Raw genomic sequence first — 108,562 nt, 5'->3', positions numbered from 1 at the left:
GACGATTTTAATAAAGTATGGCAATATTGTGTCTTAAACATAGTGGATCTCTTATTTGTTTTTTGGCGAAAATAATAAGATCACAATCCACTATGTTTTTCAAATTTTTGGGGAGCCCTCAGTGCCTTCGCAGGAATGACGTGTAGGCGCGCAGGAATGACGGGTTGGATGTATCAGATACTGTCTGATTTAGGCTTTAAGGACACCACCGCCTTCGCAGTGGTGGGATGTATCAGATACTGCCTGATTTAGACTCTAAGGACACCACCGCCTTCGCGGTGGTGTCACACAAAAAACTTTACTAAAGCATTAATACTGCTCAAAAAAGGACAACATTTTGGCTTCGTCCCACACTTCAATATTAAGTGATTCAGCTTTACTCAGTTTAGATCCGGCCTTTTCTCCCGCTATCAACAAGTCGGTTTTCGCTGAGACACTGCCGGATACTTTTGCGCCAAGCTCCTGTAATTTTGCCTTGGCCTCGCTGCGCCCCATTTTGGATAATGTGCCAGTTAAGACGATTGTTTTACCTGCGAAGGGTTGCAACTCTTCAGATACTTTCTCTATTGCAGGCCAATGGATACCGAGCTCAATTAAGTCTTCGATTATCGCAACATTTAATGGTTCGCGCATAAAGTGAAAAACATGCTGGGCAACAATAGCACCAACGTCTTGAACTTCAATTAAGGATTCTAGGTCTGCCTGCATGATATTTTCTAAGGTCATGTAGTGCAGTGCTAAGTTTCGTGCAGTTGATTCACCGACTTCTCTTATCCCGAGTGAGTACAGAAACTTAGCTAGTGTTGTTTCACGCGACTTTTCGAGGGCATTGAGAAGATTAACGGCGGACTTGTCCCCCATTCTCTCCAAAGAGAGTAATTTCGGCATATCCAATCGAAACAGATCCGCTGGATTCTTGATAATATTAGCCTCAACTAACTGTTCCACAATTTTGTCGCCTAGACCATCAATATCGAAAGCTTTACGTGATGCGAAGTGCTTGATAGCTTCTTTGCGCTGTGCACCACAAACTAAACCGCCAGTGCAACGAGCGACAGCTTCAGACTCAGTGCGTTCCACGTGAGAGTCACATACTGGGCAATGGCTAGGGAATATAATCTCTTTTGTTTCGTCCGTACGCTGCTCTATAACAACCGACACAATTTGAGGGATGACGTCGCCTGCGCGTCTCACAATCACTTTGTCACCGATTTGTACGCCTAAGCGTGCTATCTCATCTTGATTGTGCAAAGTTGCGTTGGAAACCGTTACGCCACCTACAAACACAGGCTCTAAGCGAGCGACAGGTGTGATTGCCCCCGTTCGACCGACCTGAAACTCTACGTCTAATAGAGTCGTTAACTCTTCTTGAGCTGGAAATTTTTGTGCAATTGCCCAACGAGGCGCTTTGGAAACAAAACCTAAACGTTGCTGTAAATTGATGTCATTGATTTTAAATACTACACCATCAATATCATAGGATAAGGCATTGCGCATCTCACCTATTTTATTGAAGTAAGCAATACATTCTTGAGCACCATTTGCAGTCGACGATTCTTTACAAAGTGGTATTCCCCACTCTCCTAATGCCTCTAAACGTTGAGTATGAAGAGGCAAGTCAGTCAAGCTATCGCCTTCTATAACTCCCATACTATACGCATAGAATAACAAGGGCCTTTTTGCTGTAATGCGAGAATCAAGCTGGCGTAAACTGCCTGCAGCGGCATTTCTTGGGTTCACAAATACTTTGTTACCTGCGTTCCTTTGCTCTTCATTGAGTTTATCGAAGCCCGCTTTTGGCATGAATACCTCACCGCGCACCTCTACTCGACTCGGGATGTTCTCACCACGCAAGCGGATAGGAACATTAGCAATGGTTTTGACATTCTGCGTAATATCTTCCCCAACTTGCCCGTCTCCTCTCGTAGCAGCTTGAGTCAGTACGCCATCTACATATAGTATCGAGGCAGCTAAACCATCGAGCTTGGGTTCACAACTAAATTGCAAATTATCAAACGATAGCAGTCTGTCTTGTAAACGCTTTTCAAATGCAGTGAGATCGGCTTCTTCAAAACCATTATCAAGGGATAGCATCGCAACTTCATGAACAACTGTATCGAATTTTGACAACGGAGTGCCACCGACTTTTTGACTGGGAGAGTCAGGGCTTTGCAATTGGGGATGTTGCTTTTCAATTGCTATCAGTTCTTTCATCAAGCGATCATACTCAGCATCAGGAATGCTGGGTGCATCCATCACGTAATACTGATAATTGTGATCTTCCAACTGTGATTTAAGCGCATCAACGCGCGCTTGTATTTGATTCATTTCAGTCATTTTGTACTATCGATTAATGCGTTTACGTTCGAAATCGCGGATGCGTTCTGAGTACTTCTGTAAGCCTTGCTTAGTTAACACACCTCGGCTTCCATCTAATATCTGACAACCAAATTCATCAGCTAGTTTGCGTGCCGCGTTATGCATCATGTTGAAAACCTGTTGAGGGTCTCCTTCAATTGGCAACATCATAAACAAAGACAAACCTCGAGTGCTAAAGGTTTCAATGTTATCAATATCAAAAACACCCGGCTTAAATAAGTTTGCTAACGAGAACAAGACTGGACCCTTCCCGTTAGTATTTACATGACGATGAAAGATATCCTGCTCACCGAATTTTAAACCAAGAGTTAGGAGCATTGGTAAAAGTGCAGCTCCAGTGATCTCTCTGTCCTCTGGCGCTCTCACGTTAAGAACTAACACATCTGTGGCTTGGTCACTGGCTTGAGCGCTGCTAGTGCCTTGAGTGCTTCCCGTAGGCTCTTGCGTGCTTGTCGGAGTGCGTCCGGCTGGCGCACTGCCTACCGAGCTTAAAGAATCTTTAGCGCTAGGCTCGTCATCAGAAAAATCGATACGCATTTGTTCTTCGTTCGCTTTATTCGACGGCTTTAACTCAGGTTCTTTTCTGATAACATCAGCAACACTCTTTTTACGTCTAGTTACTAGTTTTCTGGCCTGTGCGGCTAAACTGATTGGTTTAGCTACTTCCTCAACTGGCGCTTGTTCAGCATCTAGTTTAAATTCTGGTTCGACTCTGCCTCTAGCGTCAGCACGCTCTTCTGGCGCAACGGGACTTACTTTTGGCGGCTCAATGTCAGCTGGTTTTGCTTGCGGTTTAGCAATGTGATCTGCGTCAGGGTTAACCTCAGGATTTGCCGCGGCTGACTTAAGTAAAAACGGTGGTGGCTCAGGTATATTACTACTTTCTGTGCTTGGTGCTTGTCGATGCGCTGTTTCTGGCGTTCTTGCAGAACGCTGAAAGCCTGGTTTAGGTTGAGTTACAACACTGCCATACAGTTGAGTTTGCGGCTCTTGCTCATGTTCTTCAGCTAACTTAGCAAAATCCATTTCACTGCGCTCTAAGGATAAGTCATCATCCAATGGCAAGTCGTTTGCTTGCTCATTATCGCTTAATTCTGTGCTCTTTTGCTTTTCAGGGAAATCGTCATTTTCTTCATCTGTTGGGGAATCATCCTGTTCTGCTCGCTTATCTCTTGGTGCTGCAAGCACTTCATCATCGTCATCGAAATCAGTTTCTTCGTAGCTGTTTTGATCATCGCGATCGTCAGCTTTATAATCTTCAGCGTTGTTACCCTCAACTTCATTCATGGAAGATGCTGCAGGCGTCACGACACGCACACTGCCAATGCCATGATCATCAAATTCATCATCGCCTAGCAATGGGTCATTTTTATTCTGCCAGCCTCTGGGTTCTAATTTCTGTTTGTCATTACCTTTGGCGTTTTTCCTAATTGTCCACATGCCATGAACAAGGATGGCGACAATGGCAACAACACCAAAGACTAAAAATGTTAAGCGCAAATCTTCCATTTTAAACTACTCTACTTATTATTATTCTGCGATAGCCAAAGCTTCTTCTACATCAACTGCGACCATTCTGGATACGCCAGGCTCAGCCATGGTAACTCCGGTTAAATGACTCGCCATTTCCATCGCAACTTTATTGTGCGTGATATAGATAAATTGTACAGTTTTTGACATTTCTGAGACCAGTTTACAAAAACGTCCTACGTTTGCATCATCTAACGGCGCGTCCACTTCGTCAAGCAAACAGAATGGCGCCGGATTTAATCTAAATATAGCAAATACTAATGATAAAGCGGTTAAGGCTTTTTCTCCACCAGAAAGAAGGTGAATTGTACTATTTTTCTTACCGGGTGGTCGTGCCATTATTGTTACACCGGTATCAAGCATATCATCTTCGGTCAGCGCAAGGTGAGCGCTACCGCCGCCAAACACCTTCGGAAATAGCATTTTTAGATCATTGTTTATTTGATCAAAGGTTGCTTTGAAGCGTGTCCGAGTCTCTTTGTCGATCTTTTTAATGGCAGCTTCCAAAGTATCAAGCGCCTGAGTTAAGTCCTCATTTTGTTCGTCTAAATAGCGCTTTCTTTCGGACTGCGATTCAAATTCTTCTACTGCTGCTAAGTTTACCGCGCCTAACCTAGACAATGAAGCACTGGTTTTCTCAAGCTCTTGCTGCCATACTTTCTCATCGATATCGTCAGGCAGATTTTCGAGAATCGGTTTCAATGCCTGCTGCATTTCTTGTAATTGTTCAAGGTAAGACTGCGCTCTGACTCTGTTACCTTCTATTTGTAACTTCAAGCTATCTATTTCGGCTTGAATTCTTTGCGCCGCTTGATTTATTCCTGATTGCCCTTTTTCCGCTTCTAGTAGCTTTTCTTCGACCTCTTGTAAGCTATTCTGAATATCCTGCTGACGAGCCTGTAAATTCATTTTATTGTCAAGTAAAGCTTGTAAGCGTTCTTGTTGATCTTCAAAAGGCATCGACAACTCTTCAGCCTCTTCTTGCAACATCGCTATTTTTTCTTTGCTTTCGTTTATCTGTTCTTCACGAGTATGTTGTTTTTCTTTCAATAAGTTATATTTATTTTTCGTTTGCTGCACCTGCAGAGCAAGTTCATGAGACTGCGTTACTCGTTGTTCAACTTGTGCTCTGGCTGTTTGCACTCGCGATTGTAAAGATTCAGCATGTGCCACTTGGTCCGCCATCACATCTTCATACTCAGCTAGATTTTGGGCGTAAACTTCGACCTGCTCATTCAGGCCTTCGAGTGTCATTAGCTCTTCTTCAGCATTGAATTGATGACGCTCTAATTCTTGATGTAAACGCTCATGCCGCATTGTTTGCTGTGTTATTTGTTGCTGAAGCTGATTAAGCTGTGTTTCTAATTTAAATCGTTGTTCAGAGTAGTTTGTGGTTAACGATTTGGCGTCATCAAGCAGTGTTCTTGCTTCTTCTAATACTTTCACTTCTGAGGCTAGCGTTAACTCGGCATGATTGAGTACCTGAGCTTGAGTTTCAATTTTTTCGTCTAATTGGGCAATTTCAGCTGCCCGACTTAAACTATTATCAACGTGCTCACCTGCACCATTAATCAACAAGTCTTGAAATAACCACAAACCACATTGACTTATTACCGAGTGACCTGGCTTCAGTTCCTTCTGCATTATCTTTGCTGATTCGGGATTTTCGGCCAAATCAATCATATTTAAAAACTGTGGTACTTGAAGATTATTAACTCGCTCTGCCAAGCTGCCCGTTGTTTTTTCTCGCGTCATCATTTCTTCAAATAACAATGATTGTCCTTTCTTCACCTCAAAGAAGCTTGTATCAATCCCATCAATGTTTAAGGCTTGCACAACTTTTGGGTTTGCAATATGAGAGAAAACTATTTCGAACAAGCCCTCAAAACCCTGTTCTACTTGCAGGAAATCAGATAATGGCAGTGTTTCTAATTCAAACTCTAAGTCTTGCTCAGCCTCATTGCCATCTGCTGCTGAACTGCGATTTTGTATCTTTATTAGGGCATCTTTTTGTGCCTGCAAACTCACAACTTCTGACTTTTGTTCGTCGAGCCCTGCTTTTGCTGCTTCATGTCGAGATATTACTTTCGCATGTTGCTCTTTGCTTACGTGCAGATCTTGTTCCGCCTGCTGAAGGGCTTCATTAACTAATAGCAACTCAGTTTGAAGTTCCTCAGAGTGTTGCTTAGCGTCGTCTTGTGCCAGTTCAGCTAACTCTTGTTTGAGTTCTTTAATTCGAGACTCAGTGCGAAGCTGCATACTCATCGTGTTTTGAATTTGTCCGTGGCAGGTTTGCAACTTTTGCTTTAAAGAGTGGTATTGTATTTCCCCGTCTCGATTCTTTTCATTAAATTGCATCAGCGCATCTTCAGCTTCGTCTCGCGCTACTTGGGCATTTTCAAGCGCTTCTTCCAAAATCATTTTATTTGGCTCTAAATCAACTAATTCATCTTGAGTCACTAACAGTTCTTCAGCTGTCACTTCAAACAATTCTCGAGTTTGTTCGGTTTGCATATTGAGTTGCTGCAATTCCATTTGAATTTGTTGTTTGCGCTTTTTAGAAAATAATTGCGACTGTTCTATCTTTGTAATGTCTGTGCTTACTTTAAAGATCTCTTGCTGAATATCATTAATTTCAAGTTTGTAATTATCTTGAGCTTCACGGAATTGAATAATGCTTGTCTCGTCACCGCGCTTTCGTGAAATAACCTCTTCCAACTCTACTTCTTTAACAGCGATCGTTTTTTCAGCTTGATTGATGAGTTCATTTTGGTTCAACCAACGCACAACCGCGAGTTCTGCTTTGAGCTTGCGTTCGCTCGCTTTTAACTCTTTGTATTTGATAGCTGCAGTGGCCTGCCTTTGTAATTTGCTTAGTTGCTGACCCAACTCTCCGCGCACATCGTCTAGGCGCTCTAAATTTTCTTTTGTGTGTTTGATTCTGTTTTCAGTTTCACGACGTCGTTCTTTGTATTTCGATATGCCTGCGGCTTCTTCAATAAATACACGAAGCTCTTGAGGTCGACTCTCGATTAACTTTGAAATCATGCCTTGTTCGATAATAGCATAGCTACGTGGGCCTAAGCCTGTGCCTAGGAAGAGATCGGTAATATCGCGCTTCCGACATTTACTGCCGTTTAATAAGTAACTAGAAACAGCCTCTTTCGTCACAATGCGTTTAACTGATAACTCATTGTAATTTGCGTATTCGCCCGCTATTCGCCCAGAGGAATTATCGAACACCAATTCTACTGAGCATTGTGATACGGCTTTGCGTGCAGTCGAGCCATTAAAAATCACGTCTGTCATGGCATCGCCACGAAGGTTTTTTGCTGAACTTTCGCCCAAGACCCAACGCACCGCATCAATCACATTGGATTTTCCACAGCCGTTTGGCCCCACCACTGCAGTCATTTCACCAGGAAATGGAATAGTGGTAGGGTCTACAAAGGATTTAAAACCAGCGAGTTTTATTTTCTTTAAGCGCATGGAATACGAGTCAGTGCCCTAAGCAAAAGATTAATGCAAATGTAACAAAAGTAAAACTTGGTAACAATTGCTCATTACATCACAGTCATTAGCAAGATATACTAGTGATTGCTGATAGCAAGAATTACTGAACAAATAAAGGGAAAGCATGAGTAATAGAAGTGGCGCTAGTTATTTTTTTGAAGGGTTTTCATTGATTGGAACAAAGGGATTGAAGCGTTTTGTATTTGTCCCACTTTTTATCAATTTATTATTATTTTCAGTGGCATTTTATTTTTTGTGGCCTCAATTGGAATTGGGGATTAACTACGTACTAGATTTAATTCCTGATTGGTTAGGCTGGCTCAAAGCGATTCTCAGCTTTATTCTTTGGCCGCTTGCTGTGATAACGGTATTACTCTTATTCGCTTTGGTATTTGGTACCTTAGCTAACTGGATTGCGGCGCCATTTAATGGTCTGTTGAGCGAAAAAGTTGAGCGCCATTTGACTGGCAAAGATATGGGTAATGAAGGTTTATTTAGTGCGGTAAAAGATGTGCCTAGAACATTAGGCCGCGAACTATCCAAAGTACTTTACTTCCTGCCTCGTGCACTGCTTTTCTTAATCCTATTCTTTATGTTGCCGGTCATAGGTCAAGTTTTATGGTTTATGTTCACTGCTTGGATGATGGCGATCCAATACTGTGACTACCCTTTTGATAATCATAAGATTTCGTTTAAACAGATGCGTAACGACTTGAATCAACGTAAAGGGAAATGTTTCACCTTTGGCATAATGGTCAATATATTTTCTCTCATACCCATCATGAACTTTTTGGTGATGCCCGTTGCGATATGCGGTGCAACATCACTATGGGTTGATGAATTTATCGAGAAAAAATTATAAATCAGACCAAAAAACACCCGCTTGGTCATCTTTGTTGGTGAAGGCAGAGATGGCTAAGTTGTCATTGATCGCAGGATATTGACTGCGATTTAATAATGCCTGGCGCCACAGTGTCCGATACACCCTAGGGATATTGGGCACATCATGGTACTCCAAAAATGTCATTTGTTGTGTAGGTTTGAAAGACTCAAACTCGGTATTCTTACAAGTCCTTGAGCGCGCAATGTGATGCAACACTGGGTTATTACTTTCTAGAGTCTGCAGTTGATTATGGGCGTTTAAGGCCTTCTCCCATATAGTTGCTCTACTTGCTGGTTGATAACGGCTCTCTGTAAGCGGCGCATCTTCCTTCTCATCTCTTATCGTCTTCAGAATCAGATTGGGAGCGACATTCTTTCCACAATGATAATTTGCCAAGGCCTCCGGCAATGCATACTCATCTACAAAACCGGCGAAGTGTGCCAGTTCATGAACGAAAACAGAATAAGTGTCAGATTGGTCTAAGTACATTACGCCATTGTTTACGTTCGCTTTTCCTTGCTCCGAAAATACAATCAAATGTGTAAAACTCAGTTGTGTTTGTAATTGACTTAAAGGATAGAGATCACATCCAAGACGGCCAGTATTTTCAAAATTAGCGTCGCATTTAAAGGCATTTTTTTCCAGCCATATGGGAGGTAAAACACATAGTGGTAAGCCGGCTAGGCGTTTGTCTTTTTCAAATTGCTTATAGAAGTCTGTAGCTTGCACAAATGAAACCAATGATGTTGCAGTAAACTGAATGGTCTGCGCACAATTAGGCCCTTGTGGCGCTACATTCAAAAGTGACTCTAAGCTATCCGTTTTATTTCTCTGCAGTAGCTCAAGTGTCGTTTTTGCTGGGCCAAAATTTTGCTCTGCTGCTTTATTGAAAAAACGCATGGCGGCGTCTTTATTCTCTTGCTTCCAATGTAAGTTAGCTAATTTAAACGCACTCAAAGCGTCAAAATCTGCAGCTTTTTCTAGCCACACTTTAGCCTGAGAGATATCCGTTGATTCAAAACTGTATTTTGCCATGGATATAATCGCGGGTTTATACCCTGCCTCAGCAGACTTTTGCATCCAACGTCGTTTTTCACTTTTATCAGTTTGTAAAAGAGCGAGTTCAAACTGACTTTGTGCATGGCCCAAGTTAGCAGAAGTCTCTAGCCATGCTTTGATTTTTTCAGGGTTTTGACTGCGCATGGCTGAATAATATAAAGCGCCGCTGCTACCGTGCTTACCCGCTAGCGACAACCAGTAAGGATCATTTGTATCAATAGCTAACTTAGTTATTGCAGCCATTGCTTCGGTGTTTCCACGCTCTACTAGAGGGTAAAGCAGATAACCTGCCTGAGGATTTTGAAGACCAGAGTGTTGAGTCAATATTCTTGCAGGCGATGAGCAGTTATCAGCGTAAACAACAAAACTGAAGATAACTATAGTCACAAGCACTTTTAGATAACTTAACATCAATACCACTCGTTCTCCTTTTGATTTGTGTGTCGCGGCATCTTCGTATCGCTTGCGCTTCTACTATACTAATACGCCATGATTATTTTGCAGAGCGATGTCATTGATACATCGCTTCCATAACGCCTTTAGCTCTTATCGGCTTCTGTTCTGCTTTCTTTGCGTCTCTCACGCAAGCGCGCTAGCTCTACGCGAGAGAAGCGGTGCTCAACATATTCAAACACGTTTGTGCTCAAGGATAATTTAAAATAGTTGGATGCTTTTACTTCATTCCCTAAATCACTGTGATATTTGCCTAGATAAAAGTACGCCTCACACAAACGATCATTTAACTGTTTTTGGCTTTTCACATCGTCGACTAAGTTAGCAATCACGGCAGTTTCATTAATTTTCCCTAAGTAAAAATCAACGATACTGGTTGCCCAACTCTCATTATCTAATTCTTTTCTATAGCTCGCCAAATTCGCTAACGCTTTTTCTCGATTAAGGTATTGCTCAACAATGAAAGACCAAAGTACGCGATAAGGGTCTTTCTTGTCTTTTTCGTAAAAGCGATTCAAGTCGCTGACTGCAAGTTCAGCACGACCGCCATAATAAAGAGCTATACCTCTATTTAAGATCGCAAAATCGTAGTCAGGATTTATATCTAAAGTAGAATCGAATGATTCATAGGCTTGGATGAAGTCCATCTGTTGAATATGGTGAATGCCAATAGAATTGTGTGCTTCAGCCATATCTGGTTTCAATTGCAAGGCTTGTACAAAATCGTAGCGAGCAAGGCCTGATAAGCCAACACTGTCGTACAACATACCGCGCTGAAAAAGAAGCTCTGCACGCTCATGCTCTTTTAGAGGAGCTTGACTAAGTATATGGTTGTAGCGTGCTATCGCCATTTGAGAACGGGTATTAACCGGCTCTGGCTCTGCTAGTAATAAATTACCCATTGGGCCGTAAGCATTGTTACTTTGGCTGGTACACGCAGATAATAAAATAAGTAGGCTAACACCGACAATGGCACTCAAGCGTTTTTTAATGACGTTCACAGGTTTCCTTATTTATAAGCATGTGCTCATAATTTACAAGCGTTGGTACTTGGTAGTTTTCCAAGCATACCATGCACTTATTGTTTTTTCTTCGCAGCCGATTTGGCATTAAAAGCAGCTAACTGTTCTTCTGTTGCTGGCAATTGGTGATTTTTCTTCCACTCACTATACGGCATTTTATAAATGGCTTCACGCGCTTCCTCGTCCGTCAGTAGTATATTTCGCTCTTCTGCGGCGGCCAAATACCACTTTGATAAACAGTTTCGGCAAAAATCAGCTAACAGCATGAGTTCAATATTTTGCACTTGTTTATTGTTATCCAAATGATCAAGCAGGCGTCTAAATGCCGCAGCTTCAAGCTCTGTTTTTTGTTGTTCGTTCATAAATTAACTCCACTTTAAACTAACAAAAAAGGAGCCTAAGCTCCTTTCTATATCTTCAATATTGAATGTGGCCTAAGCCATACAACTCAACTCTGAATTATTCGCTTTCGCTCGGAGCTTCAGCAGCTGGCTTTTCTAGCAGCTCTTTAATGCTCAAACGAATACGGTTTTGACGATCAATTTCCATTACCTTAACGTCAACCATTTGGCCTTCTTCTAGGTAATCAGTCACCTTAGCTACACGATCATGAGCGATTTGACTGATGTGTACTAGGCCTTCTTTACCTGGTAACACTTCAACAAACGCACCGAAATCAACAATACGCATCACTTTACCGTTGTAGACAGTGCCTACTTCGATTTCAGCTGTTACAGCTTTAATGCGATCAATTGCAATGTCAGCTTTCGCTTTTTCAGTTGCGAAAATCTTGATTGTGCCGTCGTCTTCAATCTCGATGTTAGTATCAGAAGCTTCAGTGATCGCTCTGATCATTGCGCCGCCTTTACCAATAACGTCGCGGATTTTGTCTTGATCAACTTTCATTGTGTAAATACGTGGTGCGTATTCAGACATTTCATCACGGTGACCAGAAATTGCAGAATCCATTACTTCAAGAATATGTAAGCGAGCTTCTTTAGCTTGCTTCAATGCTAGCTTCATGATTTCTTGTGTAATACCTTCAATTTTAATGTCCATTTGAAGTGCAGTAATACCGTTTGTAGTACCTGCAACTTTAAAGTCCATGTCACCAAGGTGATCTTCGTCACCAAGAATGTCTGAAAGTACAACGAAGTTTTCGTCAGATTTCACCAAGCCCATCGCGATGCCCGCAACAGAAGCTTTAATTGGAACACCAGCGTCCATTAGTGCAAGTGAAGTACCACATACTGAAGCCATTGATGAAGAACCGTTTGATTCTGTAATTTCAGAAACAACGCGCACAACATATGGGAATTCTTCAGCAGAAGGCATTACTGCCTGCATACCACGTTTAGCAAGACGACCATGGCCGATTTCACGACGCTTAGGAGAGCCTACAAAACCAGTTTCACCTACACAGTATGGAGGGAAGTTATAATGCAACATGAAGCGGTTGTTAGTTGCGCCGCCTAGGCTATCAATCATCTGTGCATCACGTTCTGTACCTAAAGTAGCAGCAACGATTGCTTGTGTTTCACCACGAGTGAACAAAGACGAACCGTGAGTTCTTGGCAACAAACCAGTTGCAACACTTAATGCACGGATGGTGTCTGGATCACGACCGTCAATACGTTTTTCGCCTGAAAGAATGCGTGAACGTACTACGTCACTTTCCAATTCATGCAATAAATCACTCGCTTCTTTCTTGTCTTGCTCGGGATTAGCTTCAAGAATGGCTTCAAGCGCTTTCTCAGTCACAGCTGTGATAGCGTCTTTACGAACCATTTTGTCAGAAATCTGATAAGCTTCAGTCATACCAGCTTCTGCTAGTTCTTTCACTTTCGCTTTAAGATCTGTGTTTTCTGGCTCAGCTACCCAATCCCAAGACTCAGTACCAACTTCATCTGCAAATTCATTGATTGCGTTGATGACTGTCTGTGATTGCTCATGGCCGTACATTACAGCGCCAAGCATCACGTCTTCTGACAAGATATCAGCTTCTGATTCAACCATTAGTACTGCGCTTTTAGTACCAGCAACAACAAGGTCAAGTTGACTTTCTTCTTGCTCAGAAACTAGCGTATTTAAGATGTAACCACCATCTTTAAAACCAACACGTGCTGCGCCAACTGGACCGTTGAAAGGCATACCAGAGATAGCAAGCGCTGCAGAAGTACCAATTAGAGAGATGATATCAGTTGGGATTTCTGGATTTGCAGAAACAACTGTAACGATAATTTGAACTTCGTTTTTAAACCCACTTGGGAATAAAGGACGAATTGGACGGTCAATTAGTCGAGAGATTAATGTTTCGCTCTCTGCTGGACGACCTTCACGTTTGAAAAAGCCACCCGGGATTTTACCCGCTGCGTATGCTTTTTCTTGATAATTAACTGTTAATGGGAAGAAACCTTGATCTGCTTTAGCTTCTTTTCTACCAACAACTGAAACCAACACAGACGTATCGTCCATGCTTGCCATTACTGCTGCAGTTGCTTGTCTTGCGATTACACCCGTTTCTAGGGTGACAGTATGCTGACCATACTGAAATGTTTTAGTAATAGGAGTCACACTCTATCCTTTAGTTTATATGTATTTTATGCTTATTAATGCGGGGCGTAGTATAATAGTTAAACTCATTGATTGCTATCTAAAAATGATATCTCTTGCCGAATTACATACTGCGGCAACTGCTGGATGGGTGACTTTTCTCTCTGCCGATATTGCATAGAATTTCTGTTGGATGTCGCTTAGACGACCTATTATCTCAACATCGAAACTCTTACAGACTTCTTCCTCAATAATCGTTGGCATAAAAAAAACACCAAAACCAGCTTGGCCAAAGGCCTTCATTAAAGCGCTATCATCATATTGACCGTTTATTTTCGGAAAAATACTATTATCGTTAGACCATTTATCAAACAATTGTCGAATCGCATATTGTTTAGTAGGTAATAAGATCGGCGCTTGATGCAGGCACTCTGGGAATGGCCCGCTCAAACTCTGCTTGATTTTTTTTGCAGCAAAAAACGTTAAGCCAGACTTGCCTAAATAATGATTGTAGGCCCTAACACTAAAATTACTCGACAAAGGTGTGTCTGTCAGCACCATGTCCACTTCATGAATAGCAAGTTCGCCGAGGATACTCTCCACGGGTCCTTCTTTGCATACCAGACTAACTTCTTTTTCTAGTTTAAGTGCTGGCTCAATAATTTTATAAACGATTGTTTTAGGCAAAGCACTGGCGGCACTAATAATAAATTGAGAAGCACCCACTAAGGGCGCCCCTCGAAGCACGTGACTGAGTTCTTTGCCGAGTTCAAATATTTCATCGGCGTAGCGCAGTACCAAACGACCGGTGTCTGTTAATCGCAAACGCCTGCCGACTCGCTCGAACAACGCCTGCCCTACTCGTTCCTCCAACAAACTCAATTGGCCACTTATGGTTTGCGGTGTAATACAGAGTTTCTCTGCCGCTTTCGCAATACTTCCTTCACTTGCAACAACCCAAAAGTAATGAAGGTGTTTATAATTTAAATTTTCCAACATGGGTCGTTTGTTCCCTCAAAAATGATACTTTGTAACGCTATGCACTTGTCACGTCTTAAGCTATCGATACTGTAATTAAAGCAAGCTACGAATGACATATTGCAAAATACCACCATGACGGAAGTATTCAAACTCATTTGGAGTATCAATACGAATGTCAGTATTGAAATTAATCGTACTACCATCTGATTTAATTACCTGCACTTCCACTTCCTTCTGGCCAGCTTTTACCGCCTCGATTGTGAATGATTCAGTGCCGTCAAGTTCATATGTAGCAGCACTTGCACCGGATTTAAACTGTAATGGCAAGATCCCCATTCCAATCAGGTTTGAACGATGAATACGCTCGTATGTTTCAGCAATAACGGCTTTAACTCCTAACAACAATGGTCCTTTCGCCGCCCAATCTCTCGAGCTGCCTGTGCCATATTCCTTACCTGCAATGACAATTAAAGGAATGTTATCTGCTACATATTTCTGTGCTGCATCAAACACCGTAGTTTCTTCACCACTAGGCTGCATGCGAGTAAAGCCACCTTCTGTGCCCGGTGCCAGTTGGTTTTTAAGGCGAACGTTCGCAAACGTGCCACGCATCATAACTTCATGGTTTCCTCTTCGAGAACCATAGGAGTTAAAGTCTTTGGCTTCAACTTGATGTTGACGCAAATAGTCAGCTGCAGGCGTTTCCTTTCCAATTGAACCGGCTGGTGAAATATGATCTGTGGTCACACTATCAGCCAATTTCAGCAAGCAGCGTGCATTTTCAATCGGTTTAAGTTCTTCCGGTTTTGCTGGCATTCCTGCAAAAAAGCTTGGTTTCTTAACGTAGGTACTTTCTGGCCAATTATACAAACTAGCATCGATTGTCTCTAGGTTCTGCCATACGTCGCCCCCTTCATAAATGTGTCCATAGCGCTCAGTAAACATGGAGCGCTCAACAACTTTCCCAACAATTGATTGGATCTCGTCTTCACTTGGCCAAAGGTCACTCAGATAAACGGCTTTGCCTTCATTGCTTGTGCCAATTGCTTCCTTTGTTATATCGATATTCATGTTGCCCGCAAGCGCATAAGCAACGACAAGCGGAGGCGAAGCTAAATAATTTGCTTTTACTTCAGAATGAATACGACCTTCAAAGTTTCGATTCCCAGACAATACTGAAGTAACTGAAAGCTTACCGTCTCTTATGGCTTTAGAAATAGGTTCAGGTAAAGGACCCGAATTCCCGATGCAGGTAGTACAACCATAACCTACTAAGTTAAAACCTAAGTCATCTAGTTCAACAGATAGTCCCGCCTTGTTTAAGTATTCGGTAACCACTTGAGAACCCGGAGCGAAACTCGTTTTCACCCACGGCTTAACTTTTAAACCTAGCGCATTCGCTTTCTGAGCGAGCAGCGCCGCAGCCACTAAAACAGAGGGGTTTGACGTATTTGTGCAACTTGTAATAGCTGCAATAACGACAGCACCTTCATCAAGCTCGAAGTCCTCTCCGTTGTAATGACAAGCAACACTTGAACTAGTCGGTACACTTTCAGGTCCACTGACTGGTCCACCTTCATCATCCAAGCGTTCTTCTTGCACGTTGCTGGGTGTTAGAGCCAATTCGTTTTGCTCACTTACCCATTTTTTAAACGCTTTGGAGGCTTGATCAAGGTTGATTCTATCTTGAGGACGTTTAGGACCTGCAATCGCAGGCACTATGGAGTTCAAATCTAAAGTTAATTTTGCATGATATTGAGCATTTTCTTGTGCTTGACTGCCCCACATATTTTGGGCTTTTGCGTAAGCTTCTATAATTTGCATTTGCTCTTCCGTGCGACCGGTTAGTTGCAAATACTTTATCGTTTGTTCATCTATCGGAAATAAACCACAAGTCGCGCCGTATTCTGGAGACATATTTGATATAGTGGCTCTATCTGCCACTGACAGGTATTGAACGCCTTCACCAAAGAATTCAACGAACTTGCCTACAACACCAAATGCTCTCAATTGCTCCGTTACAGCTAGCACCATATCGGTTGCAGTCGCACCTGGAGGCAATTTTCCTGTTAATTCCATTCCCACAACTTCAGGGATCAACATTGTCACCGGCTGTCCAAGCATAGCAGCTTCCGCTTCAATACCACCAACACCCCAACCAAGGATCCCCAAACCATTAATCATTGTGGTGTGAGAGTCTGTTCCTACTAAGGTATCTGGATATAAGACCGGCGTTTCATTTTCGTTATCAACAAAAGTGACTCGGGCGAGATACTCTAAATTAACTTGATGCACAATACCCTTGCCTGGAGGGACGACTTTAAAGTTGTCAAAGGCACTTTGTCCCCATTTGAGGAATTGGTAGCGTTCCCTGTTGCGCTCTACTTCAATTTGCGTGTTGTTTTTAAACGAATCAGCTTTACCAAATTGATCCACCATAATGGAGTGGTCTATGACTAAATCGACTGGTTTCAGTGGGTTTATTTTATTTGGATCACCGCCTAACTCAACAACGGCATCTCGCATCGCTGCAAGGTCAACGACGGCAGGAACCCCTGTAAAGTCTTGTAAAATTACTCTGGATGGTACAAAAGCAATTTCTGTGTCCGAAGCCGATGAAGTATCCCATTTCGCGAGAGCCTGAATGTCTTCTTCCTGAACAAATTGCTCGTGAGAGTGGCGTAATAAGTTCTCTAATAATATTTTTGCTGCAAGCGGTAATTTATTAAGGTCTGCATTACTACTCGCAAGACTATAGTATTGATAATTCTTACCATTAATTACTAAGCTCGATTGATAGTTGTTTGATGCTTTCATATGTATTCCCTTCTATTCGTTTGCTGCTTAATGATTTACTGCTCGATGATTTGCTACTTAATTATTTAATGTTCAATGAATGAGGCCATAAAGCCTAACATGAATGACTTCATAAATTAATTCAAGCACTAATTATGGAATAATAAATACATCACCCTTTTACTTTGAGCTCTCATTATTAAACGTTGATACACTCTACGTTTAACTTCGCATTGCGACGGTTCTTACTAGATTTCAAAAGACAAAGTGTTGTATATTTAAACAGATAAAATAGTTAGTACACTAATTAAATGGGCCGATTTATTTGGACTTTGACAAGTTTAGTGGAAAGAAGTTTATTTTTGCGCAATGATTACAAACGAAGTAATGATTGCTGATGATTACTGAAGGAATTGCGAGTACTAACGGAATAACAATTAATGACGGAATAAATAAACTACGCAGACGCTCCTACTTTTATAATGCCTATACAGACTAAGGCGTATGGGCCTAAGAGGCTTTCAACTTATGTCAGATAGAAAGATTACAACAAAAAAGAATAAACAGGAAAATGCGCCTATTTTATATGGTGAAGAAACAAATAAAGCGCTACGAAACTTTATAATTAGTCCATACACCATGCCTAGTGCATTCTTGCGAACCCTAGCAACTTATAAAAGCGCTTGTGCACAAGCTAATCTGAACCTTGGGCTTTTGAGCAACGATAAATCAAATGCAATACAGAAAGCTTGTGCCGAAATAGAAGCAGGAAAACATGAGGAACAGTTTCCGATAGATGTGTTTCAAACTGGCTCTGGCACTAGTACCAATATGAACATGAACGAGGTGCTGGCGAATTTGGCTTATGCTAACAGTCAGGAAAAAGTGAGCGTTCATCCTAATGACGATGTGAATAAGGGGCAGAGCTCCAATGATGTTATTCCATCTTGTATCCATATCAGTGCAAGTTTAGTAGCCGGAATTGAGTTGATACCTGCAATTGATCAACTAGCAGAGTCTCTGCAGAAGCAGGCTGCAAAACACAATGAAACATTCAAAACCGCAAGAACACACTTGATGGATGCAATGCCGATGAGTTTTGCGCAAGAGCTCGGTGCTTGGCGACAGCAATTGGTTCAGGCAAAAGAAGGCCTCAGTTTCCATATGACTGCCCTATCATATCTGGCAACCGGTGGCACAGCGGTTGGTACAGGCGTTAATTGCCACCCTAAATTTGCGGAGCAAGTAAGCACCATACTAAGCCAACGAACGGGTTTCAACTTCAAACCCGCTGCTAACCATTTTAGCGCTAACAGCTCTCAAGACACCGCTGTCAATTTTAGTGGTCAACTCAAAACCTTGTCCGTTAGCCTGCATAAAATTGCTAATGATATTCGCTGGTTAAGTAGTGGGCCCTTAAATGGATTGAACGAAATTAAACTTAAAGAATTGCAAAAAGGCAGTAGTATCATGCCTGGAAAAACGAACCCAGTGATCTCCGAAGCTGTAATGATGGCTTGCGCTAGAGTGATTGGTAATGACACAACAGTCACGCTTGCGGGTCAAGGAGGCAACTTCCAACTCAATACAATGCTTCCATTGATTGCGTTCACCCTGTTAGACAGTATCGGTCTGTTAAGCAATGCTTGTAAATCACTGGCAGACAAAGTGGTTGATAGCATGGAGATAAATAGCGAGCAACTTGCCAGTAACTTAGAACGAAATCCTATTCTCGCAACGGCTTTAAACGATAGGATTGGCTATGACAAAAGTGCTGAAATCGCCAAAAAAGCGTATGCAGAAAAACGAACTGTATTAGACGTTGCAAAAGAGTTAACGGATATAAACGAATCTGAACTAAAAAACTTGCTTAACCCTGCGTTACTGACAACTAATAAAAACTAGTTACATAAGATCAAAAAGAACCGTGAAAATATATAGTTCTAAAGAGTTTGGCAAGTGACCTAAACCTTAGGTCACTTGCTTTATTTTACTATATGAAGGTGTATTACTTTTACAGCCCTTACCTTACGATATCCATCTCTTCAATTAAGTTTTCGGCACCGTCTACTTCATCCATGACCCACAGCATAAACGGGCTGCTAACATGAATAGCGCGGTTATAACTTGGATCATAATCCCAATCGCCGATAATTGACTCGTATACACCGTCAAATACTAAACCAACGAATTCGCCTTTGGCATTCAGTGTAGGAGAACCTGAATTACCACCAGTGATATCTAGGGTACTAAGATAGTTTACGTTCACCGAGTTTAGTTTTGGATCTACATAACTACCATAGCGCTTATCTTTAATCGCCTCGCGCAACTTAACAGGTAAATCAAACTCGTCATCGCCAGGAATGTATTTCGCCAGCATACCTTCTGTGGTGGTAAATGGTGTGGCAGTTAATCCATCTTGAGGACTATATGCTTTTACATTTCCATAGGTAATACGCAAAGTACTATTGGCGTCTGCATAAACGGCTTCATTACGCGACTTTTTGAAGGCAATCAATGCTTTCATATATTCAGGACGCACCTGCTGTAGCTTACCCGATAGCGCTTTAGCTTGCTTTTCTTCAGCCATATCGTATGCAAATTGACTCACTGCATATTGCACGAATGGGTCATTGCTTTCGCGCATCTCTTGCTCAGACATAAGCATCATCGCTTTACGTGTGGCTAAATCACCCAATTTGGTCTCAGCATACATCTTATCTATTTTGGCAATAGCCTTAGTTAAATCATCCCCTTCGATGTTAAAAAATGCATCAAAAGAAGCAATTCTCTGTGCTTTCGGTAAATCAATATATTTAGCTAAGAAATGCTTGAATATTGCTTTATCAATATCAGCTACAAATCGAGAGTTAATAGCGCCCATAGATTGCTCATAACGCTTCATATCTCGCTCTTGATAACCGCGCTCTCGTTCAGCGTCAGGCTTTGCTTTCTCATGCGATAAACGAAGCAGACTCTTAGCTACGGACATCATCGTCGTTCTACCCAGATAGCCCATCAACAAATCACGTTCTTTTGTCGCTTCTGATTTCTCAATGAGTTTATTCAGCGTAATCAAACTAGCACCGTATTCAGAATTCATATCAGCATCTTTAGCTAGCCAATTTGCTAAATCAGATTCTAGTTTCTGTTTACGCGCAAGCATGTCACCCTTTTTATAGCTTTCAACCATCGAACCATAATTCTTAGCGTAATTAGCTAAACCCGCTATTGTGCTCTCGTATTTAATACGTTCGTCGCTGCCAGGTGCCGAGTTAGTCTTTATTACGTTAATGTATTCTTCTCTGTAAACTTTCGCCGTTGGATAGGTCCAAGTAAACATGTTTTCTACTTCTACTGCAGTGCGATAGCGATTCGTGCTGCCCGGATAACCTAGCACCATGACATAATCACCTTCATCAACGCCTTTAGCATTCACTTTCAAGTGAGCTTTGTTGCTGTAAGGAACATTATCTTCGCTAAAGTCAGCTGGCTTACCATCTTTACCTACATAAGCTCGATAAAATGCCCAATCACCCGTGTGACGTGGCCATTGCCAGTTATCAGTATCACCACCAAACTTTCCAATGCTCGAAGGCGGCGCATAAGCAAGGCGCACATCTCTGATTGTAAGTAATTTAATTAGTACATAACTTGCTCCGCCATGAAAGCTAGAGACTGAACAACGATAATCTTCATCACTTTCACATTCTGCGACTAGAGCCTTTCTATTTTGCTCAAGGGCTTGATAATAGTCATTTCCAGTTAGCTCTGCAGAAATGGTACCTGTTACTTTGTCAGTTACGTCAGTTAATGACTCAGTTATATATACACGACTACCTGGTGATGCTGGTAATTCTTGAGATTTAGCTTTTGCTACAAAGCCATTTTTCAGAAGATTGTTATTCTCAGAACTGTTGTGTTGAATTGAGCCATATGCGCAGTGATGATTAGTGATCACTAAACCTTGGTCTGAAATGAAACTTGCTGTGCATCCACCTAAACTAATAATTGCGTTCATAGGGAATTTAGATAAATCAGACATATCATCTGGATTTAGTTTTAATCCCGCAGCCACCAATTGCGCTTTAATATCTGGTAGCTGATGCGGTTGCCACATTCCTTCGTCGGCTAAAGCTGAACCGCAGGTCAGTGCTAAAGCACCGATTATCCATTTTTTCATTGTATTTCCTTGTCGTTTTACTTTTATTGTAGTTTTAATTTAATGCTGAATGCGTTGATAATTAATCATTCCCAGAGGAAGAACAAAACCTTGCTTTCATCAATAATAACTGCTTATTTTCGTGTGCGCATACTATTAACGCTCTATTGGCCTTCTGGCAAATTATTTTTGTAACTTTTTATTCACAGCAGCTTGTATTTCATTGCACAACAATTATTATAGACGTCCAGACGTCCACAAAAAGAGTTAAGTAATAATGTGTGTTGAGCCTTATGAACATCAACTAGAAGTCCACGATCATTGCAATGCTGATTCTTATCAACAATCAGTCATCGTAAAATCTAAAAAGCATGAGGGCAATGATAGTGAGCTAATGAATTCACACGCTGTCACCCCTGCGATGCCACTAATGAAATACTGTGCATTAATAACAAATGGCAGTGAGCAACGTTGGGTAGAAAAGCTTGTGGTGGACGAGGGACAGTTTCGAGATTATTTGAATGTAGACTATCCCTTTTTTATATGCCTATTTTGTGAAGAAAACGATGAGCTTGTAATGAATGCTAAGAATAAAAAAAAGCTGTAACGCTTTCACGTTACAGCTTTTTATTTATATGGTGCGGAAAGCGGGACTTGAATCGGCACTCCACCTTCAAATACCTGCAAATACGCTACATTTATCGTTTCTCAGGGGCATTACGGGGTATATTGAGGTTCGACAGTGATCCACTGGTGATCCAAAGCCTTTGAGAATGATAGTGTATTTTGTATTTTCAGAAACATGCAAACAAGCAATTTTACATGTGTAGCATCCTGAAAATTTTTTTAGTAACTCTCTTAGCAATACCATCAAAAGTTGCCACTTCCCTCTGTGTCATTTCGTAAATGTACTGATACTTCTCGACTACCCTCATTTTATATGTTTATTTCGATACACTGTGTTTTTATTAGCAGTTAGGTCCAACATAATCTGCTTCCCATGAGATATCAGGAGATAAACTATCCAAATTCACCACCTGATTTTCTGGTGCATTGCAACCAGGTGTGGAGACCTTAAATTCAATCCTGTAAGTTCCAAACTCTAACCCCTCAACTTTTTTACCAGATTCAAACCAATCAGTTTCAATATTAAATCCTACGACTTTCCACATTGCGCCTTTATCATTAACACTTTGAGGAGAAATAGTAACAGATATAGAACCTGAGTCTGGCGTTGTAGTCGATACTCTTTCAGATAGTTCAGAAACAACACATTCATAATCGGCTGTCGACATAACTGTTTGTGATGACCTTACGAATAATTTGTAAGGCAAGATTTTTTTGCAGTCGTGGCTTGGTAAAGACTGTGAAATATCTAAGACTTCAATTATGTAAAAACTACCTCCTTGCACCGTAATAGTATCATTGGATGAATTCCATGATGTAATAAGATCTGGATTCAAAATCCCTTCTACTTCTTCCGCTAACGTATTGTTGATTCTCCATGTTGCGCCAACAATTACAGCTACTTCTGGTTCAATTTGCACTGTGATGTAGGATTCAGTGGCGAAAACATTAGAGTAAAAGAAAGCGAAAAATATAAAGACAAATGATTTTTTCATGTTTAGTTCCTCGCTAAAAAACTATCTGGAGCATCAACAGAAACATCGCATGAAGACGCATTCACTCTTGATCTAAAACCACCATCATTAGGCAATTCATTTGTCAAAATAAAAATCTCCTCGTTTGGTCCTTCATTTACTTTAATCCTTACCGAATAGTCGCAGAATAGATTTTTGTTATCACTTGGTATAGTATTTAGGTAGCTGAATTCATAAGATGATTGGACAACCGAGGTAGTAAAATTGTTCGTGGGCTTAGAGGTAGGGAAATAATCTTTATGTCTGATATCGATGTTAAAAGCTAGCCATCCCCTACCTTTGCAGTTACAGACCCCTAAAAAGCAATCCCGACCGCAGCCCCTAATTTTACCCGAGACTTTTACACCAAAAGCACCGGATGGAACCTGGCTCGTTACTCCGGAACCACAGTTTTGAGATGTAATGTTTAGTCTCCAGTCTAAAACTGTTGGTGAGGGTCCTACACTATAGGTATCTCCTACCGGATAATTGTCATTGCATTTGCTACTTCCTGTCTCACCAAACGTGAAACGACGACTGCCTATTCTTGGCTCTTCAAATTTTGGAGTTATTGATGCATGTAAAACATACTTTATTGGTGGGAGAATGGTTAATAGTAGCGTTTGCTCTGTCCATTCTCCATCTTTTTCGCAATTCTTGATAGAAGAATTAATAGCAACATTTTGGACACTATTGTTGGTGCTTGATAACTTGACAATCAATTCGTCGCTCAAGAGTATGCTGTATTGATTTGGCAATGCTCCTCCTACAACTTCAAGCTCAAAGATTGTATCTGAGCCAAGAATACTCGCACTAACTTTTGGTGTTTCTCTATTTAAGAAATTTCCTCTTAGCGTGATAATTTCGGTTTGCTTTTTATTCTTTAAAGATGTGAGTCTTGGGATGTCATCGTTCCATACTCTAAACAAAGTGTCTGTCGCATATACCAGACGAGGTGTCTTTTTGATGCAAGGTAAATTTTTTAATGAATCATATGCTAGAATATCAGCTTCGAAGAGGGTAGTAATTGCAACTTCGGCGGCACCTCTTTCAATGGCTTCTATAGATCTTTGTGTTTGCTCAACTAATGCCAATGCGTCTTCCATCGCTCTCAGTTCTTTAGCATCCAAGTCCCTTAATACGGTATCCAGTCTATCTCCAAAAGTTGCATCCAATTCCGCTATCAACTGTGATGATGACTTTTCTACTTCTCTAATAGTCTCTCTCATCTGACCTCCTACTTGGTCAATCATCGCACTCAAATCGCCTAACATAACGTTCAATTGTCCCATGACTGACGCCACGGTAAGGGATAATGGATCCACGAAGGCGTATTGAGGAGCTGACCTCAGATCAATCTGCGGGTCTGTTTCACCGGACGCAGTTGAATTCAAATAACTCGGGGAATGTGGCGTTGGAGAGCACTCGGATTCAGGACATACAGAGCTACAACTAATTAAGAAAACAAAGCTAAATAAATAAAGTAAAATATTTTTACAGCGTTTAATGTCGACTTCCATGATGAACTCTTCTGTATGTTTTTTATACAATAATAAGTTGTGTGACAACCTTGTCAAGTGTCTTTTTTTGTAAAGAAGCAAAATAGTTAGAATTCAGTGGAGAGAATTATCTTATTTCAAATTGTTCTTTCACTGCGCATGCGACCCGTTACCCTTATCAAATATTCATGATTGTTCGATTTAATGCCGATTTTACTAACTATGCATGCGAATTTCACCTTTAGCTTTTGTAAAAAAAACTTAAAAGCAACTTGAAATAGCAGTTAACAGTAGACACGAGGATTTCAGGGTAAGGTTCACCAATGTTAAAAAGTCTAAGTCCATCAGTCTGTGCGCTTCCCCAAAATTTTGCCATCCATGGCGAGGACATAATCAAATTTTGTTAGGTAGGCTTATAAACTTATACAATGCGCCATAGCGCAAAAAGCACAAAATTTTCACTAGTTTGCTCTTTGATATCTAATTTCTCGAACTTACCTATCCAAAACAACACCTTCGCTATATAAAGAAAGTTGATCACCATAAAAATCGGATGGATGGTGACGAAAAATAGGAAACAACATAGACCCGAGTACACTAACACAAAGTCTTCTACAATTTTCTCAGCACGCTCTCGCTTCACCAGTCAATACCGCAACTATCATCAAATGAAGTATCAGAAAAACTATCAAAAGATGCATCATCGCCTATAGTGGTATCAATAAAAGAGTCATTCACAGAATGACAATCAAATTCACCACTCCCCGACATAAAGTTATTGTCAAAGCTATCTATTGCTGTTTCGCTGGCACCATAAACATTTCCACCTACATCAATCATCGAATTATCAATGAGAGGTAGGCCTGTACTTGGATTTACACCTCCAGATCCAATATTACTTGGGGTTGTTTCAATAACGTTGCTTGTATCGATAGATGTGTCGCTGCTGCATGATAATTTGGGAATGCCTAGGAAACCGGCTAATGTCATTTCATGTTTCATAAATATCCTATTAAGTTATTGTTAGCACTAGATAATTTAATGAAAACGTGATAAATTTCAAATTCTTTAACTGCAAAGTCAGCAGTAAAAATTTGCACTCCCACTCAAGAAAACATACCAAAAAGTGCCGACCAAATCGAAATTTGGCAGCACTAAAACCCTTTCAAGTTTTCACTATTTAGCGCCTATCGCCGCTTCACTGCACAATCATATATGGCTTTCCTCTCAGGTGTGTTTTGTTGGTGTATACCAGCCTGTTCTCAATAATAATTAGCGGCGGTTTGGCGGCTGATTTGTACCTTCGTATGCGCAATATCCGAATTCATTTGTTTCTAGAATGAAATGAACTCTCTTATTGACCATACGATAGAGTGTGGCACAGCAACTTTTTTATATAAAAGTCAGATTATGCTGAAACATCATTTTTTTTTGTGCTGAAAGCATGATTTTCGCATTTGTGTTGAAAACACAAACTGCAATAAACGTTTGCGAAGCAAATCAGCAAAACGCGTAGCTGCTATACAATGAAATTGTATTGCGGCGCAGCTGGCTCATGTCCGAGCGCGGACTCCCCCTATTGTCGTTTTTGCTTCAGCAAAAATTTGGTTGAGCAGTGGCACACTGTCAAGCCAAACAATAGTATCGACAGATACTCCAAGCTAGTCGGCAGACTAAACGTAAATGCAAAATGCATACGTGAGCGTCGCGAGAATGGGGGGAGTACGCGGTAGCGGACATGAGCCTTATGCTTTTATATGCCATCGGGAGACTTCACGATGAGTCAGTGCGCCAACGAAGGTTGGCATAAGCACTGACGGGCATATAAAAGCATATGAGTGATAAGACAAGGTCGTTCACTCACTGCTGAAAGCAGCATTATGTGATGATTTTCATCAGCACATTCATTTCGACTGAAATGGCACAACCAATCACCATCAATATCACTATGTAAAACAACATATGCAAGTTTTGCACATATGCATTCCCTATATAGATATTCAGTCAACAAAATATAGGAACAACGAAATGACAATTGCTGAACATCAAAACGCAAGAACGCTAGATTACTTAGATATTGATATGCGCTATACCGCTGGCAGAAATAATTATGAGACGGGGAAACTTAGACGAAAATATAGCATGATGATTTGCGGACGCTTTAAATTCATCGCGCCTGTGCTAATAAAACCTGTCTACAACATAAGTCATAGGCTAGCCCTATTACATCTAAATAAGCTAGTTGAAGAGGGCTATTTAGCTGTATGTAGAGCGCCAAGTTTCATTGATGGTCGCGTTTATGTACTCACATATTTAGGCGCGAGTTATGCGAGCCAGCTTTTACAAACAACAATACAGTTTCGAAGTGAATCAAATCCGTCGCGACAGCTAAACCACTCAACGTTATATCATGACATGATGAATGCTTACGTATTGCTTCGTGGTGTTAATAACTACAATAAAGATGGAGAATACCAACCTCTTTGGGATGGCTTTGTGAATGAGCGCGAATTCTCAAGCATTTATACTTCCAATACCACTAGAACCGTAGATGGTCTCGTGCGTGAAATCAGCAAAGACCAAACTATCGTAGCATTGGAGGTAGAGGCATCGTTCAAGAAAAAAGCAGCTCGAAAAACGATACTGTTAAAATATTTAGAGGGTATGAATGCAGGCATCTATAAGAAAGTGTTTATGGTGTCCCAGCATCAAAAAATATTTCAAGATATCAAAAGATTTCACAGTCAGCTTCTAGCTGAGTTACCGCAGATTTATGATAAAAGAACAAAGCAACCAGTGTTAACTAATGCAGATGTGCTTGTTCTAAAGAAAAGTATTATCTTTAGAACTAAGTTTTGTGATGAACTTCAAAATACATTTTACCCCTAACAAAATAAAAGCGCTCAAACGAGCGCTTAACTTAGACTATTTGTGCCGCAACAACCATAGCCTTATAGAAATCGACACAACTGCCGATATAATCGCCCCTATCAACAACCCTTCCCCTTGTAATGGAAAAGACGGGTCTAGTACCACGTCAAAAAGCACACTTATTACATATATTGCCAAGAATAAGTAAGTAAATGTCTTTGTAAGATCGCATATAAAGGTAAGTATAATCTCAATTACGTTAATTTTTGTCTTCATGCATATTTCCTAGTTAGTTAATGCATAAATAAATAGGGAACGTGCAGGCGAAAAAAAGCGCTGAACATAAGTTCAACGCTTCAAGTGTCCTTAAAAGAGGATTTGCGCAGTTACCTCTTGCCTCGACGTCACTCTGTAAATAATAATTTAACTAATTACAACGCTATGGCACGCAACCTGCTGATTGCCATCTGACTAGTCGCTTCTCGATGCTAGGTATCGAATTAGGCGCTTTTTTCGTCAGTATCAAGGTTTATTGAGACTTCTAACACTGATTTTTCGGTCAGTATTAATATATAGATTCAAGATAGGGGAATTTTTTATTAAAAGTTAGCAACTTGATTTAGCTGTTTAGTTTCGGTTTACTATATACACTTTAATTGCAGTGATGAAAAAACAGTAGGTTTCACTATGCAAACAGAAAATGATGTAATCAAAGCGGTGTGTAATTATCTAGTGGCAAATAATTACTCGATAACGCAACAGCTTATGACAGTTCAAACTGGCGTCGATATCGTAGCTACATCTCAAAACGGAATAAAGTGCTTCGTCGAAGCTAAAGGTGAAACATCTTCCAAACCTAGTTCAAGTAAATATGGGAAAGAATTTGATAAGTCACAAGTTAAGACGCATGTTGGTGTTGCTTTAGTTGCTGCTTTCAAAGTTAAAAATGAGTTCCCAAGTAGTGAATCGATTATTGCATTGCCAGACAGTTTAAATCATGTTGCGCTAGTTGAGGCTATGAGAACTCCAATTATCAGTTCTGGTATTCAAGTGCTCTTTGTTTCTGATTCTGGTTCTATTAGAAAATTAGACCCAGAGCTTTAACTATTGGCCCAAATCGCATGGTAATGAGCATCACTGTGTATCTAGTGTTTGCCGAATTCTTGAGTATGTGTACTTTCAACCAGTTTTGCATTAATAAAATGATGGAACGTTTCAACAATAAGGACATGAAATGACAACTATAGTTATTATAGGAAATGGATTCGATATTTGGCACGGTTTACCCACTAGCTATCGGAATTTTTACAAGCAATATAGTGAAGCTCTGAAAGACCATACGCATTATTTTCCTGACTTCTATGATATTGATATGGAATGGGCAAACTTTGAAGAGTCATTAGGTTCTTTCGATCAAGACAGCTTTCATGAAAATGTAACATTGCAGCCTTCTTTAGAAGAACTAGGCGACGATCCTAAACTACTGTATGGGTTTGAGGATGAAATAACAATTAAGAAGGATGAGTTAGTAGAAGCTATAACGGACGCTTTTAAAGAATGGATTAGCAAGATTGATGTACAACAAGCAACAAAATTAGTCAGTTTTCCCAATACTTTTCGATTCATCAATTTTAATTATACTACTACTTTACAAGCCATATATGGAATATCTGAGGACAGCATACTGCATATACATGGCAGGGCTAATAGGGATATTATATTTGGTCATGGCCGCGTATTTGAATCTTCGTCTTCAGATGAACCCGAAGAAATAGATGAACCGTGGTTCACTGACTCCTACAACGATGTATCGTCTGTCAACAATGTATTTTATAAACCAGTAAACGACATAATAGAACGCCACAGCGGTCAATTGCTTGGTTATGAAGATGTGACAGATGTTGTAATTATAGGCCACTCTATCAACGATATTGATATTCCATACTTTAAGTCCATTCTAGCTGCATACCCCGATGCTAAATGGAAGAACTATAACTATCAAGACATTGATGAAGGTATAGATGAAGTAGCGGAGACGCATGAAAGACTGTTGAATGCAGGGGTTCCTGAAGAAAAGCTAATATCAACTTCATCAGAAGATTTAAAGAACATTTGTCAACTTCGTAGCTAGGCATCTAAAAACCTGCTAGATTTTTTGTTAGAAGAAAGCGACCATTAGTAAATAAACTATGGCTTTGAATAACTTTACTTCGAACGCCTATTTAGTCGTGGGCGCAACCGCGACGGCGGACAATTGAAGGAAGCTACCTTGCTCCTCTTGTTAGCCTTTGCTTTATCCAAATAATCAAATAAATCCAGTCCAATATTTCTATTCTTATATGCTACAAGGACGCCAACAAAAATTATGCACATAAGAAGTATCAGGTTTGTATCCACAAATATTTTCAGGGCATCTAGGTTTAGAGGCTCTGTAGGTCTTTCAAAACCACGTTTTACAATACCGGCGAGGGGAATTAGGATGACCGAAACAAAAATCGCTGCCCATAATTTATCTGAAATACCGACGAAAGAATTTGCTAGTTTCTCAATGCTTGCATCTGATCGTTTTTTGGTGAAAGGATATTTTTTGTTCAATTTGTATTTATTCATAATTGTTCCGTGTTATTAGTCTGAATAGCCGTCTATTCAAGAATTCAAATACTGCTCAGCCATACCATCCAATCGCGACTTAAGCCCTTTCCACTCGGGCATCACCTGCGTCAACAAGCGCCAGAACTTCTCACTGTGGTTGTGTTCAGCAATGTGGCAAAGCTCATGCAAAATAACGTAGTCGATGCATTCTTTGGGTGCTTTAACTAAGTGGGGGTTAAGCATAAGGTTGCCTTTGGTTGAACAACTGCCCCATTGAGTTTTCATTGTCATAACCCTAAACGAAGGAAGTCCATCTACCCAAGTGGCTTTTTGAAGCATGTAATTTAATCTTTCCCTGAAGATATATTTTGCTCGGTATATATACCACTGCTCAAGAAGGTATTTGGTGCTTGCGCCTCTATCATTGGTTGCTGTTGGTAAAGTTACAACAAACCTACCTCTTGTTAGCTTTACTTGCCCTGCTTTTCCTTGTTGTTCGTCTTGGTCGCTAAGTATCTTTAATACATATCGTTTACCCAAATAAAATTGTGTTTCACCACTAACGTAACGCTTGGGTAATACATGTTCATTTTGCGCAGCAAACTCTTGAATATTATTCCAGACCCATCGCGCTCTTTTAGTTATGGCATTATCAATAGATTCGTCAGAGGTGTGGGCTGGTGCTGTTGCCACGACTCTTTGATCAGGGTGCACCTTAATAACTACCTTATTAGATTTTGTACTGACAGTTCTTCTAATAATTTCATACGGAATATGTTTACCACCATAGAGAAGCACTCCGGTGTTGGTAGTAGGGGTTTTTATATCTGTTGCGTTGGAAATCTTACTCATTACCTAGTTGCCCCTAGATAAACCTAAACGCGTTATTTTTAGCACTTCCTCAATAAAGTGCTGCGCTTTGTCTATTCCCAAGTCACCAAACAATAATGGTAATAGCTTCATGCTGATTGAGTTTTCAATCTCTGAAGGGTTTATTGAGAACTCTGCTACAGCATTATTGACGACCTCATCTATTTGAAAGGCATACTCTATGAGCTTAGAATTGTCCAATCCCTTGTCTTGCCTAAACTCTTCTTCAAATAGATATTTGAACAACCCGAAGTACGCCTGAGCATGCTTGTTTAAATTACCCTCATCATCACAAAACTCACTTGGGGCATCGGGTACTTTTCTTTCTTTTACCTCTTGCTCAAAATCAGCAAACATGATGTATTGTTTTACTGGTGCATCAAACATTGCCTTGGCGTCTTCTATCGCTCTTTTAAGCATTTTCGAAAAGTATTCTTGTGCATAGGGGTCATCAGCTAAGTCTTGCTCAATCATCTTGGTAATACGGCCAGTGATCTTATCTGTTTGGTTTCTTGCCTCATCATCTGACATGTCATTAGGTTTTACGTTTTTACCCAGGTTTCCCACTAGGTATGCGCCTTCTGGCTCTTTAACTTCAACTCCCGCGATATGCTTATCTAATAGGCTTTTGATGTCCTCTGCATATTCGTCGTAGTTGATTGTTTCGTTTGCGTCTTCTTTTACTTGTTTACGCAAGCCTACAAACATTTTTAGGTCTTGTTTGTATTGGTTGCATTTATTGTCCAAAGACTTATCTTCAAAGTAAGTAGCTGATTGGAGTGCTACCTTCATGCAGTTAGAAAACTCCGTTAACGAAGCGTAAAAGTCTTCCCGCTTTTTCAGGTTGGTATCAACTAGTTTTCCGTCAACGTCACTGACTTTTGGTGCTAATGTTCGTCGTAGTGCCGGACCATCTTGTTTATTCTTAATATCTGCGAATATTGCCCACAAATCGGCATGCAAGCCTGGTAGTTTCTTATATTCAGTGTCCATACGGTTATAAAGACCTTTAAGGTCGTCTATGTCAAACCCGCCCTGCGTGCGCTCCGCTAAATCTTGATATTTTTCAATAGTGGTATCTAATTCTTTGAGAATACCCCTATAGTCAATCAAATAACCAAATTGTTTTTTAGTATGCAACCGGTTTACGCGAGCGATGGCTTGAATAAGGTTATGTTCTTTTAGTGGTTTATCTATGTAAAGGACTGTGTTTTTAGGTTCATCAAAGCCAGTGAGAAGCTTATCAACCACTATCATAATGTCTGGGCCATCATCTCTGCCAAAGTCTTTTATTATCGCCTTGGTGTACTTCTTCTCATCCAATTTATCGACATTCGCTTTCCACCACTTCTGCACAACATCTTTACTTTCTTGGTCGACAACCTGATGCCCTTCACGGGTGTCTGGTGAAGACATAGCCACAACCGACGTTACCTTGCCAATCTTATCTAAGGCTGTCTTATATCGAATGGCTGATGCTTTGGAGTCACAAGCCAATTGCCCTTTTAATCCCAATTGTTGAAAGTTTTGGAAGTGATCAGAAATATCGTGAGCAATGAGTTCGATGCGTCCTTCTGACTGGTAGATTTGACCTTTTTGAGCAAACTTCTTTTTAAGGTCGTTTCGTTGTTGGTCGGTTAATGCACTGGTAATGCGATCAAACCAAGCGTCAATTGCTTTATCATTAATATTTAGCTCAGGCACTCGTTCTTCATACAATAACGGCGTAACTGTTTTGTCTTCTACTGCTTGTTGCATTGTGTAGGAATGAATAATTTTACCAAACTTATTTTCAGTTTTGTCGTCTTTTAGTAATGGTGTACCAGTAAAAGCAATAAAAGAAGCCTTAGGTAACATCTGTTTCATTCTGATGTTGTTTTCGCCGTTTTGACTGCGGTGCCCTTCATCAACCAATACAATTATATTGGGACTGTCGTTGTAGCATTCCTTATATTTCATGGCTGAACCAAACTTATTGATGATCGAGAACACAACACGCTCGTTCCCTTTACCAATTTGCTCAGCCAAGCGTTTACCCGAAGTTGCCATTGAGTCTTTTTGGTCTCTGTCGGTTAACACCCCACCTGATGCAAAGGTACTACTGAGCTGATCTTCTAAATCCACACGGTCGGTTACAATAATAACGCGACAGCTTGAAAGCTCTTTTAACCAAATGAGTACCTTTGATAAAAACACCATAGTGAATGACTTACCACTACCCGTAGTGTGCCAAATAACACCACCGTCTCTGCCGCCATTGTCATTAAAGGTATTAATTCTTTCTATCAATGCTTTTATGCCAAAGACTTGTTGATACCGCGCAACTATTTTACCAATGCTTTTATCAAACAAAGTAAAAAGCCGTGTCGTCTCTAAAAGGCGGTCGGGACTTAATAGGCTGATAACTAGTTTATCTTGATCAGTAACCGTTAAATCGCCCGCTGCAATAAGCGCTAAAAACTCATTCTTTTCCTGAACAGAACGATGTGCAAACAAATTGTCTGTTTCTTTTGTTTCTAATGTTTGGTTTTTTATTCTGGTGAAATGGGCATCGCCAAACTCTTCTTCTTTCCATTTTGCCCAAAACTTCTCTGGCGTACCGCAAGTGGCATATAACCCTTCATACCCGTTAACAGACAAGATTAACTGACTGTATGCATACAAGTGTGGTATTTCTTGTAGACCTTGATTTCTTATATGTTGCGATATTGCTTCTGCGCAAGTAGATTTACCTTCATGTTTAGAATCTGGGCGTTTAGCTTCAATCACTACCAATGGTAGCCCATTCACAAAACATACTATATCGGGCCGTCTATTACCGGTTGCTTCTGTGTTCTGTACCACCATCTCTTCGGTAACATGAAAGTAGTTATTGGCTGTTTGTTGCCAGTCAATCAGTTGAATGGTCGGTGAAGCCTTTTTACCATCAACAAACTCAGTGATACTGATGCCATACAACATAGCGTTGTATAGCTTTTCATTTGCACCTTGTAAGCCCTCGTTCATAGTAGGGTTGAGTTCATGAATGATTTTATCTATTGCAGCATCTGAAAGCTTATGGTGCTTACCTGCAAAAGGAAACGATTGCTCGGCCAAGAATGCTCGCATAATCGGTATAAGCATTACCTGCGCAGTGGACTTTTTATCACCCACAAACTTATTACCACGCAGTTGTTCACATTCATTAGGAGCAATGAACTTATATCCTAATTTAATAAGCAATGATAACGCTGGGAGCTTTGAGGCAAACTCCTCTTTAAAGTTTGCAGACTTACTCATTAAGGACTACTCCGAATATAGAATGCTCTACTTTCGAGCTTGGTGTTTGATTTATAAATAAGGGGAAATTCCCAGCATCGGCTAGTATATTTAATACTTCAGCTGCTGGATGACCATATTGATTTTTTGACCCATATGAAATAGGTACTAGTAGTCGATTTTTGAAACCAGTCAATGAACTTGAAGAAAAACTATGCTTAGAACCATGATGTGGCAACTGCACGGTGCCCACATACGGTTTAAACTCATTATAAACTTCAATGAGCGATAACTTTGTTAAATCAGTATCGCCGGTGTATATGCAACCAGGCCGCTCACTTGGACAGACACCATTCTTGCATCCATAAGAACAATACACACCAAGTATACAAAGAAAAGGAACTGTTTGGCATCCGGTGCTAGGACCTGAATAAACCAACATTGAATTCTCATTTACATTCCCGTCAATTTGAGAATAAATCTGCCTTAACTGTCTCCGCTGGTTTCGCGAGGTTATTTGATTCAATGTATGACTCGGGTCATTGCGAAGTTTATCTATGTCAAAACCGGCGTTTCCAAGCTTTTGAAGCAACTGTCTTTGCCTTAATGTATGCTTAAAGTTATAAGGGACGAAGACCCAACTGTTTTGATTTCCAAAGCTTAAAGTTACCCGACTTTCTAGCTCTTCTTTTACTAGGTCTTTTGGTGAACGGTCGTTCAAATTTACAATTTGTTCAGTCTGAGCGTTGTCATCAAATACGTTACCAGGCCTTATATATATTATTCTTGTGTCGGGACCAAATAACTGCCTCGGATTATTAAGCAGGCTTAATTGCTGTAACGAAAGCAATCGATTAATGTTTACTAATAGGTTTCTTTCTTCCTCATCCAATAAAGGCAATACTACAGTTTTGATTGATTTTACTGATTTTACGAGCGTTGAAATTGCAGAAACATGATCATAATCAAAGTGTGAAATAAACAAAGCGTCTATATCATCCTCTTTAGAAAAAGCTGCTTCAACAACTGACTTTGAATAATTAGTCAATGGCATGGAACCACAATCATAAACCACATTGAAGCCTGAGTGTTTTTCTGTATAAAACGCTCCTTGTCCTATGGGGTGAAATGTTCTTAACAAACTAAAACTACTCATCATTTTGAACTAAAAATGAAACATCGCTTGGTTCTTGCGGAGATTGCGGGACAGGTGAAAATATTGCGGCAGGCGGTAAGGGTTTAAACCATTCCTCATGAACCTTACAATTTTCACTATTAGGTTCTGGTGATGCTTGTTTGATTCTAACGTGCAGCGGCATTGAGACACAGTTGCCGAATATGATTGCTTCTCCTGGAACAGATTGTTTTATCTTATTTGCAAAATCGTCAGAAAAGTAAGGTAAAATTGCGTAAACATACTTCATATCTATTTCATTCTGAATTCTATGAATGATAAAATTTGAACATTGAGATAGAACCGTTTCAGATAATTCTGAAGGCCGCTGAGAAGATACCATTAAGTAAAGGGCATATTTTCTTCCTTCCCTGGCGATTTGTTCAAAGATGTTTTCGCGTAGTAGATATTTAGAGTCTTTTTTGATGTAACGATGCGCCTCATCTAGCACTAGGTGGATTGGTTTCTCGCGCCTTGCATTGCCCCTCAGTTTCTTCCTGTAAGAGAAGTGAAGTCTAGATGTTACCGACGTGAGAGTTTCTAGGGCGTCTTTTGAGAGTTCGCTAGTATCAATAATTAGCATGTTAGTTTGTGAAGGGATGTCAGAATTAGGTTGCCAAAGCCACTCAAAATATTGGTGAGCATTCGATGTGTTAGGCGGTCCAAACTTCATAAATGAACAGTCAGGATTGTCTAGAAAGAAATCTAACCTTGTCATCATAGTTGAAGTATACTCTCTAACTCGTCTATTACCTCTGGCATCTTCTTCCAATAAAGTTAAATTTGCAGCCTGCCTCAAAAACCTGTAATCAAAATATTGTTCAGCACTTGCTCGTATGTTTACAACTTCTTGTGCTGCTTCATAGTCAATCTTATTACGAACCTGGTCAACTGCGCTTTTAAGTTGATCATTATTGTTTCCGTATGCTACGGAGCAGTTATTGTAGAGAAGCTGAAGATCGGCATACATCCCCTCAGCTTCACATGCTTCTTTAAGACCTACATCCATGTCAATCTGTTCCGAAATACCGTAAACCACGTTTTTAGCTGCTGTCACAATTGCAGTATCGGTATCTCCTTGTGCAAGAAGCATATGCACTAGGTTGCAAACCTTAAATCGTAAATAATTTACAAATTTTACACGTTCGCTTCCCTCAAGGGTCGAAATCATATAAAACTTATAACTCTCTTGGAGCACTTTATCCCAAAATGGTCGTTGCGTAGCGTCGGTTGCCATAAGAAAAGAACACCACTCATCAATATTCATAAGAAAGTGAGGCATATAGAATGGTTCAACCCCAACTTCAGGAGCTAGCATATTTGGCTTTAGAACTCTGACTTTTATATTCGAACACTTTTCGTGGTCGGTAAATGCATTTTGATATTCCCCATTCACGTCAAAAATGAGAATCCGAGAACCTATTGCTGAATTTTCTCTCTTTTTATGAATTTCTTGAATAATATGAGCAATAGTATTGGATTTTCCGCTACCCGAGTTACCAAGCACTGCCGAATGAATGTTAAAAAACGAATTGATAGATATATCAATAGGGTAATTTATTAGATTCTTACTTTCACCCAAGTTAAAACTCTGGTGTACGCTGTCGCTTAGGTCTATATCTTTATGAGTGTGTAAAATTAACTCCATATCTTCAAAGGTAACTATGCTTACCTCGCTATAAATACTAGGAAAAATACCAACGCCGAGACTAAAACCACCTTGCCGACTGATTGTACCGACTGGTTTTAAAAGCAGCTCTCGGTTACTATCAATATCGTAAGCTGCGTCATTTAGTTTAAGGTCACTGTCAAAAATAGATATCACTTCACAGATTAGTTGCTCTCCAACAGAATTAGTTGTTTTTAGATAACTACCTATGTTGCCAAAGTAATATATCACTCCAGCCTGGTTAACCGAATTCCCTCTTATTTCAGAGGATATTTTGACTTTGAATTGATTAAAGTTAACTGAGGTAATTTTTCCAATTGTCATAAGTCACCTCTAGTAGATTTAAGCGAATCGATAAACTCTTTTAGGATTTCATTGTCTTTATTCCTATCGAGATCAGGTATTAGGTTATTAACAATATAATTGAAGTAGTGAATTTTCTCAGTCTCTGGCGCAGCACCTTCATCAGATGGCAGTTCAATCTCTCCGGATATCTGATAAATACGGCGATCAGTAAGCTTGGTTAAATTTTCATCTGGGTAATTACCAAATACAATGACACTCAAACTAGAGTTTGATGCTAAAGCTGAGTAAATTGCATTATTTATATGTTCATCACTAAAACTATAACCAATAACGATTAGTACACCATGTTGAAGTAACAACTTGTTTTGGAACTCTCTGATGAGGTCCGAATATGGAGAACCTAAACTCTTGTTTTGTTTTAGAGGGGTTGGATAAATCAGTACATTCTTTCCATTCGATGGTAGATTCGGTTTTACGTCAACCTCTTTTATGTTAAAAAATGAATTGTCTTCAGATTCAATCCAGCTGATAGAACCATGAAGTTTATATAGGTAAACCATATTTTCTAGCGGTTCATATTTCTCCATCCCTGAGTCAATCTTCCTTGAAAAGGTATATGAAAACCGCGCTGGGTTAAATGTTCGAGAAAGACCACTACTAAAACCATTGTTGTAGTTAATGTTTAAGTATCCGAGGGCTGTCTCACTTAGTAGATCATTATTTGTAGTGAATACATTAACTCTCGCCAAATCCTTGTTTCTTAATGATAGTTTTTGATAAAGCTGCTTGTATAGCCCCATCGATTTTGAAGCGGCAGCAGAGGTGCAGTCGATGTTAATTGAATTGTAGATTTGCGTTTCTATTAACTCTATCAAGAAATCATTTAATTCATCTTGTTGACCAGTACCGTTCTGGAAAGCCCGTTTAGCATAAAATGTTCCTAATATATCCTCTAGATTATTTGGGGAATGATCTTTCGCTGATTGAAATAATTCTTTTAAGTCAGCATGAGTGAGACCATTGGTAGATGTGGATAAAGCAGTTGCTGTCTGTTCACTATCTACACATCCTTGCACTATATCTATCAATTGAGCCATTGCAGGTATTGAATCTGAACTGACCCCAGCTCCCATTAAGAAGTGAAGGTTCTTTATGTTACTCAGGTCAGATAGCTTAGTCTTAATCTTTTCAAGTCCCTCATCAACAGAATCTAGTTCATTGAGTAAGCTTTCTTGTCCCTGCTTAAAAACCAAATATTCACTAGCTAATTTTTTGACGTCACTCATCGTTTTAAATCCCTCTAATCTACTTTTACTCGACGTTTACCGGTTAATAACTGTTGCATTAGAGCTTTTTTCTCTTGTTTAAGATCTTTGAGTTGTTTGTTGAGTATTTTATTTTCGCTATCCAAATTATTCAAAACAGCCGCGATCTTTCTCTGCTCTTCTTTGCAAGGCATTCCTATAACTAAATTCGAAAATATCGAAATCCAATGTCGCTGGTGGCCTCCGACAGGATAATTCAGCATCTGTATGCTCTCATATACATATTTAGTCGAAATACCATCTTTCGCTACTAATATTTTCATTGCACTAGATTTAGCCTTAAAAGAAAAGTCTACAAACTTACTGGCAGTTGTGAAATCATCAAATATTATAACCGGTAACTTTTCATTAAATATTCCAAAGTCCTCATTTGAATAACCGAGAATAAATGTTTTTCCAGCAGTCAATACTGGTGTGCTGTACCCTTTTGAATATTCAGTAGACTTAACTAAATATGATGTAGGTTGTTTATAATCAAGTAACTTGCCCAACTCGACTTTTGTCCACTCGCCCTCAAACTGCTTACCTGAATCATCAAGCAAACGCTTTTTGCCTGTGAGCAGTTGTTGCATTAGGGCTTTTTTCTGTTGTTTGCTGTTTTCAATTAGGCGCTTGGTGTTGCGGATCGCCTTATCCCAAGTGGATAGGATTTCGGCTATTTTGCATTGTTCTTGATAAGGTGGTGCGGCAATAGTCAGTTTTTTGAAGTATGGCAACCCTATTGTTTTGATGGTTGAACCTACTGCTTGCCTTTCGAATTCGCGCTTATGTAACTGAAGCCAGTTATATAAATACCAACTATTCATTTTTTTAGTGTTGTCACACTTCCATGCGATAAAGTGCTGACTCACAGCCATAGGCTCCGCCATTACGCCACTTTTCCCAATACCTGCGTCTCTGGAAAGAACTACTGTTTTGGCAGGATGTATCTGTGCTGAGCTATTTTTAATTCCCAGTTCAGAAATCTCTTTATCAGTTTCATAAATATATCCATTATCTAGTCGAGACGAATCAGAAAGTGAAATCCATTTAATTCCACCATTCCAATATTCTGGATGAGATTTATTGGGCGTATGACCACTGACCCTTTCAACCATGTTGTCAAGCAAACCGTAACTCCAACCTAGTGGTATTTGCTCAGGGCTTAAACTACGAGCCATAGCCAAGCTCCTCAAGATAACGACCCATTTCAACTTCCAAAGTTTTTAGTTCGTTTTGTAAATGAATACGCTCATCTCGCACTGCAACCAAGTCAATCTCTTCCTCTTCCACAAAAGTATCAACATAACGCGGAATATTAAGGTTGAAATCATTCTCTTTGATTTCATCAAAGCTAGCTAGGTATGCATATTTCTCTTTAGTTTCCCGATGCTTGTATGCATCAAAAATATCTTTGATGTTGTTTGGTGTTAGTTGGTTTTGATTCTTACCTGACTTAAACTCGCGGCTAGCATCAATAAACATTACGTTATTGTCTGTTTTCTTTTTCTTAAAGATCAATATTGCAGCAGGAATACCAGTACCAAAAAATAGCTTCTCGGGTAAGCCTATTACAGCATCGAGTAGGTTCTCTTCAATAAGTTGCTGACGTATCTTACCTTCTGATGAAGCCCTGAATAGAACGCCGTGAGGAACAACAACACCCATTCGCCCGCCTTTCTGCGATGACGAACCTGGTTTTAAGGTTTCTATCATATGGCTGATGAATGCATAGTCGCCTTTTGTCTTGGGTGGCACACCTCTTCGAAACCGTCCGAATTCATCATTGGCTGCGCCGTCAACACCCCACTTATCCAAACTAAAAGGAGGGTTTGCAGTCACAATATCAAAATGCAGTAAGCCTTTGCCTGATTTATCGAGCAACATAGGGTGGCGTATAGTATCGCCCCACTCTATTCGGTGATTGTCTTCACCGTGCAGGAACATATTCATTTTAGCCAAGGCCCAAGTAGAGCCTATAGCTTCTTGCCCAAATAAAGCGTATTTTTTTGAGCCATTGAAGTTCTTTCTAACCATACGACCACACTTCATCAATAGCGAGCCTGAACCGCAAGCTGGATCACAAATTTGATCACCTTCTTGAGGATCGAGAATTATCGCTAGTAGGTCTGATACCTCTGGCGGGGTATAGAACTCTCCTGCCGATTTACCACTACTAGCAGCGAAGTTCTTTATGAGGAATTCATAGGCATTACCAATGATATCCAATGAACCAACTCGGCTAGGGCGTAAGTTGAGTATCTCTTTACCAAAGTCTTCTAATATGTGCCGCAGTAGATCGTTCTTTTGCTTTTCTTGACCTAGCTTGTCAGTGTTAAAGCTGATGTCTTGGAACACATTCTTAAGCTTACCGCCATTTGCTTCTTCAATAGCGTGCAAAGCTTGGTCAATTCGTTGTCCGTTTCCAGGCTCGTGACGCGCTTCATATAAATCCCAAAAACTTGAGCCTTTAGGTAATACAAAACGTTGCTTTGCCATCATTGCGTGAATTAGCTCTGGGTTATCACCATGGAGCTTTACTAAGCCCTCGTATTCATCTTGATAAACATCTGATATGTACTTTAAAAATAACATAGTCAAAATGAAGTCTTTGTAGATGGAAGGATCTACAGTTCCGCGAAACGTATCACAGGCATTCCAAACCGCTTTGTTGATTTGGTCTTGATTGACCATGTCGTTATTGTTTAGGTTGCTTTGGCTATCTTGCTTGCTCATTCTTGTGTCCTTGATGTTTTTATTATTGGAAAGTATTTTTAATTATCGTAGATACGCAGTTATGCCGAGACGCAGTTACGAGTATTCATTCATTGTTTGCTGAGTAGTTGCTTGGCAACACCTTCCATTTGTAATTCTCTATTTTTAATTAGTGTTTGTAGTATCTGTTTCTCTCTAATGCATGCATTGTAAAATGAAACTGCGGTTTGTTGTTGGTTTATATCAGGTACGCTTAGCGGTGTAGATGCCAAGAAGCCTCTTGGAATGCTCGCTACAGCACTACCTTGCGAATACTTAGCGAAGTGCTTTTGTGATGTATGTTGGTTTAGATGCCAGGCTAAGAACTCTGGTAATATCGTGTTGGTATGCAAACGAATATGAAAGAAATGCTGTGCACACACTATATTTTTGAATTCTGTATCTATATACGCTGCAACGTTGCGGAAGCCACGGGCTGCAAACAATATGTCTCCCTTTTGAAGCCAATTAGGTACTTTCCTGCCGGTTATCTCAGTTTTAACAAGACTATCCCATACAATAAGCCCGTCTTTATCGACGTCTTTTAATTGGACAGCGCGAACCGCCCCATCATTCTCAGGTTGTATTCTTCCCCGAAATGGATGCCCTGCTTTAATTTCTGCAATGTCTTTTAATAGGATTGTTTGCTTACGCATAAACTGCACCATTTAGTTGATGCAGTTACAATATAGAATGGTTAAATATTAGTCAAGCATTAAATGCATCTTTTCATTGATGCACTTATTTCAAATATTACAAAGATATTATTTTAGCCTCTCTCGTGTAGTATATAGGAAAAAGCGAACCCTAGGGTTCGCTAACAATTGCTTTCAGCTTCGGCTATTACTTGTGACCAATAATCATCCGCTGCGCTAAAATACTCCAAAGGCGGAATAAGAAACAGCTCAATAAACTGATCACGAAATACATCACAAAATTCATATATTTCAGATATATGAAGTAATAAGAATCTGTACATCATAATTCCCGTCATATACCTGTTGTCCTCAAACTCAGGGTTTTCACCTAAAATTTGCTTACTCACGCTTATACCGCATATTTCACCATTTGCACTTCGATGAAGATATATATAACGCTCATAACTCAACTGCACTTCATCGTTGTCGGTTTCTACACAGCAAGCAAGCCAAAGGATAGTTCCATGATCGTCAAACGGTGACTTACTTGCTCTTTTATAAACTTTTGTGAATAGATTTTGTTCTTTTGTTTTGTTTTCCATTTTAACCTCGATTTATGTACTCGAAGTTAAGTAGGCTAATTAGTAGCGAAAATTATCGTTCTTTAAAAGTGCTGATGCTAAATCTGTAGCAAGTTTAGCGTGTTCAGGTATCAATATGGTTTTATTGAGATGGTATATGATTTGGTCTTTACGCTCACTCGCGTTACTAAATAAACTTTCTTGATTGCCTCCGATATAACAGGGGTTTATCACAATTGATTCATACAAGCACATCACAACTTCGTCAAAGTCCGAATTTGTATTTATATTATGGTGAAAATTTTCACTCGCCATAGTTTTCCTTTTTTTAGATTTAAAAAAATACATATGAGCAATATGGGAAAACTAATGGTTTGCGGCGAAAAGCTTCGAAGTAATTATTATTCAAATTAAATTATAACAATTTCTTGACGAGGCAAATTTTTGCGCTGACATATCAGTAAAAGAATTTGAAAACTATCACAGAATCACTATTATTTCCATATATTTCATACAGTTATAATAAATAAAAATCTAATCCTTTCTTATAAATATTAGCGCGTTTTCAAAAACCCGTAAGTTTTCTTGAAATAAACGAATGTTGTTAACCTATTAACTCACCAATCGCATTTATTTTTAATAAAGAAGGTATCTATGAAGAAAAAAGTCGTTCCCTCAACCAACACTGGAATGTTTCAGCTTGGGTGGGTACACCCTCGAATTGTTGAGGCGTTTAAAGGATTAACGGCGGACCAACTAACAAGTAGACGTAAGTCAGGAAAGTTTATTGAAGGTATTCACTGGGTTAAGGACCCTGTCGGCACCATCATGTGGCATTTCGAAAATTTAGACTCTTGGGTCGAGGGGAAACAATAATAGTGGGTATTCAAACAATGGATCTTCAACAAGCAAAGCTCAAAATAAGCAAGCATAAAGGTATACAACTACACGGGAGTTCAATACGCCTGCTATTTACTTACAAAGGAGAACGTTGTGCTGAAACGCTCAAGAATGTTCCCCTGACTGAAAAAAATATTGAAATGGCAGCCAACAAGAGAACTTCAATTTGCTATCAAATTGAAGTTGGAACATTTGATTACATTGCAAATTTTCCAAATTCAAAAAAAGCGCTAAAGATGTTTAATGATGAGAACAACAAAATGTCTGTTCCATTTGACGTATTTATGAGCAAAGCGCTGAAGTTAAGTGAAAGCACAACTAGGGAGAAGTCTTTCTACAATTTTAAAAACAGAGCTGAAAACTACATCATCCCTGCTTTTCACGGTCGATGCTTGACAACAATAACAGTATCGGAGATTAAAGCTTTAATTGCTGAACAACTGGATCACTTGGCGAATAAAACTATTGGTGAAGTTCTTACCCCACTTCGAGCTACTTTTAATTTAGCTTACGAAGACGACTTATTGGAAAAAAATCCAATGAGTTATGTTACTAATCCAAAGAAAGGCAGTGTTGATAATGCAGACCCATTCACAAAGGCTGAAATCAAAAAACTTGCTAACGTAGGTATTTCAAGAGAAATAGAGCAGCTAGCAGTAATATTTGCTTGCTGGACCGGCTTAAGGCCATCCGAGTTATTAGCGCTGTCACTCAGCGATATTGACCTCTCTGCGGGAACAATTACAGTAAATAGAAGTGTGGTTAAAGGTGTTTATGCCGCTACAAAAACTGACGGTAGTTTCAGAACCGTCGAGTTACTTGATCAAGCGAAGGAAGCGTTAGAAAAGTTACTAGCATTACGCACTAACGCAACATCGCGTAAAGTTAATGTACTAGCAAGGGATAATAGAAGAGCTTTTACAGAAGAACTTCAATTTTTAGTTGTTAGTTCTGAGTCTAGTAGCCCCTGGTCTGGCAACGAGTCATTCAGCAAAATGATTATGAAGCCATTATGCAAGCAAGCCGGTGTTAGGTATAGAGCTATTGGTCAAGCTCGACATACATATGGTAGCCAGCTAATTACAGCGGGTATGCCACTCAAATGGATAGCAGTTCAAATGGGACATAAAAGCATTAAGATGCTAGAAAAACACTACGGACGTTGGATGAAATCGGAAGCACCCGATATGGCTAAACAAGCTTCAGTAAAGTTAGCATCGTGATCCAAGAGCGATCCAGTCTAAAGCAAAAAAGAGGTAAGTCATTGACTTACCTCTTTTTTAATTGGTGCGGAAAGCGGGACTTGAACCCGCACGAACATAAGTTCACCACCCCCTCAAGATGGCGTGTCTACCAATTCCACCACTTCCGCGTGTCTTTCACTTGTTCCAATTAGTTTGGAACGTCTTCTTCTTTCGTTTCTTCTTCAGTAACTGTCGGAGCTGGTACGTCCGATGCCGCTGGTAACTCAGTTGTTACGTTTGGAATTTCTGAATCCACAGGAATTTCAACCGCTGGCATTTCAAGATTATCAAACTCGTCAACTTTCTCGTTTTTGTTTGCAGCGATTGTACCTAAAAGCAAGCTAATAACAAAAAAGCAAGTGGCTAAAACTGCAGTTGTTTTAGTCATGAAATTACCCGAACCAGATGAGCCAAATACGGTATTAGAACCGCCAGCGCCAAACGAAGCACCCATGTCGGCGCCTTTACCTTGTTGGATCAAAACAAAGCCAATCAGTAATAGTGCTACAATTAAATAAACTGCAATTAGTACTTGTTCTAACATTCTTTCCTCTCTAACTTGCCGCTTGGCAAATTGTTGTAAAATCTTCTAGTTTTAAGCTGGCACCACCAATGAGGCCACCGTCTATATCCGTTTTTGCAAACAGTTCCTTTGCATTTGCAGCATTCACGCTACCGCCATACAAAAGTCTTACGCTTGCTGCTGCACTAGCATCTAATGCGGCTAACTCTTTTCGAATAAACGCATGTACTTCTTGCGCTTGTTCTGGACTGGCTGTTTTGCCCGTCCCAATTGCCCATATCGGTTCATAGGCAATTACTGAATTCTTTATATATTCTGCGCCACATTCAACTGCGACCGCATCTAACTGTGCTTTGACAAATTCAAAAACACCGCCATTTTCTCTTACCTCAAGTGGCTCACCAATACACACTATTGGTGTTAACCCTGCTGCAATGGCTGCCTTAACTTTTCTAGCGACCAATTCATTTGATTCAGCATGACCTTCTCGTCGTTCTGAGTGCCCCAGAATAACGTACTTACATCCAGCTTCAGCAATCATACTCAGTGATATTTCACCGGTATGAGCACCAGATGCAAACTCACTTACATTCTGCGCGCCTATCGCAAACTCAGCTTTACTAAATTTTGATAGATAAACCGCTGGCGGACAAATCACAATGTCGACGGCTGGGTTTGAAGCTAATTTTGTACTGAATGCGTCAACTAATTCGTTGTTGCCATTCATTTTCCAATTACCCGCTACAAAAGGTTTTCTTTGAGAGTTTGTCACGTTTTCTCCAAAGCCCACTGCGAAGCGGGCGTGATATTAACTAACCACTCGCAATTATACAAGTATCAGTGTGATAAATAGATAATAACTTTCGTGTTTATGATGATTTTTTCACCACATCCGCAATTTTCTCTGCCCAAAAGTCACTTAAGCCCTTGTCGATTGCTTCAACCATGACTCTTAATAGCGGCTCAGTTCCACTTTTACGCAGCAATACTCGACCTGCGTCACCCATTTCGTCCTCTGCTTTCTTAACAATCGCTTTGACTTCATCAGATTCAAGTGGATTTTCATTTGGGTTTGAAAATTTAACGTTAATTAGACGCTGTGGGAAACGAGTAAAGCCTGAATTAAGTGCACTTAATTTCATTTGCGCGCGCAACATTGCAGCGATAACTTGCAGGCCAGCGACGATACCGTCACCCGTAGGAGCCAAATTGAGGTTCAACACATGGCCTGAGTTTTCACCGCCTATTTTCCAACCTTTTGCCAAGAGCATTTCCATTACATATCTATCCCCAACATCTGCTCGCGCAAAAGGAATACCTAACTTTTCTAATGCGACTTCCATGCCTAAATTAGACATCTTGGTACCAACTACACCACCTTGTAACTGTCCATTTTTCATCGCCTCCCGAGCAATGATGAAGATTATTTCATCTCCATCAATCACATTGCCTTTTTCATCCACCATCATGATGCGATCGCCATCACCATCCAAGGCGAAGCCTAAATCAGCTTTATGCTCTTTTACGGCTTCAACAGTTGCACGCATCGACGTGGCGCCTACCTGATGGTTAATATTCGTGCCATTTGGAGAAGTACCTATTTCGATTACATCAGCGCCAAGTTCTGCCAATACGTCAGGGGCAATGTGGTATGTTGCACCATGAGCGCAATCAACAACGATTTTGAGCCCTTTTAATGACAAATCTGAAGGAAACGTACCCTTGCAATATTCAATGTAACGTCCAGCTGCGTCGTTGATACGAGTGGCTTTTCCTAATTTATCCGATTCCACACACACAATCGGTTTTTCAAGTTGAGCTTCTATAGCTAACTCGATATTGTCATCAAGTTTATGTCCGGTTGAGGAGAAAAATTTAATACCGTTGTCGTAATATGGGTTGTGTGACGCGCTGATGACGATACCGGCTTCTGAGCGAAATGTCTTGGTCAAATAGGCAATTGCTGGCGTTGGCATTGGGCCAAGCAAGCCTATATTGATGCCAGCTGCTGACAAGCCTGCTTCAAGCGCAGACTCAAGCATATAACCTGAAATTCGGGTATCTTTGCCGATGAGAACTTTGTTTGTACCTTGGCCCGCAAGTACTTTACCTGCCGCATAACCCAGCTTGGTTACAAACTCTGGGTTAATCGTGCTCTCGCCAACCTTCCCTCGTATTCCATCAGTTCCAAAATACTTACGTTTGGTCATACTGCTTCCTTAATAATTTATTCTACACTTTGTAATTTATTGGCAATCTTTACCGCGTCCATAGTCTCTTCAACATCATGGACTCTAATAATTGCGACTCCTGCGAGAGCTGCAATAGTAGCAGTGGCGATATTTCCTGCCAACCTTTGATTGACATCTCGATCTAATAAATTGCCAATCATTGACTTTCTAGACATACCAACAAGAATAGGTACACCAAGCTGTTCAAATGCGTGCAAGCGTTTCAAAAGTTGGTAATTGTGATCGAGCGTTTTACCAAAGCCAAAACCTGGATCGATTAGTATTTGCTCAGTACTCAAACCAGCTTGTGCACAATCAAACAATCGTTGCTTAAAAAATGCTAGAACATCTTCGACCACATTTTGATAGCTTGCTTGCTTTTGCATTGTTTTAGGCGCGCCTTGCATGTGCATTAAACAGCTAGGCACCTTAAAGTTGAGCGCTGCCTGAATTGCTGCATTTAACGCACCATCGGCTCTAAGCGCTCTCACATCATTAATAAGACCTGCACCATGCTGAACGGCTTGCGTCATAACATCAGCCTTGCTGGTATCGACCGATACGATCACATCTAGGTTCTTACTTATTTTCTCTATGATTGGGATGACACGATCAAGCTCTTCTTGCAAACTAACAGGTTCGGCTCCTGGTCGCGTTGACTCACCGCCAACATCAATAAAAGCAGCGCCAGCATTCACCATGTTTTCAGCTTGCTGAATCGCTTTGTCGAAAGCACTGAATTGACCTCCATCTGAGAATGAATCTGGCGTAACGTTGAGGATCCCCATTACTTTAGGTGTGTCAAAACACAGTTCGCGATCTCTAAATGTCATAGTGACGTTTTTATTCACAACTTGTTATCTCTCTTGAATATTTAGAACAGAAAATCTTAATTACAAACTTTTAATTTGGAAATAAAAAAAACGCCGGCGTAAACCAGCGTTTTTAATATACTAAAGCATTGAATTAGTGAGTTACATCACTCGGATCGCTGTCAGGCGTGTCCTTTGGCTCACTACCAGCATTGAGTGATGCACCACCAGATGGCTTGTTGCTATCGGCCTTATCATCGTTATCCCAATTAGCAGGAGGACGAACTTCAACGCGATTCATCAAATCATCGATTTGTTTAGCATCGATCGTTTCATATTTCATCAGCGCATCTTTCATCGCTTCAAGAATATCCATATTGTCTTTTAGGATTTTCTCAGCTAATTTATAGTTACGATCAATGATAGAGCGAATTTCAGCATCAATGTCTCGAGCTGTTTCAGCAGACATAGGGTTGCTTGAAGGCCCCATGAACATGCCGTCGTTTTCTTCTTTATAGTTGATAGGCCCCATCTTCGATGAAAGACCCCAACTAGTAACCATCTTCTTCGCGATATCAGTAGCACGTTCGATATCGTTTGACGCACCCGTTGTTACACCAGCTTCGCCAAGAGTGATTTCTTCAGCGATACGACCACCGAATAGACTGGCGATATTAGATTCTAATTCCTCTTTGGAGATACTATACTTATCCTGCTCAGGTAAATACATCGTCACACCTAGTGCTCTTCCACGAGGTATGATTGATACTTTATAAACCGGATCATGCTTAGGCACTAATCTACCAACAATAGCGTGACCAGCCTCATGATAAGCCGTGTTGGTTTTCTCTTCTTCAGACATAACCATGGTCTTGCGCTCAGAGCCCATCATTATCTTATCTTTCGCTTTATCGAACTCGTCCATACTCACGACGCGTTTGTTCGTGCGAGCAGCAAACAAAGCAGCCTCGTTCACCAAGTTAGCCAAGTCAGCACCTGAGAATCCAGGCGTACCACGAGCGATGATAGACGCTTCTACGTTGTCACCAAGAGGCACTTTACGCATGTGCACTTTCAAAATTTGTTCACGTCCACGGATGTCAGGAAGACCAACCGTTACTTGACGGTCAAAACGACCTGGACGAAGTAGAGCTGGGTCAAGTACATCAGGGCGGTTAGTCGCGGCAATCACGATAATGCCTTCATGGCCTTCAAAACCATCCATTTCGACCAACATTTGGTTCAATGTTTGTTCACGTTCATCATGACCACCACCATGGCCAGCGCCACGCTTACGGCCTACGGCATCAATCTCATCAATGAAAATAATACAAGGCGATGATTTTTTCGCTTGGTCAAACATGTCGCGCACACGAGATGCACCTACACCTACAAACATTTCAACGAAGTCGGAACCTGAAATACTGAAGAATGGTACTTTGGCTTCACCGGCAATCGCTTTTGCAAGCAATGTTTTACCAGTACCCGGAGGACCTACCATCAATACGCCTTTAGGAATTTTACCGCCAAGCTTTTGGAATTTAGTTGGGTCACGCAAGAAGTCAACAAGTTCTGTTACGTCTTCTTTAGCTTCATCACAACCCGCTACGTCTGCAAAAGTTGTTTTGATTTGGTCTTCACCGAGTAGGCGAGCCTTACTCTTACCGAAAGACATAGCGCCTTTACCGCCGCCACCTTGCATTTGGCGCATGAAGAATATCCAGACACCGATAAGTAGCAACATCGGAAACCAATTGATAAATATCGAAGCTAGCAATGACTGCTCTTCAGGCTTCTTACCTGAAACAATCACATTACCTTCGGTTAATAATTCATCCATTAACTTCATGTCTAAATAAGGAATTTGTGTCACGAATGTATCGTTGTTACGACGCAAGCCTTTAATTTCGTTTGTCGACTGGTCAATAGTGACTTCTTTGATGTCGCCACGCTTGACCTGCTCTAGAAATGTCGAGTAAGCGAGCTTATTCGTTGCACCTTCTGAACCGTTTATACCTTGGAACACCATCATTAGCACTACTGCTATGACGAGCCATAAAATGAGATTTTTTGCCATGTCGCTCAACGCTGCTTACCTCTAATAAAATAAATCTGGAATTGCCCGATACACATCTATACGCAATTTAATGAACAATAGATGACTTGAAGATTACTATAATTTAATGCCCTTCGCCACAAGATACACATATCTTATGCTAGTCCACATAGACAGTTTATTCCAGCGTGATATCCGCCTGAATTACTGTTCACATCACCCTTCTTTTTTGCCTACAATGTATAATGTGATTAGGAATGTTGTATAGATAGAGGTAGAATACATTTTTTCAAGGTGTTTAACACAAACTAATCGTTACAAAAGATAACAAATGAATTTATCAAATAAACAAAAGCAATATCTAAAAGGCCTCGCACACCCACTTAAACCAGTAGTTCAGCTAGGAAATAATGGTTTAACTGAAGGTGTTTTGGCGGAAATTGAAAATGCACTTAGTTTTCACGAATTAATCAAAGTGAAAGTACCGAGTGACGACAAAGAAGAAAAACAGCTAATAATGGATGCTATTATTGGCGAAACTAAAGCAATACAAGTTCAAGCTATTGGACATATATTGGTTATGTATCGCCAAAGTGATGAAAGAAAAATCAGTATTCCTAAGCGCTAGTTACTTCGAAAAATATCAAGTTGAAAATGTTAAAGCACTCAAGCGTAAAATCTTGAGTGCTTTAAGCTATCTAAAAATAAAAACATGAGGCATTTATGACAACAGATCACTCTAACAGTATCGCCATTGTTACTGGCGGCTGCTCCGGACTTGGCTATGCCACAGCATGTGTGCTCAGAGAAGCGGGTTACCGTCTTGCTATCTTTGATCTTAATGAAGATGCTGGTCAGCAACGAGTTGAAGAGTTCGGTGCTGAATTCTGTCAGTTTTTTAAAGTTGATGTGACTAATGATACTAGCGTTGAAAATGCGGTTGCTGAACTGGCAAAAGGTAAGCTAGATATTCGCCTATGCGTTAATTGTGCCGGTGTAGCTCCAGCTAAACGGACACTTGATCGCGAAGGTGAAGCAATGCCTTTAGCGAACTTTAAATCAGTCATTGATATTAATCTTGTTGGTACGTTTAACGTAGCTCGAGTAGCGGCAAGCGCTATGGCTAAGAATGAGCCTATTGGTGAAGCGAATGAGCGTGGCTTAATCGTTAATACAGCGTCTGTTGCGGGTTATGAAGGTCAAATAGGTCAGACAGCTTACGCAGCAAGTAAGGGTGGAATAATCGGTTTGTGTTTGCCAATGGCTAGAGACTTAGCACCTTTAAGCATTCGTGTTAACACAATTGCACCTGGTGTAATGGGTACGCCAATGTTGCTTGCAATGCCTGATAAAGTGCAGGATGCTTTGGTCCACAATGTACAATTTCCTAAACGATTGGGTTTACCCGAGGAGTTTGGAAAACTAGTATTACATATGGCAGGCAATGCTTATTTGAATGGCGAAACAGTGCGTTTGGACGGCGCATTAAGAATGCCGCCTAAATAACTTTTTGCGAACTAGGAGAGAGACTTATTCGTCCTCTCCTCCATTCACGATGTTAGCAATATTGTAGAGTCGATTTACTGCTTCATAATGTATGCTGTTTTTAGGATAGCGTCCTTTCTTATTCAACTCCCCAGCTTCTTTCTTCATTAACAGAGACAAGGTTTCATCGACAGAACTGACGGCGTATACATGAAATAGTCCTTGTTGAACGGCTTCTGTAATTTCATTATCTAACACTAAATTCAAGGCATTCGATTTGGGAATGATCACACCTTGCTTGCCGTTTAAGCCACGCTGCAAGCACAGCGAGAAATAACCCTCAATCTTCTCATTCACACCACCAACGGCTTGTACTTCACCGTATTGATTAATCGAGCCTGTTACCGCTAAACCTTGATCAACCGGCAATTCTGTTAATGCAGAAATAAGCGCAACGAGTTCTCCTAATGACGCACTATCACCATCGATATAACCATAGGATTGTTCTAGCGCGATATTTGCAGAAAGCGTGAGAGGGAAAAACTGCGCGTATTTATGCCCAAGGTAACCTGTTAACAGCATGACACCTTTGGAGTGTATTGATTGCCCGAGTTCCACTTCTCGCTCAATATCGATAACGCCATTCGAACCCGCGTATACAGTCGAAGTGATGCGAGCCGGTGTTCCGAATGCTGTATCTCCAACTTCTAGCACAGTCAGCCCATTAACTTTACCTGCTACCTCTCCGTCGGTATTAATAAGAACATGTCCTTCTTTAATGTCTTCTAATAACGATTCACTAACGCGGCCGGTTCGATTCTTTTTCGCCGCAAGCGCAGCTTCAATATGGATCGCTTGAAGTTCCGCTTGCTGTTGCTGCAAACAAAAATATTGAGCTTCATTGATTAACTCAATCACGTCTGCAAATCGTGCGCTCAGTTTTGATTGATGTTCAGCTAAGCGCAAACTGTGTTCTATTAAACGGCGAACAGCACCCGCATCGATATTGAGTAAACCGATGTGAGTGACATGGGCTTTTACACGAGTGACGAAATCATTCAGATTTTGTTGATTCAGCGGGATTTCATGATCAAAATCGACTAATACTCTGAATAGTTCTTTAAATTCATCGTCGTAGTCTTGTAGCGCATAATAAAGTTCACGCGACCCTAACAAAACAACTTTTACTTTTAGCGGTATGATTTGCGGCGTTTGTGTAATTGAATTCACCATCCCAAAATCTTGTTGTGGCAACTCCATTTTTAACTGACCGAATTTCAAAGCTAACTTTAAGGATTCCCAAACGTAGGGTTGCTCGACTAATTTATCGGCATCAAGCAGTAAGTAACCACCATTTGCTTTGTGCAAAGCACCCGGCGTAATCATTCGGTAATTGGTGTAGACACTGCCCTGCACACTTGTATATTCGATTTTACCAAAAAGATTTTGATGACTTGGATTAGATTCATAGACAATCGGCGCTCCAGCGTCAATGGTGTGTCGAACCAACACATTAGGTACGTATGTATCTACAAGAATCGCATGTGTGTCTAAATCGTCTTGTTTTTCTTCTTTTGTTTCTGGAACCAACAACTCAGTGACTGTATCGATAAGGTGGGGTTTGAGTTGCTTTAGGTGTTTCAATATTGCTATGTCGCCAGCATGTTTGTGCTCTAATTCTTTTAACAAGGGTCTGATCCCCTGCTCTGCAGTTTCTCGCTTGAGTTTTCGAAGTTGTTCTGCACTATCTCGTTGCCACAATGGCACTTCAATTAAGGCTTCACTTAGACATTCTTCTAATTCATCAATTAAGCTGTAGTAAACTTGTCTTTCTTCATCACTTCGCTGCGCAAAATCCGCATCAGTTATCGGCTTTCCATCAATAATCGGCAAAAAGCTTATGCTGCCATCTTCCTCAACTAATGAAACGCCTTTGCTTAGTGCTATTTTTTCGACCTCATCAATCGCTTTATCATAACGTTGCTCGTTTGCACGCGTGATAGCAGCCCTGCGCCTCTGATAACTTGGGTTTTCATAAACTGCTGGGAAGGTATCCATCAATTCATCGAGTAAATTTTCTATATCCTCCACAAACCCTTTACTTTGACTTGTCGGCAGTTGTAGCGCGATTGGTTGGCGCTCATCGTCAAAATTGTTCAGATAACACCAATCATTTGGCGTGGGCTCTTGATGGGCTTGTTGGTTAATGAAATTGTGAACTAAGGTATAACGGCCAGTGGCCTGTTCGCCCATGACGTATAAATTGTAGCCCTTTGAATTGACACCGAGGCCAAAACTCAAGGCTTCTTTAGCACGGTTTTGTCCAATGAGTGCTGTCTCACCAGCTTGACTTTCCATCGCTATGTTGAACATATCACCATCCACATTGGCGCTTAGATCGGCCGCTGCGATGCTCAATTTTTGAATGTTTTGTTCGACTGTTGTGAGTTTTGCAACCATAAATAGTATTTTCTTCTTTCTTTTATTTTTATATTTTCTGAGCACACGAATGCAAGATATGCTTTCTACCAATGCATGTTAATTGATGTGCTACAAGAATGCTGTAATTTTGTGTCAATTTAATTGAAAACCTTTTGTTGCGTGAGTGGATTTGTTTCAGTAGCTTTGTTTCAGTAGCTTGTTTAATCAGTTTTGTTTTAGTAGCTGTGTTTAAATTCTTGAGATTGAGTTTTGTGCTCGAATTCTTTTATTTACATTCATTCAAGTTAGTTATTTTGAGTGTGTTTTACAGTGCAATGACTTGACTTCGAATATCTTAATTCTCTTTTGAGTTTTGCCTACTTTATCACCACTGAATTCCCGATTTAGGTGCTTGTTTCTAAATAAAATATAAAAAATGTATCAACTTGGGTCGCTTTATCCATTTCGTCTATTGTCCCATGCCCCTCCGACAAGGTATTCTATAGGCAATAAAATAACAATATGCCTAGAGATTCAGAGATAAATGGCCAATTCAGACCAGAACGAAAACCAATACAACCCGAAAGCCGTGGAACAAGCAGCGCAAGCACACTGGGATAAAATCCAGATTTTTGCTGCAAAACAAGATGATACAAGAGAAAAATTCTATTGTTTATCAATGTTTCCTTACCCTAGTGGTCGCCTCCACATGGGGCATGTTCGTAACTATACAATTGGTGATGTTGTCAGTCGTTTTCATCGCATGCAAGGTAAGAACGTCTTGCAGCCGATGGGCTGGGATGCATTTGGTTTACCGGCTGAAAATGCTGCAATTAATAACAAGTCAGCACCGGCAAAATGGACTTATCAAAATATTGATTATATGAAGAATCAGTTAAACCTATTAGGTTTTGGCTATGATTGGAACCGCGAATTAGCAACCTGCAAACAAGATTATTATCGTTGGGAGCAGTGGTTTTTTACTCGCCTTTTTGATAAAGGCTTAGTTTATAAGAAAAACGCGACAGTAAACTGGGATCCAATTGATCAAACGGTATTGGCAAACGAACAGGTAATTGATGGTCGCGGCTGGCGCTCTGGTGCTCTAGTCGAACAGAAAGAAATCCCGCAATGGTTTATTAAAATTACGGATTACGCAGAGCAACTTTTATCTGATTTAGACAAACTTACAGATTGGCCACAGCAAGTTGTCACAGCGCAACGCAATTGGATTGGCCGTTCAGAAGGTGTCGATGTTACTTTCGATTTAACAGCAGAAACCGCTGGCATCAGTCAAATTGAAGTTTACACGACTCGCCCTGATACGCTTTACGGTGCATCCTATTTGGCAATTGCAGCCCAACATCCGTTGGCTCTGGAAGTAGCTCAGTCAAATCCAGAAATCACGGCGTTTATTGAAGAGTGCAAAAATACTAAGACCACTGAAGCCGATATGGCGACAATGGAAAAGAAAGGTATGGATACGGGCTTAACCGCCACTCACCCCTTAACTGGCGAAAGCATGCCTATCTGGATAGCGAACTTCGTTCTAATGGGTTACGGCTCTGGGGCAGTTATGTCTGTACCTGCTCATGATCAACGAGATTGGGAATTCGCTTCGAAATACAAGCTCCCCATTTTGCAAGTCGTCGAATTCAAAGCAGAAGATGCCGAAAATGCAGATATTTCTGTATCGGCATATACTGAAAAAAATACATTAATCAATTCAGGTGAATACAGTGGTTTGTCTTTCCAAGATGGTTTTGACGCAATCGCTGATAAACTTGCTACTTTGGGCAAAGGCAAGAAATCAATCAATTATCGACTTCGCGATTGGGGCGTTTCACGTCAACGATATTGGGGAGCACCAATTCCTGTTGTCACTAATGATGCAGGCGAATCCTTCGCAGTAAACGCAGAAGATCTGCCAGTTGTTTTGCCAGAAGATGTCGTTATGGACGGTGTTACATCCCCTATTAAAGCCGATCCAGAATGGGCGAAAGCAACACATAACGGCCAAGCGGTAACCCGCGAAACAGATACATTTGATACCTTTATGGAATCCTCTTGGTATTACGCGAGATATGCTTCAGCGCCTTCGGATGCGATGCTTGATCCTAAAGAAGCTAATTATTGGTTGCCTGTTGATCAATACATAGGTGGTATTGAACACGCTATTCTACATTTACTCTATGCACGTTTCTTCCACAAACTTTTACGTGATGAAGATTTAGTGACCAGTGATGAACCGTTTAAGAAACTACTATGTCAAGGCATGGTATTAGCCGATGCCTTCTTCACGAAAGATGAAAAAGGTAAGGAAATTTGGCACGCGCCTAGCGACGTTACCGTTGAGAAAGATGATAAAGGGCGCATTTGCAAAGCAACCCTGGCCGATGGCACCGAAGTTGAACATGCTGGCATGATTAAAATGGGCAAATCGAAGAACAACGGTATCGACCCTCAAGCAGTAATTGATGTTTACGGCGCAGATACGGTTAGATTGTTCACAATGTTTGCAGCGCCACCAGAACAAACATTGGAATGGATTGACTCAGGTGTTGAGGGTTCAAACCGTTTCTTAAGACGTTTCTGGCGTTTAGCGAATGAACACAATGAACTTTGCGAAAGTAAGGGTAAAATACCGACCTTGGATTTAGCTGCTTTCACTAAGCAACAAAAAGCCTTACGCAGAGAAATTCATCAAACTATCGAAAAAGTGACCGATGACCTAGGTCGCAGACAAACTTTCAACACTGCTGTCGCGAAGGTAATGGAGTTATTGAATAGCCTGCAAAAAGCAGAAATGAATGACGATCAAGATATTGCCCTGCAGCGTGAAGGCTTAATGGCAATGATTCAGCTCCTAAATCCAATCACACCGCATATCTGTGAAGAGCTTTGGAACTTGTTAGGCGGCGAAGGTGAACTTCAAACTTCAGCTTGGCCTCAGGTGGATAGTTCAGCATTGGTTGAAGATGAAAAACTAATTGTCGTGCAAGTCAATGGTAAAGTTCGTGCAAAAATGACGGTACCTGCTGATATTAGTAGTGAAGATGCGCAAAAAGAAGCCCTAGCCCAAGAAAATGTGCAACCATTCATCGAAGGTAAAACGCTTAGAAAAGTGATTTATATTGCCGGAAAACTTGTCAACATTGTGGCAAATTAACGGAGTAGCAAATTGATTAATAGATTAAACAGCACAAATAAGCGGCCTATGAATAGTGGCTCGTTTATTTGCATGGCACTTAGAAAGCTGAGAGTGATTTTTGTCGTCGCGGTAGTGGCTAGTCTCATGTCTAGTTGCGGCTTTAAATTAAGAGGCTCTCAGGCACTTCCTAGCTTTTTGAGTAATGTTGTTATTCTCTCTCAATTTGATTATTTACCACTATCAAGAGCGCTAGATGATCGCCTTCCAGTATATCAACTTAACAGTATTGTCGGCGAGAAAACGATTCCTGCTGGCATCGAACCAACAACTGTCGTATTGATAAAATTACAGCCAGAAGAACTTGAACGCCGATTACTATCTGTATTTTCAAGTGGACAAGTTGCTGAGTATGAGCTTGTTTATTCGGTTGATTATGAAGTTGTTTTTCCTTTTGCTGAGCCAATTAATGCTTCCATGACTGTGGCAAGAGAATATCAGGATGACCCTGACCAAGTACTTGCTAAGTCCAGAGAACTAGAACTCGTACTTGATGAGATGCGAGCGGAGTCAGCAGATCGCATCATTCGTTTACTCTCTAGCCAATATTCGCAGGCACTCGTGTCAATTGAAGAAAGAAAAGCACGAGCCGCAGCCAAATTGAAAGAGAAAAAAGGCTAATGCAGGTTTATCCGAATCGATTTGATCAACACATAAAACAACAGGGCTTAGCCCCCTTTATGTTGATCTTTGGTGATGAGCCTCAACAAAAGTTGGACATGATAGATTCGATTCGCTCCCTAGCGAAATCTCAAGGCTTCGATGAGCGCCAAACATTGGTTGCTGATAGCGACTTTTCGTGGTCTCAACTCATCGATGCAACACAATCCATGTCCCTGTTTTCAGACAAACAGTACATTGAACTGACACTTCCAACAGGCAAACCAGGCGCTGAAGGTAGCAAGGTATTGAGCGCAATTGCTGAAAACCCGTCTCCTGATACCTTAATTGTCATTCAAGGCCCCAAGATTGGGAAGGATGTTCAAAAGGCAAAATGGTTTAAAGCGCTTGATAAAGAGGGGCTATTCTCTATTTGCTACCCTCTGGAAGGCCGACCCTTAGTCCAATGGATAGAACAAAGGTGCCGTGCACTAGATGTCAATATTAACCCAGCGGGTGTAAATCTATTAGCTGATTTCAGCGAAGGCAATCTGCTTGCTGCAAAACAAGAGATCGAAAAATTAGCATTAATGTATGCTGACAATGGCCAACAAGTTGACGAAAAGACCCTCGCAGCGGGAACGGTCGATCAGTCTAGATTCACTGTATTCCAATTTGTCGACGACTTGCTAGCGGGTGATATTCAAAAAGCAATTAAAATTTTGTATCGCTTAGAAAGTGAAGGCGTTGAACCCAATATTGTGCTTTGGAATCTAATAAAAGAAGCGCAGACCTTAGCAGAGTGCCAAGCAATGCAGAGCTTAGAAGGCAATATTAACTTCAATAAATTGCGTATTTGGCAGAACAAGCAGGTTCTTTATAAAAACACATTGAGACGACTCAGTCCAAAACATGTCAACATACTCAACCAACATCTGCAACAAGCTGACTTAATTTTGAAAAGTGAGACAACTGCCCGGCCATATATATTGTTGAGTCATTTAGCTTTGTTGTTTTTGCCAGCTCCACTTGAAAACATGCCGTTAAATTAAACCATGAATTCAACACCAGCGATCACATTATTTGGTGGCACTTTTAATCCTCCTCACTGGGGCCATTTAAAGCCCTTAAAACAAGCAATGACTGCGCTCGACATTAGCAGAGTTGGCTTGATGCCGTGTCATATTCCACCCCATAAAAAGTTAATCAATGTAAGCGCTCAGCATCGTTTAGCCATGTTGGATATTCTCTGTAAATCGGAGCCGTCTTTATATATTGAAAATATTGAATTGACTTGCAATGATGTGAGCTATACCTGCAACACTTTGAAGAAACTGAAAGAAATTCACCAGTGCACTCTCAATTTTGTGATGGGAACCGACTCCTTTCAATCATTCAAAAGCTGGTATCAATGGCAAGAAATTCTGAAGCTTTGTAACATTATTGTGCTAAATAGAAACAACCGACCTTTAAATAAATTGCAAGAAGTGACGCAATATATTTCATGTGGGCCTAATGATGCTGTATCCTTAGCAGACAAAGAGGCATTATCAATAAATAACGGTATTGTGGTGTCTTGTCATTTTCCTACCGTAGCGGTTTCATCAACCTTGATTCGTGAGAAACTCGAACAAGGAGATTACCAATACTTAGAAACTGGCGAATTGTTACCCTTAGAGGTGTTGGAATATATAAAACAACACCAATTATATGAACGAATTAAACCCTAGGAATCACATTGAAGCAAAGTGAATTCATTCAATCTGTCATCGACAAACTTGAAGACATGAAAGCAAGAGACATCGTAACAATAGATGTCGATGGTAAATCTACGATAACTGATACCCTTATAGTGTGTTCAGGAAACTCAAAAAAACATGTCTCATCAATTGCTGAGAATCTTGTTGTTGAAATGAAAGCTGCCAACACGCCGCCACTAAGCGTTGAAGGTAAAGACACCGGAGAGTGGGTATTAGTCGATTTAGGTAATGTTGTTGTGCACGTAATGCAGGACGCGACACGTGACTTCTATCAACTTGAGAAGCTTTGGCAATAGCATTATAAGCTGCTAAACAAGGTCGTTATCTGCAAAATGCGCATTCAAGTTATCGCGGTAGGGAACAAAATGCCCAAATGGGTTGTCGAAGGCACACAAGAATATGTGCGCAGGTTTCCTGCCGACTGCCAATTGTACTTTACTGAAGTTGCTCCGGGTAAACGGGGTAAAAATGCTGATGTAAAACGTATTCTTTACGAAGAGGGGCAACGCTGTTTACAACAAGTCCCTAAAGGAAACAAAGTTGTGACCTTAGAAGTGCTCGGCCAAAGTTGGAGCACGCCAAAATTAGCGGAGCAATTAGAGAAGTGGAAGATGGATGGCCGTGACGTTAGCCTGCTTATCGGTGGGCCCGAGGGCTTATCGGAAGAGTGTCAAATGGCCTCTGAGCAGAAATGGTCGTTGTCCAAACTAACCTTGCCGCACCCTATGGTGAGAGTTATTGTTGCTGAAAGTATCTATCGCGCTTGGTCTGTGACACAGAATCATCCTTACCATCGAGAATAAACCAAGCTCGTAAAGCCAAGAGTAGTATATGCCACCAAAGCGTCAAACGATAAGAGATCACACAGCAGAAGCGAATCTGGTTGCCAGACGCACTGTTGTTTCTTTTATATTTGTTAGCTTTCTCATGCTCGTCATCATTGCGAACCTTTATCAATTGCAGGTACGTCAATATGAAGACTATCAAACCCGCTCAAATGGAAATCGAATTAAGGTGCTTCCAGTTGCACCGAATCGGGGCCTAATTTATGATCGCAATGGTGTCATACTAGCCGAAAACAAACCCGTATTCAGTTTAGAAATAACACCTGAAGACGTCGATGACTTGGATGCCACAATTGAACAGCTCAGCGAGTTGATGTCTTTGAGCGAAAATGAAGTTAATGAATTTAACAATAGTTTAAAACGACAGCGACGTTTTAAACCCCTTTCCATACGCGAACAATTATCCCACGACGATGTTGCTCTATTTTCAGCGCAGCAACATAAATTTCCAGGCGTCAGTATTGAGGCTAGATTATCTCGTTTCTACCCATTTAAAGATACACTCACGCATATGTTGGGATACGTAGCTAAGATTAATAAAAGAGATTTAGCAAAACTTGAAGAAAACGAACAGCTTGCAAACTATGCCGCTACACATGATATCGGTAAGCAAGGTGTTGAAAAGTTCCACGAGAGAATTTTGCATGGAGAAGTTGGTTATCAGCAAGTTGAGGTAAACAATCAAGGTCGTATTATCAGAATATTGAGCTTTGAGCCGCCAATACCGGGCAAAGATATAGTGCTTAATATTGATATTAACTTACAAAAGAAAGCTCAAGAAGTCCTAGCCGGCAGACGAGGTTCAGTCGTTGTCACAGATCCAAATGACAGTGCTATTTTAGCTTTGTATAGTGGGCCTAGTTATGACCCTAACCTGTTTGTCCATGGCATCAGCCAAACAGAGTACAACAAACTATTAGCGTCTAAGAATAGTCCCTTGTTAAATAGAGCGACTCAAGGGCGTTATCCTCCAGCCTCGACTGTAAAACCTCACCTTGCCTTGCTAGGTTTAGAGGAAGGCCTCATAGATAAAGACACTGAAATACAAGATCGTGGTACTTACCGCTTAAATAATGTTGATCATGTATGGCGTGATTGGAAAAAATACGGCCATGGCAAAGTCAATGTCACCAAATCGATTGAAGTATCCTGTGATATTTTCTTTTACGACTTAGCCTACAAACTAGGTATTGACCGCATTAGCGAATCGATGGAAAAATTTGGCTTTGGTCGCAGAACGGGGATCGACCTAGCGGAAGAGTCCAGCGCAAACATGCCGAGCCGTGGATGGAAAAGAGCGCGTTTCAATGAGCCTTGGTATATTGGCGACACCATCCCTGTTGGTATTGGCCAGAGTTACTGGAATGCCACACCTTTGCAACTCGCACAATCTTTAAACTTCCTTATCAATAAAGGTCAACGACACACTCCGCGCATAATCAAAGGATTCATGCTAGAAGGAGGAGTCGACAAGATCCCCGTGGTAGTTCAATCCCCTATTCCTATCGTTGATGAAAAGAATTGGGATATCGTACTCGATTCTTTGTATGGCACAGTTAATCGTCAACATGGAACGGCAAGAACCGCCTTTCAAAACACCGACTATGAGTCCGCTGGAAAAACGGGAACCGCTCAATTGTTCTCTGTCGCTCAAGATGCCGAGTACGAAGAGGAAAATGTTTCAGCACGTCTAAAGGACAATGCAATGTATGTTGGCTATGCACCTTATACAGCGCCAGAAATAAGCATGTCGATTGTAATAGAAAATGCGGGTGGTGGTAGCTCCAACGCTGCACCAGCGGCCAGAATTATCATGGATTATTATTTTAACGAGATAAAACCCAAAGGAATTGCTTTAGACAGCAACGTCGAATCGATACTGATTTCTGAAAAAGACCAAATTCCATCTAAAGCTGTAGCAACAATTACCACGGAGACAAATGGTGGCTGAAGCAAAATTCTCAACAGTAAAAACAACAATGTTAGAACGACTTCATATCGATGGCTTTTTGTTGTTTGCTCTTTTCTGTTTGATGGGTATTGGCCTAGTGACTATTTATAGTTCCGGTGGGCAAGATTGGGCACTCGTAAATCGACAACTGACTCGATTAGGCATTGCGCTGATTGTGATGTTCGTTTTAGCCCAAATACCGCCGATGGCATATCGTAGACTTGCCGTTTACTTTTATAGTTTTGGCTTGGTAATGCTGCTGCTTGTATTACTAATAGGTGTTGTCGGAAAAGGCGCTCAACGCTGGTTGGATCTGGGCGTGATCCGCTTCCAACCTTCCGAAGTTATGAAGCTCGCAGTGCCCTTGATGGTGGCTTGGTATATCAGTAAATTTAGCTTGCCTCCGCGCTCGCGAAATATCGCGATTGGTTTTGTTATCGCATTTATACCAACGATATTAATAGCCAAACAACCCGACCTTGGTACCAGTTTATTAGTAGCTAGCTCTGGTATTTTTGCCTTGTTTTTGTCTGGCATGACATGGCGTTTAATCATTATCGTGAGTACACTTGCTGGAGCATTTGCCCCAATCATGTGGTTCTTCTTAATGAAGGGCTATCAGAAGCAACGCGTCCTGACATTTTTGAACCCAGAAAGCGATCCCCTTGGCTCTGGATACCATATTATTCAATCAAAAATTGCGATTGGTTCAGGCGGAGTGAGTGGCAAAGGCTGGTTGCAAGGGACACAATCACAACTAGAGTTCTTGCCAGAACGACATACTGATTTTATATTCGCAGTGTTTAGCGAAGAATTTGGTCTGGTTGGCGTAATAGGACTATTATTCATATACATGTGCATTATTATTCGTGGCTTAATGATAGCGAATCATGCCCAAGATGCTTTCAGTAAGTTACTCGCGGGTAGCCTCACATTGACCTTCTTCGTTTATGTTTTTGTGAATATGGGTATGGTATCCGGATTATTACCGGTTGTTGGCGTACCTTTACCTTTGGTAAGTTACGGTGGAACATCGATGGTGACCTTGCTAGCAGGCTTTGGTATCCTAATGTCAATAAGTACGCAGCGACGTTTAATGTCTCGTTAAAAGTGCTTGGATGATTGCAAAATCACAAACAATGAAAATAAAAACAAAAGTGATAGTGGAATGAATGCGCTAAACAAATACATCATATTGAGTGTCGCTCTAGTTGGCTTAAGCGCCTGTAGCAGCAATAATAGCCGCTACTCGCAAAAACAAGACAGTGCACCTGAGTTTCATTACGGTGAACTTGATCTGGAAGATGCTACCCCAAGATTTGAGCCTTATGCTCCAGCAAATTTTCGCCCCTATACTGTATTAGGCAACTATTACACACCAATGCTTGATGCAAAGGGCTTCGAAGAATATGGTCAAGCCTCTTGGTATGGTCAAAAATTTCACGGGCATTTAACGTCAAATGGTGAAACATACGATATGTTCGCAATGACCGCAGCTCACAAAACCCTGCCGCTACCCTCTTATGTCAAAGTCACTAATTTAGATAATCAAAAAGTGACCATTGTTCGCGTGAACGATCGAGGGCCTTTCCATCCAGGACGCGTCATTGACTTATCATATGCTGCTGCAAAGAAGTTAGATGTGCTGTCCACGGGTGTTGCCAATGTGAAAGTAGAGGTAGTGCATATTGATGAGCAAGGCATAATGACGGTGGGTGCCGGTAAACCGCAGCAGCCAGACATCCCTCCTTCATTGGCTAAGCCAGAGCAAACACCTGTTATGATTGCAAAAGCTGACACGAAAACTACCTTGGAAGATCGTGTGGAACTTGAATCAGCAGCGCCACCTATTTCTGCATCCCTTGCTAGCTCAGTCGCTGCCGATAAAAAAGAAGAGCAAATTTACGTGCAAGTTGCGGCCTTTTCGAATGAAGAGGCTGTGATGGAATTATCCGAAGGATTAGCACGACTTTATCAAGTCCCAACATACGCTCCTTTCATTGATAACATCTATCGTTTGAGGCTTGGTCCATTAAAAAGTGAACAAAAAGCCGAAAAGTTAATCCAAGAACTGAAGAGTATCGGTTTCGATAGTGCTTTTCCTTTGCTGCTGCCTGCTGATTAATGGAAATTGAAAGGCTTACTGCCGTATCGATTACTTGTCAGTTTAAAAAGCAATAGTCAAAGTAGTTATAAAAAATCCGCTGAATAACTAGCAGTTAGTAGGCGGATTGATATAAAATCCCTATTTAATAAATCACGTGATTGCATGCTTAATAAGAAAGCAACTCAAGGACACCATTTTTTGGTGAAACATGCCTTGCAAGTCGATGCTCACAGTTGATCAAAACCTCAAAAAAATGGTTGAATAAATGCGCTTAAAATTAGTTTCATCGTTACTCCTTGCTGCTTCATGCTTTATCGCAAACGCAGCTGTTGTTATCCCACCACCGCCGAGTGTCGCGGCGGGCGGCTTTATGTTGGTAGACCACCATACTGGTCACATCATCGCAGAAAAAAATATTGATATGCGACTTGCTCCTGCAAGTCTGACAAAAATCATGACCATTTATGTCATTGGTAAAGAAATCAAAGCTGGGAATATTAGCTTAGACGACATGGTCACGATTTCAGAGAATGCATGGGCGAAGAACTTCCCAGATTCATCTAAAATGTTTATTGAAGTTGGAACACAAGTTTCCGTCAGTGATTTATTGAAAGGTATTGTTGTGCAGTCTGGTAACGATGCTTGTGTTGCAATGGCTGAGCACATTGCAGGTAGCGAAGAAGCATTTGCAAGTATGATGAATGCGCACGCGCAAAGCCTAGGCATGACGGCAAGTAATTTTGTTAACAGCCACGGCCTCCATGATGCTGATCACTACACTTCACCTCGTGATATGGCTACCTTATCGTCAGCCCTTATTTCAGAATTACCTGAAGCATACGCCTTATACAGTATCAAAGAATTCACCTATAACGGTATTAAGCAATTTAACCGCAATAGCCTATTATGGGACAAAAGCTTGAATGTAGATGGCATTAAAACCGGACACACCTCTGATGCAGGTTATAGCCTTATTACTTCAGCAACGCAAAGTGACATGCGCTTAGTATCAGTCGTCATGGGCACAGATAGCGAACGTTCTCGTAAAGTAGAAAATAAAAAGCTACTTCGTTACGGTTTCCGCTTCTACGAATCAGTTACACCATATCAAGCTGGTGATAGTTTTGTAGCACATCGCATTTACATGGGCGATCGCGAAACGGTCGAACTTGGCTTAGATCAATCAACTCCGATTACTATCCCACGCGGTCAAGCTAGCAAATTAAAAGCACATTATGAGTTGAGTAATAGCTTAGAAGCCCCCATTGATAAAGGGCAAGTCGTCGGTAAACTATTTTTACAAATAGAAGGCGAGAATGTTGCCACGTATCCGTTGGTAACTTTACATGAAGTGCAGGAAGGTGGCTTCTTTAATAAAGCGATGGATTGGGTTTCTTTAAAATTAGGGTTTGAAGACTAATCATGACTATGGATACAAAATTCGATGAGCTATTAGAGTTCCCATGTGTTCAGACATTCAAAGTAATGGGTGTTGCTGATCCGGAACTACCAGATCATGTTATTACTTGCCTGCAAGAGCATGCACCAGGAGATTACTCTCCTAGCATTAAGCCTAGCAGCAAAGGTAACTATCACTCACTTTCTTTAAGTGTCCGAGTGACAAGCAAAGAGCACATGGAAACTATTTACACTGAAATTTCCAGCCTTGAACTTGTTAAGGTGGTGCTTTAATTTCCATGCAATCAACCATAATACGTCAGTTGGGCGAGCAAGAATACCGCCCTATTTGGCAAAGAATGCAGGATTTCACTGACACAAGAACGGCTGACACGCCGGATGAAATTTGGTTGGTTGAACACACGCCAGTCTTTACTCAAGGACAAGCAGGAAAAGCTGAGCATATTTTAGCACCCGGCAATATACCGGTTGTGCAAGTGGATCGCGGAGGACAAGTTACCTATCACGGTCCAGGTCAGCAGATGCTATACATTCTTATTGATATTCGTCGAAATAAGCTGGGTGTTAGACACTTAGTGAATGGATTAGAGAATTGTATTGTAGATCTAATGGCTGACTATGGCGTTGAAGCTTACGCAAAAAAAGACGCTCCCGGTGTTTATGTCAATGAACAAAAACTGTGTTCAGTTGGACTGCGCATTCGCAAAGGTTGCTCCTTTCATGGCTTAGCGTTGAACGTTAATATGGATCTAACACCGTTCCGAAGTATAAATCCATGTGGCTATGCAGGCATGGAAATGGTAGATTGTGCCACATTGGGTGGCCCTGATTCCTTGGCTATCGCAGGCCCTAAAATAGTTGATCACTTTTGCTCACTTTTGGGTATTAAGCATAAAGAATATAGAGAAGGTTTTGATGAGTAATACACGTCCAGAAGCGGGTGTAAAACTTCGCGATGATGAGAAATTAAAACATATCCCGATCACGATTGTTCCAACAGAAAAGGAACAAATGTTGCGTAAGCCTTCGTGGATTAAGATTAAACTTCCTCGTACCACTGATCGTATCGACCAGATTAAAGCCACCTTGCGCAAAAATAAACTACATTCAGTTTGCGAAGAAGCTAGTTGCCCCAATTTAGCTGAATGTTTCAATAAAGGTACAGCCACCTTTATGATTTTGGGCGATATATGTACGCGTCGTTGTCCATTTTGTGACGTAGCACATGGTAAGCCGCTTCCACCAAGCGCGGAAGAGCCAATCAAATTAGCTAAAACAATCGCTGAAATGAGCTTGAGCTACGTAGTCATCACCTCTGTTGATCGCGATGATCTAAGAGACGGTGGTGCTCAACATTTTGTTGATTGTATTAATGCTATTCGCGAACATAGCCCTAAAACTAAAATTGAAGTTTTAGTGCCTGACTTCAGAGGCCGCATGGACCGTGCCTTAGAAATATTTAAAAACGGCGTTCCAGATGTGTTTAACCACAACTTGGAAACGATCCCACGTTTATACAGAGAATGTCGCCCTGGTGCTAACTACCAATGGTCGCTAGATCTCTTACGCAAATTTAAAGAACAGCATCCTAGCATTCCAACCAAATCTGGTTTGATGATGGGTATGGGCGAAGAATCAGATGAAATGAAAGTCGTTTTAGATGACCTTAGAGCTCACAACGTTGATATGTTAACACTTGGGCAATACTTACAGCCGAGTAAACATCACTTCCCTGTTAAACGCTATGTGCCGCCAGCAGAATTTGATGCTTTAGGTGAATACGCTGAATCTATTGGTTTCTCTCATGCCGCTTGCGGGCCAATGGTGCGTTCAAGCTATCACGCGGATCAACAAGCTGAAGGCGTTGAAGCCAAGTAAACTGAAGGTATTGAAGCCAAGTAAATTGAAGGCAAATACCCAGAACAGTAACTGAGAAAATAAATGACTCGCAAACCATCTTTGTCATCATTAAGCATTAATGCAGGGGCTCCAACCCCTAAAGATGGGAGTCCTTTTCGTCACGGACCTGAGTTTGCGAGTACATTCCACTTATCCGGTGATGTCGATCCTGAAGCATATCAATATGGTCGTTTTGGCCAGCCCACATGGACAAGTCTTGAAACTGGCTTGCGCGAAATGGAAGGTGGCGACACCGTCATTTTTCCTTCTGGAATGTCAGCAGCTTCCGCTATTCTAACGAGCCTTGTAAAACCCGGTGATACCATATTATTGCCCAATGATGGCTATGCACCAGTGCGCTATTATGCGGAGCAATACTTGGTCAAGTTTGGGGTAAAACTGAAAACAATTGCGACACAAGATATTGATGATTTTAGCTTTGAAAACATTGATATTGCGCTACTTGAAACGCCCAGCAACCCAATGCTCAATACATTTGATATCACCAAGGCTGCACAGAAACTGCATCAGCATGGTGGCTTGCTCGCCATCGACAACACCACCCTCACGTTTTTAGGTCAACAGCCACTTAGCTTAGGTGCCGATATTTCGATGAGCGCCGACACTAAAGCCGTCAATGGCCACAGTGACGTTGTGTTCGGCCATGTTTCTACAAAAGACAAAGCACTAAGTGACAAAATAAGAGAGTGGCGTAAGTATTCAGGGAATATTCCAGGACCTATGGAAACATGGTTAGTACACAGAAGCCTTGCTACTCTTGATGTAAGACTCCAACGAATGTGTGACACAGCATTATTGCTAGCACAGGAGTTAAGCCAGCATGAGAAAGTCGTTTCAGTTCGCTATCCTGGTCTCGAATCAGATCCCTCTTACTTCATTGCAAAGCAACAACAAACCCTGTTCGGTTTTATTATCAGTTTCGAATTGGCAAATAAGACAGTGGCGGATAAGTTTTTGAAAGCCTGTGAACTCGTTTACGAAGCAACGAGTTTTGGCGGCGTGCATAGTATGGCCGAACGTCGCGCTCGATGGGGAACCGATAATATTCCTGAGGGCGTAATACGCTTTAGCGTTGGTTGTGAACGTGCGGAAGACTTAATTCGAGATGTGAAAGCTGCTTTAAGTAAGCTCTAAACGCCCACTACAAGCAGAAACCTTGAAATAACACCTGTGACTAGCAAGCAATACCAAATACTCTCTGATGGCTTAACAGAGCCACTTAATCTCTATATAACACCACCTAATCTCTTTACAATAAATGAATAGTCTTTATCTAGCGAACAGTCAACTCGCCTCGCAAGTTTTGTTTCATTAGTCGCTTACGATCAACAATACTCAAGTCAGGTTTACTGAGTAGGTAATGCAACTTTGCCAATGTTGCTTCCGGTGTCATATCTCCCCCAGAAATGAGCCCTGTGTCTTGCAATAAGTGCCCATTTGCATAGCCCGACATGTTTACTGTGCCTCTAAAGCATTGAGTACAATTAACGACAATAACGCCATTCTCCTGTGCTTTAACTAACTGCGACAAAAGCTCCTTGTTTTGTGGCGCATTCCCTACTCCATAGCTCAATAAAATCAATGCATTTACGGGCTGCTGAATAATATTTTTCACCACATCGGCCGAAATGCCTGGATACAAACTAACTAAACCAATTGGCTGGGGTGTTACAGGGCTAATTCTCAAGGATTTAGCTGGTTTCTCTTCAGTCGCCTTTGCCCTTGTATTATCTATACTACATTCTTGGTTTGCAGCTTCATGTCCTACGCCTTGATGTCCCTCTTTATGCAACTCAGTATCAAATACACTCACAACATCATGGTTTACTTGAATATTGATACCTGCTTCGATTAAGGCTGGAAAGTTTGGCGAATCAAATGCATCAAAACCGTCAGCATCCACTTTCCTTGCTCTGTTACCACGAAATAGTTTGTTATTAAAAAATAAGGTAACTTCTGGTATCGGATAATTAGCAGCAATATACAAAGCATTCAACAAATTAGTCTGACCGTCGGAACGCAGTTCAGCCAAAGGAATCTGCGAGCCTGTCACAATCACAGGCTTATCGAGGTCTTCTAGCATGAACGACAATGCTGACGATGTGTAGGCCATGGTATCCGTGCCATGCAAAATGATAAAGCCATCGTATTGCGCGTAGTTATCAGCAATATCATCAGCAATCAATTGCCAATCTGATGGCGACATATCACTTGAATCTATCAAATGTTCATATTCATGGATCGTAAAGGCAGGCATTTCGCTACGGTGAAACTCAGGCATCTTAAGCAAAGTCTCGCTTAAATACCCAGCGGCGGGAACAAAACCACTCTTGGAGGGCTTCATCCCTATCGTACCACCAGTATATGCAACGTAGATGTGCTTGCGCATGAGTTTCGCCTTATGCCAAGATAACTTTTTTCAAGCGTTTCAAAAGCGCTTGGTCGGTTTTCACCAATGGTCCACAACTTATCCATTCCATTAATAAGCCATCAAGTGTTGGGATATCACTTCCCTCAAGTCTCGATGCCATTAATTGCAACTGCAGTTTTTTACGCAGCGATTCATCCGATTTATTGCTCGGTAAATCTGCGATAATTTCTGCCTGAATTGTAATTTCTTTGCGCTTTCCATCATCGTTCTGGGCTACTGATGACTTAAGCACTTGCTGAAATTTATTCTGTAACGCTTCAGTGCCTTCTGGTAAGTCTGCATCCGTCCAAGCTGCCAATGTATCGAATAATAATTGCCACTGCGACGCACTCTTTTGTTTCTCAAACTCACTTTGCTTTGCGTTTCGTTCACGCGTGATTGCATCTAATTTTTGCTGTTCTGCTTTTGCTTGTCGACTTGGAATTTCATTAAGCTTTTGCGTTAATTCCTGTATCGAATTATCGAAGTCATTAAGATCTTTCATTTCACTTGCTTCAGTGATCTGCTTACTAAGCGCACTGGCTAGTTGATTAAAGTCCTTTCTTAATGCGGCGAGTTCACTGGCTTCGGCATCACGCTTTTCGCCAATTTTCGCAAAAACGGCATCATTTGCTTTCCTAAATGCCAACCACAAAGCATCATCACTTTGTTTACCTGAGAAACCAATCTCTTTCCACTGTTGTTGATATTGCTTAGCCGACGCCGCCGCACTCGACACATCCTCAAGGTCTACAAGGAGTTCTGCTTTTTTCAATAGCGCTTTTTTCGCTTGTAGGTTTTGCGAATAAAAATCATCTAACCTCACTTGAATAGGCTTCAGTGCCCTTTGATACGCTTTCTGTAATTTGCGACGATCATTTTGCTCTAAATTTCCAAGTGCTCGCCACTTTTTATTAATGTTGCTTAAGGCGCGGCCTAATGTGGCATTGTTTTCGTGCTCTGCCAAAGCATTCAATTCGTCTATTAACGCTTTAGCTAATACAGCGTTGTCTGCTCGAAGTTTATCTTGCTCAGCGTAAAATGCTCTGCAGGGTAAAAATGCCTTTTCGATAGCTTCATCAAAGGCCTTGTTCAGAGCATCATCTTCTTCTGTACCCAGTTTTCCAAGCTCGTTCCATTGTGCACGTAATGTCTTAACACTATTCGCCCGTTCTGGAATATCCTCGACATTTGCCTGCTCAAGCAGTGCATTGACTTGTTCTAACAAGGCTGGTTTTCTTGGGCCTGCTATGAATGCTTGAAGTTCTTGCAACTCCTGTGTCTTTTCATGCAACTCTGTATACAGCTTAGTTAAGCCCTTCTTACTTTTTTCAGGTAAGCTCTCAAACATTTTTTGTGCATACTTGAAAGTCGACAAAGCGGGTTTAAAACTGCCTTGCTCAATCATTCTGTTAACCGTTTTGAGTTTACCTAAGGTCTTTTTTTCCTGCTGTTTAAGCGCCTCCTGTGCAGCAGCTACTTTAGTGCTGTGCTTTTTCGTACCCTCACGCCAAGCACTTACAATCGAATCAGGCAAAGGTAATACTGCCCCCTGCAACAACTCTTTCCATTGAAGTTTAAGCGCTTTTAACTCAACAGCTAAGTCTTCAGCCGCTAACTCTTCAGACAGTGCTTGTAATTGCTCGACTAAACCCTTTGCCTTTTGTTGCGCTTCTCGGGCAAGAGGAAGTTGAGTTAAAAAGCCTTGATAGGTTTCAATATGTTGAGCAAGCTGTTTAATTATTCGCTTGTGAGCAACTGTTTGTGGACGCTTTCTCGCATCCTCAACATCCAGACCAATATCGGCCAGTGCATTACTTAAGAGTTTGGATTGTGCAAGTAAACTAGGATCGTCAATTGACTCTAAAATAGCATCGACCTGCTGTTTCACTTCGCTAAAGCGAGCTTCAATTTCTGCTAATGCATTCGTTGTCTGCTTCAATTCATTTGCACTTTGCCAATCTTCCTTCAAAGCAGCTAATCGCTTTTCGATAGACTCGTTGACGCGTAAGTACTTTTCCGCAAGCAGCAATGCGGTCTCTTCATCCAATACGTGAAACTGTATTTTATACTGCTCAAATTCAGCACAAAGCTGTTGCTTATTTTCGAAAATCTGTTCGTAGTCGTTACTGTCTTTTAGCGCAAGTAGTTTTGATATCACCAGCGTCGCATCTTGTTTAAGCTTGATTGGCAATGCTTCTCGTTGTCTAAGATCCTCTATTTTTACTTCTATAGCAGAAGCGATCTTTGCATCATTCGTGTTTTTCAGAAGTTTACTTAACTCGGCGATATCATCAGTGCGCTTTACAATAACTTGCTGTTGAGCTTGACTAGCATGCTCCTTAAAGTACAGACGATTAGTGTTTACTTTATTCACTTTAAGTAACGCTGATAAGGCTAAGACATCGTTTTGCTGCAAGCGTTGATTAGAAAACAACAATTGCTCTAGTAAGCCAGTATTCTTCGTTTCGGCAACAAATGCGTCGAACTCTTCTTGGCTGACTAAAGTTGATTCTGGATTATTAACTTCAGCCAGTACGCGTTCATGGGCCTGTTTTCTGACTCTTGCGTTCTCAGAAGTCTCTGATGCCTTCAACCATAATGGAAAAGAACCTAGCTTGTCTAATGCAGCTAAACTCACGGTGGCCTGACTGTCATTAAACGCCAGCTCATGCAGCGCTTGTTTATCGCTAGCCTTGTCTAAGGACAAGGTTTCGATGGCAGCCAATCGCACTTCAGGGTTGGAATTTAAGTGCTTTGCTTTAAAGAATCGATCAAATATCATCTTGTTTGAACCGCGCAATCGTATTTAGGTCTTGAGGGCTGCTAGATACAGCAGCGTCTTGTGTGTTATCTCTATCTAAGTCATCTTTATCTAAGTCATTTTTATCTGAGTCTTTATCGAGAGCATTTGCGAAATCTTGCTGAAGTTGCTGACGACTCTTTTGCACAACTTCGCCATTCTTACCGATGGTCATATGCTGGTCGGATTGTTCTACTTGTGCCTGATACATAAGGACGGCTTGCATAGAATTGCTCTTCTGCTCTTCACTTAGTGCGTTGCCATCAGGCCACTTTCCAGTCTCTACTGCGTTTCGTAAATTCTCGTAAACTTCTGGAGTCATTGCTTTAACAAGTTGCTGAATATCCACTACTATTTCCTTTTTGCTAACGCGAGTCTTACACGGTTAACGGCATACCAAACGAAGCCAACGATTGCGGTACCGATGGAAAAATTATACTGAATTTCGCCAGGCTCTGAGCCCCCCCAATATACAAATCCACAACCTGCAAGGAATAATAATATCGCTATTATTGATTGATTTTGTAATTTTTGCATCGCGAGATAATGAGCAAGATTAGCTTTTCGTTCAATATCTTCAGCAGTGGCGCTGCCAATATTAAACCCACAATGACTGCATGATTTTGCTTTATCAGAGATGGGTTTAGAGCAGGATGGGCATGCTGTAATAGCCATACATGTCTCCGTTTAATTTGATTCAAAGGACTAAATTTAATTGTTATTACGTAAAAAAAGGTTAATCGACCATTCGACTAACCTTTTGACTCACAACTATTGATGAGTTTTACTTTTTATATTTTTCCCAGTACTCGTTTACTGAGTCTTTCATTTCTTTTCTTAGCATCATAATGCCGAATAAGTTGGGTAGTGTCATAACTACGATAGCTACCGCTGATAAGGCCCAAACCAATGTTGTATCTGAAACTGCGGCCCAGAAAAATCCTGCACAGTATATCACTCGATATGGCATAACAGAACGCGGGCCGAGCAAGTATGTCATGGCGCGATCACCATAATAAGACCATGCAATAGCCGTTGAAAATGCAAATAGCAGTAGTCCAATCGATACAATAAACTTACCCGATTCGCCAAAGTAACCACGAGTAAACGCAATTGCTGTTAAGTTAGCAGAGTGAACAAGTGACTTTCCTTCAACAATTATGCTGTCTTTCACCAAGGCGCCATCTTCTACCTTGAGTCTACCTGTGAATGGGTCTTCTGTAGAACCAACACTATAGGTGACATCATCAGCAAATGAGCGACTGTTTAGCAGTGTAAAACCACCGGTTACAGCAACGCCATTGACTACTTGAATTTCACCATTAAAGTTTTCGGCTTTAGCACCTTCAACGTTATTTAAGTGAAGGAAAAGTTTATTAATATCTTCGCTTTTAGTTTGATCATACTCGCCTGCCATAAAGGTCATGTCTGAACGATCAAATACGTTTTGGTGCTTCTCCTGCCAAACGCCAGATGACAGTATAACTAAACCAGTCAGCGTACAAATAATAATAGTATCGATGAATGGTTCTAAGATAGAAACCATACCTTCTGATACTGGCTCTTTCGTTTTTGCTGCAGCGTGAGCAATTGGAGCAGAACCTTGACCGGCTTCGTTACTGAACAAACCTCTGTTCACACCACGGTTGAAGGCATAAGCTAATGTTGCCCCTAAGAAGCCTCCAGCAGCCGCTGAGCCTGTAAATGCGTCTGAAATTACCGAAGCGAAAGCAGGACCAATGTTTTCGATGTTCGCAAAGATAACCGCGAACGCACCAATAATGTATATAACTGCCATGAGAGGCACTATTTTACTTGTTACAGCAGCAATACGTTGAATACCTCCTAAAATAACGAGACCTAACAAAACTGACAAAACACCACCAACTATCATTGGAGAAAAGCCAAAGGTTGACTCCATGCTCGTCGCGATGCCGTTACTTTGAGGAAGGTTACCTGTACCAAACGAGCTAATAACAGTTGCAATTGCAAATGCAACGGCTAGCCATTTCATATTTAACCTGCGGTCCATGTAGTACATTGGACCACCGGCCATCGAGCCATCTTCTGTTTTAACACGATATTTATGCGACAAAGTAACTTCAACAAATTTAGTCGTCATGCCCAAAAATGCAGTCGCCCACATCCAGAACAAAGCCGCTGGTCCACCTAAAAATATTGCGAATGCTACGCCACTAATATTTCCGGTTCCGACAGTGCCCGAAAGTGCAGTAGTTAAAGCTCGAAAGTGAGTGGTATCACCAGGTTCATTAGCTTTATCAAACTTACCTGTTACAACTAACCACGCATGTTTAAAGTATCTAATTTGAGGGAATTTTAAATAAATAGTGAAGAATGCGCCCACACCCAAGAGTGCGTAAGGAAACCAACTAGCACTACCTAAAAAGCTATCTAACAAGTTAAAAAAATCTAATATACCTTCCAAAATCACGTCCTCTTATTCTTATTTTTGCTGTTAATTTTGTTTTGCGCTGATCACATTAGCATATTTTGATCGCGACTTGGTAAAACGTCTTTTAGTTTATTATGACTGTGCATGCAAGCAAAAATACTTAACGCAAAGTTTTACTAACTGCTCTTATTGCTATTAACAAGTCTTCGCCTAACTGTTGGCAACGAGTAGATGACCAACCATAAGCTGGATCAGGTAAGTTATCATTATCCTTAAATGGCATTTCAAGCGTATAAGAGAGGCAGTCATAGCGATGTCCTACCGCATTCGCAGCTACCGTCATATTGCCTTTTCCAGGCTCATCTTTGTCATATCCAAAAGTGTCTTGAAATTCTGGCGTCGCCATCATTAATGCATCTTTGAATGTATTTTCTAATGCCGCTAAACGAGCGTCGTAATTAGGATTGCCTTCACAACCTGCTACAAAGTTGTATGGTAAGGCTTCATCACCGTGGATGTCCAAGAACATATCAACGCCATACTTATCCATAGCTTGAAGCGTATACAAAACCTCAGGGCTTTTATCAGCCGAAGGTTCTGCCCATTCTCGATTCAGGTTTGTACCAACTGCATTAGTGCGCAAGTGACCACGCGCTGAGCCATCTGGATTCATGTTCGGAATAACATAAAACACATTATCTTCTAATAATTGTTTTGCTACGCCATCATCTTCATCAAGCAAACGCCCTACTAAGCCTTCAACTAGCCATTCAGCCATCGATTCGCCAGGATGTTGTCTTGCTGTAATCCAAACTTTATTTTTACCTTCAGATTCCTCACCAATTACAAGCAAAGACATATCACGTTTATCCAAAGTAAAACCGATGTGTCTTAGTTCGCAGTCTAGTGACATTTGCGCAGCTGAAATGAAGTCTTGATGACGCTCATAGCTATAAGGTGTGAAATAAGCAAAATAAACTGAATCGTACTCTGGAACGAAATCTATGGTGAGTTTGCTACCGTCAAATTGCGTATCAACTCTGAACCACTCTTCACGATCATATGACGCTACTGCTTGGTAACCTGGCCAACCATCTGGGTAGGCTGATTTCTCTAGTTCGCCGATATGAATTTTATGCTCAATAAACTTGCTTGATTGTAATTTGAAATGAAACCATTGATAAAACTCTGAACCATTATCAGGATTAATGGCTAATTGTATATTTTGTGGGTCATTCGCTTCTATAACTCGAATGTTACCACTATCAAATTGGCTGCTTATTATCATTTAAATGCTCTACTTCGAAATTTTGCATACTTTACCATAGGCAAGATTAATCGGTAATACGACCAGACGCATTTATCACGATTTATTGTCGTTTTTGTGGCATTTTTTTGAAAATAGTTAGGCTATTGAGCTAAAGCGTCATGGTTCTGATACTGAGACCTAAAGAAGTGCTGTATCCCATATCACGTTTTATCACCTGTAAGTTTTCATTCAAAATATAGTAAGTCGGGTATCCACTGATGTTAAAACGTTGTTTGTGCGGTGGACCACCTAATAAAATTGTCCCCTTCACTTCAGCGTCCTGGGCAAAAGCCTCTATTTCTTCAACAGACTGATAATCTAAAGCAATTCGAATCACATTATACTTTTGAGTATCAACGACATCTAAATTACCTATACTCATCTTACATACACTGCACCATGGCGCAAAAAAATAAATGAGCGTTTTCTTATTACTTGGCTCAAGTGAGTACATATCGCCATTTAACTGAACAAAATTTTGTGGAGCAATTTGAATCGAACCGTTGTCAGCTAGTAGGTTGCGATTTTGATAAGTCATGAAACCAGCAATAATAAGAACGCCTATCAGGATATCTCTGGGCCATGAACTTTTTTTAAGAAAAGATTTTAAATCCAATTTATTTCCAAATGCTAAATAGTAAAATGCCGTGTCTAAATAGACACGGCATGCAGACTAAAACTTTCAATCAACTTGGATTAAGCGCTGACTGGTTTTGCGGTAGGTATTAATGGATATTTTAATCCAGCCATATCTCTAACAACACGCATAACCTGACAGCTGTAACCAAATTCGTTATCGTACCAAACGTACAAAGTGGCCCTGTTATCGGCGACGATTGTTGCTTGAGAATCAACAACGCTTGCCGCTCTTGCGCCGACTAAATCAGTCGATACAATTTCTTTTGATGCTGTAAAGTCAATTTGATGTTGTAAGCCAGAAAACAAACTCGCTTTTTGAATGAAGTTATTAATACTTTCTTTGTCTGTGACAGATTTTAAGTTTAAGTTTAAAATCGCCATTGAAACATTTGGTGTGGGGACACGAATAGCATTACCCGTCAACTTACCAGCCAATTGTGGATAAGCTTTTGCCACAGCGCTGGCTGCACCCGTTTCAGTGATAACCATATTTAATGACGCACTGCGGCCTCGTCTATCAGCTTTGTGGTAATTATCAATCAAGTTTTGGTCGTTCGTATAAGAATGCACAGTTTCTACGTGACCATTCTCAATACCATATTCTTCATCTAACACTTTTAGCACAGGAGTGATGGCGTTCGTTGTGCAACTTGCAGCAGACAAGATTGTATCCGAAGCAAGAATGTCCTTATGATTTACACCATGTACGATATTTTTGATGGCACCTTTTCCTGGCGCTGTTAGCAATACTTTAGCTGCACCTTTTGATTTCAAATGTAAACCTAAGCCTTCCTCATCACGCCACATCCCCGTGTTATCAACAACAATTGCGTTGTCGATGCCATATTGAGTGTAGTCAATTTCGTCTGGGCTATTTGCGTAGATAACTTGAATGTATGAGCCATTCGCTTTTATTGCTTTACGTTCTTCATCAACGGTAATGCTACCGTTAAAAGGACCATGCACTGAATCACGACGCAGCAAACTCGCTCGTTTCTCTAAATCACCTTCTCTGCCTCCACGCACAACAATGGCGCGCAAACGAAGCTTATTGCTTTTGCCCTGACGTTCAATAAGAAGCCTGGCAAGTAAACGACCGATACGTCCGAAACCGTATAGCACAACGTCTGTTGGTTTATGTGTATCTGCTTGGTTATGAACTTCTTTCAATTCTTCATTCAAAAAAGCCTGAAGATCGCTTCTGTCTTTGCCGTCGTTCGCCTTACCCGTTTTATCTGCGTGGAAAAAGTCAAATGCAAGCTTACCGATATCAATCTCAACAGGAGCCAACTGCATTTTGCTAATTGCTTCCAAAACAGGCCAGCTCTCGCGAAGTCGCAGTTTTTCACCTTCATGACGTCTTACTGTGCGATGCGCTTTGATGACGTCGATGGCGCTTGCGTTAAGCAAGGTGCGTCCATAAAGTGTAATTTCAACACAATGATTGCGATATAGACTACCGATAATAGGTAGCATTTTTTCCGCAAATTCCTGTCTCTCTTGCCAACTAGATAATAAATCCTGTTCGAACTGCTGATTCATGCAAAATGCCTTCTAAACATAGTGTTAATGTTGCTATTAAGTGATCGATATCGCTCGCCATAAGCGGCAATACTCGCGTTGCGGTGCGTATTCTATGCAATCCGTCAGGCTATGCCAAATTGTTGATAAATTTCACTTTTTTTAATTTAAGCTAAAACAACGCTTTTATTTATGTAATTTATCTACAAATGCAGAAATAGAACGATTTTTGTAAGACTTCTATTATTAACAGCATAGGCTAAATTAACAATTTTGGAGAGGAATTGAGGAAATAATTTTACAAAAGCATCAATACGATGCCGCTAAGACATTGTTTAAAAATCATTAATCCTAAGCAATATTGAATTTTGCTGGAAAGGTCGGCCCAAAAATCAAATGGGCCAATGAAGATCACAAGCTGTAACAAACTTACATCAAAAAAACTTAATAAACTTGATTTCACTCAAGCTCATGTATCTTTAAAGTTTAAAGAGAGTGAATTGACACAATATCGCTGTCCCGTCGGATTAGGACCATCATCGAAGACGTGACCTAAGTGGGCTTCACAGTTTTTGCACAAGATTTCAGTTCTTTTCATGCCCAAAGAATCATCGCTACGGTAAATTACATTTGCTTCGGCGCTTTGCTCAAAAAATGATGGCCAACCGCAGCCAGCGTCAAATTTAGCATCCGACTCAAACAATTTAACACCACAGCATTTACACAAGTAATTACCCGTTGCTGTATTATTTAGGTACTCGCCAGTAAAAGGTCTTTCTGTGCCTGCTTGACGAGTGACTCGGTATTCTTCTGGACTTAGTTTGTCTTTCCAAGGATCGCTCATATTCGCACCTCTATTTCTTAATCATCACTTGTGGACGATTTGGACTGTTCCACTCTATATGATATTTTTTGCTTTCTGGTTTATCGATACGCGAAAATGTATGCGCACCGAAAAAGTCTCTTTGACCTTGTAATAAATTAGCTGGCAATACTTCACAACGGTATGAATCGTAGTAGCTTAAGGCTGAAGACATTGCGGGGCATGGAATGCCAGCAATTGTTGCAGAGGCAATTGCACGACGCCAATTCGATTGGTACTTACTAATTTGATCAATGAAATAAGGATCTAAAAGTAAGTTTTCCAAATGCTCATCATTCTCATAGGCCTGAGTAATAGATTGCAAGAAAACAGCTCGAATAATACAACCTGCACGCCATATCTTTGCTATCTCGGCAAAATCTAATTTCCAGCCGTGCTCTTTTGCCGCAATGCTCATCAACTGAAAGCCCTGCGCATAAGCACATATTTTTGAGCAATAAAGAGCATCATGAAGCTGCTTAATGACCGTTTCTTTTGTGTCCTGAGTTGTCATAGATGGATCGGGGCCTGAAAGCTTCTTACTCGCCATTACGCGTTCTGTTTTGAACGATGACAAGCTTCTTGCAAAAACCGCTTGTGTGATGGTCTGTGCAGGGCTACCCACCTGCAAAGCACTTACCGCTGTCCACAATCCAGTCCCTTTCTGACCGGCTTTATCCATAATAATATCGACCAACGCCGCACCACTTTCTGGATCTTCTTGATCGAGTACTTCAGCACTGATTTCAATTAAGTAGCTGTTTAGCTTTCCCTGATTCCATTCGCGATAGGTTTTTGCAATCTCTTTAGGACTCATTTCAAGCCCTGTACGCATGATATGATAAGCCTCACAAATCAACTGCATATCGGCATACTCAATGCCGTTGTGCACCATTTTGACATAGTGACCTGCACCAACAGGGCCAATGTAGGTTGTGCATGGCTCGCCGCGTGTCACCGGCTTGCCTGGCTCATAAGATTCGATGGGTAAGCCACTAATTGGATCTACTTTGGCCGCTATTGCCTGCCATATCGATTCAATTCGAGTCCAAGCATATGGGTCGCCTGAAGGCATGAGAGATGGCCCAAAACGTGCCCCTACTTCGCCACCAGATACTGCGGTTGAGAAGAATATAAACTTACCTTTGTATTTTGCCTCACGCTCTACTGAGTCTGTCCACAAACTATTACCTGTGTCTACAACGATATCGTCAGCTTGAACTCCAGCATCAATTAGATGATGACAAACATGATCAACAGGTTCACCAGCGGGCACGGAAAGTATTATGGTGTGGGGAGCTTTTAAATTTTTGAGTAATTCAGTATAAGAATGGCAAGCAACTACTCTAGCTTCTGGCGTAGTGCGCTCTAATTCATCTTGCAACAAAATAGCATCTATTTTACTTTGATCGAGGTCGAAACAAGCAACTTTATAGCCATTATCTGCCAAGTTGAGTGTGAGGTTTTTACCCATCACACCTAATCCGATAAACCCTATATCACATAAGGTGGAAGCTTCATTACTTTTGGGATTTGCAGATGTGACACTCATACTTGGCTCTCTTATCTTCGAATGAATGTAGGATCATACCACCCAATCGCTAAGAGGATAAACAGCTTTGCGTTTTCTTTTGTATTTTAAAAGTTTTGCGTTCTTACAGTTATATGTTCTTAACGTTATGTGTTTTTAAATCAAAAAACTTGTTAGGCATTTACTTAGTCTTCGCAAAGCACATTGTTCACTGGGTTTTCTTTGCTTAGTCCCTGTGTTTAAATAAACAAAAGCTTCGCGCTTCCATTGTAAACAGCGGGCTCATAGATTGGCTTTCATAATCAGCTATATCACTGATAGCTGTATTGAGAACGCACTTCCAATCTTGATTTTTCAACAGTAATGGTAAATTAAACTCTACACTCTTTTTCGAGCTATTAACCACATAGAGCCACTCTTGTGCCTTACGCACTTGTTGCCCTGGTGAAGCTTTTGTCGCACCAATAATATGCAGTGCAAAACAATGATGGTCCTGGTTAGTCCAATCTTGGTCTCGTTTGAACGAACCATCTACTCTATACCAATCGGCGGTGTCTATATTTACCTGACTATCAAACTGGTCATCCTCAAACATCATATGACTCAGTAAAGGGTTTTCTTTACGTAGCTGGATAACATACTTCGTGAATGCTAAAAATGATTTTTGGCGTTCATCCAACTCCCAATTTAACCAATTCAACTCGTTGTCTTGGCAATAGGCATTATTATTACCTAATTGTGATCGACTTAATTCATCCCCTCCCAGAATATGAGGAGTACCTTGTGAAAGTATCAATGTAGCGAATAGATTTCGCTTTTGCTGTTCACGAAGCTCTAAAATATCGAGGTCACTTGTCTCACCTTCAACACCGTAATTATCACTTAAATTATGGTTATGCCCATCATGATTATCTTCTAAGTTAGCCTTATTGTGTTTCTTTGAATAACTAACAAGGTCATGCAAAGTGAAACCATCATGATATGTAATGTTGTTTACACTCGTTAGCATTGGTCGCATCCCTTTAGGGAATACGTCTCGTGAGCCCATGAATCGAGTTGCAAAATCAGCTTTCAAGCCGGTATCTGAGCGCCAAAAACCTCGTACTGTATCTCTGTACTTGTCATTCACCTCAAGCCAATAATCAGGAAACTGACCTAGTTGGTAACCTCCCGGACCAATGTCCCAAGGTTCAGCGATCATAATCGCATTTTTTAGTACCGGATCTTGCCGTAATATCTTGAATATCGTTGCGTCGGCATGAAAATCTATAGGTTCTCTACCCAATGATGCCGCAAGATCGAATCGAAAACCGTCGATACCAATTTCACTTACCCAATACCTTAGAGAGTCGATGATTAAAGTCATCATATATGTATCAGCTGTATTAACTGTATTACCGCAACCAGAATAATTAATATAGGTTGGCGTATTTAACTCATCATTCACTATTTGCAGATAAGCATGACGATGGCACAAGCCTTTGAATGAGAGAATACTTCCTGGTTCGCCACTTTCAGCCGTATGATTAAATACCACATCGAGTATGACCTCAAAGCCTGCCTTTTGATATTCGCTAACCATGTGCTTGCACTCAGCTAACGCATCCTTCACTGCATATCTTGGCTCTGGACTAAAAAAGTTTATGGGGTTATATCCCCAATAGTTCGTAAGGCCTTTTTCACTTATGTAGGGTTCTGGCATGAAAGCAAAAACAGGCAAAAACTGAATACACGTAACGCCTAGAGACTTCAAATGCGCTAGCACACTAGGATGGCAAGCACCGAGATACTTTCCTCGTTGCTCTGCAGGCACATCTGGATGATTTTGAGTTAAGCCTTTAACGTGCGCTTCGTAAATTATACGATCAGGCTGTTCGCCATTAGTACTCAATGAATTTGATGAGTGCTTTAGTCGATCACAAGGAACAGAGGCTGTCACGATAGATTTAGGGATAAAGGCCTGATTGTCTTTAACAGCTTGACCGATTACTGGTGAGGTCTTTCCTACATAGGCATCACGATCCCACACTAAAGCGTGACTCAATTGTTTCGCATAGGGATCGATGAGTAAACGTCCCACATCCATTTCAGTGTTTACTTTACGATGATCTTTAGAGTTCACTCTGTAGGCATACTTCTGCCCTTCGCTTACACCTTTCACGAAACCAAACCACTTGGACTGGACACGCTGTTTTAATTTAATTTGTGCAATTTCAATGTCTGCTTCATCAAACAAACACAGATAAACATCCTTTGCATCTGGGCAATAAATTGAAAAGTTACAACCGTCGGCACTTATATTCGCACCAAATGGAGCGACTTGACCTGGTAATAAAGTGAAATCGTGACCTTGCAACTGGTTTGGCATAATTAGCTTTTATTCCACTTCAACATAATCAAACTCAATGGCGGAAGATTAAGCACAATCGAGTAAGGACAGTCGTTCCAAGCTGTTTTTTCACTTTTAACTTCGACATTAGAGATATCAAGAGTCGCAAGGTAATCGCTGCCACCATATTGGCTATCGTCTGTGTTCATCACTAAGGCGTATTTGCCTGCCTTTTCAACGCCAACACGAAAGTTATCTCTTGGGATTGGTGTAAAGTTAGCGATTGCAACAACTTGTTCTGTATCACTGGCATTACGGCGGAGTAATGACACCACGGATTGCTCAGCATTGTTGTGATCAATCCAACGAAATCCAGCGGCACTATGATCACATTCATACAAAGCAGGTGTGGATTGGTATAGGGTATTCAAGGCTTTGTATAATTGATTGATGCCTTGATGTTTGGGCTGTTCTAATAAATGCCAATCGAGCGATATATCGTGATTCCATTCTCGGTCCTGAGCAAATTCATTACCCATAAACTGTAATTTTTTACCCGGATGAGCAAACATGAACCCGTAATAAGCACGCAAGTTAGCTGCTTGCTGCCATTCATCGCCTGGCATTTTCTGTAACATTGAGCCTTTGCCGTGCACCACTTCATCATGAGAAATAGGTAATACGAAATTCTCATCGAAAGCATAAACCATACTGAAAGTCAGCTCACCATGATGAAAGCGACGGTAAGCAGGGTCTTTAGCGATATAATGCAATGAATCATGCATCCAGCCCATATTCCATTTGAAGCCAAAGCCAAGTCCGCCTGAATCTACGGGCTTTGAAACACCCGCGAAAGATGTTGATTCCTCAGCTATTGTCATCGCCCATGGGAATTTGGCATACACTTCAGTGTTCATCCATTGCAGCAAACTAATCGCTTCGTAATTATGATTTCCGCCATCGACATTAGGGATCCACTCTCCATCATTACGCGAGTAATCGAGGTAAAGCATGGAAGCCACAGCATCTACGCGAATGCCATCTACATGATACTTATCGAACCAAAATAAAGCATTAGCGACTAAAAATTGACGAACCGTTTGCTTGCCAAAATCATAGATACACGAGTTCCAATCTGGGTGCCAGCCTTTGCGCGGGTCTTCATATTCGTACAAATGAGTACCATCAAAACGCGCTAAACCGTGCGCATCTTCTGGAAAGTGAGCAGGAACCCAATCGACGATTACGCCAATATTATTTTGATGACAAGTATCTACAAAAAACTTAAAGCTATCAGGGTCACCAAAGCGACTTGTTGGTGCAAACAAACCTACTGGTTGATACCCCCACGAGCCATCGAATGGAAATTCAGATACAGGTAGCACTTCGATATGGGTATAGCCCATGTCTTTTACATAATCGACTAATTGCTTTGCTAATTCTTCGTAGCTTAAATAACGTTGTTCTGTGTCGCCTGGTTTGCGCCACGAGCCCAGATGCACTTCATAGATGCTCATAGGCGTTTTATAGTGATCGATATTTTTTCTATTCAACCAGGCTTGGTCATTCCACTTATAAGCATTTTGATCATAAGTAACGGAGCAATGAGAAGGATATTGTTGATGATGAAAACCAACTGGATCAGCTTTATCTGGCAGTTGATGACCAGCATTATCTTTAATTGAATATTTGTATTGCTCACCTGCTTTTAAGCCCGGTACAAACAAAACCCAATAGCCCAAATCCGTTTTTTGCATTGGATGAGATAAACGGTTCCAAATATTAAAGTCGCCTATCAATGAAACAGACGACGCATTGGGCGCGAAAACTGCAAAACGTATACCCTGTACACCTTTGGATTCAGTAAGTTGTGCACCAATCTGTTGATATAAGTTTTCAGGTTGATGGTCAACAAAATGAACCGCGTGATAGGCTTCAGCATGAAATTGATAAGGGTCAATATAGCGATGTTCACCCGATGCAAACTCAGCATGCACTTCATAAGTAAAGTCATCTTCTTTTGGCGTTTTAAATTCACCGGTAAAGACACCCGCCTCAAGTGCTTTGAGTTGTACTAACTTCTTTTTATGCTTAACGCAATATAAAGTGACTTTACTGGCTTCAGGAACCCAAAGTGTGACGCTTGTTTTGGTCTTAATTTGCTTAGGGCCAAGAATGCTAAATGGTAAAGCACAATGCCCATTTGTTAATCCTGAATAATCCGCCATACTCACTCCATAAATGTTTAATTGTTGCTTGCCACGTTTCTTCTATTGGTCAAGTTTTTAGCTAAGGATACAATAGCATCATCTGCAAATATATCCTCTAGATTGCGAGACAGTTTTCGCTTCCAGTTTGGATATTCTTTGAAGGTTCCAGGAATATTTACTGGCTTATCCATTTCCAACCAGTCTTCAAGTTGCAAACTAAGTAGTGCACTCGACCCTGCCGCCATGTGTGTTTGCATGCCGTAGTTGAGTTCTTTGGTCATGCCTACTTCATTCACATTATGACTAATGTTGCTGGAAATTGAATGGTGTCCATGCAATGTATTTAGAATATGTTGTTTATTTTCATGCCTTGTATCATAAAGATTAGCAAGTACGTCGGCATCTGGATACAAACCTACATCTTTGCCTAATGCAAGATCATCACAATGCCAGTAACCAATTAAGGTAGGCATATCATGGGTTGTTAGTGTTGCCATTGACTGTTCAGGATAATGTTCAGGCGCATAGAATCCACCGTCTTCTGCTTGTTCGAAGAAGAAAACGCGGTAAGAGTACATGCCATTATCAGCCAGTTTAGAACGTATTTCTTCAGGGACGGTTCCTAAATCTTCACCAATCACTAAACTTTGGTTGCGCTGACTTTCCAGTGCCAAAATGCCCAGCAAATCCTCAACCGGATAACAAACATAGCCACCTTTACTCGCATGATCGCCTCGGTATACCCACCACAATCGTAGTAAAGCCATAACGTGATCTATGCGTAAAGCGCCTGAGGCATGCATATTGGACGAAAATAAATCGATAATTGGCTGATAGGCTTGCTCATAAAGCTTTATTGGATCCATTGGAGGCAAGCCCCAGTTTTGACCCAGAGGACCAAGTATGTCTGGCGGCGCGCCAACACTCGCGTCTGTGCAATAGAGGTCTTTGTTACCCCATATTTCCGCGCTTCCTTCACTCACACCAACAGCAAGATCGCGATATAGGCCAATAGACATGCCAGCATCGCTTGCAGCTTGACTAGCCGCTTCAAATTGCAATGCAGCTTGCCATTGTAAGAATAAGTAAAAATTAACTCTGTTTTTATTTTGCTTCGCAAATTTAGCTACACTAGGGTTTTCATAGGCATTATATTCTTCAGGAAATACTGGCCAGCCCCAACATTCTCTCCCTTCAGCTTTAAGCTTTTCCTGTAAAGCTTCAAAAACCGCAAGCGTTTGCAGGCTTTCGCCGCCTTGCGCAACAAAGGTTTTAAACGCTTTATTCTGCTTCGTGTTCTTGCTTAAATAGTTTGTTCTGTATTGTTCAAAAACTTGATTTAAAGCCGCTAGTTTTACAGCAGCGACGCCTTCGTAGTCGACGTAGTCACAGGCCCGTAAGTTTTCTAATTGCTTATCGATTGCCTGCTCCTTAAACCAAGCTTTCACCACGCTATTATCGAATTCAGGAACTTGCTCAACATCGATGTATAAATAGTTCAGCCAACGGCGAGAACTTGGTCCATATGGGCTGCAAGATTCAGGGTTCGCTGGGTATAACTCATGAATTGGATTTAATCCAACAAAATCAGCGCCATTGTCACCTGCTTTTTTGACCAGTAACGCTAGGTCGGTAAAGTCACCTATTCCCCAATTTCTTCTGCTTCTTACACAGTAAAGTTGGACACTTAAGCCCCATATCTTCTTTCCTTTTTCAATATCATCAGGAATAAAGCATCTTTCTGGGACTTTGATAATAGACGATGATGCCATTTCTACATCACCCTGTTTGACTGTGAGTTTGTGGTAGCCCATAGGCAAATCTACGTCGAGCGTAATTGCATATTCATGAAACTCTTCGTCTTCAATTTCTGCAACGTTGATTAATTGATGTTCAACCGCTTCTATTTCTCGAGATTCAATTGCTCCGTCTTCTAAGTGAACTTCAAGCGTTAAGGCTTGAGCCGCCATTTCAATGGATACACGTAAAGGAAAAATGAACGGTTCGTCGTGCTTTAAGACTTGAACAGGATTAAGTGAAGATAACCACTGCTTAACAACACTATCTTCGACTTGAATTTCTAGTGCTTCTTGATCATCGACGGTATAACCCATCGCTTTAAGAAGTTTGATTTTGGTATCATCGCTTACTGTCGCCGGTTTTCCCCAAGCGTCTACGAATGCAGACTCTATTCCTCGGGACGCCACTAAACCTTCAATTAACTCGCTCATGTAATTTATCCTAATTTTCGGTCTCAAGCGTGTTGATGCACCAAAAAAATTTGTTAGCGTTTTTGTTACATTTTTTCGTGACGTATTTTCGTGACGTATTTTCTGTAACGTAACTTTTTGAAAAAACAATATTGATTAAGCATTATTCAATAAATCCGGCGCTTAGGGTATTGAATACGTTTGCATAGGTATATTAGCTCGAAAAACTGTAATTAAACAACAAATACTGATATAACTTTGCAATACACCCACTTTTGATCAATAATTTTTGTAATTTTATTTCAAACAATGAATTTACATTTTAACAGAGGTTTCTCATGGCTATTAATGTCGGTATAAATGGTTTCGGTAGGATTGGTCGATTGGTCTTGCGAGCTGCAGTAACACGCGATGATATAAATGTAGTAGCGATCAACGACTTATTGGATTTAGATTACATCGCATACATGTTTAAATATGACTCTACGCATGGCCGATTCAATGGAACTGTTGAAGTTAAAGACGGGAAGCTAATTGTAAATGGCAAAGCGATTCGAGTCACGGCTGAAAAAAATCCTGAAAATTTAGCATGGAACGAGGTCGATGCTGATGTAGTTGTCGACGCGACAGGCTTATTTCTTACTAAAGAAACGGCTGAAAAGCATATTGTAGCGGGTGCAAAGAAAGTTGTTTTATCGGCTCCCTCTAAAGACGATACACCTATGTTTGTTATGGGTGTTAACCATAATGAATATGCTGGGCAAACTATCGTTTCAAATGCGTCTTGTACCACAAACTGTCTAGCCCCTATCGCAAAAGTGTTAAACGATGAGTTTGGTATTAAAGATGGCTTAATGACCACTGTGCATGCGATGACAGCGACGCAGAAAACTGTAGACGGTCCTTCATTGAAAGATTGGCGCGGAGGACGCGGTGCATCACAGAACATCATACCGTCATCTACAGGAGCAGCTAAAGCCGTTGGTAAAGTAATACCGGAGTTAAATGGTAAACTGACAGGCATGGCGTTTAGAGTACCAACAGCAAACGTGTCAGTTGTTGACCTAACGGTTAACCTTGAAAAACCAGCAAGTTATGAGCGTATTTGTGAAGTAATGAAAGCTGCCTCTGAGGGGTCGCTAAAAGGTGTACTAGGTTACACTGAAGATGCCGTTGTTTCACAAGATTTTATCGGCGACACATTGTCCAGTATTTTTGATGCAAAAGCAGGTATCTCTCTTACTGATACATTCGTGAAAGTAGTCTCTTGGTACGATAATGAAGTTGGTTATTCGAATCGCGTTTTGGATTTGGTTTCCCATATCTCAAAATAAACTGTTCCGAAGTAAAGCACTTTTGAATAAGGCACTTCTGATTAAAAGTACTTCTAAAGAAAGTGATTCGAAATAATGTGATTGCTTATTAAGACCAAACGAAAAGTAATGTACTATATGTCAAAGACGGCCCTGCGCCGTCTTTTTTGTTTTTATAATCATGATTCACTGTTTAAGGCCAAACTATGTATACGTTTAAAGGTAATAGCTATCGTTCAGTTGCAAGCGGCACAAGGGGGAAGCTAAGTACATTACAGATCAGCAATGAACATTGTAAGGCTGAGATATCACTGTTTGGCGCGCATCTACTCAGTTTCATTCCATGTGCGGATAACATAGATCGTTTATGGGTGAGCCCTTCTGCTATTTATGACAAAAGCAAACCAATTCGCGGTGGTGTTCCGATTTGTTGGCCGTGGTTTGGACCGATGTACCCCTACTCTGAAAAAAGCAGCGAAACAATCCCAGCACATGGCTTTGTCCGAACCCAAGATTGGCATCTCGTTGAAATTGTAGAAAGCTCTACAGAGACTCGCATTACACTACAGCCTACTCAGCTTGGTTTATACGAATTCTCAGAGCACTTGTCAGTAAGCTTAGTCATTTCATTCTCAGACAAATGTAGCTTAAAGCTAATTACAGAGAATAACAGCCTTGAGCCTGCAAAAATTACCGCGGCTTTACATACCTATTTCAATATTACTGACATTAACAGGACAAGCATCCAAGGAATTGAGGGCAAGTATATTGATCAAACTAAGAATGGCACTGTAACCGAACAATCCTTACCTTACTCAATTAATGATGAAACCGACAGAATTCATTTGCAAGACCAAAGCAATCAGTTTAATGAGATCGAAGTTAAGGGCGCTCAAACAACTATAAATATAGCTCAACAAGGTCATGACTCAGTGGTGGTTTGGAACCCGTGGGCTGAAAAAAGTAAATCAATGTTGGATATGGGACAAGATGCTTATTTGAGTATGCTGTGTGTTGAAGCGTCAATTACGCAAGGTCTTATTGTAGAGGGGAAACAGCAACACTCGTTGATTCAGGTTATTTCCTAGAGAGGCAAATTTTCTGAGGAAAGCTGATAGATAAAAGTGCGCAAGGATCGTTGCGCACTCTCATTGACTAAACGTTGACAGCTTGCTTTGCCAATTCAGTAATCGTTGACCACTGTTTGTTTTCAATAGCATCATTCGGCGCTAACCATGAACCACCGCAACATCTAACATTGGGTAATGCTAAATAGTCTTTGTAGTTGCTAGGGCTAATACCGCCTGTAGGACAAAATGCAATATCAGGGAATGGGCCGCCAATAGACTTCAAAGCATTCACACCGCCAGCCGCTTCTGCAGGGAAAAACTTAAGATGTGAGTAACCGGCATCTTTAGCGGTCATTAAGTCAGAGATATTCGAAACACCAGGAATAAGTGGGATAGTTCCCTCTTGCCCTGCTTTCAACAAGTCTGCAGTTAGACCAGGGCTAATAGCGAATTTCGCACCGGCCTCCGTTACTGCTTTTAGTTGTTCACGATTAGTGACTGTCCCAGCGCCAATATAAGCGTCGGGTAGTTCACGTGCAATGGTACGAATAACATCCATTGCAGCGTCTGTTCGCAAGGTAACTTCTAATACATTAATACCACCTGCCATAAGAGCTTTGGCAATAGGAACAGCATCTTCAACATTTTCAATTACGAGAACAGGCACAACCGGTCCTTGCTTAAAAATCTCTTCTGAGGAAATGGTCCAGTTATTCATCATCAATCATTCTCTTTTGTTTGTTGTAATAAATAGGCTAACGCGCCTAGTAAACCGTGATCGGGTTCATTAATTAAATAAGTTGGGATATTTTGTACGTATCCAGCAAAATTGCCTTTGTCTTCGAACTTTTTACGAAACTCGCTGTTCACAAAGAATTCGCCCAAACGTGACGCAACGCCTCCACCGATAAACACACCACCCGTAGTGCAAAGATTTAATGCGAGGTTTCCTGCAAAACTGCCCATCACACGACAGAACTGTTGAACGGCTTTTACGCACCTTGGGTTTGTATAATCTAAGGCATGTTTCGTAATTTCGGCTGGCTCGCTGAACTCCGGAGTAAATCCCTCATGCAGGGAAATTGCATTGTAAATATTAACAATGCCACGTCCAGATAGAAGTTCCTCGGCAGGCACACGACCTAGTTTCGATTTAATATAACGCCAAACAATAAGATCTTGCTCATCATTTGGTGCGAAGTCGACATGACCCCCCTCGCCGTCTAAGGTCTGCCATCCGGTATTTGTCCAAGTAAGGTGTTCAACACCTAATCCCGTGCCAGGGCCAAATACGGCAATATTACCTTTAGCTTCCGGCGAACCAGAACCAATTTGAATTAATTGTTGGCTACTTAACGTAGGTAATGAATGAGCTACGGCAGAAAAGTCGTTAATAACGAGTAGTTTTTCTAGCTGCAGTTCATCCTGTAGTGCCTTTTTTGAAAATGCCCAGGTGTGATTTGTCATCTTGACTAAATCATTGTTCACAGGGCAAGCAATCGCAATACAGCCACTATCGAAGTTTTCAACTTTAACATCACGCGCAAATTGATTGATTGCGTCTGTAATAGTGTCAAATTGATTGCACAAATACTTTGTGATTTTTTGCAAGCTACCGTTTTCTACCAAGGCCAAACGAATATTTGTACCACCCACATCAGCAACGAACATCTTCTTCATATTGCTTACTCTTGTTCAAAGAATAATGAACACGCGCCCTGTTCAGCGCCTGTAAGTGAAGCTCGCATGCCGCCGAACATCTCTCTGCCCATACCAACATGACTGCTACTTAAGTCAGCTTTTGCAAATTCACGAGACGCTAATTCAGCATCATCTACGTGCAAAGTAAACTGACCCGACGACGTATCCAACTCAATGATGTCGCCATCTTTAATTTTTGCTATTAAGCCACCTTTGTATGCTTCAGGTGTAAGGTGGATTGCTGCAGGCACTTTACCCGAGGCACCAGACATACGGCCATCCGTAACTAAGGCGACTTTAAAGCCTTTGTCTTGCAATACTCCCAATGGCGGAGTTAAACGATGCAGTTCTGGCATACCAATAGCTGCGGGGCCTTGGAAGCGCACTACTACGATACAATCTTTGTTTAAATCACCATCGTTGAAGGCTTTATCCAATGCATATTGATCTTCAAAAACAACCGCAGGTGCTTTTATGTAGCAGTTTGGATCACGTAATGCCGATGTTTTCATCACTGCACGTCCAATATTGCCCTCTAATACCGATAAACCGCCATCCGGTTTGAAGGGTTCGGCGACTGTCGCTAATACCGTTTTATCAAGAGATTCTTTGGGTCCGTCGACCCATGACAATTCACCGTCACGTAGCACAGGTTCTTTTGTATATTGCTCCAAACCTCTTCCACATATCGTATTCACGTCATTGTGCAGAAGACCAACATCTAATAGCTGTTTGAATAACAGGCTCATGCCGCCAGCAGCTGTGAAGTGGTTAATGTCAGCCGAGCCGTTAGGATAAATCCGGGTTAGTAGCGGAGTGGCTTTAGAGAGATCAGAGAAATCATCCCAATTAATAATCAGTCCTGCAGCTCTCGCTACAGCGACTAAGTGCATTGTATGATTAGTAGAGCCACCCGTAGCAAGTAGCGCAACGATACCGTTTACCATTGCTTTCGCATCAACGATATGACCAATTGGCATATAGTTGTCGCCCAAGTCTGTCAAACGAGTTGCTTGAACGGAAGCAGCTTTCGTTAGTGCATCACGCAAAGGTGTGCCTGGGTTGACGAATGATGCACCAGGTAAATGCAGTCCCATAACTTCGACGACAAGTTGGTTACTATTCGCCGTGCCATAAAATGTACAAGTACCCGCAGAATGATAAGACTGAGATTCAGCCTCAAGGAGTTCATCACGCCCTACTTTGCCTTCCGCATATGCTTGACGTACTCGTGCTTTTTCTTTATTCGGTAAACCTGATGGCATTGGGCCGGCTGGCACAAACACCGTTGGCAAATGCCCGAAACTCAATCCACCCAACAATAAGCCAGGAACAATCTTGTCGCAGATACCTAACATAATCGTAGCGTCAAACATGTTGTGGGATAAGGCGATTCCTGCCCCCATCGCAATGTTGTCGCGGCTCATCAAGCTAAGTTCCATACCCGCATTGCCTTGAGTAACACCATCACACATTGCCGGAACGCCGCCTGCAAATTGTGCAACACTGCCTACTTCTTTAATTGCTTGTTTAATTTTTTGTGGATACGTTTCGTATGGCTGATGAGCTGATAGCATGTCATTGTATGAAGATATGATTGCTACGTTCGCTTTTATCATGCTACGTAAATCAGATTTATCTTCTGTATTACAAGCAGCAAAACCATGCGCCAAATTGCCACAAGACAGGGCTCCTCTCAGCGGGCCTTGCTTGCGTGCTCTTTCAATTTTGTCTAAATAAGCTTTTCTTGTTTCTTTGCTGCGCTCAATAATTCGTTGAGTGACTTCTTCAATAATTGGATTCATTTTTCTCTCCTAAGGCGCCCACATCAACTCGACTTCAGTGTTATCGCACACCGCTTTTATCGGTTTTTCCAATGCTGTGGAGTGTGATAAGGCATGTTCAAGAACCTCACGCTTTTTGTGTCCGGTAAGGTGCAAGAACACGTGCTTGCTGTTAACTAAAGCGCGCAAAGTTAGTGACATACGCTGATGTGGTGCGGTTGTCGGTTGTGTCGCAATGAAAGTTTGCGTGGAATTTAAGTCTAGCCCCGCTTCTATTTGCGCGGAGCATGGGAACAATGAGGCTGTATGACCGTCCTCTCCCATACCAAGAATAACAATATCAAATGGTGGCCCAACTTTGCTGAAAGTAGCGCTCAACTGCTCTACTGCATTTTCAGCATTATCATGTGCAGTTTTCAAGGGAATAAAATTGGCGCTTGCAGCTTTGTCTTGTAGTAAAACTTCTCTCACCAACTTTTCATTACTGGCTGCATCACTTGGCGAAACCCAGCGCTCGTCGGCCAAAGTAATATTCACTTTCGACCAATCAATAGAGCGAACTGCTAAGGCCTTGAATAAAGGCAAAGGTGTACTACCTCCGCTCACCACAAGGCTGGCAACGCCATTCTCGCTTATGGATTGCTTTAATGTATCGGCGATCCTCTGACTGAATACAGTCACAAGCTCACTTGCTGAATTAAAAATTGTTGTTTTTAAGCTCATCGTTAGCCCTTATTTACGCTTAGTTCTGCTTTCGTACCAAGAGCGTTCTTCTCTTGCTAACAATGCAATTGACGAAACGGGTCCCCATGTTCCGGCTTGATAGCTAGCTGGCGGCTCATTGCTTGCGTCCCAAGCTGAGCGAATCGAATCGACCCAATGCCAGGCTTGTTCGATCTCATCTCTGCGCACAAACAAAGCTTGGTTACCGATCATCACTTCTAATAATAGCTTCTCGTAGGCATCCGCGATGCGTTTTGACTCAAATTCTTCAGAGAAACTTAAATTAAGTTTAGATTTCTGTAAGTCCATCGAACCTGTGCTCGTCAAACCTGGTACTTTATTCATTACCGTAATTTCAACGCCTTCATCAGGTTGCAAGCGAATGACGAGTTTATTTTGCGGCAAAGTGTTAAAACTACCGCTGAACAAATTATGAGGCTGGCGCTTAAAGTAGATAACAACTTCACTGGTTTTATTGGGTAAACGCTTGCCGGTTCTTAAATAAAACGGCACACCCGCCCAACGCCAGTTATCAATTTCAGCTTTAATAGCAACAAAAGTTTCAGTTGTACTTTTCTGATTGGCATCTGGCTCTTCAAGGTAACCCGGCACTTCTTCACCACGCACAAAGCCAGAAACATACTGACCTCTTACTGTTTTTTCAGCTACGTTGGCAGAGTTTATCGGACGCAAAGCTTTAAGTACTTTAAGCTTCTCATCACGAATACTGTCAGCGTCTAGGGTGGTCGGTGGCTCCATCGCTACAAGCGTTAGAATTTGAAGTAAGTGGTTTTGCACCATATCTCGCATTTGACCTGCATCATCGAAGTAGCCCCAGCGGCCTTCAATTCCTACTGACTCAGCAACACTAATCTGCACATGATCGATACAGTTATGATCCCAGTTTGTTGCAAAAATACTGTTTGCAAAACGTAAGGCGATCAAATTTAAAACGGTTTCCTTTCCTAAATAGTGATCAATTCGATAAATTTGTTTCTCAGTAAAGTATTCAGCAACTTGCTCATTGATGACTTTGGATGACGCTAAATCGTGACCAATTGGCTTTTCTAATACAACTCTGACGCTATCATCAATCACATTTGCGGCTTTCATGCCTTGGCAAATATCACCATACAGAGATGGAGGTGTCGCAAAATAGCAAACCATTGTTCTTAATACATCAACATGTTCACAAAGCTTAGAATAATCTTTCGCTTTTTTCATATCGATTTGAACGCAATCTAAACGCACTTCAAACCGCTTCCACGTATCTTTGCACAAGGGTTCATCTAAAAATTTAGTAATATTGCTCTTAACTTCAGAAATATAGTCAGCCAACGACATCTCGTTGCGTGCTACACCTATTATCTTTGTACCTTCGTTTAGCAGATTTGCTTTTTCGAGTTGGTAAAGTGAAGGTAGTAATTTGCGTCTCGCTAAGTCACCAAGGGTGCCAAATAAAACGAAATCAATGGGTTCGTAACCTGTAGAAGTTACCCCTGTATCTGTACTCATAGAAGCCTCTTTGCATTCTTGTCATGCAACATTGTTATTATAGACAGGTATTTATGACCTATAGTAAACAACAAATGTAGTAATATTACAACCAGTTCAAAAACAAAAACATAAAGTCTTTAGTAAATTTAGAGGGATCCATTTAAATTTACATTTGATCAATTCATGACTCATCTAACATTCAAGAGAAGTGTTTATTTATAACAGCTATAGTCTACTTCACTAACACTTTTATCGAATCACTTAAGTAGAATAAGATTGGAAGCGAATCAATAAAATCAATTTTATTTCAAATTTCAATCTGATTTATTATTGTCAAAAACTTACAACATAAATGACAAACGCTAAAAAAAATCGTAGTATTATTACAGTTTAACTTGTCACATGCGTGAAAACTGATCTTTCGATCGTCTTGAAACGCAATAGAAACAACAAAGAGAGCCAATAAAAAGACTCTTTAGCGAGACAAAATTAATGAACATACTTGAAAAGATCACGCGTCAAAAAACGGATTTTAGTAAATCAGAGAAGAAAGTAGCTGAAGTGATTCTGGCAAACCCGCAAGTTGCGATTCACTCCTCAATTGCAACATTAGCGAAAATGTCCAATGTAAGTGAGCCAACAGTCAACCGCTTTTGCAGAAGACTCGACACAAAGGGTTACCCCGACTTTAAGCTTCATCTAGCACAAAGCCTCGCAAACGGTACACCATACGTAAACCGTCACGTCGATGAATTTGATAGCCCTGCCGAATATACAAATAAGATTTTTGAATCCACAATGGCGTCTTTGGAAGTCGCACGGCAGTCTATAGACATCCCTACGGTGAATCGCGTTGTTGATCTTTTAACCCAAGCAAAGAAAATCTCATTCTTTGGCATGGGGGCCTCTTCTTCAGTTGCACACGATGCGCTTAATAAGTTTTTCAGGTTCAATGTTCCTGTCGTTTATTTCGAAGATACGCTGATGCAGCGAATGAGCTGTATGAATTGTACTGAGGAAGATGTCGTTGTTTTGATATCCCATACGGGACGAACAAAAAGTCTGGTAGAAATAGCACAAATTGCTAGAGCTAATGACGCGGTAGTCGTTGGCATCACTTCCGCCGGTAGCCCATTGAGTAAAGAGTGTAGTTATGTCTTGTCACTTGCTGTGCCGGAGGATACTGACTTGTATATGCCAATGGCCTCTCGCATCGCGCAATTAACACTTATAGATGTATTAGCGACAGGTTTCACCCTCCGTCGCGGTAACAAATTTAGAGAAAATTTGAAGAAAGTAAAGGATACCCTTCGAGGTAGCCGCTTTACTAAAACTGAAATTTAATAGCAGTCCCTATCCACAACAATAATAGAGTAAAGATATGTCGCGCAGAACAAAAATATTAGCCACGCTTGGACCAGCAACTGATACACAAGAAACAATTGAAGCTATTATCGAAGCTGGAGCAAACGTTGTTAGAATGAATTTCTCGCATGGAAATGCTCAGGACCACATTGAACGCGCAAACAAAGTAAGAGCCGCGGCGAAGAAACTAAATAAATATGTAGCCATTTTAGGTGACCTTCAGGGTCCAAAAATTCGTGTGTCACGATTTGTAGATTCTTCGGTAAACCTAGAGCTTGGCCAAACATTTACCTTAGACGCGGAACTTGAAGTCAATGCTGGTACAAATGAAGTTGTTGGTATTGACTACAAAGCCCTACCCGATGATGTAAGTGAAGGTGATTTATTATTATTAGATGACGGCCGTATTCAACTTAGTGTAACTCGGGTTGAGGGACGCAAAGTGATCACTACCGTTACTGTCGGTGGCAAACTCTCCAATAATAAAGGCATTAATCGCCAAGGTGGTGGTTTATCTGCCGAAGCGCTCACCGACAAAGATAAACGCGATATACTCACAGCGGCAGAAATTGGTGTAGATTATCTAGCGGTATCCTTCCCACGCACAGGCGCTGATCTCGATTATGCAAGAGAGCTTGCTGTTGCAGCTGGTTCAAACGCAAAAATTTGCGCCAAAGTTGAACGTGCCGAAACCGTTGCTAGTGAAGCTGCTATGGACGATATCATTCTAGCATCAGATGCAGTGATGGTTGCTCGCGGTGATTTAGGCGTTGAAATTGGTGACGCTGAGCTTGTTGGCGTGCAAAAGAAACTAATTTCACGTTCAAGACAATTGAATCGTGTTGTGATTACGGCAACGCAAATGATGGAATCGATGATTGAAAGCCCGATGCCAACTCGCGCCGAAGTAATGGATGTAGCGAACGCAGTACTCGATGGCACAGACGCCGTAATGCTATCGGCTGAAACGGCTGCAGGTAAATACCCTGTCGAAACAGTGAAAGCCATGTCCAGAGTATGCGAGGGAGCTGAATCACATCCGAGTGTTCAGATTTCAAAACACCGCTTAGAAGAGTTTTTTAAAGATGTAAGTGAAACAACGGCAATGGCTGCTGTATACGCTGCAAATCATTTACCGACGATTAAAGCGATTGTTGGCTTAACAGAAAGCGGCACGACGCCAAAACTAATGTCGAGAATAACAACTTCACTGCCAATCATTGCGATGTCACGACACGCTGCCACTCTTAATATGATGGCGCTTTATCGCGGTGTCATTCCACTGTACTTTGATTCGACTAAAAGCCTACCGGGTTCACTTACAACGGATGTTATCAATGTACTAAAAGAATCTGGTCTTTTACAAAGTGGCGATCAAGTTATATTGACCTATGGCGATCGAATGGAAACTGTTGGTGCGACAAACGCCTGCAAAATTGTCACTCTGGATTAGCAACAAGTTTGAGTGATAAGACATTTACCCAGTGGGCGTTTCACGCCCACAAGACATTTAAATCAATATTTATTCCCAAACGTCGAAATACTCAGCACTCTCTCGCTGAGGTTTCGGCATGGTTTTAAGTTTGCTGCTACCTAAGTAAAGGAAGCCAAGAATTTCATCTTGATCAAAACATGAAAAAGCTTCTTTCACGACCTTATCTTGTGCATAACTTCCAGTACGCCAAACGCCCTGAAAACCTTGAGCGACAGCTGCCATTTGCATGCTATGAACCGCACAGGCTGTTGATGCGACTTGCTCAACCCATGGCACTTTGTCATTTTCTTTGTATTTACATATAGCAACAATCACCATCGGTGCTCTAAGAGGCAGTTGCACGGCTCGGTCGACGACTGCTTGCTCATAACCCGCATTAATAGCAGCTTGTTCAAAAACTTCACCTAACTTAACAAGCCCTTTGCCTTTGCAGACGACAAATTTCCACGGAGTTAGGCATCGATGATCGGGGGCTCGTAATGCTGCTTGCATTATATTCTCCAACACATCCCCTTCTGGCGCTGGCTCAGTTAGTCGTGGCTGAGAACTTCTATTTAATAGCAGATCTAAAGCTTGCATAATGGGCTCCTAAAAAAACGACAAACACATAGAAAAAGTAAGTAATTGAAGGCTAGATTAATAGCCTAAAGCACAGTTCTACATGTAATTAAAAACAGTTACTATATAATTAAGCAGATACTATACATTGATGTTCTTCAATGCAATGTACACCCTCACGATAAACATCGACCAGAAAAAAAGGTAGTATGCTGGAACAAGCTATGTAGACAATATCAATGCAGAAGCAAACAAAAAGTAGACCACTTCAAAATATCATGCGTAAACATGCCAAGGCGGAGTCGATTCAAAGGCGCCAAAGTGCGTTGTTGATGTGCTTTGCCGAAAACGATCACAAACGTATCGCTGAGTTGTTACAAACATGGATAAGTGAAGAAATTGAACAAACACGCTGAGTAAGCGTATTGAGTAAGCACTTTGAACAAGCACATTGAGAGGGAAATTATTTAGTTAGTTTTAGTCGGTAACAAACAATTACATTTAAACATTTTCGTTTTTCATCTTGATTCGATATTATCGAAAATGAAGGAAACTATAAGGTAAATTAATCATATGTCAGAAAAAAAGAGTTGGACTAAGTCGTTTTTCGTGGGTTCTTGGAACGTTCTCAACTTTACTCGCAAGTTCATTTTGAACGTCATCTTCTTCATAATCCTCATTGCAATTCTAATCGGAATAAGTAATTCAGGTGGCGAAAAAGCAGTCGTACCAAATAGCAGCGCGCTAGTGCTAAATTTGAATGGTAATTTAGTGATTGAACAAACCTATATCGACCCAGCTGAAAAATTTGCGGCCGAAGCTTTTGGTCAAGGAAATGATAATCCTGAAATTCTTGTCAGAGATTTAGTTAAAGTCATCAATAACGCGAAAGAAGATAAGCGCATTAAAGCGATCGTATTAAAGCTTGGAGGCTTAACTGGTGGCGGCTTGGACAAAATGCGTTTAGTCGCTGAAGCGATAACTGACTTTAAAACAGCCGGTAAACCTGTTTATGCAATGGGTGACTACTACGGTCAAAACCAGTACTACTTGGCTGCTTACGCAGATAACCTTTACTTAAACCCAATGGGCGGTTTAATCATTGAAGGTTATGGTCGTTACAATATGTACTATAAAGAAGGTTTAGAAAAATTACGTGCTTCTGTACATGTATTTAAAGTGGGTAAATTTAAATCGGCTGTAGAACCTTTTTTGCGCAATGATATGTCCCCAGAAGCGAGATTAGCGAATGAAGTATGGCTGAATGAACTCTGGTCACAGTATAAAACTGATGTTGCTACTGCTCGTAACATGGATATGAATAATTTCGATGAAAAATTAGACCAACTTATTCCAAAGTTTGCTGCCGTGAAGGGCGATTTTGCAGAATATGCGCTACAAAATGGTTGGATAGACGGACTAAAATCTCGAGATGAATTTAGAGAAGAAATGATTGAACTTCTAGGCTCTGCAGATAATAAAGATGGTTACAACACAATCAGCTATAACAAATATTTGGATTTAATTACGCCTAAAATTGCATTACCTGAATCTTCAAAAGATAAAGTCGCTATCGTCGTTGCCAAAGGAACTATTTTAGATGGTAATCAAAAGGCTGGTACGATTGGTGGTGATAGCACAGCAGCCTTGTTGCGTGATGCACGATTGAACGACAAGGTGAAAGCCGTTGTATTACAAGTTGATTCTGGTGGCGGCAGTGCATTTGCTTCTGAGGTGATTCGTAAAGAAATTGACTTGATTAAAGCCGCTGGTAAACCGGTTGTTGCATCAATGGCAACCTATGCGGCATCAGGCGGCTATTGGATATCTGCGAGTGCAGATGAAATCTTTGCTGAGCCAAGCACCGTTACAGGCTCAATTGGTATATTCGGTATGATGACTACCTTTGAGAATTCCTTAGAGTATATTGGAGTTAGAACTGATGGTGTGGGTACAACCGAGTTGACAGGTATCGGTCCTACCACTGGATTATCTGACGGTGTTAAACAGATTATTCAAATGAATATTGAGCGCGGATATGAGCGTTTTATCAACTTAGTTGCGACTGAGCGTGGCATGAGTACTGAGGACGTTGATAAGATTGCTCAAGGTAGAGTTTGGATCGGCACGCAAGCATTAGAATTAGGTTTAGTTGATAAACTTGGTGATCTGCAGGACGCTATTGAGTCTGCGGCTGCACTAGCTGAGTTGGAAGACTACGACACTAAATATATTGTAAGAGAGTTATCGGAAAAAGAATTGTTCTGGCAGAATTTGTTAAACAGTTCAGCGTCGATGCTTTCTGGTTTAGATATCGAGCCAAAAACAAGTGCGTTCCAAGAAATCTTGTCGAAAGTCGATGCAGATTTAAAGCAATTCACTCAACTAAATGACCCAATGGCATCTTACGCCATGTGTCTTGAGTGCAGTGTTAATTAATATTCTGTTTTTCTTATCAAGCCGCTTTTGCTAGTTGTGGCTCGTTGCAAGAGAACTTAAAATAGTGAGAATAAATGGACAGTTTCGACTGTCCATTTTTTTATACCTAACGTAAAATATCAATATGACTGAAACAGAACTATTTGATACAGCTAATGCGGTGACGGTCGCAAGTTTTAAACTTGCGGAAGACTACTTTAAGACCGCCTTCACACTCCCCACAATTGCTCTAAATCAAAGAGGCAAAATTGCTGGAAGTGCCCATCTGCAAAAGAATCTTATTAAACTAAATAAACAGCTTTTCATTGAAAATATTGAAGAGTTTAAGCGCCAAGTCATCCCCCATGAAGTTGCACACTTAGTTTGCTTTCAAAAATTTGGAAAGGTAAAACCACATGGCTCAGAATGGAAAAGTGTCATGCGTGCCGTCTTTAAACTAGATGCTGCGGTGACTCACAAGCTCGATGTTGCCAGTGTTGGTATGAGGGAGTTTTCATATCAATGTGAATGCCCTGAGCTCATTAAACTCAGCGCAGTACGGCACAACAAAGTAAAAAAAGGCAAACAACAGTATCGTTGCCAAAAATGCAAGACTGTCTTATTACCAAGTTGAAATGACAACTGCTTAAGGTGCTTCATCACCTAATGAGCAATAGCGTTTAGTGAATGGCAGAGCTTGGTTAATGGCAGAGCTTGGTGAGTAGCAGAGCTTGGTGAATGGCAGAGTTCGGTGAGTAGCAAAGTTTGCTGAATAACAGAGTTAAATTATTAGCAATGCTTAAACATGACCAGCAACTCTCAATAAGTACTTGCGCTTGACTATTTCTAAAAGTAGATAATAAAACTAGTTCATAGCCCTAGAATAAATGCTTCGTAAACGCTTTATCTAATTCAGAAAATGCAGTGCGTAGTAACATTGCCAATTCTTGAAAACGAGGTTCCCTCTTTTGGCTCTCTAGTGCACAACCCTGCTGTTGCATTTTTTGGTAAATCTCTTGATACCAAGCTTTCATCGCAGGCGGAAGTATTTTTTGCGAGCGAAAACCGAGCCATAAAAGACCTTGCACTGGTAAACTCAAAAAGAAAATCCCAAGCGTGAGGGCCTGTGGAAGTTGTGAAGTTCCGATGAAATGAAGTTGCACAGCAACCGTTAAAACCGCGAGAGCAGGCATTACCTTAAAGCCAAATTTAGTTGCAGCAATAATTCGGCACTCAGGAAAAAGGCCATACAGTTGCTTTTGCATAGGCCAAGAGTCCATATATCTCTGGCCTTGCTGAATAATTTGAGGAACTTGCTTCGTCATGTCTCTCACCGATTTAAAACTAAATCCGACCTACTGCGTATAGTAGCATAAAAAAGAACCAATTCGTTCTTAAAGTAAGAAAACCAGATGAAAACAATGACAGATATTGTCATTAAGCATGGAGGCTTTCCTAAGTTAAGTTTATACTCCTGCTCATATACACAAAGATCAATGTTGAATTGAATTAAAGCGTCCCAATATTGATTACAACTAAAAAGAAGTTTTTCGGAGATTTACATGTCAGAAACCAGACACGTACCCTTGCTAATACTAGGGTCTGGACCAGCAGGCTATTCAGCAGCTGTGTACGCCGCGAGAGCAAATTTAAATCCAGTATTATTGACAGGCATTCAACAAGGCGGTCAACTAACAACAACAACTGATGTTGAAAACTGGCCAGGCGATCCTGAAGGCCTAACCGGCCCAGCATTGATGGACCGTATGCAAAAGCATGCTGAAAAGTTTGATACTGAGATTATTTTCGATCATATCAATACCACCGATTTGACTAAACGTCCTTTCACTCTAACGGGTGATCAAGGCACTTATACATGTGATTCCTTAATCATATGCACAGGTGCATCAGCCAAATACCTTGGTTTGCCATCTGAAACAGCGTTTATGGGTAAAGGCGTTTCAGCTTGCGCTACTTGTGATGGCTTCTTCTATAGAAATCAGAAAGTCGCAGTTGTTGGTGGTGGTAATACAGCGGTTGAAGAAGCGCTTTATCTATCTAATATTGCTTCTGAAGTGCATGTTATTCATCGCAGAGAATCATTTAGAAGTGAAAAAATTCTTGCCGATCGATTAATGGAAAAAGCCAAGAATGGCAACGTCGTTTTACACCTAAATAAAGAGCTTGATGAAGTTCTTGGTGACGACATGGGCGTAACTGGCATCAACATAAAAGATACGCAAACTGGCGATATTTCTAAAGTAGATGTGATGGGCTTATTCATCGCAATCGGTCATTCACCAAACACCGGTATCTTTGAAGGCCAGTTAGAAATGAAAGATGGCTATATTAAAGTTAAAAGTGGCTTGGAAGGCAATGCAACACAAACAAGTGTTGAAGGCGTTTTTGCTGCAGGTGACGTTAGTGATCATGTTTATAGACAAGCCATTACTTCAGCTGGTACAGGCTGCATGGCCGCACTTGATGCAGAAAAGTTCTTGGATGCCCAGTAGTCGTCTTTGTCAGTTTATATATGCGGTAACTCAAAGAGAGTTGCCGTATGCTTGAACTGTTCAAACTTGATCATACCAATCGCTTCCCCACCGTCGACTTCGCATTAATAGAGCCTAACGGCTTATTAGCTTATGGTGGGGATCTCTCACCAACTCGTCTAATAAACGCCTACGAATCGGGTATTTTCCCATGGTTTGGCGAAGATGATCCCTATCTTTGGTGGTCACCTGATCCAAGAGGCATATTAGAGCTTGAAAAATTTCACGCTTCAAAAAGTCTACTTAAAACTATTAAAAACGCGCAATATCATGTCACGCTTAATAACAACTTTTTAGGCGTCATTCACCAATGCGCAAAAATACCGAGAAAAGCAACAGGTCTTGGGCACGTTGGCGAAACGAGTCATCTCACGTGGATTACTGAAGAGATGATTAACGCGTATATCAAACTGCACGAAGCTGGCTACGCCCAATCAATCGAGGTTTGGCATAAAGAAGCACTCATTGGTGGACTCTATGGTGTCACAATTGGTGGCGTCTTCTGTGGAGAGTCAATGTTCCACACAAAAACGGATGCCTCAAAAGTAGCATTATTTGCTTTAGTCCAACATATGCGTAAGTATGAGATGGCGTTTATAGACTGCCAAATGGAAACCCCTCACTTAAGCAGTTTAGGCTGTGAAACAATGCCGAGAGAAAAATTTATCTCACGTTTAGAAGTCAGTAAAAACCTCCATGTAGCCAATGAAGTATGGCGACCTCAATCTTTAAGTGAGTTAATTTGAAATTCGGTATTACCCAACAATTCGACTGCAACTACTTAGATGATCGACAAGAGCAGCTCTTAGTTTGTGTCGAACCCGCCATCGTTCTTAAAAGTACTTTTTCCGATTTAACGGAGCATGGATTTCGCCGCAGTGGTGAACAGATATACCGCCCGCAGTGTGTCAGTTGCAATGAATGCCAATCGATTAGAGTTTTGGCTCGGGCACACAAACCAAGCAAAAGTCAAAAACGCGTATTGTCCAAAAACAGTGATATTGAATTAAAAATCAGTGATGAAAACAAGCCTGAGTATTATTTGCTTTACGAAAAGTATGTAAACGAAATCCATTCTGACGGCAGTATGTTTCCCGCTTCACCGGAGCAATACTATGGTTTTGTTGATTGCGAATGGCAACGCCCCTTATTTTTAGAAGCTTATCTGGATGATGAACTCATCGGCGTAGCTGTCACAGATAAACTCAATCAAGGCTACTCTGCCCTTTATACGTTTTTTGAACCAAGCTTGAGCAAACGCTCTCTTGGTATCTTTTTTATACTAAAGCAAATTCAACTAACAGCAGATGAAAATCTACCTTACTTGTATCTAGGCTACCAAGTTGATGCGTGTAAGAAAATGAATTACAAACAGAACTTTTACCCGCATGAGCGATTCTTCGATAATAAGTGGCATTTATCTGTAAAAAAAGCATGAAACTCTTTACATACCAATGCATATGAGTTAACTTCTGCGCGGCAAAATATTGACTAACAAATTGAGGTTATTGCTTTAGATGGCAAAAGAAGATTGTATTGAAATGGAAGGTACTGTGTTAGATACACTTCCAAACACCATGTTCCGAGTTGAATTGGAAAATGGTCACGTAGTGACTGCGCATATTTCAGGTAAAATGCGTAAAAACTATATCCGTATATTAACTGGTGACAAAGTTACCGTTGAGATGACTCCATACGACCTAAGTAAAGGCCGTATCATCTACAGAGCGCGTTAATAGACTAACTAAGACGTTTAGCTGTCGGGTATATACTTAATATCATTTGCACTATGAATAATTCGCACTCTGATTCACCAACTGAATGGTTTGCAACTTTTTCGTGACGCTACCGCAATTAAAACGCTTGGTCTAAAACGACTCTCTCTTGTCATAACCTTATGTTGTGAAGTAAACAAGAAAAAAGTTTCAACAAAAAACCGCCTTTCGGCGGTTTTTTAATATAGCTTTGATGGAAGCTTTTTTATTTTCATTGAAAACGAAAACTAAGCTTCCGTCTTCGCCTTAGTTACCGGCACATAGTCAAAGGTTAAAGCATCTTTGCTGAAGTCGACTTTCACTTCCCCACCATTGCTTAATTTCCCGAACAATAGCTCAGACGCCAGTTCTTTTTTCAGTTTTTCCTGAATAATGCGAGCCATCGGTCTTGCTCCCATCGACTTATCATAGCCTTTCTTCGCTAACCAATTACGGGCTTTTTCTGACACTTCTAAAGAAACACCTTTCTGATCAAGTTGCGCTTGTAATTCAATAATGAATTTATCAACAACTTGCAGAATCACATCTTCATTCAGATGATTAAACCAAACGATACCGTCCAATCTGTTTCTGAATTCTGGTGAAAAGGTTTTATTAATTTCAGACATTGCATCATGGCTATGATCTTGCTCTTTAAAGCCAATCGATTTGCGCACAGTTTGCTGCACACCTGCGTTAGTCGTCATTACTAAGACCACATTTCTAAAGTCAACTTTACGACCATTGTTGTCTGTCAATGTACCGTGGTCCATGACTTGCAACAAAATATTGTAAATATCCGAATGCGCTTTTTCCATCTCATCAAGCAAGACCACGCAATATGGATTTTTGATGACAGCGTCAGTTAATAATCCACCTTGGTCATAACCCACATAACCTGGAGGAGCACCGATTAAACGGGAAACTGCATGACGTTCCATATACTCAGACATGTCGAAACGTGCTAATTCAACGCCCATAATTTTGGCAAGTTGTTGAGTAACTTCTGTTTTACCGACACCTGTTGGGCCTGCAAATAGGAAATTACCAATCGGTTTCGCTTCGTTGCCTAAACCTGAACGAGATAGCTGAATTGCATCTGAGAGCGTATCGATAGCTTCGTCTTGACCGAACACAACCATTTTAAGGTTACGCCCCAGATTCTTCAGAACATCCTTATCAGAGGCTGAAACGGACTTCTCAGGAATACGAGCTATCTTGGCTATGATCTGCTCAATATCACCCACATTGATCGTTTTCTTGCGCTTAGATGCTGGCAATAGACGTTGGCTGGCGCCAGCTTCATCCATCACATCAATGGCTTTATCTGGTAAGAAACGCTCGTTGATATACTTTGCAGAAAGCTCAGCGGCCGCAGCTAGCGCTTTTTGCGTAAAGCGCACACTGTGGTGTTCTTCATAACGGGATTTCAGCCCCATCAATATCTTCGTTGTATCATGAACGCTAGGCTCAACTACATCCACTTTTTGGAAACGACGAGCAAGCGCACGATCTTTTTCGAAAATACCTTGATATTCTTGGTAGGTTGTAGACCCTATGCAACGCAATTCACCGCTACTTAACTTAGGCTTCAATAAATTCGACGCATCCATTACGCCACCTGATGCCGCACCGGCACCAATGATGGTATGAATTTCATCGATAAATAAAATCGCATCAGGATCTTTACTAAGCTCTTTCAAGATGCCTTTCAAACGTTTTTCGAAGTCACCACGATATTTAGTTCCAGCTAGCAAGCCACCTAAATCCAGAGAGTAAACAGTCGAAGATGCAATAACATCTGGTACATCTTCCTGCACAATCCTATATGCAAGTCCTTCAGCAATAGCCGTTTTACCAACACCAGCTTCACCTACCAACAAAGGATTGTTTTTGCGACGACGACATAGTATTTGAATCGTTCTTTCTAATTCTTGGTCACGACCAATAAGCGGGTCAATCTTGCCATCTTTAGCGGCAACATTTAGGTTGCTGGCATATTTTGACAGCATTGACTGATCTTCTTCGTTTTCAGCCCCTTCTTCTTGTACTTCTTCAGGCGTGTGCGAGTCGTCATCGGCTTTGCTAACACCGTGCGAGATATAATTGACCACATCTAAGCGTGT

At 41.0% G+C, this 108,562-nt stretch carries 86 protein-coding genes and 1 tRNA gene (1 of these 87 only partly in view); 35 read left to right on the top strand and 52 right to left on the bottom strand.

The genetic code is table 11. The features are described from left to right. Positions 1-309 precede the first annotated feature (309 nt). The 3 genes from ligA to smc are packed head-to-tail and all read right to left on the bottom strand — an operon-like array spanning position 310 to position 7,398. Positions 310-2,337 (bottom strand): NAD-dependent DNA ligase LigA, encoded by a 2,028-nt coding sequence (gene ligA, locus ACKLNX_RS15180; RefSeq protein ID WP_412972968.1) that lies wholly within the window; start codon positions 2,335-2,337, stop codon positions 310-312. A gap of 6 nt (positions 2,338-2,343) precedes the next feature. Beyond that, positions 2,344-3,888 (bottom strand): cell division protein ZipA, encoded by a 1,545-nt coding sequence (gene zipA / locus ACKLNX_RS15175; RefSeq protein ID WP_412972967.1) that lies wholly within the window; start codon positions 3,886-3,888, stop codon positions 2,344-2,346. Positions 3,889-3,909: 21 nt separating this feature from the next. Continuing rightward, entirely contained in the window at positions 3,910-7,398 is a 3,489-nt protein-coding gene (gene smc, locus ACKLNX_RS15170) for a chromosome segregation protein SMC (protein ID WP_412972966.1), read from the bottom strand. A gap of 148 nt (positions 7,399-7,546) precedes the next feature. Between smc and cysZ the strand changes: the two genes are divergently transcribed. After that, positions 7,547-8,284: a sulfate transporter CysZ gene (gene cysZ, locus ACKLNX_RS15165; protein WP_411693910.1), complete on the top strand. Its 738-nt coding sequence runs from the start codon at positions 7,547-7,549 to the stop codon at positions 8,282-8,284. Here the strand turns inward: cysZ and ACKLNX_RS15160 are convergent. From ACKLNX_RS15160 to acnA, 6 genes are all read right to left on the bottom strand, one after another. After that, entirely contained in the window at positions 8,279-9,775 is a 1,497-nt protein-coding gene (locus ACKLNX_RS15160) for a tetratricopeptide repeat protein (protein WP_412972978.1), read from the bottom strand. The two genes, cysZ and ACKLNX_RS15160, sit on opposite strands and share 6 nt — an antisense overlap. A 128-nt stretch (positions 9,776-9,903) precedes the next feature. Then, complete coding sequence (nlpI, locus tag ACKLNX_RS15155) at positions 9,904-10,809, bottom strand: lipoprotein NlpI (RefSeq protein ID WP_412972977.1); 906 nt, start codon at positions 10,807-10,809, stop codon at positions 9,904-9,906. Between the two features lie 86 nt (positions 10,810-10,895). After that, positions 10,896-11,201 (bottom strand): DUF1244 domain-containing protein, encoded by a 306-nt coding sequence (locus tag ACKLNX_RS15150; protein ID WP_412972965.1) that lies wholly within the window; start codon positions 11,199-11,201, stop codon positions 10,896-10,898. Between the two features lie 97 nt (positions 11,202-11,298). Continuing rightward, positions 11,299-13,413 carry a polyribonucleotide nucleotidyltransferase gene (pnp, locus tag ACKLNX_RS15145; protein WP_411693912.1) on the bottom strand — a complete coding sequence of 705 codons (2,115 nt, stop codon included), beginning with the start codon at positions 13,411-13,413 and terminating at the stop codon, positions 11,299-11,301. A gap of 75 nt (positions 13,414-13,488) precedes the next feature. After that, on the bottom strand, positions 13,489-14,391 hold the full coding sequence (nhaR, locus tag ACKLNX_RS15140) for a transcriptional activator NhaR (RefSeq protein ID WP_412972964.1): 903 nt from the start codon (positions 14,389-14,391) through the stop codon (positions 13,489-13,491). A 75-nt stretch (positions 14,392-14,466) separates the two neighbouring features. Beyond that, the gene (gene acnA, locus ACKLNX_RS15135; RefSeq protein WP_412972963.1) at positions 14,467-17,190 is read right to left on the bottom strand and encodes an aconitate hydratase AcnA; all 2,724 of its coding nucleotides are present in this window, start codon (positions 17,188-17,190) and stop codon (positions 14,467-14,469) included. A gap of 507 nt (positions 17,191-17,697) precedes the next feature. Between acnA and ACKLNX_RS15130 the strand changes: the two genes are divergently transcribed. Beyond that, positions 17,698-19,074 (top strand): class II fumarate hydratase, encoded by a 1,377-nt coding sequence (locus tag ACKLNX_RS15130; RefSeq protein ID WP_412972962.1) that lies wholly within the window; start codon positions 17,698-17,700, stop codon positions 19,072-19,074. Between the two features lie 118 nt (positions 19,075-19,192). Here the strand turns inward: ACKLNX_RS15130 and ACKLNX_RS15125 are convergent, their stop codons facing one another. After that, a complete protein-coding gene (locus ACKLNX_RS15125; protein WP_412972961.1) occupies positions 19,193-21,352 on the bottom strand; it encodes a S46 family peptidase in 2,160 nt (719 codons plus the stop codon). Positions 21,353-21,608: 256 nt separating this feature from the next. Here ACKLNX_RS15125 and ACKLNX_RS15120 point away from each other — a divergent pair, with 256 nt between their 5' ends. Then, a complete protein-coding gene (locus ACKLNX_RS15120) occupies positions 21,609-21,938 on the top strand; it encodes a hypothetical protein (RefSeq protein WP_412972960.1) in 330 nt (109 codons plus the stop codon). Between the two features lie 361 nt (positions 21,939-22,299). Here the strand turns inward: ACKLNX_RS15120 and ACKLNX_RS15115 are convergent, their stop codons facing one another. The 3 genes from ACKLNX_RS15115 to ACKLNX_RS15105 form a co-directional block, all read right to left on the bottom strand. Beyond that, the gene (locus ACKLNX_RS15115; protein WP_412972959.1) at positions 22,300-22,953 is read right to left on the bottom strand and encodes a hypothetical protein; all 654 of its coding nucleotides are present in this window, start codon (positions 22,951-22,953) and stop codon (positions 22,300-22,302) included. Between the two features lie 2 nt (positions 22,954-22,955). Beyond that, positions 22,956-24,263 carry a hypothetical protein gene (locus ACKLNX_RS15110; protein WP_412972958.1) on the bottom strand — a complete coding sequence of 436 codons (1,308 nt, stop codon included), beginning with the start codon at positions 24,261-24,263 and terminating at the stop codon, positions 22,956-22,958. Between the two features lie 846 nt (positions 24,264-25,109). Continuing rightward, positions 25,110-25,472 (bottom strand): hypothetical protein, encoded by a 363-nt coding sequence (locus ACKLNX_RS15105; protein WP_412972957.1) that lies wholly within the window; start codon positions 25,470-25,472, stop codon positions 25,110-25,112. Between the two features lie 1,026 nt (positions 25,473-26,498). On the opposite strand from ACKLNX_RS15105, the gene ACKLNX_RS15100 reads away from it, so the two are divergent. The 3 genes from ACKLNX_RS15100 to ACKLNX_RS15090 all read left to right on the top strand — a co-directional run bounded on the left by ACKLNX_RS15100 (position 26,499) and on the right by ACKLNX_RS15090 (position 29,472). Then, the gene (locus ACKLNX_RS15100; protein WP_412972956.1) at positions 26,499-27,359 is read left to right on the top strand and encodes a hypothetical protein; all 861 of its coding nucleotides are present in this window, start codon (positions 26,499-26,501) and stop codon (positions 27,357-27,359) included. Between the two features lie 669 nt (positions 27,360-28,028). Beyond that, positions 28,029-28,445, top strand: a complete 417-nt coding sequence (locus ACKLNX_RS15095; protein ID WP_412972955.1) for a hypothetical protein — start codon at positions 28,029-28,031, stop codon at positions 28,443-28,445. A 130-nt stretch (positions 28,446-28,575) separates the two neighbouring features. Further along, positions 28,576-29,472 (top strand): bacteriophage abortive infection AbiH family protein, encoded by an 897-nt coding sequence (locus ACKLNX_RS15090; protein WP_412972954.1) that lies wholly within the window; start codon positions 28,576-28,578, stop codon positions 29,470-29,472. A 74-nt stretch (positions 29,473-29,546) separates the two neighbouring features. Here ACKLNX_RS15090 and ACKLNX_RS15085 read toward each other — a convergent pair whose 3' ends face one another. From ACKLNX_RS15085 to ACKLNX_RS15035, 11 genes are all read right to left on the bottom strand, one after another. Further along, positions 29,547-29,951, bottom strand: coding sequence for a hypothetical protein (locus ACKLNX_RS15085; protein ID WP_412972953.1), 405 nt, complete (start codon positions 29,949-29,951; stop codon positions 29,547-29,549). Positions 29,952-29,987: 36 nt separating this feature from the next. Continuing rightward, positions 29,988-30,785, bottom strand: coding sequence for a M48 family metallopeptidase (locus ACKLNX_RS15080; protein ID WP_412972952.1), 798 nt, complete (start codon positions 30,783-30,785; stop codon positions 29,988-29,990). Positions 30,786-30,788: 3 nt separating this feature from the next. Beyond that, positions 30,789-34,082 (bottom strand): type I restriction endonuclease subunit R, encoded by a 3,294-nt coding sequence (locus ACKLNX_RS15075; protein WP_412972951.1) that lies wholly within the window; start codon positions 34,080-34,082, stop codon positions 30,789-30,791. After that, positions 34,075-35,202, bottom strand: a complete 1,128-nt coding sequence (locus ACKLNX_RS15070; RefSeq protein WP_412972950.1) for an MBL fold metallo-hydrolase — start codon at positions 35,200-35,202, stop codon at positions 34,075-34,077. Before ACKLNX_RS15070 ends, ACKLNX_RS15075 begins: the two co-directional genes overlap by 8 nt. A 7-nt stretch (positions 35,203-35,209) precedes the next feature. Beyond that, on the bottom strand, positions 35,210-37,228 hold the full coding sequence (locus ACKLNX_RS15065; protein ID WP_412972949.1) for an ATP-binding protein: 2,019 nt from the start codon (positions 37,226-37,228) through the stop codon (positions 35,210-35,212). Next, a complete protein-coding gene (locus ACKLNX_RS15060) occupies positions 37,225-38,496 on the bottom strand; it encodes an SIR2 family protein (protein WP_412972948.1) in 1,272 nt (423 codons plus the stop codon). The genes ACKLNX_RS15065 and ACKLNX_RS15060 overlap by 4 nt, the downstream gene beginning before the upstream one ends. Before the next feature lie 14 nt (positions 38,497-38,510). Continuing rightward, positions 38,511-39,695 carry a restriction endonuclease subunit S gene (locus ACKLNX_RS15055; protein ID WP_412972947.1) on the bottom strand — a complete coding sequence of 395 codons (1,185 nt, stop codon included), beginning with the start codon at positions 39,693-39,695 and terminating at the stop codon, positions 38,511-38,513. Beyond that, positions 39,685-41,250, bottom strand: a complete 1,566-nt coding sequence (locus tag ACKLNX_RS15050; protein WP_412972946.1) for a type I restriction-modification system subunit M — start codon at positions 41,248-41,250, stop codon at positions 39,685-39,687. The genes ACKLNX_RS15055 and ACKLNX_RS15050 overlap by 11 nt, the downstream gene beginning before the upstream one ends. Positions 41,251-41,339: 89 nt before the next feature. Beyond that, on the bottom strand, positions 41,340-41,924 hold the full coding sequence (locus ACKLNX_RS15045) for a restriction endonuclease subunit S (RefSeq protein WP_412972945.1): 585 nt from the start codon (positions 41,922-41,924) through the stop codon (positions 41,340-41,342). A gap of 161 nt (positions 41,925-42,085) precedes the next feature. Continuing rightward, positions 42,086-42,508 (bottom strand): hypothetical protein, encoded by a 423-nt coding sequence (locus ACKLNX_RS15040; RefSeq protein ID WP_412972944.1) that lies wholly within the window; start codon positions 42,506-42,508, stop codon positions 42,086-42,088. 39 nt (positions 42,509-42,547) lie between these two features. Beyond that, positions 42,548-42,802 (bottom strand): hypothetical protein, encoded by a 255-nt coding sequence (locus ACKLNX_RS15035; protein ID WP_412972943.1) that lies wholly within the window; start codon positions 42,800-42,802, stop codon positions 42,548-42,550. 339 nt (positions 42,803-43,141) lie between these two features. On the opposite strand from ACKLNX_RS15035, the gene xisR reads away from it, so the two are divergent. Then, positions 43,142-43,363 (top strand): excisionase family protein, encoded by a 222-nt coding sequence (gene xisR / locus ACKLNX_RS15030; protein WP_412972942.1) that lies wholly within the window; start codon positions 43,142-43,144, stop codon positions 43,361-43,363. A 2-nt stretch (positions 43,364-43,365) separates the two neighbouring features. Then, positions 43,366-44,610 (top strand): Arm DNA-binding domain-containing protein, encoded by a 1,245-nt coding sequence (locus ACKLNX_RS15025; RefSeq protein WP_412972941.1) that lies wholly within the window; start codon positions 43,366-43,368, stop codon positions 44,608-44,610. A 62-nt stretch (positions 44,611-44,672) separates the two neighbouring features. Here the strand turns inward: ACKLNX_RS15025 and ACKLNX_RS15020 are convergent. The 6 genes from ACKLNX_RS15020 to ftsH all read right to left on the bottom strand — a co-directional run bounded on the left by ACKLNX_RS15020 (position 44,673) and on the right by ftsH (position 50,283). Beyond that, positions 44,673-44,759 (bottom strand) — tRNA-Leu (locus tag ACKLNX_RS15020). A gap of 20 nt (positions 44,760-44,779) precedes the next feature. Beyond that, complete coding sequence (gene secG, locus ACKLNX_RS15015; protein WP_412972940.1) at positions 44,780-45,175, bottom strand: preprotein translocase subunit SecG; 396 nt, start codon at positions 45,173-45,175, stop codon at positions 44,780-44,782. Positions 45,176-45,185: 10 nt separating this feature from the next. Then, the gene (tpiA, locus tag ACKLNX_RS15010) at positions 45,186-45,926 is read right to left on the bottom strand and encodes a triose-phosphate isomerase (RefSeq protein ID WP_412972939.1); all 741 of its coding nucleotides are present in this window, start codon (positions 45,924-45,926) and stop codon (positions 45,186-45,188) included. A gap of 97 nt (positions 45,927-46,023) precedes the next feature. Then, positions 46,024-47,364 (bottom strand): phosphoglucosamine mutase, encoded by a 1,341-nt coding sequence (glmM, locus tag ACKLNX_RS15005; protein ID WP_412972938.1) that lies wholly within the window; start codon positions 47,362-47,364, stop codon positions 46,024-46,026. 17 nt (positions 47,365-47,381) lie between these two features. Beyond that, positions 47,382-48,218, bottom strand: a complete 837-nt coding sequence (folP, locus tag ACKLNX_RS15000; protein ID WP_412972976.1) for a dihydropteroate synthase — start codon at positions 48,216-48,218, stop codon at positions 47,382-47,384. 133 nt (positions 48,219-48,351) lie between these two features. Continuing rightward, on the bottom strand, positions 48,352-50,283 hold the full coding sequence (gene ftsH / locus ACKLNX_RS14995) for an ATP-dependent zinc metalloprotease FtsH (RefSeq protein ID WP_411693921.1): 1,932 nt from the start codon (positions 50,281-50,283) through the stop codon (positions 48,352-48,354). A 301-nt stretch (positions 50,284-50,584) separates the two neighbouring features. Between ftsH and yhbY the strand changes: the two genes are divergently transcribed. Together yhbY and ACKLNX_RS14985 are read left to right on the top strand one after the other, a co-directional pair. Continuing rightward, positions 50,585-50,881, top strand: a complete 297-nt coding sequence (gene yhbY, locus ACKLNX_RS14990; protein WP_411693922.1) for a ribosome assembly RNA-binding protein YhbY — start codon at positions 50,585-50,587, stop codon at positions 50,879-50,881. 95 nt (positions 50,882-50,976) lie between these two features. Beyond that, entirely contained in the window at positions 50,977-51,759 is a 783-nt protein-coding gene (locus ACKLNX_RS14985) for an SDR family NAD(P)-dependent oxidoreductase (protein WP_412972937.1), read from the top strand. A gap of 24 nt (positions 51,760-51,783) precedes the next feature. On the opposite strand, the gene ACKLNX_RS14980 is transcribed toward ACKLNX_RS14985, so the two are convergent. Next, complete coding sequence (locus ACKLNX_RS14980; RefSeq protein ID WP_412972936.1) at positions 51,784-54,198, bottom strand: Lon protease family protein; 2,415 nt, start codon at positions 54,196-54,198, stop codon at positions 51,784-51,786. Between the two features lie 505 nt (positions 54,199-54,703). Here ACKLNX_RS14980 and leuS point away from each other — a divergent pair. The 14 genes from leuS (at position 54,704) to ACKLNX_RS14910 (ending at position 69,103) form a co-directional block, all read left to right on the top strand. Further along, positions 54,704-57,328: a leucine--tRNA ligase gene (gene leuS, locus ACKLNX_RS14975; protein WP_412972935.1), complete on the top strand. Its 2,625-nt coding sequence runs from the start codon at positions 54,704-54,706 to the stop codon at positions 57,326-57,328. A gap of 72 nt (positions 57,329-57,400) precedes the next feature. Then, the gene (gene lptE / locus ACKLNX_RS14970) at positions 57,401-57,988 is read left to right on the top strand and encodes an LPS assembly lipoprotein LptE (protein ID WP_412972934.1); all 588 of its coding nucleotides are present in this window, start codon (positions 57,401-57,403) and stop codon (positions 57,986-57,988) included. Then, entirely contained in the window at positions 57,988-59,019 is a 1,032-nt protein-coding gene (holA, locus tag ACKLNX_RS14965; RefSeq protein WP_412972933.1) for a DNA polymerase III subunit delta, read from the top strand. The genes lptE and holA overlap by 1 nt, the downstream gene beginning before the upstream one ends. 3 nt (positions 59,020-59,022) lie before the next feature. Continuing rightward, on the top strand, positions 59,023-59,697 hold the full coding sequence (nadD, locus tag ACKLNX_RS14960) for a nicotinate (nicotinamide) nucleotide adenylyltransferase (RefSeq protein WP_412972932.1): 675 nt from the start codon (positions 59,023-59,025) through the stop codon (positions 59,695-59,697). An 8-nt stretch (positions 59,698-59,705) separates the two neighbouring features. Next, positions 59,706-60,023 carry a ribosome silencing factor gene (gene rsfS / locus ACKLNX_RS14955; protein ID WP_411693929.1) on the top strand — a complete coding sequence of 106 codons (318 nt, stop codon included), beginning with the start codon at positions 59,706-59,708 and terminating at the stop codon, positions 60,021-60,023. A gap of 36 nt (positions 60,024-60,059) precedes the next feature. Then, positions 60,060-60,530, top strand: a complete 471-nt coding sequence (gene rlmH / locus ACKLNX_RS14950) for a 23S rRNA (pseudouridine(1915)-N(3))-methyltransferase RlmH (protein ID WP_412972931.1) — start codon at positions 60,060-60,062, stop codon at positions 60,528-60,530. Between the two features lie 28 nt (positions 60,531-60,558). Continuing rightward, entirely contained in the window at positions 60,559-62,523 is a 1,965-nt protein-coding gene (mrdA, locus tag ACKLNX_RS14945; RefSeq protein ID WP_412972930.1) for a penicillin-binding protein 2, read from the top strand. Continuing rightward, positions 62,513-63,631 carry a rod shape-determining protein RodA gene (gene rodA, locus ACKLNX_RS14940; protein WP_411693932.1) on the top strand — a complete coding sequence of 373 codons (1,119 nt, stop codon included), beginning with the start codon at positions 62,513-62,515 and terminating at the stop codon, positions 63,629-63,631. Before mrdA ends, rodA begins: the two co-directional genes overlap by 11 nt. A gap of 60 nt (positions 63,632-63,691) precedes the next feature. Next, on the top strand, positions 63,692-64,648 hold the full coding sequence (locus tag ACKLNX_RS14935; RefSeq protein WP_411693933.1) for a septal ring lytic transglycosylase RlpA family protein: 957 nt from the start codon (positions 63,692-63,694) through the stop codon (positions 64,646-64,648). A 247-nt stretch (positions 64,649-64,895) separates the two neighbouring features. After that, positions 64,896-66,050, top strand: a complete 1,155-nt coding sequence (locus ACKLNX_RS14930) for a serine hydrolase (RefSeq protein WP_411693934.1) — start codon at positions 64,896-64,898, stop codon at positions 66,048-66,050. A gap of 8 nt (positions 66,051-66,058) precedes the next feature. Next, positions 66,059-66,322, top strand: coding sequence for a DUF493 family protein YbeD (gene ybeD, locus ACKLNX_RS14925; RefSeq protein ID WP_411694249.1), 264 nt, complete (start codon positions 66,059-66,061; stop codon positions 66,320-66,322). 5 nt (positions 66,323-66,327) lie between these two features. Further along, positions 66,328-66,972, top strand: coding sequence for a lipoyl(octanoyl) transferase LipB (lipB, locus tag ACKLNX_RS14920; protein WP_412972929.1), 645 nt, complete (start codon positions 66,328-66,330; stop codon positions 66,970-66,972). Beyond that, positions 66,965-67,927 (top strand): lipoyl synthase, encoded by a 963-nt coding sequence (lipA, locus tag ACKLNX_RS14915; RefSeq protein ID WP_412972928.1) that lies wholly within the window; start codon positions 66,965-66,967, stop codon positions 67,925-67,927. Before lipB ends, lipA begins: the two co-directional genes overlap by 8 nt. Positions 67,928-67,990: 63 nt before the next feature. Beyond that, the gene (locus tag ACKLNX_RS14910) at positions 67,991-69,103 is read left to right on the top strand and encodes a cystathionine gamma-lyase (protein ID WP_412972927.1); all 1,113 of its coding nucleotides are present in this window, start codon (positions 67,991-67,993) and stop codon (positions 69,101-69,103) included. 139 nt (positions 69,104-69,242) lie between these two features. Here the strand turns inward: ACKLNX_RS14910 and ACKLNX_RS14905 are convergent, their stop codons facing one another. The 13 genes from ACKLNX_RS14905 to malQ all read right to left on the bottom strand — a co-directional run bounded on the left by ACKLNX_RS14905 (position 69,243) and on the right by malQ (position 88,227). Continuing rightward, on the bottom strand, positions 69,243-70,358 hold the full coding sequence (locus ACKLNX_RS14905) for an asparaginase (protein WP_412972926.1): 1,116 nt from the start codon (positions 70,356-70,358) through the stop codon (positions 69,243-69,245). Between the two features lie 10 nt (positions 70,359-70,368). Continuing rightward, positions 70,369-73,164, bottom strand: a complete 2,796-nt coding sequence (locus ACKLNX_RS14900; protein WP_412972925.1) for a DUF349 domain-containing protein — start codon at positions 73,162-73,164, stop codon at positions 70,369-70,371. Then, positions 73,154-73,531, bottom strand: a complete 378-nt coding sequence (locus ACKLNX_RS14895) for a YeaC family protein (RefSeq protein ID WP_412972924.1) — start codon at positions 73,529-73,531, stop codon at positions 73,154-73,156. The genes ACKLNX_RS14900 and ACKLNX_RS14895 overlap by 11 nt, the downstream gene beginning before the upstream one ends. Before the next feature lie 2 nt (positions 73,532-73,533). Continuing rightward, positions 73,534-73,857 carry a hypothetical protein gene (locus ACKLNX_RS14890; protein WP_411693941.1) on the bottom strand — a complete coding sequence of 108 codons (324 nt, stop codon included), beginning with the start codon at positions 73,855-73,857 and terminating at the stop codon, positions 73,534-73,536. Positions 73,858-73,966: 109 nt separating this feature from the next. Further along, positions 73,967-75,628: an alanine/glycine:cation symporter family protein gene (locus tag ACKLNX_RS14885; RefSeq protein WP_412972923.1), complete on the bottom strand. Its 1,662-nt coding sequence runs from the start codon at positions 75,626-75,628 to the stop codon at positions 73,967-73,969. Between the two features lie 127 nt (positions 75,629-75,755). Further along, on the bottom strand, positions 75,756-76,883 hold the full coding sequence (locus ACKLNX_RS14880; RefSeq protein WP_412972922.1) for a M14-type cytosolic carboxypeptidase: 1,128 nt from the start codon (positions 76,881-76,883) through the stop codon (positions 75,756-75,758). Between the two features lie 130 nt (positions 76,884-77,013). Further along, on the bottom strand, positions 77,014-77,520 hold the full coding sequence (locus ACKLNX_RS14875; RefSeq protein WP_412972921.1) for a TlpA family protein disulfide reductase: 507 nt from the start codon (positions 77,518-77,520) through the stop codon (positions 77,014-77,016). A gap of 80 nt (positions 77,521-77,600) precedes the next feature. Next, positions 77,601-79,085, bottom strand: a complete 1,485-nt coding sequence (locus ACKLNX_RS14870; protein ID WP_412972920.1) for a glyceraldehyde-3-phosphate dehydrogenase — start codon at positions 79,083-79,085, stop codon at positions 77,601-77,603. A gap of 448 nt (positions 79,086-79,533) precedes the next feature. Then, positions 79,534-79,908 carry a peptide-methionine (R)-S-oxide reductase MsrB gene (gene msrB, locus ACKLNX_RS14865; protein WP_411693946.1) on the bottom strand — a complete coding sequence of 125 codons (375 nt, stop codon included), beginning with the start codon at positions 79,906-79,908 and terminating at the stop codon, positions 79,534-79,536. 10 nt (positions 79,909-79,918) lie between these two features. Further along, positions 79,919-81,478: an NADP-dependent phosphogluconate dehydrogenase gene (gndA, locus tag ACKLNX_RS14860; protein ID WP_412972919.1), complete on the bottom strand. Its 1,560-nt coding sequence runs from the start codon at positions 81,476-81,478 to the stop codon at positions 79,919-79,921. 205 nt (positions 81,479-81,683) lie between these two features. Next, positions 81,684-83,825 carry a glycogen debranching protein GlgX gene (gene glgX / locus ACKLNX_RS14855; RefSeq protein ID WP_412972918.1) on the bottom strand — a complete coding sequence of 714 codons (2,142 nt, stop codon included), beginning with the start codon at positions 83,823-83,825 and terminating at the stop codon, positions 81,684-81,686. A gap of 2 nt (positions 83,826-83,827) precedes the next feature. Next, on the bottom strand, positions 83,828-86,014 hold the full coding sequence (glgB, locus tag ACKLNX_RS14850; protein WP_412972917.1) for a 1,4-alpha-glucan branching protein GlgB: 2,187 nt from the start codon (positions 86,012-86,014) through the stop codon (positions 83,828-83,830). Between the two features lie 17 nt (positions 86,015-86,031). Next, positions 86,032-88,227 (bottom strand): 4-alpha-glucanotransferase, encoded by a 2,196-nt coding sequence (malQ, locus tag ACKLNX_RS14845; RefSeq protein WP_412972916.1) that lies wholly within the window; start codon positions 88,225-88,227, stop codon positions 86,032-86,034. Between the two features lie 317 nt (positions 88,228-88,544). On the opposite strand from malQ, the gene gap reads away from it, so the two are divergent. Both gap and ACKLNX_RS14835 read left to right on the top strand, forming a co-directional pair. After that, on the top strand, positions 88,545-89,540 hold the full coding sequence (gap, locus tag ACKLNX_RS14840) for a type I glyceraldehyde-3-phosphate dehydrogenase (RefSeq protein WP_412972915.1): 996 nt from the start codon (positions 88,545-88,547) through the stop codon (positions 89,538-89,540). A 185-nt stretch (positions 89,541-89,725) separates the two neighbouring features. Next, on the top strand, positions 89,726-90,607 hold the full coding sequence (locus ACKLNX_RS14835) for a D-hexose-6-phosphate mutarotase (protein WP_412972914.1): 882 nt from the start codon (positions 89,726-89,728) through the stop codon (positions 90,605-90,607). Positions 90,608-90,674: 67 nt separating this feature from the next. Here the strand turns inward: ACKLNX_RS14835 and ACKLNX_RS14830 are convergent, their stop codons facing one another. The 5 genes from ACKLNX_RS14830 to zwf are packed head-to-tail and all read right to left on the bottom strand — an operon-like array spanning position 90,675 to position 96,312. Next, on the bottom strand, positions 90,675-91,310 hold the full coding sequence (locus ACKLNX_RS14830) for a bifunctional 4-hydroxy-2-oxoglutarate aldolase/2-dehydro-3-deoxy-phosphogluconate aldolase (protein WP_412972913.1): 636 nt from the start codon (positions 91,308-91,310) through the stop codon (positions 90,675-90,677). Next, a complete protein-coding gene (gene glk / locus ACKLNX_RS14825; protein ID WP_412972912.1) occupies positions 91,310-92,269 on the bottom strand; it encodes a glucokinase in 960 nt (319 codons plus the stop codon). The genes ACKLNX_RS14830 and glk overlap by 1 nt, the downstream gene beginning before the upstream one ends. A 5-nt stretch (positions 92,270-92,274) precedes the next feature. Beyond that, a complete protein-coding gene (gene edd / locus ACKLNX_RS14820; RefSeq protein ID WP_411693956.1) occupies positions 92,275-94,095 on the bottom strand; it encodes a phosphogluconate dehydratase in 1,821 nt (606 codons plus the stop codon). Between the two features lie 9 nt (positions 94,096-94,104). Then, positions 94,105-94,797, bottom strand: a complete 693-nt coding sequence (gene pgl / locus ACKLNX_RS14815) for a 6-phosphogluconolactonase (RefSeq protein WP_412972911.1) — start codon at positions 94,795-94,797, stop codon at positions 94,105-94,107. Positions 94,798-94,806: 9 nt separating this feature from the next. Next, positions 94,807-96,312: a glucose-6-phosphate dehydrogenase gene (gene zwf, locus ACKLNX_RS14810; protein ID WP_412972910.1), complete on the bottom strand. Its 1,506-nt coding sequence runs from the start codon at positions 96,310-96,312 to the stop codon at positions 94,807-94,809. 474 nt (positions 96,313-96,786) lie between these two features. Between zwf and ACKLNX_RS14805 the strand changes: the two genes are divergently transcribed. After that, positions 96,787-97,638 carry a MurR/RpiR family transcriptional regulator gene (locus ACKLNX_RS14805; protein ID WP_412972909.1) on the top strand — a complete coding sequence of 284 codons (852 nt, stop codon included), beginning with the start codon at positions 96,787-96,789 and terminating at the stop codon, positions 97,636-97,638. 37 nt (positions 97,639-97,675) lie between these two features. After that, a complete protein-coding gene (gene pyk / locus ACKLNX_RS14800) occupies positions 97,676-99,112 on the top strand; it encodes a pyruvate kinase (protein WP_412972908.1) in 1,437 nt (478 codons plus the stop codon). Between the two features lie 69 nt (positions 99,113-99,181). Here the strand turns inward: pyk and ACKLNX_RS14795 are convergent, their stop codons facing one another. Continuing rightward, the gene (locus ACKLNX_RS14795) at positions 99,182-99,733 is read right to left on the bottom strand and encodes an NAD(P)H nitroreductase (RefSeq protein ID WP_411693961.1); all 552 of its coding nucleotides are present in this window, start codon (positions 99,731-99,733) and stop codon (positions 99,182-99,184) included. Between the two features lie 218 nt (positions 99,734-99,951). On the opposite strand from ACKLNX_RS14795, the gene ACKLNX_RS14790 reads away from it, so the two are divergent. The 3 genes from ACKLNX_RS14790 (at position 99,952) to ACKLNX_RS14780 (ending at position 102,764) form a co-directional block, all read left to right on the top strand. Then, entirely contained in the window at positions 99,952-100,128 is a 177-nt protein-coding gene (locus tag ACKLNX_RS14790; RefSeq protein ID WP_411693962.1) for a hypothetical protein, read from the top strand. A gap of 157 nt (positions 100,129-100,285) precedes the next feature. Further along, positions 100,286-102,151 (top strand): signal peptide peptidase SppA, encoded by a 1,866-nt coding sequence (gene sppA, locus ACKLNX_RS14785; RefSeq protein ID WP_412972907.1) that lies wholly within the window; start codon positions 100,286-100,288, stop codon positions 102,149-102,151. A gap of 124 nt (positions 102,152-102,275) precedes the next feature. Further along, a complete protein-coding gene (locus ACKLNX_RS14780) occupies positions 102,276-102,764 on the top strand; it encodes a SprT family zinc-dependent metalloprotease (RefSeq protein WP_412972906.1) in 489 nt (162 codons plus the stop codon). Between the two features lie 244 nt (positions 102,765-103,008). On the opposite strand, the gene yfbV is transcribed toward ACKLNX_RS14780, so the two are convergent. Beyond that, positions 103,009-103,455, bottom strand: a complete 447-nt coding sequence (yfbV, locus tag ACKLNX_RS14775) for a terminus macrodomain insulation protein YfbV (RefSeq protein ID WP_411693965.1) — start codon at positions 103,453-103,455, stop codon at positions 103,009-103,011. A 237-nt stretch (positions 103,456-103,692) separates the two neighbouring features. Here yfbV and trxB point away from each other — a divergent pair, with 237 nt between their 5' ends. From trxB to infA, 4 genes are all read left to right on the top strand, one after another. Beyond that, entirely contained in the window at positions 103,693-104,643 is a 951-nt protein-coding gene (gene trxB, locus ACKLNX_RS14770) for a thioredoxin-disulfide reductase (protein WP_411693966.1), read from the top strand. Positions 104,644-104,690: 47 nt separating this feature from the next. Further along, entirely contained in the window at positions 104,691-105,428 is a 738-nt protein-coding gene (gene aat, locus ACKLNX_RS14765) for a leucyl/phenylalanyl-tRNA--protein transferase (protein ID WP_411693967.1), read from the top strand. Further along, the gene (locus ACKLNX_RS14760) at positions 105,425-106,120 is read left to right on the top strand and encodes an arginyltransferase (protein WP_411693968.1); all 696 of its coding nucleotides are present in this window, start codon (positions 105,425-105,427) and stop codon (positions 106,118-106,120) included. Before aat ends, ACKLNX_RS14760 begins: the two co-directional genes overlap by 4 nt. A gap of 79 nt (positions 106,121-106,199) precedes the next feature. After that, positions 106,200-106,418: a translation initiation factor IF-1 gene (infA, locus tag ACKLNX_RS14755; protein ID WP_006010397.1), complete on the top strand. Its 219-nt coding sequence runs from the start codon at positions 106,200-106,202 to the stop codon at positions 106,416-106,418. 266 nt (positions 106,419-106,684) lie between these two features. Here the strand turns inward: infA and clpA are convergent, their stop codons facing one another. Then, a protein-coding gene (clpA, locus tag ACKLNX_RS14750) for an ATP-dependent Clp protease ATP-binding subunit ClpA (protein ID WP_411693969.1) crosses the window boundary here: on the bottom strand, positions 106,685-108,562 show its 3' portion. Its footprint extends 390 nt past the window's final position; 1,878 of the gene's 2,268 nt are visible here — the last part of the coding sequence; the start codon falls outside the window, past its right edge; its stop codon occupies positions 106,685-106,687.

It is taken from the genome of Glaciecola sp. MF2-115 (assembly GCF_047250385.1).
GTDB lineage: Bacteria > Pseudomonadota > Gammaproteobacteria > Enterobacterales > Alteromonadaceae > Glaciecola.
This window is presented reverse-complemented; position numbering and strand designations above follow the sequence as displayed.

Excerpts from the sequence above, each read along its gene's own strand:
- ACKLNX_RS15130 (WP_412972962.1), top strand. The coding sequence starts at position 17,698 with ATGTCAGATAGAAAGATTACAACAAAAAAGAATAAACAGGAAAATGCG.
- nhaR (WP_412972964.1), bottom strand. The coding sequence starts at position 14,391 with ATGTTGGAAAATTTAAATTATAAACACCTTCATTACTTTTGGGTTGTT.
- msrB (WP_411693946.1), bottom strand. The coding sequence starts at position 79,908 with ATGAGCGATCCTTGGAAAGACAAACTAAGTCCAGAAGAATACCGAGTC.
- pgl (WP_412972911.1), bottom strand. The coding sequence starts at position 94,797 with ATGAGCTTAAAAACAACAATTTTTAATTCAGCAAGTGAGCTTGTGACT.
- ybeD (WP_411694249.1), top strand. The coding sequence starts at position 66,059 with ATGGATACAAAATTCGATGAGCTATTAGAGTTCCCATGTGTTCAGACA.
- malQ (WP_412972916.1), bottom strand. The coding sequence starts at position 88,227 with ATGAGCGAGTTAATTGAAGGTTTAGTGGCGTCCCGAGGAATAGAGTCT.
- ACKLNX_RS14890 (WP_411693941.1), bottom strand. The coding sequence starts at position 73,857 with ATGGCTATTACAGCATGCCCATCCTGCTCTAAACCCATCTCTGATAAA.
- edd (WP_411693956.1), bottom strand. The coding sequence starts at position 94,095 with ATGAATCCAATTATTGAAGAAGTCACTCAACGAATTATTGAGCGCAGC.
- acnA (WP_412972963.1), bottom strand. The coding sequence starts at position 17,190 with ATGAAAGCATCAAACAACTATCAATCGAGCTTAGTAATTAATGGTAAG.
- ACKLNX_RS15110 (WP_412972958.1), bottom strand. The coding sequence starts at position 24,263 with ATGGGACAATTGAACGTTATGTTAGGCGATTTGAGTGCGATGATTGAC.
- ACKLNX_RS15100 (WP_412972956.1), top strand. The coding sequence starts at position 26,499 with ATGACAATTGCTGAACATCAAAACGCAAGAACGCTAGATTACTTAGAT.
- ACKLNX_RS15105 (WP_412972957.1), bottom strand. The coding sequence starts at position 25,472 with ATGAAACATGAAATGACATTAGCCGGTTTCCTAGGCATTCCCAAATTA.
- ACKLNX_RS14835 (WP_412972914.1), top strand. The coding sequence starts at position 89,726 with ATGTATACGTTTAAAGGTAATAGCTATCGTTCAGTTGCAAGCGGCACA.
- ACKLNX_RS15125 (WP_412972961.1), bottom strand. The coding sequence starts at position 21,352 with ATGAAAAAATGGATAATCGGTGCTTTAGCACTGACCTGCGGTTCAGCT.
- ligA (WP_412972968.1), bottom strand. The coding sequence starts at position 2,337 with ATGACTGAAATGAATCAAATACAAGCGCGCGTTGATGCGCTTAAATCA.
- ACKLNX_RS15075 (WP_412972951.1), bottom strand. The coding sequence starts at position 34,082 with ATGAGTAAGTCTGCAAACTTTAAAGAGGAGTTTGCCTCAAAGCTCCCA.
- yfbV (WP_411693965.1), bottom strand. The coding sequence starts at position 103,455 with ATGACGAAGCAAGTTCCTCAAATTATTCAGCAAGGCCAGAGATATATG.
- ACKLNX_RS15085 (WP_412972953.1), bottom strand. The coding sequence starts at position 29,951 with ATGAATAAATACAAATTGAACAAAAAATATCCTTTCACCAAAAAACGA.
- holA (WP_412972933.1), top strand. The coding sequence starts at position 57,988 with ATGCAGGTTTATCCGAATCGATTTGATCAACACATAAAACAACAGGGC.
- ACKLNX_RS14935 (WP_411693933.1), top strand. The coding sequence starts at position 63,692 with ATGAATGCGCTAAACAAATACATCATATTGAGTGTCGCTCTAGTTGGC.
- ACKLNX_RS15160 (WP_412972978.1), bottom strand. The coding sequence starts at position 9,775 with ATGTTAAGTTATCTAAAAGTGCTTGTGACTATAGTTATCTTCAGTTTT.
- ACKLNX_RS14985 (WP_412972937.1), top strand. The coding sequence starts at position 50,977 with ATGACAACAGATCACTCTAACAGTATCGCCATTGTTACTGGCGGCTGC.
- ACKLNX_RS14910 (WP_412972927.1), top strand. The coding sequence starts at position 67,991 with ATGACTCGCAAACCATCTTTGTCATCATTAAGCATTAATGCAGGGGCT.
- ACKLNX_RS15055 (WP_412972947.1), bottom strand. The coding sequence starts at position 39,695 with ATGGCTCGTAGTTTAAGCCCTGAGCAAATACCACTAGGTTGGAGTTAC.
- ACKLNX_RS15095 (WP_412972955.1), top strand. The coding sequence starts at position 28,029 with ATGCAAACAGAAAATGATGTAATCAAAGCGGTGTGTAATTATCTAGTG.
- lptE (WP_412972934.1), top strand. The coding sequence starts at position 57,401 with ATGGCACTTAGAAAGCTGAGAGTGATTTTTGTCGTCGCGGTAGTGGCT.
- glmM (WP_412972938.1), bottom strand. The coding sequence starts at position 47,364 with ATGACCAAACGTAAGTATTTTGGAACTGATGGAATACGAGGGAAGGTT.
- glgB (WP_412972917.1), bottom strand. The coding sequence starts at position 86,014 with ATGGCGGATTATTCAGGATTAACAAATGGGCATTGTGCTTTACCATTT.
- rodA (WP_411693932.1), top strand. The coding sequence starts at position 62,513 with ATGGTGGCTGAAGCAAAATTCTCAACAGTAAAAACAACAATGTTAGAA.
- ACKLNX_RS15120 (WP_412972960.1), top strand. The coding sequence starts at position 21,609 with ATGTGTGTTGAGCCTTATGAACATCAACTAGAAGTCCACGATCATTGC.
- ACKLNX_RS14900 (WP_412972925.1), bottom strand. The coding sequence starts at position 73,164 with ATGATATTTGATCGATTCTTTAAAGCAAAGCACTTAAATTCCAACCCT.
- ACKLNX_RS15050 (WP_412972946.1), bottom strand. The coding sequence starts at position 41,250 with ATGAGCAAGCAAGATAGCCAAAGCAACCTAAACAATAACGACATGGTC.
- aat (WP_411693967.1), top strand. The coding sequence starts at position 104,691 with ATGCTTGAACTGTTCAAACTTGATCATACCAATCGCTTCCCCACCGTC.
- ACKLNX_RS15150 (WP_412972965.1), bottom strand. The coding sequence starts at position 11,201 with ATGAACGAACAACAAAAAACAGAGCTTGAAGCTGCGGCATTTAGACGC.
- zwf (WP_412972910.1), bottom strand. The coding sequence starts at position 96,312 with ATGAGTACAGATACAGGGGTAACTTCTACAGGTTACGAACCCATTGAT.
- trxB (WP_411693966.1), top strand. The coding sequence starts at position 103,693 with ATGTCAGAAACCAGACACGTACCCTTGCTAATACTAGGGTCTGGACCA.
- ACKLNX_RS14930 (WP_411693934.1), top strand. The coding sequence starts at position 64,896 with ATGCGCTTAAAATTAGTTTCATCGTTACTCCTTGCTGCTTCATGCTTT.
- ACKLNX_RS15060 (WP_412972948.1), bottom strand. The coding sequence starts at position 38,496 with ATGAGTGACGTCAAAAAATTAGCTAGTGAATATTTGGTTTTTAAGCAG.
- ACKLNX_RS14805 (WP_412972909.1), top strand. The coding sequence starts at position 96,787 with ATGAACATACTTGAAAAGATCACGCGTCAAAAAACGGATTTTAGTAAA.
- gndA (WP_412972919.1), bottom strand. The coding sequence starts at position 81,478 with ATGAGTGTCACATCTGCAAATCCCAAAAGTAATGAAGCTTCCACCTTA.
- ACKLNX_RS15035 (WP_412972943.1), bottom strand. The coding sequence starts at position 42,802 with ATGGCGAGTGAAAATTTTCACCATAATATAAATACAAATTCGGACTTT.
- gap (WP_412972915.1), top strand. The coding sequence starts at position 88,545 with ATGGCTATTAATGTCGGTATAAATGGTTTCGGTAGGATTGGTCGATTG.
- xisR (WP_412972942.1), top strand. The coding sequence starts at position 43,142 with ATGAAGAAAAAAGTCGTTCCCTCAACCAACACTGGAATGTTTCAGCTT.
- smc (WP_412972966.1), bottom strand. The coding sequence starts at position 7,398 with ATGCGCTTAAAGAAAATAAAACTCGCTGGTTTTAAATCCTTTGTAGAC.
- sppA (WP_412972907.1), top strand. The coding sequence starts at position 100,286 with ATGTCAGAAAAAAAGAGTTGGACTAAGTCGTTTTTCGTGGGTTCTTGG.
- folP (WP_412972976.1), bottom strand. The coding sequence starts at position 48,218 with ATGACATTTAGAGATCGCGAACTGTGTTTTGACACACCTAAAGTAATG.
- leuS (WP_412972935.1), top strand. The coding sequence starts at position 54,704 with ATGGCCAATTCAGACCAGAACGAAAACCAATACAACCCGAAAGCCGTG.
- ACKLNX_RS15115 (WP_412972959.1), bottom strand. The coding sequence starts at position 22,953 with ATGAAAAAATCATTTGTCTTTATATTTTTCGCTTTCTTTTACTCTAAT.
- lipA (WP_412972928.1), top strand. The coding sequence starts at position 66,965 with ATGAGTAATACACGTCCAGAAGCGGGTGTAAAACTTCGCGATGATGAG.
- ACKLNX_RS14795 (WP_411693961.1), bottom strand. The coding sequence starts at position 99,733 with ATGCAAGCTTTAGATCTGCTATTAAATAGAAGTTCTCAGCCACGACTA.
- ACKLNX_RS14870 (WP_412972920.1), bottom strand. The coding sequence starts at position 79,085 with ATGAATCAGCAGTTCGAACAGGATTTATTATCTAGTTGGCAAGAGAGA.
- lipB (WP_412972929.1), top strand. The coding sequence starts at position 66,328 with ATGCAATCAACCATAATACGTCAGTTGGGCGAGCAAGAATACCGCCCT.
- ACKLNX_RS15090 (WP_412972954.1), top strand. The coding sequence starts at position 28,576 with ATGACAACTATAGTTATTATAGGAAATGGATTCGATATTTGGCACGGT.
- glk (WP_412972912.1), bottom strand. The coding sequence starts at position 92,269 with ATGAAGAAGATGTTCGTTGCTGATGTGGGTGGTACAAATATTCGTTTG.
- ACKLNX_RS15040 (WP_412972944.1), bottom strand. The coding sequence starts at position 42,508 with ATGGAAAACAAAACAAAAGAACAAAATCTATTCACAAAAGTTTATAAA.
- glgX (WP_412972918.1), bottom strand. The coding sequence starts at position 83,825 with ATGCCAAACCAGTTGCAAGGTCACGATTTCACTTTATTACCAGGTCAA.
- ACKLNX_RS14880 (WP_412972922.1), bottom strand. The coding sequence starts at position 76,883 with ATGATAATAAGCAGCCAATTTGATAGTGGTAACATTCGAGTTATAGAA.
- mrdA (WP_412972930.1), top strand. The coding sequence starts at position 60,559 with ATGCCACCAAAGCGTCAAACGATAAGAGATCACACAGCAGAAGCGAAT.
- cysZ (WP_411693910.1), top strand. The coding sequence starts at position 7,547 with ATGAGTAATAGAAGTGGCGCTAGTTATTTTTTTGAAGGGTTTTCATTG.
- ACKLNX_RS14780 (WP_412972906.1), top strand. The coding sequence starts at position 102,276 with ATGACTGAAACAGAACTATTTGATACAGCTAATGCGGTGACGGTCGCA.
- ACKLNX_RS15045 (WP_412972945.1), bottom strand. The coding sequence starts at position 41,924 with ATGCGTAAGCAAACAATCCTATTAAAAGACATTGCAGAAATTAAAGCA.
- ACKLNX_RS14905 (WP_412972926.1), bottom strand. The coding sequence starts at position 70,358 with ATGCGCAAGCACATCTACGTTGCATATACTGGTGGTACGATAGGGATG.
- zipA (WP_412972967.1), bottom strand. The coding sequence starts at position 3,888 with ATGGAAGATTTGCGCTTAACATTTTTAGTCTTTGGTGTTGTTGCCATT.
- ACKLNX_RS15080 (WP_412972952.1), bottom strand. The coding sequence starts at position 30,785 with ATGAGTAAGATTTCCAACGCAACAGATATAAAAACCCCTACTACCAAC.
- infA (WP_006010397.1), top strand. The coding sequence starts at position 106,200 with ATGGCAAAAGAAGATTGTATTGAAATGGAAGGTACTGTGTTAGATACA.
- ACKLNX_RS14790 (WP_411693962.1), top strand. The coding sequence starts at position 99,952 with ATGCAGAAGCAAACAAAAAGTAGACCACTTCAAAATATCATGCGTAAA.
- ACKLNX_RS14830 (WP_412972913.1), bottom strand. The coding sequence starts at position 91,310 with ATGATGAATAACTGGACCATTTCCTCAGAAGAGATTTTTAAGCAAGGA.
- pyk (WP_412972908.1), top strand. The coding sequence starts at position 97,676 with ATGTCGCGCAGAACAAAAATATTAGCCACGCTTGGACCAGCAACTGAT.
- ACKLNX_RS14980 (WP_412972936.1), bottom strand. The coding sequence starts at position 54,198 with ATGGTTGCAAAACTCACAACAGTCGAACAAAACATTCAAAAATTGAGC.
- yhbY (WP_411693922.1), top strand. The coding sequence starts at position 50,585 with ATGAATTTATCAAATAAACAAAAGCAATATCTAAAAGGCCTCGCACAC.
- ACKLNX_RS15065 (WP_412972949.1), bottom strand. The coding sequence starts at position 37,228 with ATGACAATTGGAAAAATTACCTCAGTTAACTTTAATCAATTCAAAGTC.
- rlmH (WP_412972931.1), top strand. The coding sequence starts at position 60,060 with ATGCGCATTCAAGTTATCGCGGTAGGGAACAAAATGCCCAAATGGGTT.
- nadD (WP_412972932.1), top strand. The coding sequence starts at position 59,023 with ATGAATTCAACACCAGCGATCACATTATTTGGTGGCACTTTTAATCCT.
- secG (WP_412972940.1), bottom strand. The coding sequence starts at position 45,175 with ATGTTAGAACAAGTACTAATTGCAGTTTATTTAATTGTAGCACTATTA.